We start from the raw sequence: 115,343 nt of genomic DNA, 5'->3' as shown, positions 1-115,343 counted from the left end.
GTGTCCGTGGTTGTAACTGTTACACCACGGCAGTTTTCGACAATCGTACGCTGCCTAGTTGTTTGATGGATTCTGGAAGATTCCAGAAGTTCCTGGGAGACTCTTTCGGCTAATGCGCCATCTGCAATGGACAAGCGAATGACTGCATTAATGGCAGCCTGCAGTGCAACCTGCAGAGAAACGGCAGCCTTCGTATCAGTCGAAGTAACTGTACAATCAACGGAATTCCTAACTACGATCACTTCGTCAGAGCATTGGGTAGCAACGCTGCGCTGCCGTGCTTCCTGCGTTTTATTAATCCTTCCAGATCCTGATAGCGGATGGTCTTCCCCGCTTAAAGCTGACCAAGAGTTGCAGCTTGAATGGCTTCTTCTTCGGCTCAATGTTATTCCTCCTATCTTTGTTTTCCCTACTAGACTATTCAGGGGAAAGAAAGAAGGTATGGACAAATTATCGAGGTCATTAGTCTATTTTTTATGTTTTCTAGAAAATCCGGGTTTCCAAACTAGATTTACATCATTATCGTATTTATGCATATGGTGCTGTTCCTCAATTTCTGGAGTATGATGTGAACCTTTTCCATCCGATCCTGAACCTGCCCGATTATGCTGATTTAAGAATGCATCGGTCTGCTCCTTCAATCGGTGAACCAAATCCCTCACCCTTTCTCTGTCTTCAGGTGACATTGATTTTTTGTTTACTCCATATTTATTAAGTGTTTTTGAAACAATCAACTTCATAATATCGCCTGACAAGTCGCTTCCATTATGATTTTTCACAATGATTCCTCCTATTTGCTGAATTATAATATCCTATGGTAACAGGCGTTTACCCGCATGAGCAAAAGGTGGAGTTTTGGCTAAAGAGTTAGGTGGAATTTTATGATTGTATGTAAAACTCTCAACAAATTATATAAAAATGGTTTTATCATTGAAATAACCGCAAAAATCGTGACAGTCCATTGAGAGAATAGTATAATTAAGGATAAGGTAAATTTTGAATTATCCGAATTAATTACTTTCTAATACTTTTTTCAACGACCTTCCCATCATGTCCTTTACATCAGGTTTATTTCTTGTTCTCACATTTAGTGATGTCTGCCTTTCCTAAAGTCCATTAACGGGGAGAGAATGAAGATGAGAAAATATCAACTCTATTTAATAGAAGACGAGTTTGCTTCACATTACTTCGGAAGAGAGCGCATATTTTTTCATTTGTTTAGGGAAAATAGGCAGGCTGAAGGAGAATTAAAGAAGGTCACAGATTTACAGATCAATTTTATAACCAAGCCCATGCCCGTTTTGAGAATCCATCAGCTTTTACACAGACAGCTGGAAAAAACCAAAGGATTCTCAGTACAAAATGGATTATATAAAATAGAAGCAAACGGAAAAATTAGTTCAGCAACACTCGCTGTATTTGAGCAGCATATTCTTATTACCGCGGATGGCGGTTATGAAGCGGAAACGGCATTCTTTGAAGTTCTCCGTAAATGCGAAGCCTCTTTCCTTGCCATTGATCTTGATAATACAAAATATGGCTGGCTTAGGCCAATTAAGGAAAGAAAATTTGTCTAATGCAGTCGAATTGGTGTATAATTACGCTTGGTAATTTACATTTTTGAAGGACAACATGGAGGAGGAAATACGATGGCTACAGGCTGGTGGATCGCCATTGTGGTACTGGCATTGATTGTCGGTATCGTAATTGGATTTTTTATAACACGCAGGTACATGATGGATTATTTGAAGAAAAATCCGCCTATTAATGAACAAATGTTAAAAGTTATGATGATGCAAATGGGCATGAAGCCTTCTCAAAAGAAAATCAATCAAATGATGGCTGCAATGAACAAGCAGCAAACAAAATAAGTTGGACAAGGCATCCTCGGATAGAGGGTGCTTTTCTATTTGAATAAATATGTTGTTACAATCTTCCTTATTTTTAAAAAATTTGTTAAAATAGGTTTCTTGTGGGGGCTCTTTTAGATGATTAAAAAATAGAGATTAGGGGGAAGTCATGAGAATATTTGCAGAGTTAAAATGGTTCTTCTGGGAGGAACGGAAAGCGTATGTATCAGGTATTCTGGTTTTGATGTTCGTCGCCTTTCTCCAGCTCATTCCACCAAAGGTAATTGGGATTGTTGCTGATAGCGTCAAAGACGGAACCATTACTAAAGCAGGCCTGGGTAAATGGGTTGCCATTTTGCTCAGTGCGGGTTTAGCCATGTATGTTATGAGATATTTCTGGAGAATCATGATTTTCGGTTCAGCTGTGAAATTGACGAGGAAGCTCCGAGATCAATTGTTTGAACACTTTACAAAAATGTCTCCAGGGTTTTATCAAAATAGACGTATCGGGGACTTAATGGCTCACGCAACAAACGACCTTCAGGCAATCCAGCAGACAGCAGGGGTTGGCGTATTGACGCTTGTAGACTCCCTTGCGACAGGCGGGTTTGTTATCCTGGCCATGGCTTTTACGATTAGCTGGAAGCTGACTCTGATTGCGCTTATCCCAATGCCTTTAATGGCTTGGCTGACAAGCTGGTTTGGAACAATGCTTCACCGTTCGTTTCATAAAGCACAGGAAGCCTTCTCTTCGTTAAATGATAAAACCCAGGAAAGTATATCAGGCATCAAGGTAATCAAGACATTTGGGCAGGAACAAGAGGACATCGAGGATTTTACCAAGCAGTCCGAGGATGTTGTTGAAAAGAACATAACCGTAGCAAAAATAGATGCTCTTTACGATCCGACTATTTCAATCATTGTAGCCATTTCATTTTTCCTCTCTATCGGTTTCGGGGCGCGCGACGTGTTAAACGGAACAATGACGATAGGTGAACTTATTTCTTTTACTACATATTTGGGACTTTTAATTTGGCCAATGCTGGCATTTGGATGGCTCTTCAATATTGTTGAACGGGGCCGCGCTTCGTATGACAGGGTAGCTTCACTTTTAAGACAGCCCCAGGAAATCCAGGATACTCCGGAGGCAATTGCAAATATTCCTGCTGGAGAGATCGAATATTGCATTAAAGAGTTTGCATTTCCAGGCGAGGAAAGCCCGTTGCTAAAAGATGTTTATTTTTCAATCGGAAAAGGGGAGACACTCGGGATTGTCGGGAAGACAGGTGCCGGAAAAACTACACTGCTCAAGCTTCTGATTCGGGAATACACCAATGTATCTGGAGAAATCCGTTTTGGAGGAGCAAATATTGAAAGCTATCGCCTTGAGCAACTAAGAGAGGCGATTGGATATGTGCCTCAGGACCATTTCTTGTTTTCGGCAACGGTTGCAGAAAACATTGCCTTTGCAAGGCCTGATGCATCAAGAGATGAAATTATCGCTGCAGCCAAGCTCGCCAATATCCATGAGGATATTCTCGGTTTTACAAATGGATATGAAACAGTGGTTGGAGAACGTGGTGTTTCATTATCAGGGGGGCAAAAACAACGGATTTCGATTGCCCGTGCGCTTATCCTGAATCCTGAAGTTTTGATCCTTGATGATTCCTTATCAGCGGTTGATGCCAAGACAGAAGAAGCCATTCTTGGAGCCCTGAAGCAGGAGAGGGAAGGGAAGACAACGATTATTACATCCCATCGCCTGAGTGCCATCCAGCATGCAAACCTCATCCTCGTCATCGAAGAGGGCAGGATTACAGAGCGGGGAACACATGAGCAGTTGATGGAAAATGACGGATGGTACCGCGAAATGTACTTGCGCCAGCAGCTTGAAGAGCTTGTTGAACATGGGGGGCAATAAGTTGGATACAAACCTGACAGACAAGGAACAGAGAAAGGTTTTATACCGTCTTCTGTCCTATACAAAACCGCATAAAAAGGCAATCGCAATCGCGTTTGCACTTCTTCTCTTGACGACAATCGGAGACATTGCAGGGCCATACCTGGTAAAAATATTTATAGATGATTATTTGCTTCCAAACAATATTGAATTTCGTCCGTTATTGACTCTGGGGATCATTTACATGGGGACACAGGTGGCTAAGGCATTTCTGTTGTATTACCAGCTAGTTAAATTCCAGGAAATTGCCCTGAAGATTATCCAGCAGCTGAGGATTGATGTTTTCTCAAAGGTGCAGGCACTTGGGATGCGCTATTTTGATAAAACACCGGCAGGGAGCATTGTCTCGAGGGTAACCAATGACACAGAAGCCATTAAAGACATGTTTGTAACCGTAATTGCTACGTTTATTCAAAGTGGCTTCCTTCTTTTCGGTATTTTCATTGCGATGTTCATGCTTGATGTGAAGCTTGCTTTATTCTGTTTAGTCCTGCTTCCAGTTATTTTTGCTGTCATAGTACTGTATAGGAAGTTCAGCTCCCGCTACTATCTCGATATGAGGGAGAGGCTTAGCCAGCTCAATGCAAAGTTGAGTGAATCACTTCAGGGTATGCCGATTATCCAGGTATTCAGGCAGGAAAAGCGGCTTCGCAAGGAATTTGGTGATATAAACGAGCGCCATTATATGGCCGGAATGAAGAACATTAAGCTGGATGCACTTTTACTGCGGCCAGCAATTGATATGATTTATATCTTGGCCCTGATTTTGGTCCTAAGTTATTTTGGCGTTGCATCACTCGAAGTATCCGTTGAAATCGGGGTACTATATGCATTTGTGAATTATCTTGATCGATTCTTTGAGCCAGTCAACCAGATGATGATGAGGCTGTCCCTTTATCAACAGGCAATTGTAGCGGGGTCGAGGGTATTCCGCCTGCTTGATGAAGAGGAACTTGCACCTACACAGAATGAAGATATAGACCTCAAGGTTCAGGATGGTAAAATTGAAATCAAAAATGTCAGCTTTTCCTATGATGGCAAGACAGATGTTCTTAAAAATATTTCTTTTACCGCAAATCCAGGCGAGACAGTCGCCCTTGTCGGACACACTGGGAGCGGAAAGAGCTCAATTATTAATCTGCTTATGCGGTTCTATGAATTTGACCGTGGGGAAATCCTTATTGATGGCGTGTCCTCGAAGAATTTTTCAAAGGATGAATTGCGGAAGAGGATGGGCCTTGTTCTTCAAGATCCGTTCTTGTTCTATGGGACGGTTGCGGATAATATTCGCCTCCATGACAAGGAAATGCCTGATAAGAAGATAGAGGAGGCTGCACGATTTGTACAGGCGCATTTATTTATTGAAAAGTTGGATGACAAGTATGATCATAAGGTCGTTGAACGGGGGGCGGCATTTTCAAGCGGGCAGCGTCAGTTAATCGCTTTTGCGAGAACAATCGCGACTGATCCTAAAATTCTTGTCCTGGACGAAGCGACTGCGAATATCGATACCGAAACAGAGGAAGCGATCCAGACAGCGCTGAACAAAATGAGGAAGGGCCGAACAACCATTGCAATTGCCCACAGGCTCTCGACGATTCAAGATGCGGACCAAATACTGGTGCTCCATAAAGGAGAAATTGTTGAACGCGGAAACCATCAAGAGCTTCTTGCGATAAAGGGTCTTTATCACAAGATGTATTTGCTGCAAAATGGATTAGTTGAACGATATCAGGATGCAGTCAAGTAGAATAAATTATTTTTAAAAAATAAAACAGCCGCGCTTAGAAAGATAGCGGGGCTGTTTTTGTTGATTCGGTTGGCAGTTTTAGAATATATGTATCATTATATTGGTTAAGCAAATGGTCGAGTTCCTGGCTATACCGAATTGCAATAGAGGAGCTTAAGCCGTTCGCTGCAGCAACCTGATACAACTCAATCCGCTTTTGTTCAATTAGGGAAAGCAAGTCCTGTTTCAACACGGCTGTAATTCCTTTCTTGGTTAAGAATAAATAGCAGATGAGTAAAGTTTTCTTAAAATAAGTATAATACTTGACTAAGTATACCCTATATTGGTAAAAAATACAAAAGTTTATGTAAAAAAATTTACAAAACCTATTCACTGTGACTATCTTATCAAACTTGCGGGGATGACACAAAACTTTCATGCAGTTTCCTAACTTTTACGCTAACTTTTTGTTAGAATGGATACAGCTAGATAGTATCGTTTGGGAGAGGTTTAATTATGGGTACAGAAGTTAATTTGTTCCTCGCATTGGGTGCCGGGTTTCTGAGTTTTATATCACCTTGCTGCCTGCCGCTTTATCCCGCATTCCTTTCTTATATAACTGGAATGTCTGTTAGTGACTTGAAAAGTGATAATGGCATGATGCAAAGGCGAAGCATTCTGCATACGATTTTTTTCTTAATAGGTTTCTCGTCAATCTTTATCATGATGGGCTTTATGACATCCTACATTGGCTCGTTCCTGTACCAGAACCAGGATTTGATTCGCCAAATCGGCGCGATATTCATGGTCATTTTCGGGTTGATGATAATCGGTTTCTTCAAGCCAGAATTCCTGATGAAGGACCGCAAGTACCAATTCAAGAACCGTCCTGCTGGCTTTGCTGGCTCTGTCTTGATCGGTATGGCGTTCGCAGCAGGCTGGACACCCTGTACCGGACCGATCCTCGGCGCAGTACTATCGCTTGCAGCAACCGACCCTAGCGCAAGTATGCCGCTTATGATTGCGTACGTCCTTGGATTCGCTATTCCGTTCTTCATTCTGTCCTTCTTCATCGGCCGGATGGCATGGATTAAGCGTAATTCGATTAAAATCATGAAAGTCGGCGGTTCCATCATGATTGCTATGGGTATCATACTGTTTTTTGACTGGCTGACTGTCATCATTCAAGTTTTGCAGCCAATGTTCGGCGGCTTCACAGGCTTTTAGAATTTCAGTAAAATGACGTGCCAGAGTTTTCAATTTATACTATAATTAGCTTGTTAACCTACTTACTAGATTGGGATGAGACGCATGAATCTTGCCCTTGCATCAACAGTTGTCGCATTAGGCATGGCTACAATGGCTATGTTTGTCAGGATGAAGGCAGCGAAAAAACCTGCCACAGCCCTAAAAATCATCATTCCTCCAATTGGTATGAGCACTGGAGCACTGATGTATATCGTGCCGGAATTCCGTCTCACAGGACTGGAGATCGTCGAAGCAGTTGTTATCGGGATGATATTCTCAATCCTGCTGATTAAAACCTCTTCATTCGAGGTCAAGGATGAACAAATATATGTAAAACGCTCGAAAGCATTTTTCTTTATTTTGATCGGCTTGCTAATTGTTCGGCTAATCATGAAGTTGATCTTGAGTGCGACGATCGACTTAGGGGAATTATCCGGGATGTTCTTCCTTCTGGCATTTTCTATGATCTTGCCATGGCGGATTGCCATGTACCGCGACTTTAAAAAACTGCAGAACGAACTACTTCGTAAAAAACAGCCGACCTGAGTGGTTCGGCTGTTTTTGTTATTTTGATGGTGGAGAGTTAAGGGGTGAGGAAATTCAAGTAGCGTTTATTGGATTAATTGATGGCGATGTATGGTCGATTAATCCAAAATAATAGGTTTATTAGATTAATCGGCGATTCTATAGGGGTTATTAATCTATAAAAGTAGTTTTATTAGATAAATTGGTGGGTTGAAATTCTTCATTAATCTAAAAAACTTACTACCTGGTAAAATGAAAAAAACCGCTCTTTGGCGGCTAAAATAAGTGCTGGTATGGAGTCAGATCAATTTGTTTTTCATGTAACGTCTTTTTTAAAAATTTGTGGTCTCGCTTTGGGGTTGCCATGATATATCCTTTAATAATGAGGTCCTGGTCAATCTTGTTTACTCTTTCATTTAAGGCCAACTCACCAATTTTCCCGGCAATCTTATGCCTTGCTACATCACGGAACAACTCAGGAACAGGGGTGACAAGTTCTTCAAGAAACGCCTTTTGGTCATCCGGCCAGAGATGGCGCGACTGATTGACATAATACTCTTCCCAATCCATGATCGATTTGCCATCTTCCTTAGGAAGTTTCTTAAGGAATTTACGGAACATAAAAAATCCGCCAATTGCCATCAACCCAAACAATAAGAATACCCAGATCACTATCATTAATTCTTTTAAAATATCTATCAATGCATTCACCTGCGTTCAAGTAATCACTATCACTATTATAAATCGATTCCGCAAAATATGACAAGACTGTGGCATTCAAACATTTCTATAGCCGCAATAGTAGTTTTTTGCTATAATAATCCTTGTCATCATATTAACACGGGGCTGAATGGGGTACTGGTGTCCTCCACGGTCTTCAAAACCGCTTGTGACCTGCGTGCCAGGTCAGGTGGGTTCGATTCCCACACAGTCCCGCCAAAACCCTTGAACCATCAAGGTTTCTGATGAATTGGAATTTTATACATACTGTTTTGTTTTCCCCATAGACCGTGTGGGGTAGATAAAACAGACCGTGTGACCTCCTTTGCGTATGTTTGGGCAAAACCCCGACAAAAAGCGAAGGAGGTTTTTGTTTTGGCTGAACAAAGCAAACGAAAAGGAAAAAAGACAGCATCAAGGCGTTTTACAGAAGAAGAGACAAATGTTGTGCATGAAAGGTCACTTGATGAGCTATTCGCTATCTTCATGCGAGCAAAAGAGCTTGAGGGGCTCAGGGAACGTACATTGAAGGACCATTTCACCAACTACGGTTATTTTACCCTGTTCCTGAGGAATCGATATCCGGATGTTCATTTGGCGGCAGATATCACGACTGAAATGATCCGGGACTATATTTATTATATGGGAAAAGAAAAACGACTGTGGGACGACCACACACAGGCTTCTGTGAGGTATAAGACGGAGAAGAAGGGTCTTGCCGCCACAACTATAAACATACGGCTAAGGACGCTAAAAACCCTGTTTAAATTCCTTGCTGACGAAGGTCATATTCCAGAAAATCCGACGAAAAGGATTAAGCTACTGAAAACAGAACAGGATACAATCGTAGCATTTTCAAAACAGCAAATCATCGAACTATTAAAACAGCCCGACCAACGCACATATGCAGGGTTCAGGGATTATACCTTAATGTTATTATTTTTGGATACTGGAATAAGAGCAAATGAAGCACTGGGTCTAACCATCAGTGATTTTTATTCTGAACAAAAAATGATAAGAGTACCTGCTCCACTTGCCAAGAATACAAGCGCACGAATACTTCCATTGTCAAAAAGAACAGCAAAAATGATACAGACACTAATAAAAGAAAATAGTGTATTTGAAGATACCGAGCATTTATTCTTATCCAATTACGGAGGAAGAATCGACCCAAGCTGGGTTCGTTCCAGAATAAAAACCTACGGGGAACAGGCTGGGATCACAAATGTCCGTGTTTCTCCTCATACATTCCGACATACATTCGCGAAATTTTATATATTGAACGGTGGTGATGCGTTCACCTTACAGCGAATCCTGGGTCATTCAACAATGAATATGGTCCGGAAGTATATCCAAATGAATGGTGAAGATATAAGACAGCAGCATAATCAATTCAGTCCTTTAAACGACTTATTTTAAAAACAATCTTGACCTTTTTAATAAAGAACGGAGGTAATCCAAATGGAAGAAAATTTGAAATTAATTCTCAATGAATTAAAAGAACTCAATCAAGGGCAGCAAGAACTGATAAAAAATGTTACAAGTATTAACGATACTCTTATTAATGGTATTGGACCGTATTTTGACCGCATAGAGAAGCATATTGATGTAAAGACAGACGATCTAATAGAAGCTTTAGAAGACCAACAACGAGTCATTGATACTTTGGCAGCTCGCTCTATTAAGCACGAAAGCGAAATAAAAAACGTTAAATACAAACTAAAAAACCAATAATAATGATAAAACCCCCTTGTGTGTGAGTATTACACAAGGGGGATTTTTTATTGAAACAAACTGTTAACGGGCGCAAACTTTTGGTGCTGCTTCTTCAAATCGTTCTCTGTCAGTGTCCGGTATCGCCTTAAGGACTGCTGTGCTCTCCATCCACCAATTTGCATCAGCGATACTTCGTCTCCTCCATTTAACGTGTAATGGACGGCAAAGGAATGACGAAATTGGTGAAAATGAGCATGATCCAGTTTTGCTTTCTTCGCATACCTCACAAGGTTGTCCCGGACTCCGGCATAGGTGATTCGTGTACCATTTCCAGTAATGAATGCTCCGTAAGATGTTTTAGGAGAAACCTCAGAATTTCGTTTAAACAACCTCTGGAGCAATGTGACGGTATCCTTGCCCAGGGGGCTTGTACGGGGATGACCGTTTTTTGTGATTTGTGCGGGGAAATGAACTTCTCCTTCGTTCAAATCAAAATTCCATTCATTAAGCTGTAATGTTTCACCAATCCGGGCTCCGGTATCAAGGAGGAACAGATACAGAGCCCGGTCACGTTCGCCTTCGAACGAGTCGGCGTTTATAGCATCTAACAGCCTGAAAAGTTCTGACTTGCTCCAATACCTTGGCGTAGCGTCTTCATGCCTCAAATTGAATTCCTGCCATGGGTTGTCAAGAATATAACCCTTTTTCTTATAATAATTAAACTGAGCCTTCAGGGTCCGCGTCCGGATATTTATTGTTGTTTGGGATAATCCTTTTTCCTCGTTCTTGAGCTTACTTCCAATCCGTCTATGGTCGCTCCATTTCACTTTGTTCCGGAGAAATTCCCAGTATCCGGCGCAAATCATATCCGTAACATCGTTTACATTTGCAACTTGAATTCCGCTGTTTTTTAGATAGCTTTTGAAATAATCAAAGTGGACCTTATGCTCACGGACTGTCCGTTCCTTTAATCCCTTTTTTACCGATTGAACAACCAAAAATTCTTTGAATGCATCATCTAATTTTTTTTGCTGTGTCAGAAGCATGAACCTCCTCAAAATAATATTTGATGTTTCCTATTAGATGTTTCTATTGAGTTGTGTTCTATAGAATGTTTCAGTTTTACATTTTTATACACAATGTAATAAAAACTTTTTCTAAGGCAATACAGATAATAAGAAGGAGGTAATAACAATGGAAGATTTTATTCTCTGGTTGAAGGATGAAAGGGAAAGAAGAGGCATCAGTGCAAAAAATCTGTCCGAAATGCTGGGGAAATCGCATTCATATATTTATTCAGTGGAAAAAGGTTTAGTAAAGGAAGTACCGGAGAGTGTGAAGAGAAACGTAATTTCTATACTAGGGCTTGAAAACCAGGAACCATATGAAATGGAATATCTGATATTAGCGGATGATGATAAAAGGCAGCGCTGTATCCAGGAAGTAAACGCTTTTTTAAATAAGCTGAAGACCGATGAAATTCAAGGTTTAGTTGATATCATTCGGAAACGCCCAGACTTGATAAGGTTGTTATGCGCTATTTCAGAAGGATCGAAAAGTACATCCAGAGTATACGAAAATATTTATAGCTACTCGCGATATGTTAAAGATTATATTGAGAGATGAGCGGACCTTTTGGCGAATAGGACCAGAAAGGAATGAATAAAACTAATGGATAACAATAGCGTGAATTTTGTCATATGAATAAAGGAAAGAATGATTATCTCCAAAATATATCTTTGTATAGCGGTATAAGCTTTTCAAATTGGAGGGGAAGAATTGCTACCTGCAGCGTATCTAACAAGTTCAGAAAAGAAACAGATAAATGCTATCCGTAAAAAGTTAAAGAAATCCAAAACTAGAGAGGAACTGTCAGCATACGTTGACCAATTGAAGTTAATTCACGAGCGGATTTTTATAAGATACGAATATGAAAATAAATTGAAAGGGAGGTCTTAGAACCTCCCGTTTTTATATAAACACGTTACTCGCGTTATAAGAACAGATAAAAGCGCCCCGGCACGTTTTCGACTCACATGAATTGAAAAAGAAATGATAATCCCTTGCAAATAAGGCTCGTTGATTCCCACTCTTTCTCCTAATACTTTTTTGTTATTTGTTATATTAATAATTATTTCATTATATAAGTGTCTTTATAAAAAATAAGAGCAGGGATTTTTATATAATTAATTTAAAATATCTTTTAAAGTTGGTTATATATTTTTTAAAACAGGACATAATTCATAACATAGGTTAACAAAGGACAACAAAAATATACTTAAGGAGGGAAAATAGAGAAAATGAGTAAAATTAATCTTTTAGACGAATTAGGTTTAGAAAACAAATTAACCGATGAGTTTTTGAATATTCCTGATGGAGCTACCTTACGTCCGAGTTTTGTAGCAGAAGTTTTAAATGTTCATATTGAAACAGTTCGTAGGTGGTTAAGATCCGGAAAACTCAAGTCCTATTCGTTTGGCGGCAAATATGCTATAAAAGGTAGTGACTTTAAAGAATTCCTTCTTCATTCTATGCCGTTAACAAAAGCTCAAAGGGATGCAATTAGTTGAACACTATAGCAATTTCATTCTTAAAGGAAAAGAAGATTGATTATTACCTTGAAAAAACAACAGTTTTCTTCCCTTGTTTTATATGTCAAGACCGGGTAATTATGGATTCACATGAAGGTTCGTGGAATTGTTCTGGTTGCAAACAAACTGGACATTTTCTAGATCTAGTCCATTTATTTGAAAATACAAAAAATGACCCTCATTATGTAAAAGCTAGGATTTTCAATCCTAAAAAAGAGTTCCAACAAATCCGGAATATTATTTTAAGGCACTATCAGAAGAACGGAGATATATCACTATCAAAAGCTATCCAACGTTTGGAAGAGCTTGAAGAGTTTCTCATTGGCTAAAATTGAGAAATTTAAGTAACTTTCACCAATTGCGAAATTGGTGTTTTTTTTATGCAATTATTACATTAGAATAACAAATGAGACGACTACAAACCCCTCTAACGTCACATACTATAACAAACCACAACAAACCACTACATCACGCTATAAAAGCAGCCGAAAAACGACATAAAAAAATAGTGGAATGTCACAAACCACTACAAGGGACAACATATTAGCCTGAAAATTACGCTATTGTTTCAACCTAATATGTAGGTGTATGTAGTGGTTTGTGACCTTTGCGGTATAAAAGGACAATTTAGTGGGGCATACTAATTGGGAGGTGATTAAATGGGTACTGTTTTGCCTACCCTGGACAAGCTAAAGAAGAAATTGAAGGATGACATCCTTGACACAAATCAAGCATCGAAATTGCTTGGTATCACAAATCAAGGTCTTCGTGAAAGGGTAAGACGGGGGTATTACAAAGACGCGGTTTTAATTAATCACGTCGATTTCCAACTTGAAAGTAAGTATAAATATTTCTTTATCAAAAGCCGATTGGTAGATAAAGAACTTCCCACTCCGGAGGAATATGAAGAATTAAATGGCGTTACTCTCATTTCTTTCAAAGAAGCATGTAAGATCCTATATATCACCCCCAATACGATGAGGACTTATATTTCAAAAGGAATGGTTAAATCTCTCTATGTAACAAACGAAGTGGATATTAGAAATACTAGAGACTCATATAAATACCTTTTTTTAAAAGACAAGGTAGATGAGATTTCCCCATATAAAAACACTGATCAGCTTCCGTCTGTAGAAGAGCTTGAACAACGCTTAGGCAGCAGGTTGATCATGAAATTTGATGCCGTAGCCAGAAATTCTCGAATGAAAGAGTTCGATGAAACACTTGAAGAATTTAAGGGCATCTTTGTGAAGTACGGCGTTGATTTTTTTGATCACTCCGGTCGTTACAAAAAACAAAAACCCACATATCTTTTTATTGAAGACAAGGTTTATGACCCTTCGCTCCCATCTGTGGACGAAATTAAAAGCAAACATCCCGATTTAATTCATTATCACGAAGCATTGCCCTTTTTTAACTGTAAGCCTTTTACTTTGAATGAGATTTTAAAGAGGGGTTATTACAGCGATCTCTATTTGAAAGCCGGAAGAGATTTTCGTCCATCAAGGCGTGTGAAGTATTTATTCAATAAAGATAAAATCCAAGGAGGAATAGATATCCGCGAACACTTTACCGGGCTGGAAGGCTTATCAAAGTTACTAGCAGTAAATATTGTCCTTCTAAAGCGTTATTCTGTTAAGGGATTCCTTGAGCCAGCAAGAGTAAACGGCACCCTCTATGAAATCCAATGGGTTAAGGATAATTTTTATAAAATTGCCAAAGAAAATAAACGTGCCCTTACTAAAAACCGTCAAAATTTCTCCCCGTTGGATTTTTTAAAGGAAGTAGGGGCAACTCACCTCCTAAAACTAATGGAGGAAGCCGTGACTGCATTCTTAAAGGGCGGCAGGATAGGCAATACCAAAAGAAAAAAACGCGTTAAACAGGAAGAGACCAGAGAGCGGATTATGAGGAAACTGGGCATTTGCATGTACAAAATCATCTGTGGTCGTTCCGGAATCGACAAATTTTGGGAAATGAATACCATTGGAAAATACCGCCCTTTAAACGAAGAAGAGCTTGAAAAATTCGATCCGTCACTCTTTGAAGTGACTGATTTTAATCCGGAGGATATAGACTATATAGCGGCTGGTTATGAAGAGTCAACCTATTTTGAGTTGATAACTCATTATTTCAAGCCGTTTATTGATTATGTCCTTGCTTCCAAAAAACAAGAGCTTCGCAAATTCAAAAAGAAATTCCTCACGGAAAAAGAAAATATAGCTGAGAACAGGCAAGAATATGAAAGGCTATCGGACCTTTTGGACTTATGGGAAGAGGATATTCTGGATGCTTTTGATAAAACTCCTCAATTCAAGCCTGTCCCAAAGAACGAGCGAATAGATGTTCACCTGACTCGGGAACAACTTCTATTGGCTTCCAAAAGGATTACTGAGCATCCTTCTTTCCAATTTCCGATTAAACGCAAAGCCATCTTCCTGATGGGTGGATTAATTGGAATCAGGAATGATGAGTTATGCCATTTAAAGATTTCTGATTTCGCTTTAAATGAGGATGGATATCTCCAACGGTTTGAACTAAATCCGGATAAAGTATACACAACTTCGAATGGAATAACAGGACCATCAGTTCCTACAAACAATGAAAACGGATATGGACTCGTTTATATCCGAAAGGAAATTTCAAAAGGTGAATATGGTGCCTCTCCAATGTGGGGTACTTATATTCCTCCTGGGCTCGTAACAACGCTTGACAGTTACTTTAAAATCCTTAATAAGAAACATCCAAATACAAAAGGAGAGGGCTATTTATTCCGAAGCAGAGATTTCTTGCCGGATGAAAAATATTCTTCCTCAAACATTGGAGCCTGGATTAGGGAATATCGGGACGAATTGTTCAACTTTTTGCCTGAAAATGAAAGAAAATCCTTCCGATATTACGACCTGCGGCATACGGTCGCGGAAATCTTGGTTCATAACACGCATCTGTCAGATAAGGAATTGGAAAAGCGCTTGAAGAGGGTAGCTGAACTTCATATCCGTCATGATATGAACAACCTTAGTATGAAAAAACCCCTGGTTGAAAAGACTTATGCGAAGGATGCGAATGCTGTCCATTATTTTAAAATCATGGACGAAGCTTTAAATTTCCCTTTCAACCTAAAACCGCTGGAAAAAGCCGCACCTTTAAAGAGCTTTTATGACTGGGAAATAAATAAGGGATACCGTAAACCGCAAATTGTTGATCGGGATACTGATCAGAATACTAAGGAAGAGACCCAGAGTAAAATGGAATTACTTTCTCATGAAGAAACTACGACTTTAGCTCAGCTCAATAAAGATAAAGAAGAGAAAGAGCAATACCTGGCAGACATTTCTAAGGGTTATAAGAGAGCGTTCAAGAAAAAATATAACCTTGAAGAGAAGGATTGGTTATATGAACTCCCTAGGGTCAAAAAAGAAATTGAAGCTCTTGATCAACAAATAAAAGACATCAAAAATGCAGCAACAGCTACGGCTTCATAATTTTGTAATGGATGTGACAGCAATGGCAAGACAATACAACTACAGAGAATTTGTTCAATGGTGTATTGAAAGAAACCTTGAACCGCATCTTCCGACTTCTTTTGAAATATTCGTTGATAACGCGCTATACACCGCAAGTCAGATTTCAGCGACTTGCGGTGTACATAAAGAAACTGTATTGAGATGGTTTCGAGACGCAAAATTGACAAATCAAAGTGTATCGAACGCTTATAAAGCAGAAGGGTCGGACATTAAACAACTCCTGTTTAATCGTCCGGTTGTACTGGGGCAGGCAATGGAAAGATATCCGGAATTTTTCAACTCATAATTGGCTAAGCGCATAATGCTTAGCCTTTTTTGTTTGGAAGATGTTGAGCCTATGCTTTTATAATGGACTATTTCCTTATTGTTCACCTGCAGGATTCCTTTTTTGGTAAAATAAAGAAAAGGAGTGGGAATAGCAAAATGGAAAGAGCATTGCAAAACAAAATTGAAATTCCGGTTAACATCTATAAGGGCGAGGAATTGATTGCTGAATGCAAAAGCATCCAGGAGGCGGCAAGATTCTTTAAGCGGGAAACGAATGCCAAACGGTTCAACTGGTCAGCCATAAACAATGGGATATGGCACGATCAACCGTATTCAATTAATGGCACAACGTACTTCTTCACGACTGCTGAAGAAGCTGTAGAACGCAAAATGGAGTTGATTGGGAGATGATGAAATAGATGCAGGCTCGCTTGAATAAGCCCTTATTGGGTGAATATACCAATTTTTTAAAGGGATATATTGCTGCTTTTCTGACTGTCATCATTGTCATTTTCGTCAACAATGTTTTGCTTAGTGAGTATGATACGTTTTTCTCTAGAACGGCTCGCTTTGCAGAAGGAGTGCCATCCATCCTTATTTTTGGTCATTATTATGTTCTTCCGGGATGCCTTTTAGGGGAATGGGTTTACAGGAAGTTTGCTGTTTCAAAACGTTTTCTTACAGGCTTTGTCTTATTCGCTTTATTGGGGTTTGCTTTCGGTATAATAATTTCCGGATTTCAATTGAATGCCATTATCCTGGCAATCACTATAGTCGGATCAGTTTTGTTTTTTTGCTTCAGACGTGATCGGGGCAGTTTAGTGGAAGAAGATTATTGTAATACCAATTCAAATTTATAATAGGATATTGAAAGGACTGACTTTATTAATGGAGATTAGAAAACCAAATGATTCTGAACTTGAAGAGATTATTTTACTTTCCCCACAAGCTTTATTTGATGGCACAATGGGTGAAGTAAAACCCACAAATGAAAAAATCAAAAGTCTTATTGAACCATTACTGAAAAAGGGAAGCTACTATTTAATAGCAACAGAGAACGAAAAATTAATGGGCTGGATTCTTGTAGGTGCAGGTAAAGACCAATTTACTGACAAGACGAATGGATTTATTTATGAACTGTTTGTTGTAGAAAAATTTAGAGGGAATGGAGTTTCTAAACAGTTAATGAGAACTGCATTTGACCATCTAAGACAGGATGGATATTCTGAAGTTCGTCTTAGTGCGTATGCAGGGAATCCAGCTATACAACTTTACGAGAAAATGGGCTTTAACATAAAAACAGTTTCTATGAGTTTGCCTTTATAAAAAAACGGGTGCGTTGATCCAGGAAGGATTAACCGCCTTTTTTGTAGAATTCCTTATTGAACAAACGGGGCAGGTTTATTCAATAAGGCTGTTTTCGTGAAAATTTTTGTTATTGATAAAAATAACAATTAGCAAATGGTAATATAAGTAAGAATAATGATATAATTTATTATTGAGAGGGGGATGGCTATGAGAAAGTCTGGTATCATATCAGTTGCGGCTTTTTTAATTTCTTTGATGGTATATACAGCGTGGTTCTTTAATGACGATTTATTTTCAAAATCAGCAATGCTAATAGCAGTTGTACTGCCGATTATTGGAATAATTACTGCCTTCTTTACTAAGAAAAAATCCCTTAAAATAGTTGGATTGCTTGGGAATTCACTTGTGCTTTTATGGGCTGTTGTAATTCCATTTGCTTCTACTCTATTTTGGAATACGCCATAAAACGATAGAGTCGCTTCTAACTGAAGTGGCTCGATATTGTGCCCTTCTTAGGATTTCAACAGAGTCTATGGAATACTTTCCTTCTTGAAGTAACGGGTGCTTATGTTGAAGAAAAATCCAATAGTATTGTAAAAAAGGTCGTCAAATTTTGGCGGCTTTTTATTGTTTTTTGGAGAAGGTCTATATTTTGAAATCCTGAAACATAATAATGTTAGTTCGAAAAACGACCGTTTATTTGACCAATTGTCATTTAATTTAAGGGATCGTTTTTTTCTTTGTAAAACAAATAAAAAATATCCGGAAAAGGGTACGGAAAATGATTTTTCCGAAAAAACATCCAAAAACCCTTTTTCCGAACAACAGGAGGAAAACAATTTGAAGCTGGGTTACGCACGTGTTTCGACTGACGACCAGGACATGTTGATGCAGATCGAGGCACTGAAGGCAGCCGGTGTAGAAGACGAAAACATATACAAAGAGCATGTTTCCGGAATGAAGAAAGACCGTCCGGAACTCCAAAGGCTGCTGGAATTCGCACGTGAGGGAGATGAGATCGTTGTCATGAAGCTAGACCGGATCAGCAGGAGCCTCAAGCATCTGGAAGAGCTTGTGGAGAGTTTTGAAAAGAGGAGGATACATTTCATCTCGCTTCGTGAAAAGATTGACACAACGTCTGCTATGGGGAAATTCTTCTTTCGGATGATGGGTGCGATCGCGGAGCTTGAGCGTGACATCATTTCCGAACGCACAAAAGAGCAACTTGCGGCAAAGAAAAAATCCGGGATTAAGCTTGGTCGTCCGAGAGTTGACGCTGAAGCGCTTGAAATGGCTTTTGCACTCCATGAATCTAATCGTTATTCCGTTGCGGAGATCACCAAGAAAACCGGGGTTAGCCGGACAACTTTTTACGATTATCTTAAAAATCGTCCTGTAAGCTAGGGCGATTTTTTCACTTTGTTATTAAGGAAGTTATTACCTGTTTTTATCTATAAATGTAAATTCTTGCTATAATTATGAATAAAGGGTGCATTTATCGGTGGGGAAGTTGATAAAGGAACTCAGGTGATAAAAAGGAATAATAATCGATAAGAATATACTAAAGGGGGAAAATTAATGCGAAGTATGTTTATCTTTTTGCTGGGGTTTGGAATGTTATTAGCAGGTTGCTCAACTAAAGCAAGTTTTAAAGAAGTCGAGGTTTATAAGGCAGAAGATATATCATTTGAAGATGGTTCGGGTAGAGTAACCATTTCATTTGAGGATGCAATGCTCGATGATGGTGCCATTGTAGATGGAATCATCGATGTAATCGTATTAGCAAAAGGGTTGGATCCAACAGCCAAATACGAAATCTCACTTAGGGGAGGAAATAACCGAGGAGTTGATTTTGGACCTAAAGAAAATGTTAATTTGCGGCTTGGAACTATGGTTGGGGAGACGGTATTTCAGCCTAATCAGCAGGGAGAACTGTTTGTTTCAATGAAAAACCCGTTAAGGATTATTTCAAAAGCAAAAGAAGTGAGAGTTGTTGTTTCAATAGATGGAAAAGAAGTATTAAGGTCTGAACCTTTTATAATGTCGAATAAAACTCCTTAATAGGTGAAAAATGTGATATGACCGAGAAGGATTGATGACCCTATTGTTGAATTGGGTACGTTAATCAGGAAAGCTTAACGCAATTTTGTGGAATCCCTTAAGAAACGGGGCGGGGTACTTGAACAATAGATATAAAAGAGGTGAGCTATGATATTTTTGAAATCAAAAAAATTCCTTGTTTTATCAGTGATTTTATTTAGTATAATCGGATTCATTTTCTTCTTCTTTTACGGGACACCATGGAATATGATGTCATACAAAAGCGAGTTTAAAAGATATTTGGAAAATAAATACAATGAGGATTTTGTAATTAAAGAGATCTCATATGACCTTCTACCCGGCGGAACATATCATGCATATGCCTTTTCTAAAAACAACCCAGAAGTAACATTTCACGTAGGACAGGATTCTAAGTTAGACGAAATTTACGATTCATATCACCATGAATTGTGGAACTATCAAGCAAGAAATGAGATAACTCCTATTATAGAAGAGATATTTCCTAATAAGTTTAATCATGCGGCAGAGGTTATGGATATTTTAACCCCCAATGTTACAAATAGTTCAAATGTACCTAATTATATAGGTGTGGTAACATTACAAATTGGGATCGCTATGGATAACACTGAGATTACTGAAGAGAACGAAGAAACAGAAATGAAAAAGGTATTCAGACTATTAGAAGCATTAAATGAAAAAGATGTTAATATTGGTCACTTTGGAATCGGCTATCAAAATAAGACATTGCAATTAAGTCCAAGTGAACTTAATTCCGTAAAAAATTATATGGATTTAAAGAAGTGGTTAAATGATTACAAATAATGTTAGTTCCTAATTCAACAACCGTGCGCTTTAGTTATTTAAAATGGTCGCCATACACTGGCGACTTTTTATATTTTTGCGGAAGGAACAACTTACAGCAAAGAAGAAAATCCGGAATCAAGCTTGGTCGTACCGAAACGGCTTACGCTTCATGGGTCATATCGTATTCCATCGATGAGATAACAAAGAAATATTTTATCGCAAGAGTTAGAATATTTTGGTAAAATTTAAAAGGAACTAAAACTTTATTTAAAAATGGTAATTAAAGCAGCACTATTTTAAAACGGGGACGTGTTATATGTTTTATTTTCTTTTTCTTTATTTAAGCCCGATTATTGCTATTATTTTCTTTGCTAATTGTGTGTCAATCCTTAAAAAGGTCAAAGAGGGCAAGGATGTTTACCATCAAACCATTCTATGCTCCATCATGTTTGGGTATATTGTTATGTCTATAATATGGTCAGTATTTCTGTCTCATTAACAAAAAACACATTGTCTTCAGCCAACTCATTCAGTGACCAGTCTAAATTGTATTAAATACATTTTAAAGGTGGGATGGTTATGTCTGAAAAGGACAGAGAAAGATTAAAGGCTAAGGAACAACAAAAAAACCCAGGCGGCACTTTCAATAATGCATTAGCCCAGGCATTTACGGGAGCGCCAAGTAGTGGTTGCCTAATTAACATAATTTCAGTCCTAATGGTCTTAGGAATTATTCTATTGGTAAGAGCGTGTTCAAACTAAGAGGTCATATGTCCGGAAACTTTTCAAATAGTTATGAGAAAGGAATAGTGATCGAAGAAAATGCAGGAAAGTATAGAAAACAAAAAAATAATTAGGGAGTTGTATTCCAATAAAACGAAAGAAATTGTTTATGGTTCTCATATGTCTTGTCGGTTTGGTTAGCATAGCGGTTTGGTATTCCATTCCAAAAGATATCAATCAAAAATTTGATGGATTCGTGTACGGAGTTGGAGGGAAAAGCAATCAACTAAATGAAAAGGTTACAATAACAATTAAAGGGAGTTTGTATAAAAAAATATTTAACCAAGATCGTTTTAAAGGTACCATTGATATAAAAGGTGATGTGCCAAAAGATATTATTATTGATAATAAGGAAGTTGAAGTTGTTTTTCTTGGAAACAGCGGCACTTTATCCTTCAGGGATTATTCCCACCCAACCGACCGTAACATCTATGGCAATCTCTATATAAATAATGATTTTAGTGAACTAACTATTATCGTTAATGAACTTGTTGAATCTGGAAGCGATAATGCTACTTATGAGTGGAATCCTGAAGATGGGCTATTAATTTCCGGACCAGCAACAAATAGAAAAGAAGCAATAAGCATATCAAACAAATTAAATGGGGACTTAGTAATACCCCTCAAATAGAAGCATATTTGTTTAAGTTTATTTCGACAATTGGTTGGGTTAAACTAAGTCCTTATTCAACAAACGGGGCAGGATAGTGCAACAAGAAGTGTCTTCAGATTTATGCAGATTTACAACGGTAAGTAAAGAAAGGTTTGCATACAACGCTTTGAAAACTGTTATATTGAAAGGGTTTTTAGCCTATTTGTCGAACACATATCACGTATAAAAAGCGTAATAGTTTAAAAGGAGAGAGCCAATGACTTTATATTCTGTACTTGTAGCCAATAAACCACTACCAACAATTGATTGTACTGGAATTGTAGAAATTACAGTAAAAGAATTAAGAAAATTATATCCGATTACTGAAGATACACCTAAACAACCCTGGCATTCAATGCCTGATGATGCAATGATTTTACACGCACCAGACGAATCAGCTTTTGGACAGTTAAATATATTTGAATGGAGCAATCCACCTTATGACTTAGAGGATTATAATGATAAACATTATGTTTACTGTATCGAGGGAAATTGGAGTTCAGTGTTTTTAAATGATTTGTTAAATTATTTGAAACAATCCATTAAAAAAGAGCAAGAAGCCGAATTAATCCGTTTTTGGGCAGGCGAATATGATCGGAAATTAAAAGAACGACATATTAACATTGAAGAAATCGAATTACATCATCTTGAGAATTTAAAGAGTGAACAATACGTACGTATAGTTTTTTGATTGAATAATTTTAGTAAATGCATAAACTTGCATACTTCTCATTATTGTAGTCCAAAAAAATCCACCGAGATTCCAAAAAGATTGCGTCTTCTTGCACGGATAGCACATTTAAAGAATTATGTTTATGAAGATTATAAAAGATTGTGAAGTATTGTACTTAAAGTAACGGGTGCTAATGTTAAAGAAAATAATGTGCAAAAGAATGGTTGGAGCAAGCAATGCTCCAACCATTTTCTATGCTAATTTACTCACTAAATTGCCTGCTGATTGTGGTGCGAATTACTATGTGAATAGCACTGGTAATTGGAATTTTGTATTTCAAAACCGAACCCGTTATAAAATTTCGTTGGAAGTTTTATTGAACAGATCGGTCAAAGGGTTAGGCGGCACTTTTATATTCGAATAACGGGGCTTCCTTAATTGAACACGCAGCAGGTCTAATAAAAGAACATAAAAAGACCTTAGTGAAAGGAAGACTAACACTGAGGTGTGAATATGATAAGACAATTAGGAATATTATTCATTGTTTGTTTTATGGTCTGTCCCAAAAGGACTAACGCCTTTTAAGTGGAATTCCTTACTGAACAAATGGGTCAGTTTAGTTGAAGTAGAAATAAATCCCAATTTATTCAATATTAATGTTATAATGTTTATATATTCAGAAAATTGTGCAAGGGGGAATAATCTTGAAGAAAAAAGATTTTGTTTTGTCTATAATTTTGAATGCTTTTTTAGGCTATTTATGGATTCTTTTTGTTGATCATATTGTAGGTATCGCTAATTCCATGGAAAACGTATTTTTTATAGGGGGCATTATCATCGTAATAGGAACCTTTTTATTCTTTGAGATTGTCAAAAGGATTACCCCATTTAATGAATATAAAAATACTCATCCAATAAAATTAGCTGGGTTTACCTCTTTTCTATTAGTTGTAATTGGATCTGTATTAACTTAACAAAGATTATTCAAGAATTCTAGATACGGTAACCAGGGATGGTTATCGTATTTTTTACTTCGGTTTCCAGTACCTAGGCTTCCGCGTATACCTCTGTTCATAGCCCGTGTTATCCAAAAACGGACATTTATAAAGCCACAGCTCAATTGAGCTGTGGCTTTATAAATCAGAACTAGTGGAAATGAGCCTTTCCAATTCGGCATCAAAAATAGCCTTCTTCATTTTTCCATCCTTGGAGACGGAAACGAAGACATACACTTGCCGGTTGGGATGATATCCCTCTCCCCCGGTTCTTGATCTTCCGTATTTGTCTGCCCTTGCAAGAACATTATTGATGTCCTTGAAAGTGGTCTTTTCCCGGATGTTCAGTTTAGCGTTTTCGTATTCAGTGTACAGGCTTTTGTCAATTGAATTGTAAAAGGTGTCAGCATCCTTAAATATCTTGCTTGAGTTATCCGGATATTTGCTCCACGGCGGCGTCTCTGCACTTGCTAGTACGTTTACAGAGAAGACGGTGAGCAAGATGAGCGCTACAATTATGCCAGCCTTTTTCATTGGATCACCTCTGGCATAATATCCCCCCGTAATGGGGTAGTTATTCATTATGAAGAAGGAAAGACTGGAGCTGTAAAAAATACTGGAATATGCCCATGAGGTTGACCAGATAGTGGTCATAATAAAAGGCGTAGATTCCGAGACGGATCTACGCCTTTTAAAAATTTGTGAAAAGTATGGTTGGATTAAAAGATTGATTTAAACATTAACCATATAATTTGTTTTAATTTATATCCCTCATTTTGAAAAATGGAAATTGTATCAGTGATGGCGGAATAAATTACGAATATAAATGCTAAGCCTGCGAGAACCCAATTGTATATATTGCCTTTTTGATTTATATTTTCGCTTTTATCCTTTTCTAGCTTATCTATGATATCCATGTTGTTGGATATTATAGTAGAAAGGAGCTTTTCATACCTGTCAAGCTCCTCGTATTCCTTAATTATCAACGCATCATTGTCTCTTATTTTAAACATTAATTGATTTTCAGTCAGGGCGTTCAAAAACCGTTTTAGTTTTTGCTCCTTCGTAGTAATCTCATATGTAATAATTTTGTCCTCGTCTGTTGATACCCGATTCAATTTGAGGTTAATGTTGTTTATTTTGATTTCTCGCAGATACCTCGCATATCCATCATAAACTTGCTCCAATAATTGCAAAACTCGAATATGACGGTCTTTCAAAAGTGAAATCAGGGATTTAAGGATTGATAAGACAGTTTTTTCAATTTTATAATTAAGAACTAGGTACTTCTTAATCAAATTTATTACATTTTTCACATCACCCATTTCCCGGAAAGTCACCTTAGTAACACTGTCGATTGGCTTTAATATTTTGATTCCGACCCTTGCCTCTAATTGGTCAAACTCTTTTCTCCTTAAATCGATTTTGCTTTTCCAGTATTTCCAGCCTGATTCTTTATGATATCCTTTTTCTGTTATATAGTTCTCAATCTCATTTAACCGATAGATGTTTAACCTTGCTTTTTGAAAAGCTGCGAAAGCATCCTCGATATGAATTTTTTCGTGATATTCCCTAATAATCATCATCTTTCTCTTTCCCCTCATACCCCATTTTCTTAATATTACCAATGGGAATTGAAACAGTAAAATCACCCGCATCTGAATTGTTTTGAATGCACAATTCCGGACCACTGGGGAATGCTACATCCTGCTTATAATAATTTTTACAAATTTCTTTTTACAGTATCTTGCCATTAATAGATGCTCTGAAAGAGGGGTAAACAACCGGAAGGTTTTATTATGTAGATATAACAGAACATATGTTGAACTAAGAAGGAAAAAAGATTGGTCAAAGGGTTATGTGGCACTTTAATATTCGACTAACGGGGCTTTCCTTGTTGAACACGCAGTAGGTCTAATAAAAGAACATAAATAGACCTTAATGAAGGAAGACTAACACTGAGGTGTTTATATGATAAGACAATTAGTGATATTAATCTTTGTATATTTTATGATCCCTGTTTCTCCTAATTTCTCAAAAGCCCTGGAATTATCTGTTCAAGAAAAAGAAATTAAATATAACCATAATAGTATTACTATTCCTGAAATTAAACAGAACGTCCATTTTAACGTCATTGTACCAAAAAATGTACCGGATGATTGGACTTTGGAAATCAAAACCTACCCTTGGGGAGCCAAGACCAAATTCACCCATTTTAGATTGCATTATATGGATAAAAACGATGAAAAAATGATGGTTAGTATCAAACAAATAAAAGGTTCAATGAAACGAACTGAAGAGAATAATCAAAATGCTAAGTCAGTGAGCATAAATGGCTATTCAGGCAATCAAATAAAATGGGGAAATGACGGTGAAGTGGACAGTAAAGGAGAAATCGTTACTGGAGGTATACTTCAGTGGACGCAGGAAGGAACTTATATAGAAATGTATAGTTCAAGAATACCTATGGAGAATATGTTGGAGATTGCACGGTCAATGAAGTAGTCATTTAGAAAAAACAAGCGAAAGCGTTTTTCCCATAAGGACTAACACCTTGTTAGTGGAATTCCATATTGAACAAACGGGGCAGTATAGATAGTTAATCCCAAAAAACAGTTCTTAATCGACTTGCGGCAAATTTAATGAAAAAAGGAATTGGGGTGGAGCACGATAAAACAAATGTGACTAAAGAATTGCATAAAAGAGGCTGGGAGACTTCACAAGCTTATAATTTATCAAGAAATCTTGTTCAGGCAGCTGCTAAAAGCGAAAGTAATCAACTAAACTATTTCATTGATATACATCGTGATTCAGCAAGGAGGGAGATAACAACTAAAACCATAAATGGAGTAAGCTATGCAAAAGTATATTTCGTTGTAGGTCAAGCTAATAAAAATTATCTTAAGAACCTAGAAACAGCTAAGAATTTGGATGCTATGTTAGAATCCAAATATCCTGGAATTAGTAGAGGAGTATTCCTTAAACCAAAGAGTCAAGGAAACGGTGTGTATAACCAGGATATTTCTAATAATGCAATATTATTGGAAGTAGGAGGAGTAGATAATACATCAAAAGAACTTGAAAGGTCAATTGATGTTTTTTCGAATATTTTAGCTGAACACTATTGGAAATCAAACGAGGCAAAAGAGGTGAATGGAGATGGAGATGATTAATTCATTACCATCGTCTTTAAAATGGCTTCTATTTACACTTTTTAGCAGTACGTTAATGTATTTCCTTACCGGGATTTCTCATATATCTTTATCGACTTTAATAACTGGTCTTTTTTTTTCAACTGGGTATTTATATAGAGAAAACCTTTAGGCGAGGTTATGTACGGGTGCGTTGATCCAAGAAGGATTAACCGCCTTTTTTGTTGAATTCCTTATTATGCTACGGGCAGGTTAGTTGAGTAGGTAGGTAATTAGAAAAGGGGGTAATGGAGGTGTTGAAACCAATGATGAAGGTGGCAATTAGGTTTTATGTTTTTGCTTTTTTACTTTACTTCATCAGTTTTCTTGGAGGCTTTTCAATAGGCTTATATGTACTATTGCCTACCATTTTTGTATTTTTAATTGGAATAGCAGTGAATCTGGGATTATATAAAAGAAGGAAGAATTATGCGGTGCCAATTATCACTACAATCGTAATATGCGGTATAACCTATCCTTTATGGCATTTTTTAGTTCATAATGTTGATGATTTTTATATCTTCTATCCTTTTACATTTTTCATGTAATACTTTTATTTAAATAATGGATGCTTATCTTTAAAATCATATAAAAATTATCGTGCTAATGCAAAATGTCAGCTTTTCGTTTTTTTTCGGTCAATATAAGTTGATATGGTTAGAATAACTGCAGCAAAACCATAACAGAAGCAAACCCTTTCCATCTTAAGGAAGGATCACTTGCTTCTGAATCACTTTCTTCTAACTTAACTTAACCGGCGGTTTGTTGTATCACTTCGGTTTCCGGTTCCTGCGTTTCCGCTAATATCTCTGTATCATATCCGTCATAATAAACTTCTGAATAGGCTTCGAACTGATTGTTAAAATCAAATAAAAATAATCCTGATTTTGATCCGGACCAGTTGAATTAAAGGATTCACTGATGACATTAAATTGCCGACAGTGAATCCCTTTTTATTTATATTTTTGCACATAGATTATTTATCTTAATAACAGGAATTTTTCAACTTTTTGTCGAATTACTAATGTAAAAAAGCGGGGGAGATATTATGGTGAAGGAACGAAAAACAAAATTTATTGCCGCAAAAGTAAATATAAATGAAAACATTTTTTCGGATAACAAACAACAGTTGATAGACTTAATCCCAGAAGCAATAAAAGTAAAAAAAGAGTATCAAAGAAACACTTGGACTTGGCAATTCACCGATGTAGATGAAGAAGGTCCATTTATTGTCGGAAATTTAGTGAAATCCAGATACGAAACTGTTGATGTAGTGGATGGGGATAAAACAGAAATCTTTTCTATCCCTAAACCAGTTGCGAACAAAAGCCGTTTCTTGTACCATATCGAAAATGAGGTCGTGATTTTTGAAGAACGTGAACTTGATCGGTTTGAATTTATAACTGGTTTTTCCAATCTGGTTTACAGAAATAGCTTTAAAATAGGAGAAATAAAAATAAATTTCATTCCCAAAAAGGATGAGATACTAAGTAAAATTCGATCTATGGAGATTTTGACTAAAATCGAATTTGACATTATTCCTCCCAATATGATTGAAAAAAATACGTTTAAGGGTTTAAACGAAATAATTAATGACGAAAACGCAACCCGTATGAAAACCGTATTCGAAAATAAAAATGGCTTAAATAAGGATGGAGATTTCATTAAGGAAGGTATTGAAATGGTTTCAAACGCATATGGTGAGGTAAAAGCCTATGGTTATAATTTCGAGCCTAGGGCAAATAAAAAGGGAAATAAAAAAGTCAGAACAAAGTATTTTTCACAAGATTCCATCTACTTGAGGCGTTTCGAAACTAAAGATGAAGACGAATTATTTATTAAAATGAAGAAATTTGCTATTGATATGATAAAAATTTTGCTATGACGGGGGAAGTTAAATGGATACGAGGGGTGACAAAATAGACCTGGACGACTTGTCCTTTATTGGATTTTTGAAAATAGTAAAACTCCGAAATATAACCATAAAATATCCGGGTACATATATAGCTTTATTAGGTAGCTTTCTTTTTTATAAATACATAATCAACGGGAAGGATTTTGATTCTGAAAAGGTGACTGCTTATCTGGGTGACACCGTTGTCTCTGTATCAGCTTCCTTATTAGGAATAATAATTGCAGCTTTAGCGATATTGATTGCTTTAGCAATGGGGGAAGTTGCCCACCTATTGTTAAAAAATAAAACTTTGCAAAAACTTTTATTTCCTTTCTGGTTAGTTACCGTTTTTTGGGGTTTATCAACTTTCCTATCGATTTCTATTTTCTTTTTTCAGCCGATTTTTAATGGATTTAAATACTTTTATTTTCTATATTCTGTTGAAGTATTTATTTTTATATATGCTCTATATGCAACAATAGGTCTTATAGGTAGTTCAATTAAAATAATGATATTAGTTGCTCGTCTTATTCCTAAAAGTAAATGATTAACTAGGTATTATTAATTCTCAGGAATGATAATTGTATTGATGTGTTACCAAAGTATAAGTGGCTAATAAAGTTATAAGCCGACAGTAACGGAAAGTTTCGCTTTTAAATATTTTGTTGAATAAATTCCGAGCCATCCTTCCAGGATGGTTTTTTTATTATTTTTCAAACTTTGGTACATTATTTTTTGTCTTTAAATGTTCACAAAAATCAGTAGAAACACAAATGTTGAAATGTGTAAAATATGGTAAAATTGTGACGTAGTGCCATTTTACATCATGCTTTTACATAGATAATTTATTATTAAGGAGAGGGTAAAATGAGCTTTGAACGGTCGATTCTCAAGCAAGACATGGTTGTAAACATTCTGGATACTTCACGTATTCCAGGTGGCACAAATGCCGATGTAGTCAATATTGATACTGTTGTACACTTGCGCACCCCTGAACCCACTCAAATCACATTATTTCTACCGCAAGTTTCCGGAGATCCAGAACAATCTTATATACGGTTACTTGAGGAAGTCGAGAATCGCCAGGAATTTAGCTCTCCATTTGATCCGGAACAATTAGATGCAATGCCCGAAGAAGAAAGAGAAAAATTCAAGTTGGTTGAAGCACAGTTCCGCGAACATTGGGAAGCTATGAAAGAAGAAGCGAGCAAAGTAAAGTTGTCTTCTCTAGATCTACAACCTGGAGATCAAGAATTAAAATTCTTCTTGCATAAAGAGTTATCCCCGTTACCTGAGAATCCTAACACCTATGAATTGAAATTTATCGCTCCATTTAGCAACTTTACGACCAACGACGGACTATTTACCATGTCTCTCATAATTAATCTGCCGCGAGGTGCTACCTTATTAAGCCAAGAAGCAATTAATCCACAAGGGGGTCCGCATCCGGAATTGAGGTTTCAATTAGAACCAAATGCTTCCAACGGAATTGGCAGACATGTACTGGGGTATTGGATGCAACATGATCCGATTTTCACTGTTCGCTACAGCTATTAATTTAGCAGCCTCCCCGATTTATTTGCAGTATATGATTTCTAGAAAGAATAATAAAATGAACATGTATTAAAGATTAACCATCCTTTGGATGGTTTTTTTTATGGTAAACAAGGAACACATGTTCTATAATTGATTAAAAATAGAAAGGCTGAGTGATTTTATGGGAATACCTAACCAGATACCCGCTCTATCTCAACGGGAAAAAATAGAGCAAAACATTCTTTTGGCTATGGAATTTGCCGTTCCGGTAAGAATAAAAATACTTACTACAGGCTTCTTTCAGGAACATATAGGTTTTATTCATTATGTAAATGAGCTGAAAAAGGTTTTATACCTTGAAACGAAGGATAAGAGAATGATACAAATAAGCTTTTCAAGCATTATTGAAGCTTTCGTTGAATTAACATAGAATGTAACAAAAAATACAAATTTCCGACATATAGAACCCTATTTTTTCGATATGATGGAAACAGATGGTAGATTTGGCTTGCAATTTACCAATACATACACCCGAGATATACATACGCCAATCGAAGAAAAAGTATGTTTTTATAAGGAGAGGGTAGTTTGGTTAAAGAAAAAGTGCAGCCTCATTGTATGGTCTGTGCCAAGCCTTTCAAAAGAAATGATTTGGTATACACTGACACCATTCTTACGCAAATTCAACATGCGAAATGCTTTTTGTACAAACCGGAATTGATTAAAGACAAAGGCACGTACGAAGAAATTGTTATGAAATATCCTGAATACCAAGAATGTTTTATTGTGTCAGATAAACCAGTTACGGATATTTTGGTTGTAACTTCTCTTAAATCCAGTTTGGATGCGTAGCAGAATCCTTCCGACAAACGGCTGTTCCTCACTGTTATATTATTTCACCTCGTGGAGCATAATTATCATGAGGTGTTTTTTATTTGGAAATAATAATTAATCGCATCTGGTTTCCTGAGCAAGATACTGATTTCGATCTTCAGGTGGATTTTGATTTAAAACATCCCTTAATGAATAAAGTATGGGAATTTTCGCTTACCTCTTGTATCTATGATAATGTCCAGTATAATTTTTCATCAGGAGAAGGACCTGAGGAGTTTGGCGAATCATTGGATTATATTAGTGAACATAAAACTGAGATTATAGAGAGATTAATATCTTTAACAGAGCTATATCCAGACCAAAAATTTGAAAAAGTAGAAAAACCATATGTACTAAAAAGGTTAAAAGCTTTTCGCTTGGCGTCACTTTTTGATTAAACCGTTTGTTTGGAAAGAGATAGTTGACTGTTTTTTTTAACCGCTGAGCCGTCGTAGGACAATCCTGCCGGCTCATATATAGGCTGGACAAATGGTAATGTCTAATCTAAAATAATCAACAGACCGTGAAACATGGATCAATATAGACCGTGTGGGCGCGGCTGGTTTTAGGAGTAGGAAAACGAAGGGAAAAAGGGATTAAACCCAGACATAGCAAGGACTAACAAATTTCCAAAAGATTCAGAAACACCCTAAACGGTCTTCAAAACCGCTTGTGACCTGCGTGCCAGGTCAGGTGGGTTCGATTCCCACACAGTCCCGCCAAAAGAATACATAAATTTACCGCACAGGTTTACTTGTGTGGTTTTTTATATTTGAACTTCACTTAGCATGAGTGTAGGAGATGCCTTTTCAGTACAAAAAGATTAAAGGTTGCATCGACAAAATTCGGTTCGTGCAGGATAGAAAATAAAACCCGGCTAAGGCAGATGATTTTTTGCCAACAGTAAATCAGCTCTGGCAGGGAAATGGTTTTATGATATAATTCCTTTCCGAAACAATGTTGCCACTGCCTGTACCCGGTTCTGTGCTCCAAGTTTTTTCACGGCTGATTTAACGTACTGATTAATTGTTACCTCACTGATAGATAAGGCATCGGCTACTTCTTTTGTGCTTTCTCCCCACGATATTCTTTTCATGACTTCAAGCTCTCTTCTGCTTAATAATGTGGTATCTTTGGCTCCTGTTGTTTTTTCCAATACTTTCCCCACCTGGCGTCCATAGTTTGTAAAGGAAGCCAGTAATTGATCGGTCATCATTGTTCCTTTTTTAAATTCATAGCTGCAGATGTATCCAATCGAAACGGAGTCAAAGCAAATGGGCACGGCTAGGAAAGTATCCACATTTGAGGGGAGTATATATTTACTGGTAATTTGCTTCAGAAATTCAATGCCAGAACAATATTTGGCTTTTCTTTCATAAAGAGCAGAATAAATTACAGGCAGGGAACGAATATCATCCCTTAAATCCCTAATGTGAGCTAATCCGTCTTGATTGATGGAGATAATTCCTTCTCCCAAGTAGCCTAAATGGGAGTATCGGAATAGAAATGAGTTTTTAACGGGAAAGAGGTTCATGTAAATGTCCAAAATTTTATAGAGCTTATCTTCATGGCTGCCTGCTTCTTCAAGTTCTTGAATATAATCCAAAACGGGATAACTCTCCTGCATAGTAACACCTACTTTATGGGGATATAATACATAGAAAATTATGAATATTCAATCTCTATGAAAGATAATAAACTTAACATAGACATACTTAGAGATTCGCTATAGTTTACCGATGAAAAAAGAAAAGAGGGAAGGAGGTGGAAGGTTACTTTCAAGCTGGTTGATGCTTTAAAAGATTATGTAACTACTATTGTAATCGCTTACAAACAATAATGGCAAGTGTGTAGTTCATATGAATTTTACCTAAACAGGCAAGTGAAAACTAATGCTGAAATGCCCAAAATTATGAGATTAAAAGTCTTAAAAAAATGGGAGGTAGAGAAATGGCATCAACACCAACCAATCTTGATGCAGTGATTGTTGGGGCTGGTTTTTCAGGCTTATACATGCTTTACCGATTGCGAGAGGCGGGTTTTTCAACTCGTGTTTTTGAGGCCGGCGATAATGTCGGAGGTACCTGGTATTGGAATCGCTACCCAGGAGCGCGATGTGATGTAGAAAGTATCTATTATAACTACACTTTCTCGGATGAACTCCTCAATGAATGGAAATGGTCAGCAAAATATGCAGAGCAGCCAGAAATACTTCGTTACATTAACTTTGTTGCTGATAAATTTGACCTTCACAGGGACATCCAGTTTAAAACACGGGTAAATTCAGCGCATTATGATGAGGAACAGCAAAGATGGAACATTCAATTAGAAGACGGCCAATCAGTAACGGCTACATTTTTTATAACCGCAGTAGGCTGCCTTTCCGCTTCCAATGTACCAAAAATAAAAGGACTGGAAAACTTTAAGGGCGAGTGGTACCACACTGGACATTGGCCGCATAAAAAAGTGGAGTTCAAAGGTAAACGGGTTGGAGTTATAGGAACGGGTTCCAGCGGAATTCAGGCAATTCCGGTCATTGCAAAGGAAGCAGAACATCTTACCGTTTTTCAAAGAACCCCACAATATAGTACACCAGCAAGGAACAACCCTTTGGACCCGGAATATTTAAAGGAAATCAGAAAGAATTACAGTGAAATTAAAACTCAAATGCAGCAATCGGCTGTAGGGATTCCTATTTTACATGGAGAAAAGTCTGCCTTAGACGACTCACCAGAGGAACGGCAGAAAGTATACGAAGCTGCGTGGGAAAAAGGCGGCCTTATGACTCTTTCGACCACTTATAGCGACTTGAGTATTAATCCAGAGGCCAATGAAACCGTTCAGGAATTCATTCGCAACAAAATCCGTGAGGTGGTCAAAAATCCTGAGATAGCCGAGAACCTCCTTCCGAGCTTCTACTATGGAACCAAACGGACGATTATTGATACTGATTATTTTGAGACTTATAACCGTGACAATGTCACTCTTGTGAATGTAAGAAAGGCGCCTATTCAGGAAATTACATCTTCCGGAATTAAGACTGCAGAAGAAGAATTTAACCTCGATATGATTGTTTTTGCCACTGGGTTTGACGCGATGACGGGACCATTATTCAAAATGGATATCCGGGGTAAAGAAGGGGTTTCCTTAAAAGAGAAGTGGTCCGGGGGATCACAGACTAGGACCTATCTTGGTATTGGAACAGCAGGCTTCCCGAATATGTTCATGCTAACAGGACCAGAAAGTCCATCCGTTTTAAGCAATATGATGGTTTCTATTGAGCAGCATGTTGAATGGGTGTCGGATTGCCTAAATTATCTGCGGGATAACGGAGTAGGGGTTATTGAGGCACTAGAAGAGGCCGAAAATACCTGGAGTGCTCATTGCCGGGAAGTGGCAGACGCAACTTTATTTACAAAGACGGATTCGTGGTATATGGGCGCAAATATTGAAGGAAAAGCGCGCGGATTCCAGATTTATCTTGGCGGAGTAGGCACCTACCGACAAATCTGTGATGATGTAGCGGCCAAACGATACGAAGGCTTTACCCTTATCCCTTCAAAGGAACCAGTACTATAGTACTAAATTTGAAAAACAATCATTATTATCTTTTTTAAGGAGGAAATATTATATGGCATTGGATCCACAGGCGAAATTTTTGTTAGAACAAATGGAGGCTGCAGGAGCACCACCAATGAATACCCTATCACCGGAAGAGGCACGGGCCACAACAGATTTTAGTGCTTTGGCGGGTGAACCCGAAGAGGTAGGAAAGGTAGAAAACAGGACAATTCCTGGTCCTTCTGGAGAAATCCCTGTACGTATTTATACGCCGAAGGGAGAAGGGCCTTTTCCAGCTTTGGTATACTACCATGGTGGAGGATGGGTAATTGGGAACCTGGAAACAGTGGATATCCCTTGCCGGCTTTTAACCAATCTGGCTAACTGTGTGGTTGTATCGGTGGATTATCGACTCGCACCAGAGCATAAATTCCCGGCAGCAGCAGATGATTCCTATGCCGCAGCAAAATGGGTCGTTGAAAATGCGGCCTCCATTCAAGTGGATGCAGAGAGGGTAGCGATTGGTGGGGATAGTGCAGGCGGTAACCTGGCTGCAGTAGTAGCCTTAATGGCAAGAGATAAGGGTGAGATTTCACTGGCCTTTCAAATGCTGGTTTATCCGGTTACAAATCACTCCTACGCTACGGAATCCTATATGGAAAATGCAGAAGGATATCTGTTAACCAAGGACAGCATGGTCTGGTTCTGGAATCATTATTTACGGAATGAGGAAGACGGCAAAAATCCATATGCGTCTCCATTACAAGCGGAAGACCTGAGCGGACTACCGCCAGCGCTTGTATTAACTGGTGAGTTCGACCCGCTTCGTGATGAGGGTGAAGCCTATGCAGAGAGACTTAGGGATGCGGGAGTCCAAGTGAAAGCTAAGCGATATGATGGCATGATTCATGGTTTCTTCTGGATGCCAGGAGTACTTGCGCAGGGCAGAAAATCCATTGAAGATGCAGCGACAGCTTTAAGGCAGGTATTCCAAGGCGTTGCATCTGTTTAATATCGGGATGTATTCTCAACACGCTTTTTCCCTTGCGTAGTAAGACATGTATGTCGGCTGGTCTCGGGACATTCTTGGGGTACTTCTGCTATTTTTTGTCCAAGAGAACATGTCCCTCAGCCTTTTTACAGGTGCTCAAGCCAAAATTTGTGCAAAAGCAGGGGTTTTACAGCATTTAACTAGTCTTTCAAGCAAAAAAAGTTTAAGAAGAGAAGCCTCAAAGAAAAAGGATACTTCATTGGGGAAGTGTCCTTTTTCCATTCTGCAGCCATTTCCAAATCCGCAATTCTTTTTTCTGCATAACTTATATCCTTTTAGAATTAGAAGTAACTCTGCTTCTTCCTATAGAAAGCCTAAAAGAATCTAAAGATAATAAAAAAGAGTAATTCTAAAATTTATAGTAAATAATATCATTCTGAAGTTCTATCTTTAAATTTTGAGCAGGTCAGTGGTGCCATGCTTGGTGCCCAAATTTTTAAAATTAGAAATCCCAAGGAAACATCAGAAAGCAAGAAACCGTGATTTATCAGTATTTCTGGGCACACAAAGGTACTAGAAAAACAGATCCCAGCAAACTTTCAAAACCGCTTGTGACCAGAGTGCCAGATCAGGTGGGTTCGATTCCCACACAGTCCCGCCAATACACACTTAAAGCACAATTCCAATTACTTGGAGAATTTTTCTTTTAGCCAAGCTATATTCATTTCACTACTAAAAATGGCCACCCTGGCTATATGGGTGGCCTTATTTGCGTACTGTGGTTTTCTTGGCAAACTAAGCTGACCGCCGCTGGTTCCTTCTTATCCTGCTTTCCTTTTTAGTAGATTTGTCATTCTTTTGGGTTTTGGAAACTCTGAAAAACATTACCAGTCCAGCACTGCCTATCAGCATCCACTCAAGTGCATATTGATTGCTGCTGACATAGATTCCGGCTGTGGCGATGATTAACAAAAGGATGCTTTTCAGGTAATAATTGGAACTGGAATTGACCAACATCAGAACGGATAGGATTACAAGCACCGAAGGGATCAGGTTGCTCCTCTCTAATAAAGTATGATTGGTATAATTGCCATAAAAGTAATGCAGAAACGATGCTAACACTGCAAACAATGAAAGAAAATACTTAATCCGGGACTGTTTAGCAAACAGAATCGAGACTGCTGCAAAATTGATACCAACTGATATTGCCAACTTAATCACCAAATCATTGAATGTAAAGGTGCCGACTGGGTCCTCCATCAGACCCATAACGTATCTAATGTTGATGAGTATCGCTAAGACGGCTGCGATTTTTAATGCAAGATTGACGTTCACTTTGGGCAGTTTCACTTTTACTTTCCCAAGGGAAGGTCTAAAATTGGAGATGCGCTTGGAGTTCGTCCTGCTAGGCGGAGTGACCCCCACTTTGGCCTCTGAACCAGCCGATTTGTTCCTCCTCGCCATCCTTGAGTCGCTGACCTTGCTTTCCCTTGTTTCCCGTATATCTTGTCCCCTTTGGTCCGTCTCCCATGCTGACTGCGGTTCCGAAGTCCGTGTTTGTTCTCTATATTTTTGGCCATCGACTTTTTCTGGATGCTCAGTTTCTGAATAAAAGTTCAATGCCTATCACCTCTATCTTTTTTTGTTGAACACTACTATGAGATTATACAACTTCTCCCGTAGAGGTTCTACCTATAAAAGCCTTATTAACTCAGTATGGGGAATAATGGCAGACCTGTTTTTTGAAATTGAATGGCATTCTTGCCTGTTTTCACTAGAGCCTTTTTGTTCTATTGGGGAGATTAGTAGTACTGGAAAGTTGAAATAAACAAAAATTATAGGGGTTTAATATTAAAAAGATTAGTATATTTAATGTAATACCAAGGGAGTGAGGAGCGGTAAAATGAATGAATCGTATTTTTATTTAAAACTAGAAACACATAAATTATATATGCCTTATAAAAATGAAGAACGTCGCGTGCGTGTTTTATTGCCGAAAAACTATGATAAAGATGAGTCTGAACGTTATCCAGTCGTCTATATGCATGATGGACAAAACGTTTTCTACAGTAGTGAATCTTATAGCGGGTTTTCATGGAAAGTGATTCCGGCAATTAAACAAAATCCCGATTTGCCGAGAATGATTGTTGTTGGGATTGATCATGGTGATCAAGAGCGAATTAATGAATATACGCCTTGGAAAATTACTGAAAGCCCACTTCCTGAAGATTTTGAGCTAGGCGGAAGAGGCGCGGAATTTGCTGAGTTTGTCATGACAGTCGTGAAACCGTTTATAGATAAGCATTACCGAACGAAATCAGATAAGTATCATACGGCGATGGTTGGTAGTTCACTTGGAGGAAATATTTCGGCTTTTATGGGTATTGAATATAAAGATCAAATTGGTGGATTAGGTATTTTTTCTTTAGCCAATTGGATTACAAGTAAAGCCTTTGACAGCTATATTGCCAGGAAAGAGTTGGATCCTGAACAACGGGTGTACATTCAAGTTGGGACTCAGGAAGGCGATGAAGCCGACCGGAAATTGATGTATGGCAATATGAAGCAGGCATATATCGATGGCTCGCTTAAGTATTATAAACAACTAATAAAAGGCTCAGTTCCAATTGATAGCATTCGTTTTAATATTTTTGCGGATGAGGAACATAATGAAAAAGCTTGGGCAAAACACTTACCAGAATGTTTACGTTTCTTAAGTGAGAAGTGGTCTTGAACGAATTGAATCATTAAATTTAATTGATAGTGGGAGGAAACTCTCACTCTTTTTTTGAATATTTTTTTGATTTGAATTGATTTAAAATTCAAATGATTGTATCATTTGTAAAAACTATGATTCTTTGATTCTAAGAAAGGGAGCCTTTTTATGAATTATATTTTGATATCGCCATTTTATCCAGATAATTTCCAGCCGTTCGCTCATCGTTTAAAAGAAGCAGGTGTCAATGTTTTAGGAATTGGCGAAGAGCCATATAACCAATTAGGTTCCGAATTACAAAACTCTTTAACTGAATACTATCGTGTGAATAATTTAGAAGATGTAGATGAAGTGAAACGTGCTGTTGCTTTTTTATTTTATAAACATGGTCCAATTGACCGCATTGAATCCAATAATGAGCACTGGCTGGAACTTGATGCGCAGCTGCGTGAGCAATTTAACGTGTATGGCAATAAAACGGATGACGTCAAAAAAGTTAAGTATAAATCTGAAATGAAGAAGCTGTTTAAAAAAGCAGAAGTGCCTGTCGTAGAAGGAAGAATCGTAAAAACCAAAGAGGAGTTATCCAAAGCCATTGATGAATTAGGACTGCCGGTTATTGCTAAACCAGATAACGGAGTAGGGTCTGCTGCCACCTTTAAATTGGATTCAGAAGAGGCTGTACATTATTTTGAAGAAGAATGGGGAGAAGCACAAGTGTACTTCTTGGAACCATTTGTCGAAGGAGGAGTGCTTTGTACATTTGATGGTTTAGTGGATCAGAAAGGGAATATTGTTTTCCAAACAAGCTTTACATATAATGTGCCAACTCTGGAGCTGGTTAATGGTCAACTTGATATGGCTTATGTGATTCAAAAAGAAATTAATCCAAAGCTCGAAACGTATGGTAAGGCAATCGTGAAAGCATTTGGCATGAAAGAACGCTTTTTCCATATTGAGTTTTTTCAATTGGAAAATGGGGATTATGTTGCACTTGAATACAATAATCGCTTGGCTGGCGGCTACACGGTGGATATGTACAATTTCGCGTACTCCATTGATTTATTTGCTCAGTATACTTCTTTAGTGACAGGCGGAGAATTTAAGGAATCCGATGCTGAAAACCAGTTCTGTGTAGGTGTAACACAGCGTGATGCGTATGAGTATAAACATGGTACGAATGCTATTTATGAACGATTTGGCGATCGTGTGAAGTTTGCACAGCGCATACCAGATGCGTTTGCGAAACTCCAAGGAAATCAATTTTATGCGATTATTGCAGATTCGCAGGAAGAAGTCGATGACATTATCCGTTTTGTACATGAACGAAATAATTAGGGATAGGAGATTCATCTATGCATATAGAACATTTAAGCCATTGGAGTGGCGAATTAGGGCGTGAAATGCTGTTGAACAGATATGGACACAGTGGAATCCCAATCGTCGTTTTTCCTTCATCTGGAGGGACGCACACTGAATATCATGATTTTGGAATGATTGATGTGTGTCATGACTTTATTGAATCCGGAAAAGTTCAGTTTTTTACATTGTCTAGTATCGATAGCGAAAGTTGGCTGCACGACTCAAAACCAGCGCATGACCGTGCATTAGCTCATGAAGCATATGACCGTTATGTGATATCAGAAGCTATTCCCTTTATTAAACATAAAACAGGTTGGTTTGATCCAATGATGACAACGGGATGTAGCATGGGGGCATATCATGCCTTGAACTTTTTCTTGAGACATCCGGATGTTTTCCAAACAACCATTGCACTTAGCGGTATTTACGATGCGCGTTACTTTTTTGGGGATTACGGAAATGATCCGCTTGTATACCAAAATTCACCGAGTGATTATATATGGAATCAAAATGACGGCTGGTTTATTGATCGATATCGGTCAGCAACTATCATTATTTGTACCGGGCTGGGTGATTGGGAACAGGATGGGCTGCCTTCATACTTTACATTAAAAGAAGCCTTTGAAGAAAAAAAAATTCCAGCATTGTTTGATGAGTGGGGCGAAGATGTTTCGCATGATTGGATATGGTGGAGACGTCAAATGCCGTATTATTTAGGAAAATTACTTTAATAAAATGTCAAAAAGTACAGTTGAGTCACTGGTTTTTTAGTCAATTGTATAGTTTAACGCTTTCGAGAGAACAGGGGCAGTTGTAACGAAGGATCTGTCGAAGAATATGGTTGTTACAGACGTGCGGCAAAACTGTAATTAACTTATTGCTTCAGTCTATTATTATCTTGGGTTGTCTCCAATCGGATTTTTTTATGTAATGTTCTTGATGGTGTTAAAAAGATATCGAGCCATCATAACTTAGGAAGAACAAAACTGTTTGTGCTGCATATGGTGCCCAAATTTTAAAATTAGAAATCACAAGGAAACATTAAAAAGTAAAAAACCTTGATTAATCAGTATTTCTGGGTACATAAAGGTACTAGAAAAACAGATGCCAGCAAACTTCAAAGCAGCATGACGCCTGCGCGCCAGGTCAGTGGGTTCGGTTCCTACACAGTCCCGCCAATTATTGATTTTTAATCATTTACACATAATTTCCAACCTCTACAGTCGTTTAGTCGTTTTAAAGGAAACTGTGTCAAACCAAGAAGCAATCTGGGTGTATTCAGAGCCTTCAAATTACTATATTTGGAGGTTTTTTGTATGCGTAAAGGTGTGAGGAAACACGAAAAGAGTTACCACAATTATAAAGGTTACTGACATTTGCCGGTTCAATCTTTTGGCAGGATTTAGATTCTTACAAAGGCTGCGAATACAATGTAACATTTTTAAACACCTCTTGGAGAGTACTTGACCCATGCGATTACAGAGCTCCTTGAAAAAGCTTAGCTTTCTGCATTATAGATGTTCGAATGTCCCTAAACCTCGTTAGGCTAATCGTTCGATGAAGTTTTTGAAGAAAAAAGTTGATCACATCATTTAGTACCTATTCATTTTATATAAACTCTACCTATAAAAATCTTTAGAATCCTCGAAATATGACGAGAAAGACTCTATAGTTTTCAGAAAATTTGGCATTAATTTTCCGAATTTTCTGTTATGTTTATTCTGGTGGCCTTAAATACTTAGAAAGGGATGATTCAATGAAGAAACATTTAGCAGGTTTGCTCTCATTGCTTATGGTGCTGTCCATATTTGCCCAGACAGCATTCCCTGCATCGGCAATTGAAGCAGAAGAAGACTTCAAAGTAGTAGACTTGGAGACAAGCAGAGATTTATTTTCCATGACTGAGGTTCGAACTGTCGAAGTACAGGCTGATTTTGGTAAGAATGTTGATTTAACAAAATTACAATGGACATTCGGTGGCAAGAGCATTTCCGAGTGGAAAAAATGGACAAGCGGTAATAATTATAATGGTGCGCCGTTTATTTCTGTTAAAGAAGCACCACATTTTATCGATGGCGGCACGACTGTTAAAGCAACCTTGGAGTTTGGACTGCTGTTTGATAGAGAAAATCTATCAGGAGTTAGGACTCGATATCAACCGTTTATCGGTGACTATGAATTGGCATTGGTTAGTCCTGAAAATAAGACAAAGGCTGCAAAAACTGTCACACTCAATGTTTACGATCAATTCCTGTTTTACGATCAGCTAAAGCCTGAAATCGATCAAATTTTTTCCATGGCAAAGTCAGACCCGAACAATAATCGCTATCTTGAATATCAAAGTCTTGGCAAGACAGTGCAGGGGCGCGACCTTCATTTCGTCATATTGGCTAAAGATAAAAAGGCTGTCGATAAATATTTAAACGAAACGCTGCCAATAGCATTAGAGAATCCGGAAAGTTTAATTAAGAAATTAGAAACCGGTACGATGGACGACTATCAGGTGCCTGTTTGGATGAACAATATCCATCCTGATGAAGCAGAAGGTGTTGATGTTTCAGTAGAATTGCTCAAGAAGTTCGCTCTTGAGGATGAGGTCACCTTTAAAAGTGGCAAGGGAGAAAATGAACAAACCGTTAAAATGGATGTTGACAAGGTTTTGGATGATGTTATATTCCTTTATATGTTTACGAACAATCCTGATGGAAGAGTCGCAAATACAAGGGCAAACGCCAACGGTTTTGACTTGAACCGGGATAATCATTATCAAACTCAGGTGGAAACACAGCTGGTCACACAGGTAATCGCCAAGTGGACGCCATTGTCTTTCATTGATCAGCATGGGTATGTTAACGGATTTTTAATCGAGCCAACAACACCTCCTCATAATCCCAACTATGAATATGACTTGCTTTACCACACGATGATTGATCAAGCCAATTCGATGGGACAAGCAGGGATTGGCAATTCAAAACTAACATCATATTTTATTCCTGCGGAAGCATGGAAGGACGGCTGGGATGATGCGACTCCTGCTTATACCCCTATGTATGCGATGTTGCACGGTTCATTAGGGCATACAATTGAGGTGCCAGAGCTTGGCCAGAACGGTTATCGCGCCATGGAGGGTGCAGGACTGGGTGCTGCCAATTATGTTTATGAAAACAAAGATAAATTATTTAAAAATCAACTGGAGATTTTTGCCCGTGGTGTCAAGGGTGAGGATAACCGTGCAGTGGATCCATATTTCGTTAATGCGAAGGGCGAATCAATCGGCCGGGTAAGGGGAGAACATGCCAGCTACTTCCCGGATTATTATGTGCTTCCGGTTGATGAGAAAGAACAAAAAAACGAACATGAAACCTATAAGATGATCCAATATTTACTCCGCAATGGTGTAAAGGTTGAGCAAACAACAAAAAATTTAAAGGTAAATGGGACTATGTATCCGAAAGGAACATTTATTGTTCCAATGAAACAAGCGAAGCGCGGAGTGGCGAATGCGATGCTCTCTAAAGGGGAAAATGCGTCAGACTGGGCGGCCATGTATGATCCGATTGTAACCAATTTCCCGGATCTGCGCGGTTTTGATGTTCATGCCATCCGTATCCCAAATGCCTTTGCAAAAGATACTTCAAGAGTTGAAAAAGTAACACTGCCAACGGGTCAAATAGTTGGTAACACACCAAAACAAGTATTGGCCAATACGAATAATGACAGTATTAAACTAGTTAATGAATTATTAAAACGTGGGATAGTCGTCGAAAAAGCAACTGAAACAAAAGCAGGCATCAATAGAGGAGACTTTATTGTCAACACGAAAGATCTACAGGCTTTTGGGAAAAACTATTACTTTGAAGCTACACCTGCGGGCACTACTAACCATGTAAAAACAGAACAATTGCGTCAGCCAAAGGTTGCAGCAACTGGGTCCAACCAACTCAATTTTTCGTTAAGAGAGCTTGGATTCAATTTGGTGCCACAAGAGGAAGCTGACGTCATTATTAGTATGGGAAGCAGTTTTAATCCAAAAAGCATATCCGGTAAATCATTTGTAGGCATAGGCTATTCTGCTGTCAACGCTGTTAAGGCCAGTGGTGCACTCCCGGGACTTGATGTAAGTAGAACAGCAGGCGGCCATGAAGGGCTGATTGAAGCTGTCGTTAATGACCATGTCCTAACTTCCGGCTACGAGAAAAATGAATTGCTCTATACCACGCAGGGGGCATGGATAACCTCTGTTCCTGAGGATGTAGAGATATTGGCCTCCTTCAGTGAAGCTGATGATTTCTATGTTGCCGGATGGTGGCCAGGACATGAAAGAGCGCAGGGCCAAACCCTAGCAATTACGAAAAACTTTGAAGACGCGACGATTACTTTATTTGCTAATGACCTTGCCTTTAGAGCACATACACAATATAGCTATCGATTAATTGCCAATAGCATTTATGCTTCCGTAGGCACCGAGGTTATGAAGAAAGGAAAAGGCAAAGGAAAAGTGAAGGGTAAAGAGATCAAGGCTCAGAATAATATAATAGAAAAATCCTTCTTTGAAAGAGGTCGAGACCGAAATAATTGAAGGTTGAAAAAAATCAAGGTATCAGTTCAACTACCGGTAAGTAAAAGGACAACTATTATAAAAAACACCGCTTGGACCCAAAACGATTATTAACTAGATTGTCAGTAAAGAGGTTTTCGAGAATATGCTAACCATTTGACCTCAGTTCACTAGTGAATTGGGGTCATTTATTTTTTATAACAATATACCTATAGTATTTTAAAATACAAGGAATATAAACACTGTATCAAATTAACAATCTTATATAACAAAATTGAACTGGTTGTTGGAGAACTTGCAAATGCCCTCCTGATGCATTAACAATGGCATTTAATATTTTCCGTGAACAATCTCATGAATTCTCTGGCTCTAGGAAAAAAGACTTTATTAGAGAAAAGCGTAAGGACGCTGACCGAAAAATACCGTTTTGCCGTCATTGAAGGCACTTAGTCACTGAAAGAGATGCAAACCTGATTCAAGAGATGGGGCAAAGGCGGTTCAGATATACACCTATGGCGGCTGCCACTTTGATGCCCGAATGGTTGCAGCAGGTGCCATGCTTGGTGTCCAAATTTTTAAAATTAGAAATCACAGCGAATCATTAGAAAGCACAAAAACTTGATATATCAATACTTTGGAGTACACCAAGATATTAGAAAAACAAATGCTAGCAAACATCAAAACCGCATGACGCCTGCGTGCCAGGTCAGGTGGGTTCGATTCCCACACAGTCCCGCCAACCATTCATATTAAGGCTATTTAACTTTAACATAAAGTAGGAGACCAAGTGCACTGGGTCTTTTTTTATTTGTTGGTGCAGGATTTATTCCCGATGATTGTTTGCATCTTTATGTTAGCTTGAATAACTCAATGGTTAACGTTACCCCTCTGGACTTTCGTTTTAATAGCGTTAGCTGAATAGTATTCTTTTCAGTTTTTTAACCAAGGTGTATATAGGAAAGAGTTGTATTATCATAGAGCAATACTTGTTATCTTTAATAATTATCGACTAAATTATTGGAAAATATAAAATTTTGAAATAAAATAAATAGGAACAACTTAATACCTAACAAGTATTAAACCGGTCTTCATTTTTTACATATGGTTATCAAGGGGGAGAAGGAATGACTCGTGAACTATACACCACCGATGTTCTGGTGATTGGCTCGGGGGCAGCTGGTATGATGGCAGCACGGGCTGCTTCTGATCAGGGCGCCAATGTGATCATTACGGATAAAAGCCTTGTTGGAAGAGGTGGAGCGACGATCCTTGCGCAAATGACTGTCGCGGTTGCATTAGGTGATGCGGAGGAGGATCATCCAGATATTCATTTTAGGGACACAATGGTAGGTGCAAGGGGACTTGCAGATCCAGAAATTGTCCGCACAATTGTTGACATGGCACCTGAGGTTATTCTAGAGGTGGAAGGTTATGGGGTTAACTGGGCTAGGACTAATGACGGGAAGCGTTCACAAGTTGTTTCGCCCGGACACTCACGCAAACGGTGTGTCTATGTTGATATCCTGAATACTGGAGGCGCCACCTCACAAGGTTTAAGAAAATCGATATGGCGAGACAGTCGGATTACTAGGCTTAAAAATGTCATGATGACTCGCCTTGTTAAGAAAGAAGGCCGGGTTGTCGGAGCCGTCGGTTTCTCTTTGGAAAAAATGGTTCCTGTAGCGGTCAGTGCAGCAAAGGTGATTTTAGCTACCGGTGGACTAACCGAGGCGTTTGAACGGAACAGTGCATCTACCAATATGACTGGCGATGGTTTCCTCCTTACGGCCGAGGCAGGCGGAGAGCTTTACGATATGGAGATGGTTCAATTTTTCCCTATTGCCCACCTTTACCCGCCTTTGGTTGGAATTGACCCGATCATGTGGGACCCTTTCCGCTACAAGCTTGGAGGACGGTTATTAAATGGAAAGCATGAGGAATTCATGGATCAGTATGCAGGGGAACAGGCAGGAAAATATACGGCTACCCGCGATATGACTAGCTATGCGATTTTTAAGGAAGTGGAAGCGGGTCGGGGAACCCCGCATGGAGGAGCCTTTCTTGACTTTAGGATGGTCCCTGAGGAGAAGCTCAAGGAAGGCTTTGGCCCAGTAATTGACATTCTCCTTTCACAAGGGGTGGATTTAACAAAGGACATGGTGGAGGTTGCTCCCATGGCACACTTCATGCTTGGAGGGGTCAAGGTCGATAAGAATATGAATACCACTGTTCCTGGATTGCTGGCATGCGGCGAGCTCATTTTGGGAATGCATGGAGCAAACCGGCTGTCCGGTAATGCGATTACTGAAGCATTGGTTACCGGAAAGATTGCAGGTGAAACTGCTGCAAGGGGTAAAGAGGACTTCACTCCAACAGACCTGGAAGAAGAGCTTTCGAAAGAATGGGAAAAACTTAATTCTTTCTGGCACCCTGCTCCAGCTCATAAGGATGATGCCTCCATGCTGTCAATTCGGCGTAAAATTCAAAAAACATTGTGGAAAGGGGCGGGTCCTCTCCGTACGAAGGAGTCATTGGAAAATGCGCTGGAGGAAATTCGCATCCTCATTGAAAAATGTAATAAGACTGCGTTGAAAAATCAGCAGTTCTTTGCATTACCAATGGTTGAAAAGCTTGAAGCTTATCATATGGCAAAGCTGGGAGAGGCTATTATTATTGGTGCATTGGAAAGGAAAGAATCAAGAGGGGCACATGTCCGGCTTGATTTTCCTGAACAAGAAAAGGAAACCAGTCATTATCGTTATACTTTAAGCACAAGTGACCAATGGAATCTTCAAAAAATCCCGGTCAGCAAGGGGGAAGAGCAGTGAGTACGATTACCTTAAAAATTTATAGAGGAGATCCCCTTACTGAAGGCAGATATGTTGAATATGAAGTCCCGTTCGAAGAGGGTTCAAGCCTTCTAGATGCGATTTTCTATATCCGGGAGTCTGAGGATCCATCCCTCTCAGTAAGGTATTCCTGTAAGTCGGCTAATGCTTGTAAGGAATGTATGGCCATTGTTGATGGGAAGGCAGGGTATCTTTGCAGTATGAGGGCAAGGGAGGATGCTGAGGTCACCATTGAGCCATTGAAAGGCCGCCCATTGATCAAGGACCTTGTTGTGAATATGGATTAGAAATAAAAATAGATCCAGGAACAAAGAAAAAGACTCGCCCTGTCGAGTCTTTTTCTTTATTCAATTGAAAGCAGCCGTATTTAGGTGTGAATGTAAAGTATCACTTGAGCTAAAGTATACTAAACTGTTCATTTTTTAAATCCGTTACAAACATATGGCCTGGAGCATGAGTAATCATAATTTCTGGTTTCATATGCATGGCAACAGCCTGAGGAGTTACACCGCATGCCCAAAAGACAGGAATCTCTCCATCCTTTATCGTTACGCTGTCGCCGAAATCTGGAGTATGGATATCCTCAATGCCAATAGCAGCCGGATTGCCGATATGAATTGGGGCTCCATGGACAGAAGGGAATCGGCTTGTGACCTGGATTGCTCGAATGGCATCCTTTTCTGTCATCGGGCGCATGCTGACAACAGTTGGGCCTTCAAATCTGCCCGCTTTTACGGTTTGAATATTCGTCTTGTACATCGGGACGTTCCGACCCTCTTCCATATGGCGGATTGGAATTCCATTTTTCAAAAGGGCCTCTTCAAATGTAAAGCTGCAGCCGATTAGAAAACCGACCATGGAATCATCCCATAGCGCTGATACGTCTGTTAATTCTTCGGTAAAGACTCCATTGCGGTAGACCCGGTATTTCGGGATATCGGTCCTTAAGTCAGCATCAGGCGCTGAAAGGGCTGGTACCCCGGATCCTGGCATAGTGACATCGATGATGGGGCAAGGCTTTGGATTCCTCTGGCAAAACAAGAGAAATTCAAACGCCAAATCCTTAGGAAGCACAGCCATGTTCGCCTGGATATAGCCGGGAGCCAAACCGGAAGTAGGCTTTACCCACTGGTTTGCACGGATCTTTTCACGTATATCTTGTGGAGTCATTATACCTATTGTGCTTCGCATAAAAGAGCACCTCGTTTCCTTCTATTTAAATAGTTGAGGGATTCCGTTAATCAATGAATATCCACCCATAATCGCCATGGCAATAACAATGACAATTCCAAAGACCGTCATCCAGAGAGGGTGTTTATAGTCACCAACGATTTTCGTCCTGTAGGCAGCGACCAGCATAACCCCTAATGCGATAGGTAAAATAAGGCCATTAAGAGATCCGACCAGTATAAGGATTTTAACAGGCCTTCCTATTAGCACGAAAACAAGGGTGGAAATCGCAATAAAGGCAACAATTGTCCATTTATTATACTTATCCACCGTCTTGCTTAACGTCTGGATGAACGATACGGACGTATAGGCAGCACCGACAACGGAGGTAACGGCAGCAGCCCACATAACGACACCGAAGATTTTGTATCCTACATTTCCGGCGGCCAGTTTAAACACAGAGGCTGGAGGATTGGCAGGATCAATCGCAAGACCCTGTGCAACTACTCCTAGAGCAGCGAGAAACAGGAAAATCCTCATAATCGAAGCGATACCAATGGCACTCACGGCACTTTTGGTCACTTCTGGCAGAGATTCTTTTCCCTTAACTCCAGCATCTAGCAAGCGGTGCCCGCCGGCAAACGTGATATAGCCTCCAACGGTGCCGCCGACAAGGGTGACAATAGCAAGGAGGTCAATTTTATCAGGAACAAATGTCTTCACGACTGCTTCTCCCACAGGGGGCTGAGCTGTAAACATAACATAAACAGTAAGGGCAATCATGACAAATCCCATAATCTGGGCAAAACGGTCCATGGCTTTGCCTGCTTCCCGAACCAGGAAAATTCCGATGGCAATGATCCCGCTTAGAAGCGCTCCGACTTCTGTCGACCAGCCAAATAGAACATTGACACCAAGACCTGCTCCGGCGATATTTCCTATGTTAAAAGCAAGTCCTCCGGCAACGATAAGGGCAGCTAGGAGATAACCAAGGCCGGGAAGAACATCGTTGGCAATATCTTGGGCGCGTTTTTCTGAAACAGCTATGATCCTCCAGATATTCATCTGGGCTCCAATATCAATAATAATAGAAATTAAAATGACAAATCCGAAGCTTGCGAGAAGGGACTGCGTAAAAACCGTTGTCTGAGTAAGGAACCCTGGACCGATTGCTGATGTTGCCATCAGGAACGCAGCACCCATAAGAATACTGGCAGTTGATTTATTCTTCATATGAACCCCCTAAATGTAATGACCAAACATGCCAAATTTTTTATTTTAAAAAGGTGCCTATTGAGGCAACTGTGATACCAGTTTCCTTTAATGCTGAGGTGATATACTTGGCAAAATCAAGGGCGCTTTCTCCATCGCCATGAATGCAGACCGTATCAGCCTTTATTGAAATATCGGGACCCTGCTGTGAAGTCACCTTGCCTTCCTTTACCATTCGGATCACCTGGTTTACCGCGGTTTCATGATTTTTGATTAGAGCGTTTGCTTCACGCCTTGAAGTTAAAGAACCATCCTCTTGATATGTACGATCCGAAAAGACTTCACTAGCGGTCCGAAGCCCCAGTCTATGACCGGCTTTTACTAGTTCGCTGCCCGCAAGGCCGAAAAAGACCAGCTCGGGATCGACCTTGTATACCGCCTCGGCAATGGCCTCTGCAAGCTCAGAATTTTTTGCAGCCATGTTAAACAGAGCACCATGTGGTTTTACATGCTGAATTTTGCCGCCTTCCGCTTTTACAAAGGCACTCAGAGCTCCGATTTGGTAGACCACCATGTCGTATGCTTCTTGAGAAGAGATGTTCATTTCTCTTCTTCCAAATCCAGCTAGGTCCGGCAGACCCGGATGAACACCGATTCCGACGTTTTTCTCAATTGCTAGTTTTACAGTTTTTCTCATCGTTGCAGGGTCGCCGGCATGGAACCCGCAGGCAATGTTGGCGGAAGTAACATAATCGAGGATTTCCGTATCCCTTCCAAGTGTGTATGCACCAAAGCTTTCTCCCATGTCACAGTTAATATCAACAATTGGCATTTCCTTGTTCCTCCTATTTAAATTTTAATAAAATCCCATTTTTTAGCTGCTTTAGGTTTTCCTCTCTTTCAAGGAAAAGAAGCTGGGCCTCTTTGTGTGTCACATGTTTAAAAGAAATATAATCACCGGGCTTTGCTTGGGCGATCAGGGGTAAATCAACAGTTGCAATCTGTCCTATTTTCGGATAGCCACCTGTAGTCTGCCGGTCCGCCAGCAGTACTATCGGGTTTCCTTCAGCAGGTACCTGGATGGACCCGAAACTTACGGCCTCGGAGATCAGTTCCTCTGGAATTTCTAGCCGTAACTGTGGTCCTTTAAGCCGGTACCCCATTCGATCTGATTGTGGGGAAACTTCAAACCTGTCACTGAAAATTTTTCGTTTGCTCTCCTCATCGAAGAGATGAAACTGCTTGCCTTTTATGACGCGAATCGGCATGTCCTTTCTGTGAATCGGAATTAAAGTTGATGATATCGACCAATCCATTTCAGCAAAAGGCTTATTTCCGGTTTGGCCCTCCAAGTATTCCATCATCGCTGTTGAAAGGTCTCCTGGCGTGGTCAATCGTATTACATCTCCCTGTTGCAAAGCACGACCTTGATAACCTCCAATTCCTGCCCTTAAGTAGGTTGATTTACTGTTCATGACTTCCGGGACCGTTATACCTCCAGCCACGGCCAGATACACCCGAGTTCCGGTTACCGCTGGACCGAATCGAAGTTCACTGCCTCCTTTCACAAATATAGTCCGCCATGTCCTCACCGGAAGGCCATTAATAGACGGGGAAAGGTCCCCACCACAAATGGAAATCAAGCAATCTTTCTCAAATCGTAAAATTGGTCCGAGCAGAGTTATTTCAAGAGTAGGTTCGTTATCCTCGTTGCCTACCAGTATATTAGCTATCCGGTGGGCTATCTGGTCCATTACTCCGCTGGCTATCACTCCGTATTTTTGGAATCCATAGCGGCCCAAATCCTGAACACTTGTAAGGAGGCCCGGTTTTACTACGGTGATCATGCTGGATCACCTCCAAGACTTTTGTACTCTTCAATGCTAATCGGAATAAATTTAACCTTATCGCCCGCCCTCAAGAGGGTTGGCGGCTCGTTTTCAGAACGAAACAGTTCTATCGGTGTCCGGCCTATCAACTGCCAGCCACCTGGCGTTTCAATCGGATATACACCTGTTTGTTTGCCAGCAATTCCGACGGTTCTCGGAGGGATTTTTATTCTGGGATTATCCCTTCGTGGCGCGGCTATTTTTTCCGACATGCCTCCGATAAAAGGGAAGCCTGGAGCAAAGCCAATCATAAAAACTGTGTAGTCACCAGCAGAATGTATGTGAATCACTTCTTCTTGGGAAAGACCGTTATGCTTTGCCACAAAAGGGAGATCCGGGCCCATTTCTCCTCCATAGCAAACCGGGATTTCGATTGTCCGCTGCAGGGTTTCTTCGGATGAAGAAATCTTGCCCAATAATTTTTTCAGCTGGAAACAGACAATGTCATATGGTAATCTGGATTTGCCTCTAAACTTGTAGACTACCTCAACCGGGTCATAAAACACCGTAACAGTTGTGAAGGCGGGTATGTATTCAATCATCCAGGATTCCATGTTTCTATCAAGAAACGAGGTAACGAGTTGGACCTTTTGCTGTGTTTCTTCATTGATATCTTCTCCAAGCTCTATGACAACTGCCTGGTCCCCTAGAGGATGGAATATGTAAGTCAGATTTTCTTGCATTATGCTTTCAGTCTCCCTAAATAATAATATATTTAGTATATATTAAATTTTTAGAATTTTAAAATATTATAATATAAAAATATAATCAATAGCTGGCTTTAAAAATTCTTTTTATGAATATGTTTTAAAAATAACTTACTTGAAAAGGTTATGACACGTTATCAATCCAGAGAGGATTTTTTACAATTTGACTAAATATGTAAAAGCCTGCCATTGGGTTAATGGCAGGCTTAATATATTAGTACTAAATGTCGATATCCTGATCTTGATCCTGTTCTTGATCTTGATCAGCATTGGCACGTGAGCGAACGCGCGCCTTTGAGTCAGAATCTACTTTAATGTCCAAATCAATTTTAGCATTTCCGCTATCCTCAATTTTTGCGACATTAGTGTTGTAATCGCGATTCTTAACCTGATTATCGTTGTCCACATCAGTTCTGTTGTCTAAACGATTATCAAAATCCACATCCACATCCACATCAGTTCTTGTGTCAGAACCATTGTTGTTCCTTCTTGCCATTTTATTCCCTCCTTAGTTTTCTAATCACAGTGTATTCATTAAATCTTAAAAGTGATAGACATTTGTCCTAGTACAAAAATCCAATTTGCAATAACTTGAATATAATAAAAAAAATCTCCCGATATGATACAGCTGTCCATACTCTTTCCCGCGGGGCGAATACATTGATTAGTAATAAGGGCAAAAGGAGGGATTTTTATATGGGAGAAGTTTGGTATCCGTCAATGGGAAGAAGATACAGCGAAAAAGGAGGCATATCAATGGAAGGTTGGTTTCCAGGTCTAGACCGAAGGAAAGGAATCAATGAGTCGAGTGATAACTATGCAGAAGGGAATAGGGGGAATTTTTCAGGGAATCAAGGCAACGCAGATTCCAGAACAGATATCGATGTTGATGCAGAAGTGGATAATGAATTTGAAAATGATATTGAAATCGATAATGACAACGAAATAAAAAACATAGACCGAAATAAGAATATCGCAAAAATAAGAAAAAGCGGGAATGCAAAAATTTGTTTGGATATAAATGTTGATTCTGATTCCGAAGCGAGGGTCCGTACGCGTGCCGATGCCGATCAAGACCAAGATCAGGATCAAAGCCAATCATTTGATGATTAAAAATTGGTGGGGATAGAGTATGTCAGAGAATAGAGATATACAGAATCAAGAAATTTCCGAAGATCTTGTTCAAAAAATAATTTCAAAATCAAATGATAAAAATGAAAACCATGCAAATGTCGGACATAGTGGAAATTCCAAAGTTGATGTAAATGTTAATGTCCAAATAGATACAAAAGCCCTAGCTTATGCCCTGCTTTGTTCTTCATTAGCGAGGAAGGAAATAAGCAACGATGATTTTGACCATGCGATTAGTAAGCTGGAGGAACTATTAAATAAACAACCTAAAAAGGAGTCAGAACCGGAAATACAAAGACCCTTTGCAAGGCGGCAAATGTTTAGAAATTTTTAATCAAATCTCCCCTGTTTTTTAACAGGGGATTACCGTTTATACTTGTTTTATAGTACCAATTACCGTTCCAAATTAATAGATAATTTAGGACATTTCCTGCCTCCAAACTTTATCTATCAGCATAAACAGATAGGCGTACTCTCCACGATAAAAGAGACTTTCAAATAGAAGGTCAGGTCAGGATGTTCAGACTTCTAATACATACTGTCGCTGAATTAATGCTTTGTATCTTTAAAAAGACCTGCTTCTCTTGTAAGCTCCTCCTTGTCCAAAACCTTACTTTCAGTATTAATTGGTTTGCTGCCACAAGGCGGCTTTTTGCAATTGTAGAACGTGTCATTAGAACCACGCTAGTAGGCGGTAATGATGCCGTGGTGATATGGGGGAAATCTGACTTTTGTTGTCTGAATTTGTTGTTTTAGTATTTTCTTGGTTTATACATATCTAAGAAGTAACGAAATTACGATTGTAGTCTAATCTATCCACTCCCCCTAGAAAGATGACACTTTATTACTGTTAAATTACATTTCTTTAACAAATCGCAGGAAAAGACAAAATTTCCGGGCCGATGGCGAATTATATATGTATAGAGATAAATAGGGGGAAATATTTGAAGCAAAGTAGGGGGACTATATATGCTAGAATTTGAAACCAATATCGATCAATTTGCCACTATAAAAGTAATTGGGGTTGGCGGCGGCGGAAATAATGCCGTTAACCGGATGATTGAGGACGGCGTGCAGGGAGTGGAGTTCATTGCCGTGAATACAGATGCGCAGGCTCTCAACATGTCAAAAGCGGAGGTCACGATGCAAATCGGCAGTTCCTTGACCAGGGGCTTGGGGGCTGGTGCAAATCCCGAAATTGGCAGAAAGGCTGTCGAGGAAAGCAAGCAGCAGATCAGGGAGGCCCTGCAAGGTGCCGACATGGTGTTTGTAACTGCAGGAATGGGCGGCGGAACCGGTACCGGAGCTGCGCCGGAGATTGCCAATATCGCGCGCGAACTTGGCGCACTAACAATTGGAGTGGTGACTCGTCCGTTCACTTTTGAAGGCCGTAAGCGGGCACAAAATGCAGCAGCCGGAATTGAAAGGATGAAGGAAGCTGTTAATACCTTAATCATCATTCCAAACGAGCGATTGCTGCAAATCGTCGACAAGAAAACGCCGATGATTGAAGCGTTCCGTGAGGCGGACAATGTCCTCAGACAGGGTGTCCAAGGCATTTCCGACTTGATCGCTGTTCCAGGATTGATTAACTTGGACTTTGCTGACGTGAAGACGATCATGTCCAACAAAGGAACTGCGCTTATGGGCATCGGAGTGGCTTCAGGCGAAAACCGTGCTGCTCAAGCTGCCAAGAGGGCAATTTCTTCTCCGCTTCTTGAAACAAGCATCAATGGCGCAAAAGGAGTGCTGATGAACATCACAGGAGGCATGAACCTCAGTTTGTTTGAAGTTCAGGAAGCGGCCGATATTGTGGCAGCTGCAACAGATGACCAGCTTAACATGATTTTTGGATCGGTCATCAATGAAAACCTGGAAAAAGAAATCATGGTCACCGTGATTGCGACAGGATTCGATCATGATGAAAAGGAAGCACCGCAGTCGAATACATCGCGCCGACCTAGCGGCATGAATATCAATTCACGTGAGCAATACCAGGCTCAGTCAAGACAGCGGGAGCCCATTGCCTATGCAGAATCGGGGAATTACAACGAAGCCCAAAACTACAGCCAGTCCGGCAGCTTTGGCCAATCGGGAAACTACAGCCAATCCGGCAATCACCGCCATACACCTGCCTATGAAGAGCCTGCGGATTACGAACGGGATACCGATGAGCAAGAAGACTCGCTTGATATTCCATCGTTCTTTCGAAACCGAAGAAAAAGACGGTAAACTAACGAAGAAAAAGGCCAAATCATTGTGATTTGGCCTTTTTAAATGGATAAAAACCAACGTTAATTCGGCTATTTTAAAAGGGAGGAAAATAATTAAAGGAAGCATGGAGACATTAAGAAAAGAAGCCCATGTGCCTGCCTGCAACGATGAGGACAAAATGGGTAACGTCATCAAGTGGAACGGACCGAACCTGCACGTGGTGCAGCATCCTGTATTACGCGGTGAATTTTGTAATCAGGCCGTTGTTGTCTTCAAAAGTATGATTTAGAAAAAAGTTTGCAGCAAATTTAAAAAAATCTTGGTTGAAGCAATGATATTTTCCTTGCTTCTTTTTTATGCTTAATCCAGGGATATAAGATAGTACAGCAAACTCACATTTTTTCATTTTTTTGGATGAATTATCTGCTAAAAAGAAACAGTAAAAATAGTTCGATACTATTTATCATTAAGGAAGTGTTTTTAGTGGATTTAATTCTGAAGAAAATAATTTCTTCCTCTTTAGTTGTATTTTTGACGTTCTCTTTTTTGAGTCCCCAGGTGAGTGGTGAAAAAAGACAACAAACGGTACCGCCTGTAATCGATGCTAGAGTTAAACAGAAATTAACGGTTGATGGAAAGACGTTTAAGGATTTAAACGGGAATGGACAGCTAGACCCTTATGAAAACTGGCAGCTTTCCGATGAGGAACGGGTGCGGGACTTGATTTCTAAAATGACTTTGGAGGAGAAATCGGGATTGCTGCTTATACCAGAATTTCCTAAGTTCCAGGAAGGAAAGCTGGTTCTCCCGAATAAGATGCTTGACCAGAGTACCCGTTATTTTATATTTCGTGAATTCCCTAGTGCAGATGTGATTGCAAATTATAATAACCAGCTTCAGGAAGCAGCAGAGAGGACAAGGCTAGGGATTCCGGCTGTGATTATTTCCAATCCGAGAAATCATGCTTCGACTGCTCCAGATTTACAGGCTCCAGGACAGTTTTCTCACTGGCCAGATCCCTTGGGTCTAGCAGCTACACGTGATTTGAATCTAATTTCGGAATTTGCACGAATTTCTGGAAGAGAGTTCAGGGCTTCAGGTATACGTAAACTATATGGGTACTCAGCAGATGTGTCGACCGATCCAGAATGGCCAAGGATTGATGAAACTTTTGGTGAAGATCCAAGGATTATTTCAGATATCATATTTAGAATTGTTAAAGGGTATCAGGGTGATATCCTAAATGAAAACAGTGTATCCACCACAGTTAGGCATTTCCCAGGCGGAGGAGCGCGTGAAGAGGGGAAGGATCCTCATTTTGAAGAAGGCCGATATAATATTTATCCGACAGAAGGCAGTCTGGTGAGGTACCATATTCCACCTTTCCGGGCAGCGATTGAGGCCGATGCGACGTCAATCATGCCTTATTACGCGTATCCAAGTAATGAAAGTGCGGACCAGGGCTTGCCACGGTTTAGTGCGGAACAGCAGTTTGAAGAAGTTGGCTTTGCAATGAACAGAAGCTTTATTACCGACTACCTCCGCGGCCAGCTTGGTTTCCTTGGCTATGTAAACTCCGATACGAGTGCCGTTATCGACAAAGCGTGGGGGGCTCTAGATTTGCCAGTTGAACAAAGGTTTGCGAAAGCATTGAACTCAGGCACGAATATTTTCTCTGGTGTTGCAAATCCAACTCCAATCATTTCCGCAGTTAACCAAGGATTGGTAAGTATGGATAGAGTAAACCGGTCTGCAACCTATTTGTTGACTGAGATGATGAAGCTGGGCCTTTTTGAAAATCCTTATGTAGACACAAATAATGCTCTTGAAGTGGCGAATGATCCTGCTTCACAAGAACGTGCTGATTTGGCGCATCGCAAGTCCGTAGTCTTATTGAGGAATGACAATAATTTATTGCCATTAACGGATGAAAAAATCCAGGGAGTTAGGCTTTTTGTGGAGATGTTCCCAGCAGGAACGAATGGAGCAGCAACACAAAGGCTTAGAGAAGCAATTCGTAAACACGATAATAATATTACGTTAACAGACAACCTGGAGAATGCAACGCATGCTCTTATCTGGATTATGCCAAAGCAAGACTTATTAAAACGATTCCCTCAGTTGTTAATCGGGCCTGAAACTGAAGTCAGCAAAATTGACAGAATCAATCAAATACAAAAGAGGGTTCCAACGATCACGGCTATCAACTTGAGAAGCCCATGGCTGCTCAATAATGTTGAGCCGAATGCTGTATCTTTTATTGCTACTTTTGGAACGAAGCCAGAGGCATTAATTGATGTTATCCGCGGCAGATTTAATCCTGTTGGGAAACTTCCTTTTACGATGCCGGCCAACCAACAGGCAATCGACAATGAAGTAGGAGATATCCCAGGATTCAGGGAAGATCCGTCCTATGTTTATCGTGCGAAGAGCGGGGATGAGTATATTTATAATTTCGGTCTCTCCTATAATACGGCAAGAAATGAGCGGAATGGCTTCTTCGAAAAATTGAAGGATTTTTTTAGTCAATAAATCAACAAATTTAGTAAAAAAATAACACAAAATTAGCAGCCCCATTTCGTAAAATGTGCGAATGCATAAAAAGTAAGGTTAAAAAACTCAACAGGCCCATCCAGGCCTGTTGAATTTTTAACTCTTTTTTTAATTTGCTCTTTTAGGGACCTCAATCAAATCGGGATCGGCAATGGAATATCCTTTGGATTGCAGCCCTTTGACGATTTCCTCAAGTGCGTCCTTCGTCCACTCGCGATCATGCATTAAAAGGTTTGCCCCGTTGGTGAGGTACGGGCTGCCGACCATGATTTCAGCCAAAGAATCGGGGTTCTGGTATTTCTTCTCCCAGTCATAGCCATACGTCCAGTTCATCAGCATCATGCCTTCCTGTGCGGCAATCTCTTTGGAATAATCCGTATTCATGCCGAAAGGTGCTCTAAAAAAGGCAGGCGAAACACCGGTGATTTCTTTTACCCGTTTATTCAAGCTGACGATTTCCTGCTTCTGTTCCTCTTCTGAAATTTGCGTCAAGTTTGGATGCGAATATGTATGGTTGCCAATGGCAAAGCCCATATCATGGATCTTTTTCAACCTTTCCTCTTCTTCGGGAGTGTCAAGAAAATGCCCATTCACGAAAAAAATTGCTTTTACGCCAAGCCCGTTGAGAATCTCGGCCATTTCAAGCGAATGCTTGTCAGGTGCATCATCGATTGTAATTAGGACATTTTTTTCCTTTGACCCATCCAACCGTTCAATGACCCAATTGGCTTCATTCAATTTATAGACTGGCTGGGTTTCTTCGACAGCTTCCTCCGTGTTTTCCTTAGCAGCCTCTTCAGTTTCTTGAGGTTTTTCTACATTTTCCGTTTCCGTCGTTTCCTCTGAGGGTATAGGTTCTGTGTCTTGGGATTCATTGCTTTGCTTGGCTCCAGCGCATGCGGTAAGCATGACAGCAGCGAGTAAAATAGGAATAAATGATTTCATGCTGATTCCTCCATTATGCTTATTCTAATATCTTCATACCCAATGGGAAAGGGGGGAACACAAATTTCTGCATTTTTCGATGAAATTCGAACAAATCTTGGAGTTTCGTCATTATAATAGAATAAAAGACCTACCAGAGGAGAAATCGACATGAACTACAAAACTCTTATCATCTTATTGGTATCTTTCCTGCTAATAGGGTGTAGCAATCAGGGGAAAAACGTCGGACAGCCACCGCCGACTGCGTCAAGCTTGCCTGAAAAACCAGAAAGTGGATTGGCTAAAAAACCCATGCCTGAACGTTTTAAATCCCCATTTTCATTTGATTACCCGAAAGATGGTGTAAAAGGAATCTATGTGACCGGACCAACTGTGAGCGTTTCAAGGTTTGATGAGCTTCTTAAGCTCGTTGAAACGACTGAATTGAATAGCATGGTCATCGATATTAAGGATGATTTTGGTTTACTGCAATATCAGCCCGAAAAAGGCTCACCATTTGAAGAGATTGGCGGCCCGTACATAAAAGATCCTGAAAAACTATTAAAAACCTTGGAAGAAAAAGAGATTTACCCAATTGCCCGCGTGGTGGTCTTTAAGGACAACCACCTTGCAACACAGAGGCCAGACCTCAGTTTTACCGAAAATGGGAAAGTGTGGAAAAACGGACGAGGCGAAAGCTTTGTTAATCCGTTTATGAAGGAAGTATGGGAGTATAACGTCGAAATTGCCAAGGAAGCAGCCAAAATGGGCTTCAAGGACATTCAGTTCGATTATGTGCGTTTTCCGGAAGGTTTTGAAACAAGGGATAGCTCGCTCAAGTATTCCCAGGGAGATTACAGTAAAGTGGAAAAAGATAATGTCCAAAAAAGAGTCGATGCAGTAACCGATTTTGTCGCCTATGCGAAGAAAGAACTGGAGCCATACAATGTAGATGTCTCGGTTGATATTTTCGGCTATTCAGCCACTCTTCCGGAAGCCCCTGGAATTGGACAGAACTTCTCCAAGATCTCCGCAAATGTGGATGCCATCTCCAGCATGATTTACCCAAGCCACTGGACAAGCTATTTCGGAATTGAAAAGCCTGACCTGCAGCCGTACGAAATCATCAATGAGTACGCTAAGCATGAAAATAAGGTACTGGATGCATTGGAAAACCGCCCGGTCTCAAGGCCTTGGATCCAGGATTTCACCGCAAGCTATCTTGGAGCAGGGAACTATAAGAAATACGGAAAAGCCGAAGTGGAAGCCCAAATCCGTGCCTTGAATGAAAATGGAATCAACGAATTCCTACTATGGAATGCAGCTAACCGCTATACAAAAGGGGTAGACTATACTCCTCTTACACCTTAGATAAGCGCAAGCACCTTCGGAACAACTTTTAACCAGTGTTCCTATGGAAGTTATCTGGAGAAAAGACCGCATAATTTTTTGCGGTCTTTTCTCATTACTCCACATCCGCCTGCGAGGCCAGGTGTTTATTTAATTAAAGGTTAATTCAGAGATAAAAAGTTCATCGTTTTTTATCGAAAATTGTTGTTGATATTTTCTGAAAATAAATTATAATGAAATAATTAATAAAAATACTCAAAGGTGGTTTAAAATGAACACGTTAGCAAGAATTAGTACGGCAGCTGGAAATACGTTTATTTATTGGGTCTTACTATTCACAGCTTTGGCCATGTTGTTTCCATCCGGTTTTACCTGGATTGGCCCCCATATCTCCATACTGCTGGGAATTATCATGTTCGGGATGGGATTAACGTTATCTTTAGAAGATTTCAAGGCAGTATTTAAGCAGCCTCTCGCTGTATTCGTCGGGGTAGCTGCTCAATACATCATTATGCCAGGTACTGCTTATCTCCTGGCTGTAGGATTAAATCTCCCTCCTGAAGTTGCCGTTGGCGTTATTTTGGTAGGCTGTTGTCCTGGGGGAACCGCATCGAATGTTATGTCGTACCTGGCAAAGGCCAATGTTGCCATGTCCGTTGCTGTTTCTTCAGTAGCGACCTTAGTATCACCAATCCTAACTCCAGCACTTATTTATTTATTAGCGAGCCAGTGGCTTCCTGTATCAGGTAAAGATATGTTTCTCTCAACAGTGCAAATCGTTCTCCTTCCTATTATACTGGGTATCGCCTTCAAATGGATTTTGAAGGATAAAGCAGAAGAAGGAGCGAAAATCTTGCCACTCGTTTCTGTAATTGGGATTGTCGGTGTTATATCAGCAGTGGTAGCGGGGAATAAACAAAATATCTTGGAATCAGGTTTGGCCATCCTCGGTGTTGTTATTTTACATAACTTTATTGGATTGGCTTTAGGGTTCTTTATATCCAAATGGTGTAAATTCCCTTACCCCGATCAAAAAGCAATCTCAATCGAGGTCGGGATGCAGAACTCCGGTCTTGCTGCAGCGCTAGCAACTGCCCATTTTTCTCCAATTACAGCTGTCCCAGGGGCTATTTTCTCCGTCTGGCATAATATTTCTGGACCTATGATTGCCACTTACTGGGCGAAAAAAGCGTTAAAAGAAGAGAGAATAAAACAGGAAAATGTGGAACTTGTATCCTAACATGTAGGGAAAAATTTTGAAGGAAGACAACTGACACCAATAGTGTGAGGTTGTCTTTTTTCTATTTATACTGCTACCTTGGTTACGGCCGAAAAACTCTGTATGGAGCTGGATTCAATGGTTTACTGGTTGGTTTTTTATCATGGTGATTCTAGATGGAGCATTAGGCTAAGCGGGCCAATATATCCGCTGTAGCAATGAGAACAGCAGCTTGTTATTTGGTTTGGGGCTGAATAAATACCGGAAGCCTAGCTTCATTATTTCAATTTGGTAAAAAAGTATAGAAATTGGATGTTAATTACATTTATTTTCGGTTAAAGCATACATATTATTATAAATTTAATGAATTTATAATTTAAGTAACTATTAAACTATATATAAGGGCATTGGCAGCGTGGAATTCCATCCGGATTTTTGAAAGGAAGGTGTTAAGATGAAGGTAGCTGTATTAGGATCTGGATTAATGGGAAAAGAAGCAGCACGTGATTTAGTGCAAAGTGTTGGAGTAGAGGCAGTTGGATTGGCAGATATTGATTTAGAGCGTGCACAACAAGTATGCAACCAACTCCAATCATCAAAATTAAAAGCGTTTTCTGTTGATGCCGGGAACTACGACGAGCTGGTAAATTTTATTAGCCAATATGATGTCGTTGTTAATGCACTTTTTTATACCTTTAATGAAATAGTTGCAAAAGCGGCTATTGCTACAGGGGTAAGCTCTGTTGACCTTGGTGGACATATTGGTCATATTACGGATCGCGTATTGGAGCTGAAAGAAGAGGCACTGGCAGCTCATTCGACGATAATCCCTGATTTGGGTGTTGCCCCAGGTATGATAAATATTTTGGCAGGATACGGAGCAAGCAACCTCGATAATGTCAAGTCCATTAAGATGTATGTCGGCGGGATTCCTGCAAGGCCTGAACCCCCGCTTGAATATAATCATGTTTTTTCAATGGAAGGATTATTCGATCATTATACCGATCCTTCATTGATCATTCGCAATGGAGTAAAGCTAGAAGTACCTTCGCTTTCGGAGGTAGAAAAAATCTACTTTGAGAAATTTGGTCCGCTGGAAGCATTTCATACTTCGGGTGGAACCTCCACATTACCATACTCATACCCATATTTAGATGAATTGGAGTATAAAACGATCCGCTTCCCAGGTCATGCGGAAAAATTCAAATTGCTTGTTGATCTTAACCTGACCCGTAATGATTACGAGGTAGACATTAAAGGGCAGCAAGTCAAGCCTAGAGATGTCTTGTTAAAGGTTCTTGGCCCGATTGTGGACTTAAAGGACAAAGATGATGTGGTATTGCTTCGCGTCATCGTCTCAGGAGAGAAAAATGGAGTAAAAACGACGTACGAATATGAAATGACGACATTTAAAGACCGTACAAACAATGTAACAGCAATGGCACGCGCAACCGCAAACACCATTTCCGTCGTAGCACAAATGATTGGCAATGGAACAATAGCTAAAAAAGGCGTCCATCCACCAGAGCTGATTGTTCCCGGAAAAGAATATATCGAAGAAATGGCAAAAAGAAATATTATAATCACGGAAACAGAGAAACAGGATAACCTAATCAAAATTTAATCATTCTCGCACCTTCCTGCTACTATAGCGGGGGGTGCTTTTAAATTTACCTCTTTTGCTGTTCTATTAAGTCAACATCGCTTGTAACCTGCGTGCCATGTCAGGTTGGTTCGATGGTCACACTGTCTCGCCTAATACATATAGTTAACCGCACGGTCAATTTGACTCGTGCGGTTTTTCGATTTTAAGAAGGGGATGGTTTGAGAGTATGTTAGTAAATTAGCTGCTGAATAGAAGAGAGGGCACCCTGATTCTGCGGGCACAATTGACGTACTGCGCAAGTGAGTGCTTGGGCCGGAAAATCAACAGTCACAACTAACTCCCATCAAAAAAATATGGTACCGTATTATCAAGGATTACTTTTTTCTTTTCCTAAAAACATATCAAGAGCTGTTTTGTTTTGTTCTAAGTCCACTTGTAAGACTTCGCCAATTTCTTCATGACGTACATTTGTAAAACTGCCATCTTCAGGAATGCGAATTGATTGTATTTCTCCGCTATCGTTGGACAAAATGTCTTTTCCGATTGTCAAGAGTGTTGGGGTGTCAATGTCTGTATCGATGTATGTACCTAAGAGTCCTAATAGATCAGGAAGCTTTGTGACACTATGCAGGCTTACCACTTCATCCTTTAATTTTGTGATGACTTCTTGCTGTCTTTGAACCCGGCCGAAGTCACTTAGACGGTCTTGACGGAAACGAACATAGCCTAAAAGTTCTTTGCCATTAAGCCGTTGAGTTCCTTTCTCTAACGTCATTTCGATGCCTTCGGACATCTCGTATGGTATGTCTACTTCAATTCCATTGGGCACAAGGAGGTCGACAGCTTTTTCGAATCCTTTAAAGTCGACGATTGCATAATGATGAATATCCAGACCAAAATTCAAATTAATGGTTTGCCTTAATAATTCAGGTCCTCCATATGTATAAGCAGCATTTAATTTATGCTCTCCATGTCCAGGTATGGATACGTACATATCCCGCATAAGAGAAATAAGTTTTATCTCCTGAGTATTGGGATTATAGTGTCCTACCATTATGGTATCGGTTCTAGCTTGTTTTTCTCCCCTAGAGTCACTACCTAGTAGAAGGACATTTACTTCGTCTGTTTTAGTTTTCACCCCATTAAACGAATGAGTTGCTTCAGCTTTTTTAAATGGTTGATTAACCTTTTTTATCGTTCCTTCTATATACTGAACTATCGTAAAAAGGCCAACAAAAAAGATACTTAATAAAAGAAGGGCGGCAACGACTCTCATCCATTTTATCCTTCTTCTCTTTCTTCCCCTTCTTGATCCTTCCATACTTGCACCACCCAGGCTGAAAATATTGATAATAATCAATGAATCAAGTTAAAAAATGGCCATCTCTTTAGTTTCGGATAGGGGGGATCAGAAACTGAAGAAGATACCATCTTTTAAACTTGAAGTAGCCATTATCCCATAAATACATTTCAACTATTGGTATATTAGATTACAATTGTTTAAAATTCTATTAACATTACTGAAAAGTAGATGTTTTATCCCATTTTGGCAGGTATACGAAAAAATACGGGTGGTTATTTAGAGAAAATTCAACTGCTTATGTTATTTGGGGAAAGGGAGAAGTGAAATATGGATCACATTTATTTAGACTACAACGCAAGCACACCTGTGGCACCTGAAGTCATTGAGGCAATGACACCGTTACTCCGAGATTTTTATGGAAATTCGTCCGCACTGCATTGGGCTGGGGCACCGGTTAAGGGCTTTATGCAAAAAGCAAGAGAACAAGTTGCCGGCTTACTTGGCTGTGTTCCTGAGGAAATCATTTTTACGAGCGGAGGGAGTGAAGCGAATAACCTGGCGCTAAAGGGCTTCTTCTTTAAAAATAAGAGCAGAGGCAACCATATCATTACGTCGAAAATTGAACACCCCGCGGTGATGAATCCATGTAAATTCCTTGAGTCAATAGGGGCGAAGGTTACTTATGTAGGTGTAAATCAATACGGGAGAGTGTCACCGGAGGAAATTGAAAAAGCCATTACAAAAGAAACTATTTTGATATCAATCATGCATTCCAACAATGAAACAGGCACTTTGCAGCCGATTCAAGAGATTGGGAACATAGCTGAAAGACATGGAATCGCCTTTCATACGGATGCTTCTCAGTCAGTCGGTAAAGTACCTGTTAATGTCAATGAGTTAAAAGTCGATATGCTGACAATCGCAGGCCATAAACTTTATGCACCTAAAGGAAGTGGTGCGCTATACAAGAGAAAAGGAATTGAGCTGGAACCATTGATTCACGGGGCTGGGCATGAATCAGGGCTCCGGGCCGGAACGGAAAATACCTTATTGGCAGTCGGGCTTGGCAAAGCATGTGAAATTGCTGAAAACCATGTTGGTAATAGGGCTCTTAAGGAACTGACGGATTATTTTTGGGAGAGGTTAAAGCAACAGTTTGGGGATCTCGTTCAATTAAATGGGCATCCGGAAGAGCGGCTGCCTAACACATTGAATGTAAGTTTTGTGAAGAGAATTGGGCAGGATTTGCTTTCCGAAATTCCTCAGTTAGCCGCCTCGACAGGCTCGGCCTGCCATGCTGGCAGCATTGAATTATCGCCGGTTTTAAAAGATATGGCTATTCCGGAAGAGGTTGGAATGGGGGCAATTCGCTTTAGTTTAGGAAGTCAGACGACAAAGGATGAGATTGATCAGGTCCTTCTTTGGTTAAAGGAGGCTATAAATTAAAGCAGAAAGGACAGCAGCTTATTCACGCTGCTGTCCTTTTGTATCATAATGGATTATTGGTGCTTTTCTTTTACAATGTTCAGCACTTCGCCCTCTTCTGGGAAACGGCCTGTTTCCTTTTTAGAGAAAATGTTCTGGCCGTCCACGGATACCTCAAACACGCCTCCAGTGCTTGGGACCAATTCCAACTTATTGGCATTATTTTTAAATTCATTTAACAATTCATCCGCCAGACCGACGGCTTTTGGTAAATTGCCTCAAGCAGTACAATATTCAATACGAATTTCCATTTACCTCACTCCTGAAAAATATTCTGAATCTACTAATAATTATATGTATCTGATTTAGCAACTTTCAAGTTTAATGCTCAACCAATAGACATATAAGTAGATTTATCGATATTGTTCCCTAAATGGCATACATAATAGACTAGGAAAACAAATAGAGCAAAGAATAAACCCTACCGATGGCCGGATACATGCATGCCCAAGGCAAGTGCTGTCTCAAAGATAATCTGCAGGATGCCAAAGTCCGACATATTCTTTTCATGGAAAGGCCCTCCCAGACCATTGTAATGAAAGGTTTGGAATTCTCCCTAACGGATAAAGGCTTATAAAAGAGAAGAGAAACATAGTGGGAAAAGGAGCCGATAAAAATGTACTTTACAAAAACAATAGCACTATTTGCTCTTTCTGCATCAGTCCTGGCAGGATGTAATAATGCTGAAGAGGTGAATCCTCTTCCAGAAAATGCCCCTGCGGAAAATCAGGCAACAGATCCTAACCAGAAACATAATGTTAATAAAATGGATTACCCTTTCACCTCATTCGAATTGGAAGTGGACACCCAAAAAACGTTTGGTGCGATTGATATAAGTTATGAAAAAGAAAAAGATGGTACAGAAGCTTCCTATGTCGACAAAGAGAAGGATGTAGAACTTGCCGGCAATGATGCAATGAAGGAATTACATGAAAACTTTAAATCCTTTACGTTTGATCAATATACTCCTGAAGAGGAGGTTCTCGCACAGGTTTCGAAAGAGTTTAATATACCGGAGAATGTAAAAGAGTTTGAAGTAGAGATTGTATATGCGGATGGAATTGAGAAGGAATATAGATCCCAATCAAACAGTTAACAAGGAATCCATGGCAAATGTGAAAAGGAGTAGGGGCTTTATCCCATCTCCTTTTTCATTTGTAAAAAAACAAATCAATAATGAGGTGGAAAGTTGCAACAATCAGAGCAATTCCTTCTTAAGTGGAGTTGGGGTTGGATTTCATGCAATTATTTAGGTAGGTATGTTACTCTTAATTCATCATTTTCCTCTTCATTAAGGGAATACATCGAAAGGAAATTAGAGAGTTAGATAAATTGAGAGGAGGATGAGTTCAGTATATTTCTGTTTTATATATTCATCTAATAGTATTGTGTAAGGTAGGGAGTCAGAATTTATGAATATTCTAGTCACGTTAAATTCCACTTATTTAAAACCGCTACGCGTTATGCTGAAATCACTTTTTCTAAATAATCCAAGAGAACGATTTACAATCTATTTAATGCATTCGCAAATTGAAGAAGAAAAGTTAAGCCAATTACATAATTACATTGAGGTACACGGTAGCAAGCTTGAGGTAATAAAGGTAGACGAAAGCCATTTCCACGACGCACCGGTCCTTTTGCATTATACAAAAGAAATGTACTACCGGCTGCTAGCTTTTAAGTTTTTGCCTCCGGATTTAGACCGTATCCTTTACCTTGACCCCGATATATTGGTTTTGAATTCGGTTAAAGCCCTTTACGAAACGGAATTCAATGGTAATTTATATGCAGCTGCTTTCCACGATAAAATTTCGGTTAGGGAAATCAATCGTATCCGCCTGTTTCCATACGGAATTGAGGCATATTACAACTCGGGTGTACTGATGATGAACCTGGAGCTACAGCGAAAAGAGATTGACGAACAAGCTATATATGCCTTTGTCGAGAAACACAAAACAAGATTGATTATGCCTGACCAAGATGTATTAAATGCCCTTTATTCAAAAAGAATCCTATGCCTTGATGAAAAGATCTATAATTATGATGCCAGGTTTTATTATTATTATAAAATCAAGACAAACGGGAAATGTGATATGGATTATATCATCAAGCATACAGTATTTATCCATTTTTGCGGAAAGAAGAAACCATGGAAGAAGGGCTATAGCGGAGTATTTCATGCCTTGTATAAATATTTTGAAAAACTTGCCAGCTAAAATAGAAAACTGAATAACACTTTAGAATAATCAACTTAAGACATGGAAAAATTCTATTTGGTAATTATAATTCCTATCAAAATTTAGAATGGGAACATAAAGAATCGGTTAACTGAATGCTGAAGGCCGATTTTTTGACATAAAAATACCGATTTTGTATAATAAAAGTATAAAATAAATACACCTTTAGGGGAGTAGCTTTTACAATAAGGTCGTCAATTCGGAGTTTTAACTCTCGGCTTTATTGGCAACGTACTTTGTTGTTAGCAAGACCTTTACCTGTTTCTCGGGTAAAGGTCTTTTTATTTTCCAAATGAACGAAAGTAAATAACTGCCCTATCAGGTGGAATAAACGAATGGAGGAGTATAGTAATGAATCAATTTTTCAATAATATACCCCGTTACTATAAAAAGGAAATAGAAAAAATTGAAACAATTGTTCAGCCATTGCTAAAGACAGCAACAAGATATTCGGTAATATCGGTCATGTTGCTCGTTTTCTCTATTATAAATCTTATACCTCTTGTGTTATTTGCTCGAAAGATTGAAGGAACATTCATAGCGATAGGTATATACGCTCTAATGGCTGCTGTCGGGGCTGCCCTGAGGAAAGAAGTAAAATTCAAACGAGTTGAAATTCTGAACAAAAGCAATGATTATATGGTTAGAAGAATTGAAAAAAGTACTTTGGTTCCAGAAGATTCAAAAAGCCGATTTATTAAAGAGATTAAAAAGCATCCAAAAATGGGATTGAATGTATTCTTAAATTTCTTAAAAGAGGAAGAAAACTGGGGACAATCGCATTAAAATATATAATATGAGAAAAATGCAATAGTGGGAAAGGCCAAGGTAGAAAATACTATACCAGAAAACATATTTTTCAATAAAAGGCGTGATGAACGCTACCAAATCGAAAATAGTATAATAAAAGACAAAGATATGTGGTAGAGGATCAATAGTAGATAAAATTCATAGCTTGAGATGCTCGTAAATCCTAAAGGGTGGTAATGACTTGGTTACAACGGTTATGGAAGAGAAGTATCAACAAGCAGCAAATTTAATTAACAATACAATTCATGAAGACTGGGAAAAAGTGTACTTGTATAGTAAAGTGGATGATCAATTCAATAGGTTATTCTTCTATTATTATCCTGTGGGAAAAGACATACCAATCTATTATTTTGATATACAAAAGTATTTTGAAATAGACGAAGATGAATTTACACAATTACGGAGAAATTTAAGTAATACTTTTAAAGAATTATAGCTGGAATTTAAACGGAATGGTCAAGAACCGTGGACAAGTGTGAATTTGTACTTAGAAACATGTGGCCACCTAAAACTTGAATATGGATATGACAACCTTTTAGATATTGACCGTTATGTACAGCATGTGATTTGGAAGTATAATTATTTGAATTTGAGAACGGAAGGCAAACGTGCAAAAAAATACTCGACCATTATTGGAATAGAGGTTATTCAAACGAATAAATGACAGCCCCGATACTTATGCTTCGGTTTAAGCATGGCTCAAGAGAGTCATGCTTCTTTTTGCCGGATAAAGTGGAAGAGTCCGAGCCCTAGCATGAAAACGAACCCACTGTTCGCCAATGACGATAAGGACATGGAGGCAATTGAAGAAATTAGAAGAAAGTGACATGTGAATTTACAGCGAGGTCTTGTCTAGTATTCATGCGGTTTTATTTCCGTGACAGGGTTTCTCGATACATAATTGCAGTTTAAGATACTTGCAAACTAAATTAGTGACCAAATAAGGCAGGAATAGGTAGTGGATTTAATCATAAATTAGATAATTTAAAATTTTCTAAAAAATAATTGACCGGAATGATAGTTTAAAATATAATCTAAAATATGATATCTGATATATCAGATATTTTATTTGCAGAAACTTTGAATGGGGGAATGTTTACTTAGAAAGGAAAAACTCTTCACTGTTTTGGTCTAGTAGATAAAGTACAAAATTTAAAAGGAGGCTTTTATGAAAGCGCTTAAAAATCTGTTTGGATTGTGTTTTCTTATTTCTATTAGTCTAGTAATCGCTGGGTGTTCAAGTGGAGAAAGTGCAGCTAAGAAGAATACGAAGACAGATTTTCCGAAAAAGTCTATTGAATTGATAATTGGGTATTCAGCCGGCGGTGGTACTGATGTTGTCGCCAGGCATGTAATCGAAGCAGTAAATAAGCATATGCCTAATGGACAAAGCATTGTTGCGGTAAACAAACCGGGTGGGAGCGGCACTATTGCATTAGCTGAAGTCATGAAGGCAAAACCAGATGGGTATACATTGGGATCAGTGACAACAGGCAACCTTGCAATACAGCCAAACTATGGAAAAACGCCATATGAGAGTGATGGTTTTATACCAATTGCACAATTTAATTCAGCACAAAATCTATTAGTTGTTCAAGCCGATGCCCCATGGAAAACGTATGATGAATGGTTAGAATACGTAAAGAAAAATCCAGGTAAGTTTTCTTATGCTACTGCTGGCGCAGGCAATACGCAGCACTTGGCTATGGAAGCTTTAAATATTAAGGAAAAAATCAAAACAAAACATGTCCCATTTGATGGAGCAGCACCAGGAATCACTGCTTTATTGGGAGGCCACGTCGACGGAGCAGTAATTTTAACACAGGAGGCAAAACAACATACTGAGTCAGGAGCGTTGAGAGTCCTTGCAAATATGGGCACCACAGAACTCTCTGATTATAAAGATGCGGCTTTCCTTAAAGACCAAGGGTATGTTGGATTGGATACATGGTCGGGTGTTGTAGCACCAAAGAATACACCTAAGGAAGTTATTGAAATACTTCAGGAAGCCTTTAAAAAGGGATTAGAGGAACCAGAATTAAAAGAAAAGTTCAAAAAAATCGGACTCGAGCCGGCATATGCGGGATCTGAAGAATTTGCAAAAAATATAAAGGAAAGTAACAAAGTTACAAATGATGTTGCAGAGCAAATCGGTTTGACAAAATAACTCGGTAAATTGTAAGCGTTTTAAAAAGGGGGTGTGTCATGGCAAGGCAAAATGCTGCCCTATGGGCAGGTGTCGCGGTTATAGTGTTCGGTGCAATCTTCCTCTTTCAAGCTCTTGAGTTTGACTATTATGGTGAAAATGGTCCAGGTCCGGGTCTCCTTCCTTTGTGGTTGAGTGTTCTTATTATGATAATGGGCGTCCTTTATATAGTTGAGTCGCTTCGTCATAAAGTTGCATTCAAGGAAATACTTCCGTCAGGACAAGGATTAAAGAACGTATTAATTATATTGGGATCATTGGTTCTTTTGCTTCTAACAATTAACTTTATCGGTTTTACTTTGGCAAGCACACTATTTCTCTACATCTTACTCGTAAGAGAGTATAAGTGGTATGTAGGCCTGGGAATCGCACTTGGAATCTCTCTCTTGCTTTTTTGGGTGTTTGGTAGTTTGTTGAGTATTCCGCTTCCGGTTAATTTGTTTGGATGGTAAGGGGGGAGAAAATTGGAGTCATTGTCAATGCTGTTTGAAGGATTTTTATTGGCCTTGTCAGGCTGGAATATCTTTTTCTGTCTTCTTGGAGTCACAATCGGCATGCTTGTAGGTGTAATGCCAGGACTTGGGCCAACAGCCGGGACTGCAATGTTGATTCCGCTTACATTTGGGATGGATCCCATGTCAGCTATTATCATGCTTGCAGGAATATATTACGGAGCTATGTATGGAGGTACCATTACAGCTGTCTTGATCAATACTCCCGGAGAAGCTGCTTCTGTCATCACAGCTCTTGATGGTTATCAGATGGCTAAACAGGGAAGGGCAGGTGTGGCGCTTGGAGTATCTGCCATAGGGTCGTTCGTTGGAGGAACAATAGCTGTACTGGGGCTGGCTTTTATAGGTCCTCCACTTGCAAAATTTGCACTTAAGTTCGGACCGCCTGAATTCTTTGCTTTAATGATGCTAGGATTATTGATGGTAGTTGGATTAATGGGAAAATCCATTATCAGAGGGATCATAGCCGCTGTCTTTGGTTTGATATTATCATTAATCGGAATGGATCCTGTCTCGGGAACAACCCGATTCACATTTGGGCAATTAGATTTATTGAACGGCCTGGATTTTGTCGCGATAGCGATGGGTCTTTTTGGGATATCAGAAATCCTGATGAATGTCGAGAATAAATTAAAGGAAGAAAAGCCTCATGCAGTAAAAGGGATGTTTCCTTCCCAAAATGAGGTTCGTCCAACTATGAAGGCGATTGGAAGAGGGACAGGACTTGGATTTTTATTGGGGCTTGTTCCTGGTACAAACTCTGTTATCGCCTCCATCATGTCCTACTCAATGGAGAAAAAGTTGGCAAAGGATCCCTCAAGGTTTGGCAAGGGAGCCATTGAAGGAGTGGCCGGCCCGGAAACAGCAAACAATGCCTATAGTGGAGCAGCGTTGATTCCATTGTTTACACTTGGGCTTCCGAGTTCTCCAACAGTTGCAGTCATATTGGGAGCTTTTATCCTACATGGATTAACACCAGGTCCTGTGTTGTTTCAAAGTAATCCTTCTTTTGTTTGGGGAGTAATAGCTAGTATGTTTATTGGAAACCTTTTATTGCTCATCATGAATCTTCCGTTGGCAAATATGTGGGCGAAAATCGCGACGGTACCTTACAAGCTCTTGTTTCCAATCATACTGATCATATCGGTTTTAGGCTGTTACAGTGTGAACAACAGTCTATGGGACGTAGGTGTGATGATTGTTTTCGGTATACTGGGATATTTAATGAAAAAGCTGGATATTCCTATTGCCGCTGTTGTTTTAACATTTGTCCTAGGCAATCAAATTGAATCATCCTTACTGCAGTCTTTGGCTATGTCGGATGGCTCTCTAATGATTTTTCTTTCAAGGCCAATTTCAGGTTTTTTAATTATCTTTGCCCTGTTAATTTTAATCTTTAGCATAATCAGTATGGTGAAAAGCAAAAGAAGTATCCTTATTGCTGATGCAGAAATGTAGAGGGGAAATTCGAATGAATAAACCAAAAGTATTGATTGTTCAAGAAATAGCTCAGGAAGGCATTGAGGTTCTTAAAGATGCCGGGTACGAAATAGTTGTCCCCGCTGACCCTTCTGAGGAAGCTTTATCCAAATGTGTAGGTGATTGCGAGGCAATCCTTGTTAGGACGTCAAACATCACGAAAAAAACGATAGATGCTGCTTCTTCATTAAAAGTAATCGCAAGGCACGGAGTAGGGACTGATAATATTGATATTGAGGCAGTAACAGCCAGGAATATCCCAGTCTGTAATGTGCCAACTTCTAATTCAAATGCCGTTGCTGAGCATGTTGTTGGTCTTATGCTTTCATTGGCACACCAAATCAATAGGGCCGATAAAGCCCTGCGAAATGGACGGTTTGAAGTTAGGCATACCTATACAGGAACGGAATTATCCAATAAAGTCCTAGGTTTAATAGGCTTTGGCAATATTGGCAGACTAGTTGCGCATAAGTGCCACCATGGGCTGGGAATGCATGTCAAAGTTTTTGACCCTTATATTAAGAAAACAGAAGAATTTAACTATGTAGAAGTAGCCGGTTCCTTGGATGAATTGGTGGCTGAGTCTGACTTTGTTTCCCTTCATTTACCCTACTCCCCGGAAATGCACCATATGATCAATGAAGAAAAATTTTCAAAATTTAAGCCTACAGCCTATCTGGTAAATTGCGCAAGGGGAGGGCTGGTAGATGAAGCTGCTTTACATAAGGCTCTAATAAATAACATCATTGCAGGAGCAGCGCTGGATGTTTTTGAAAAGGAACCTCCAGGGAATCATCCGCTTTTTGACTTGGAAAATATCATTGTTACGCCTCATATGGCTGCTCACACAAAGGAATCATTAATTAACATGGCTACTGGAGCCGCAAGATCCATTATTCAGGTTTTAAGTGGAGAAAAACCAGCATCCTGTGTCAACATGGATGCAATAGAAGGTGTTAAACAATGAGCGGAAAGAAGATTTCGGTTAATGTACTGAAACCATTTGGAGTTGCCCTATTATCAAAATGCATACCAAAAGATGAAGCTGAGATTGTGATGGACACTTTAATAGATGCTGATTTAAGTGGCGTTCCATCACATGGAGTTTCCAGAATAACGGATTACATAAACCGAATGGAATCCGGATTGATAGAAAGAAGCACGGAGATCGAGTTTAAAAGCAATACTCCAACAACTGCCCTTTTTAATGCCAATAATGGCTGGGGACAGGTTGTGTCGGTCAAAGCGATGAATAAAGCAATCGAAATGGCAGAACAGTACGGAACCGGGTTTGTAGGGGTGTGTGGGTCCAACCATAACGGTACGGCGGCATACTTTACAAAAATGGCTGCTGAAAAGGGTTTCGTAGGTATTGCTATGACGAATACTTCATCTACCATGGTTCCTTTTGGAGGAATGGAACCTTCTCTAGGAACAAACCCAATCTCAATCGCGATACCTGGACCATATGGCTTTCCTATTGTACTTGATATGGCAACAAGCAATGTTGCTAGAGGAAAAATCATACAGGCAAAAAAGAAAAATCAGAAAATACCCGAAGGCTGGGCAATCAAGAAAGATGGGGAGCATACGACAGATCCCGAAGAGGCCCTTGAGGGATACATGCTGCCAATGGGTCCGAAGGGATCGGGACTTGCCATTATCATCGACATTCTTTGCGGTGTAATGACAGGTGCGAATTTCGGAAAGGGTGTTCCCCGTATGTACGACGACCCGGAGCCTCAGCTTATTGGACATTTCTTCGGCGCCATCAATGTAGAAGGTTTTATGAATCGTTCAGCCTTTGATGAAAGAATGAAAGAAAAAGTGGCTGAAACGACCGGAACAAAGCCAATGAAAGGCTTTGATAGGGTTTTTATGCCTGGAGAAATTGAATATTTGAAGAAAAAACAACAATTGGAAGAAGGAATCCTTCTACCACAGGAAATCTTTGAGGAGTTAATTCACACTGGAAAGAAATATGGGGTTGAGATGTCCGATTTCGTAAATATGGAAAAGGTCCAGAACTAACAGGGAAATGGGGAATGAACATGTTCAAAAATAAGTTGAAGGCAAATTTCGCAAGTGGAGATAAAAAAAGTTATCTAAGTTTGTTTGTTGGTTTTCCTTCTATTCATATCGTTGAAATGGCCGCCTTTAATCGCTTCGATACTGTTGTGATTGACTGCGAACATGGGAACTTATCCTATGAAAATATAGAACATATGGTAATCGCTGCGGAAAATGCAGGAATAACCCCCCTTGTTAGGACAGTTTCGAGTGATCCCGGTGAAATATTAAAGGTGCTGGACAGAGGAGCCCACGGTGTTCATGTTCCTCAAGTGGAAACAAAGGAACAGGCAGTACGCATAATTGAAGCTGTAAAATATCCACCCATGGGGAAAAGAGGAGCTGCATTCTCTATGAGGGCAGCAAAATATGGAACTTTGCCGATCGGGGAGTACCTTGAAAAGGCAAATGAGGAAACCTTGGTTTGTATCCATATCGAGAGTGAGAAGGCTATGCAAAATTTGAATGAAATACTCCAAACTCCTGGAATCGACCTAGTTTACGTTGGACCAACGGACCTCTCGGTTTCTTTGGGATATGGAGGCAGTATCGATCATCCTGAAGTATTGAAAGCAGTTGATGAAATAAAGAAAACAGCAGCCAGATATAAGGTAAAAATAGGCGTGCATACAAAAAATGGCCTAGGAGCACAAAATCGTTCCAGATGGGGAGCGGACTATATAGGTGTAACGGTAACCTCCCTTATTATTGATTCTTTTTATGAATACACGTCATCAGCCCGAATGGAAGGAGTTGAAATATAAGGTTGACTATCGGTGAACATAGTCAAAATTAAATCCTATGGGAAAAAATGAACAATTCTCATCATTATCAATCTATTCAACGGAAATCAAGTCGTTAAGGGACATCGTTTTAGAATCTCTTCGTGAATCCATTATAACCGGCAAAATAAAGCCAGGTGAACATTTGAAGGAGAGGCAGCTCGCAGAGGCAATGGGAATCAGCACGACACCAATCAAGGAAGCGCTCCGAATCCTAAGCCATGAAGGATTGGTAGAAACCTATCCTCGTAAAGGTGCGTATGTTTCCCATATGGTCGAAACGTCAATTGCAGAGATATTAATGGTTAGAGCCTCCCTCGAAAGTTTATCAGCCAGATTATGCACGGATAAAATTGATGAAAAGGGACTAAGAGAATTGGAAGTCCAGATAAATAGGATGGAGCACATTGTCAGATCCAAGGATACTGAACGGCTATCTCTCGAAAATACTAAATTTCACCAAATGATCCAACAAGGTGCCGAAAATCCTGTCATTAAGCAAATGTTATCTGTCATTGTAAACTATGACAATATGTTTCGAAAAAAGGCTCTTTCGCTTGAAATGGAAGTCGAAGAAGGTTTCGCCGAACATCGAAAAATCTTTGAAGCAATCAGAGATCGGGATAGTGAATTAGCTGAAAAAAGAATGAAAGACCATATTATGAGAACGACGACACATGTAATGAAATATTTAAACATTGGAGGATAATTTTTATGGATTTCAGCTATTTGCGTAAAAATCTTGAAACAATTACCGCTATTAACATCACTCCCTTCCAAAAGGATTCAAAGGAAATTGATTGGGTCAGTCTGGAGAAAAATATTGAGTTTTTAATAGAAAAGGGACTGAAAGTAATTGTTCCAGCCGGAAACACTGGAGAATTTTATGCTCTTTCAATCGAGGAAGCAAAACAAGTGACAAAAAGGGTTGTTGAGATTGTTGACAAGCGTGCAATTGTTATGGCTGGAATTGGTTACTCTGTTCCCCAGGCTATTGAACTTGGTCTTGCCGCACAGGACGCTGGGGCTGATTGCATAATGATACATCAACCTGTTCACCCATATGTGACTACGGAAGGAACTGTTTCTTATTTCAAGGAAATCATCAATGCACTTGATATCCCTTCAGTTATATATTTTAAAGATCCTCATGTGAGCGACCGTGTTTTATACGAGCTTGCTTCACTAGAGAAATTCATTGGAGTCAAGTACGCGATTAATGATCTCCCTAGATTCACAAAGACATATCGTGAGGTATCGGCAATCCATGACATTGCCTGGATATGCGGGACAGCCGAGAAATGGGCCCCTTATTTCTATCATGCTGGCGCCAAAGGCTTTACATCGGGGCTTGTAAATATTTTTCCTGAAAAGTCCTTTGAACTGTTGCAAGCTCTTCGTGAAAAAGACAATGAGAAAACCTGGAAGGTTTGGGAAGAAGTGCTCTTATTCGAGGACTTAAGGGCAAAAAACAATAATGGAAACAATGTTGTTGTTATAAAGGAAGCTTTGGAGTTGATTGGCTTTAAGGCCGGACCTACAAGGGAACCTGTTAACAGTCTATGTAATGAAGACAAAAAAGAACTTGAGGGCCTACTAACAAAATGGGGGATGCTGGCACCCCAACTTTAATCCAAGGAGGATACAGATGGGAGAGATCGGTGATTTCAAAACACCTATCGTAAAGGAGTTAACGGTCATACCGGTTGCGGGCTCAGATAGCATGCTCCTAAACCTAAGCGGGGCGCATGGCCCGTTTTTCACCCGAAACATTGTCATCATTAAAGATAATTCAGGAAACACAGGTGTTGGTGAAGTTCCTGGCGGAGAAAAGATCCGGGAGACGATAGAACAGGCAAAAGACCTTATTATAGGGCGGCCAATAGGATTATACCGAAACCTTCTAAGAGAAATAAAAGACTGTTTCGCCAGCCTTGATGTTAGCGGCCGGGGTCTTCAGACATTTGACCTTCGCGTCACTATCCATGCCGTAACAGCCGTTGAATCAGCCATGATTGACCTTCTTGGGAAACACCTTAATGTCCCGGCATCTGCACTTTTAGGGGAAGGGCAGCAAAGGGATTCCGTCAAGATGCTTGGTTATCTTTTTTATATAGGGGATAGAAAACAAACGAATCTTCAATACAAAAGCGAACCTGACGCAAAGGACGATTGGTTCCGTCTGCGTAATGAGCCTGCTTTGACAGCTGAATCTATCGTAAGGCTTGCAGAAGCGGCAAGGGAAAAGTATGGTTTCCAGGACTTCAAGCTAAAAGGCGGGGTATTAAGGGGAGATGAAGAAATCGAAGCCGTTACCGCACTGGCAAAAAGATTCCCGGAAGCGCGTATCACGCTGGACCCTAACGGAGCTTGGTCACTTCAAGAAGCAATTCGTTTATGCCGTAACTTGAAAGATGTCCTTGCTTACGCGGAAGATCCATGCGGAGCGGAAAATGGATATTCCTCAAGGGAGGTTATGGCTGAATTCCGAAGGGAAACTGGCCTACCAACCGCAACCAATATGATTGCAACGGACTGGCGGGAAATGGGTCATGCAATTCAATTGCATTCAGTTGATATCCCGCTTGCCGACCCTCATTTCTGGACAATGGCTGGTTCAGTCAGGGTTGCACAAATGTGCCATGAATGGGGCTTAACTTGGGGGTCACACTCCAATAATCATTTTGATATTTCACTAGCAATGTTTACTCATGTTGCTGCTGCAGCACCTGGTGAAATTACCGCAATAGATACTCATTGGATTTGGCAGGATGGCCAGCGTTTAACAAAGGATCCGCTGAAAATTGTCGGCGGAGAAGTAAAAGTGCCGGATAAGCCTGGACTTGGAATAGAAATAGATTTGGAAAGAGTAGAACAGGCACATCGTTTGTACAAAGAATATGGATTAGGCGCTAGAGATGATTCAATTGCCATGAAATATTTAATCCCAAATTGGACTTTTAACAATAAAAAACCTTGCCTTGTTCGTTAACAGAACTTTTAGCATTGGAGGAATGATCATGTCTAAAGCTAGAATTGCGCCTAAGGGGATATTAGGGTTTCCTGTGTCTCATTTTACAGAGAATGATAATCTGGATGAACAGGCTCTTTCTCGGAATATCGAAAATTTAATGAATGAAGGAGTGGAAGCCATATTCGTCGCTTGTGCTGCAGCAGAATACCCTTCATTAAGCGAATCTGAATATGCTGCTTCTGTTGAGGTTGCTGTATCGACAGTCAAAGGACGGCTTCCGGTTTATACAGGGGTGGGCGGAAATATCAAAACAGCACTTAAGTATTCTCAAATTTCTGCAGATAAAGGGGCGGACGGATACCTTATCTTGCCCCCGTATCTTGTCACTGGAGAAAAAGATGGGATAGCTGCCTATTTTAAATCCATTGCAGAAAGCACTGATCTTAATGCCATCGTATATCAGCGTGACAATGTCAGTCTTTCAGTAAAAGGATTAGAAATACTGGCAGAAGTACCCCAAGTAGTTGGCGTGAAAGATGGATTGGGTGATATGGAGTTAAATGTTATGCTCACACAAACATTTGGAAACCGATTTGGATGGCTGAACGGAATGCCTCTTGCTGAAGTAACCATGCCCGCATATCTTCCGCTTGGATTTGATTCTTACTCTTCAGCAATATCGAATTATATTCCCCATATTTCAAGGGAATTTTACAATAGTCTGCTTAACGGAGAAATGGAAACAGTAAGAGACATATACCAGCATGTAATCCTTCCGATTAATAACATTCGCCGTAAGCGGAAAGGTTATGCTGTGTCACTTATTAAGGCAGGAATGGAAATTATGGGATTGAAGGTTGGCAAATCAGTAAGGCTTCCAATTCTTCCAGTGGAAAAACAACATTTTACCGAGATGGAAACAATTTTGAAAAACGCGATGGAACGTTATCCTAAAAAGGAAGCTGCAAAACTAATTTTTTAAGGAGGGGATACAATGACAACCTCGGTTGAAATAAAAACATATCATAATTTTTACAATGGGGAATGGGTTTCTTCCATTTCAAATGAAGTGGAAAAAAGCGTTAATCCAGCCAACACAGAAGATGTTGTCGGTTATGTGCAGAAATCCGTAACAGAGGATTTAAATAGGGCAATAGAATCAGCCAGTACGGCGAAGGATGGATGGAGAAAGCTTTCCGGAGCGGAGAGGGGAGAGTATCTATATAAAGCTGCCCAAATTATCGAAAAAAGAATCAATGAAATTGCCGAAACAGCAAGCCGTGAAATGGGAAAAACTTTTGCTGAAACAAAAGGAGAGACAGCAAGGGGGATTGCGATTTTAAAGTACTACGCAGGGGAAGGTATGCGTAAAGTCGGTGATGTTATTCCGTCAACCGATAGCTCCGCCCTGATGTTTACAACCCGTGTTCCCCTTGGAGTTGTTGGTGTTATTACGCCATGGAATTTTCCAATCGCCATTCCGATATGGAAGATGGCACCTGCCCTTGTTTACGGGAATACAGTTGTAATCAAACCGGCAACAGAAACAGCAGTCACATGTGCGAAGATCATAGAATGTTTTCAAGAGGCAGGTTTCCCTCCAGGTGTGGTAAACATGGTGACCGGCCCTGGAGGTGTGATCGGCCAAAGTATTGCGGATCATCCGAAAGTAAACGGCATTACATTTACTGGATCGAATGGAGTAGGGAAACGGATTGCTCGTTCAGCATTAGAACGAGGAGCCAAATACCAACTGGAAATGGGCGGGAAAAATCCTGTTATTGTTGCAGCTGATGCCGATCTTGACCTTGCAGTAGATGGCACGATAAGTGGAGCATTCCGATCCACCGGTCAAAAGTGCACCGCAACAAGCCGCGTCATAATTGAAAGTTCAGTCTATGAATCTTTTAAAGAAAAGTTATTGGAGAAAGTAAAAGAGATTACGATTGGAAATGGACTTGAAGAGAATACGTGGATGGGGCCATGTGCGAATGAAAGCCAATATAAAACTGTACTCTCCTATATCGAGAAAGGACATTCAGAGGGTGCGACATTGATCGCTGGGGGAAATAAACTTGATGGGAAACCTTTTGATAAAGGGTTTTACCTCGAACCTACAATTTTTGAGAATGTCACTTCAGAAATGTCCATCGCCCGGGAAGAAATATTCGGACCAGTGATTGCACTCATAAAAGTCAAAAATATAGAAGAGGCCATTCAGATTGCAAATGATGTGGAATTCGGTTTGAGCGCCTCCATTTTTACTAGTAATATCAAAAACATCCTTTCATTTATTGAAGATATGGACGCCGGGCTCATTCGCATTAATGCAGAAAGTGCAGGAGTTGAACTCCAGGCTCCGTTCGGAGGCATGAAGCAATCAAGCTCTCACTCGAGGGAACAAGGAGAAGCCGCTAAGGAATTTTTTACGTCAATCAAAACAGTATTTGTGAAATCGTAAAAGCAGGTTTTTTGACCTGCTTTTTATCTCTCATTTCTGAGATCAATACTAGTTCTTGTTATAGCCTGTTTTTTGGAAAGGAGGGGAGGGACATGAAAAGTTATTTTATACTATCTATGTGTTTGTTGTTTTTAACGTATTATTTTTTAAATTTTAACTGGTTACGATACCTTGTTGTCATTATGGCATTCATCTCTTTTTCAGTTTGCATTATAAGGGCCCAAGGGTTTCCCCGTATTCTTGCTATTGGAATGATGGGAAGTGGAATCGCTTTGGAAATAGGCCAGGGAGGGGGAATAGAGGCAATAGTTGACGGAATTTTATTCGTACTGCCGTTACTCTGTATCTTAACGCTCGCACCCCTTCTTTCACTTCCGCTTAAAATAGGCGGATATTTTAAAGCGCTTGATTCCTTCCTCGGGAACATGTTGCATAACCCAAAAGTATTTTTTGCTGGGATAACCGTCACTCTTTTCATCCTAAGCCCAATTCTAAATCTAGGTTCTGTACGGTTAATAGATGAGTTTCTTTCAAACCTAAAACTACCTTCAGCGATTTCTTCTAAACTCTATTTGGTCGGTTTTTCGACAGCAATGTTTTGGTCTCCATATTTTACTTCAGTAACCATGGTCCTTTATTACCTTGAATTGCCTGTTGGAAAATACATATTTTTTGGTGTTTCATTATCTCTTCTTTCATTGCTTTTAGGAAACATACTGCTTGTAGCCTGGGAGGAAAAGCACCCTTTAAATATTATTTCGATTAATATGTCCCCGTTGGAAAGTTGGGAGAAAAATCGGTTGGTCATGTTAAGTTTATATGTTTCCTGCCTTTTATTTACACCATTGTTAATTGAGTATTTTACAGAATGGTCAATGATTGTGATTGTAAGCCTAATTTCAATCTTTCTTCCATTATTATGGGGAACATTTACAAGGGAATGGATCCAGCTTTCCCCCCATTGGAATGCCTTCCGTAATCAGACAGTTCCTATGATGAACAATGAAATTATCTTGTTCACAAGTGCAGGATTATTTGGTCACGCTGTACAGGATACCAGCTTTTCACATTTGATAACCGGGTTCTTGAATACGGTAGCACACCATTCTTTCTTATTGTTTGCTGTAAGTGTAATGGGTATTGTAATCACAGTAACGTATGTGGGTATTCATCCAATTGCTGTTGTAGCAGCACTGGCAATGCAATTGGAGCCGAATGAACTCGGGATTAGTAGTATCGCGCTAGCCATACTTTTGTTGCTAGCCTGGTCTTTATCTGTTTTACTCAGCCCCTTTTCAGGCATTAACCTCCTCGTCAGCAAAATGGTAGGCAGGTCAGGAGTTGAAGTGGGCCTTCTATCCAATGGTTTTTATGTTACACTGGTTGCGACATTAGGCATTGTAATGTTTCTTTTTTTATCATAATGATTAATTGCTTTGTTTATAAGGTATATTTCATATAGGTAATACAACAAAGGGCCAAACTGCCACCTAGGGATATAAATTTATCATGAAGACCCAATATTATAACGGATTTACTTAAAGTTATAGTAGAACATGTTGTTGAGGATTTCCTCCTTCATCCGTGTCCGTAGTCCCTTGACAACATTGAGGTGGGTACTATATGGAGGGAAAAAGAGCCCTTGGAACATACCTCCATAAACTCAGTGGGAATAAGGACATCCTTAAAAATGGAATCCGCACTCAGCACCATCCTTCCCAGTACCTGAGGTCCAATCAGCAGTGTCAGAAAACCAAAGGTGATTATGATCGGCAGGAGCGCCTTTGAAAAACCGGAATGAGAAACCGAATGATCATTCCGAGGATCAAAAACAATATGAATACCAAAATGCTTTTTCCAATAACAACAGGTGGCATACAAAACCTCCAAAACTCTAGGTGTCTACAATTCTCTTTCCAAAGACTGCTGGGTAAAATCAGCAATTCTCGACAGAGCAATAATAAACAAAATGTCTGCCAACTATGACTAAATGTTGTCAAATAGTTATAAGAGTGATCTATCTCTTGAGTAAATTCTCTTCGTTTATGTGAAGGCTTCTACTATGGATGCGCTTGATATAAGTTACGAAAAGGAAAAAGATGAAACAGAAGCATCCTATATTGACAAAGATAACAATATCGAACTAAAAGGCAACGAGGCGATGAAGGAATTAGATGAAAAATTTAAGTCCTTCACTTTTAATCAACATACTCCTGACGAGCAGGTTCTCGAGCAGGTTTTTAAAGCATTTGACCTTCCGGAAAATACAAAAGAGATTGTAATAGAGATTGTATATGCAGATGGGATAGAGAAGGAATATAGAAGATAATGAGTTCAAACAACTGAACAAGGAAACACATAAGAAAAGGAGTAGGGAACCTTCCCCAACTCCTTTTTTACATGTAATATGTGAATAAGATGGTAGATTGATATAAGGTGAAATCTAGCTATATTGGTTAAAATACATGGTCAATCTATAATCTGCCTAACTATTAGATGAAACCTTATTTCCATTGCAATATATGTTTTTGTTTGATTAATGCGCACGACATATAAAATTAAAGGGGAAAGTATATGAAAAAATCTAATATTATTTTCGTCGAAAGAAAGTTTCCTAGTGCAAATATGATTCTTCTTAAGGATAAGCACCCGGTCCTAATTGATACTGGTTTTGGAAGTGATGCGATAGAAACAGAGAGATTAATTAAAGAAGCAGGCGTTTCACCAGAACAATTACATCTTATTGTGAACACTCACTATCATAGTGACCATGTAGGAGGCAATTTTCATCTGCAAAAAAATTATGGTGTTACGATTGCTGCTCATAAATGGGATACAGATCTAATAAATTCTTGTGACCCTGAGGCCTGTAGTGCGGAATGGTTGGATCAGCCTGTTGAACCTTATCGAGTCAACAAAAAGCTATCAGATAACGATGAAATTAATACAGGAAGTAGAACCTTGATAGTCTTACATACTCCGGGACACACTTTAGGGCATATTTCTTTATATGAACCTGAAGAAGAAACATTAATTTGCGGCGATCTCTTCCACAAAAGTGATATAGGATGGTTAAATATCTTTCGAGAGGGTGTTTCATCTATCCAAAGATCCATGGAAAGTTTGGATCGGTTGTCGATGCTCCGGATTCAACATGCATATTCTGGACATGGACCGCAAATTGAGAATCCTATGTCAGCAATTGATGCAGCAAGGGGAAGGTTTGAAAAGTGGCTCCAGATGCCAGAAAAAATTTCATGGCATGCCTGTAAAAGGATTTTTTCATTCACATTAATCATTAAAAACGGATTGGCAAAAGAAGAGATCGACAACTACCTATTAAATTGTGGCTGGTTCAATGATTTTGCACGGTACTCTTTCCAGCTACAACCCGAAAAATTTATTAGAATCTTGCTTGATGAAATGATCCGTTCTGCAGCAGCAATTTGGAAAAATAACCATTTAATCGCAGCCACCCCATACCAAGCACCACAAGAAAACTGGATGAATAAAAACATAAAACCAAGAGATTGGAAAACTCAAGACTTTCTCATATAATTCAAATACAAGACATTATGAATCAGTTGTAGTATGGATGAATTTAGTTTCTGTTTTTGCAATATTCGGATTTTAATTATCCATATTGTAAAAAAGCTTCAGGGGGGATTTAAATGTCTTTAAATGTTGGAGATATCATTACGTTTGAACGGACTTTTACAGTGAAGGATGTTGAATTATTTACAGAGATTTCAGGTGATGAAGGAATTCATCATATAACCCCGGATGAACAGGGAAGGCTTGTCGTTCAAGGGTTATTGACCGCAACTCTACCCACAAAAGTGGGTGGTGATGCCAATGTATTGGCTCGAACGATGAATTTTGAGTTTTTAAGACCGGTGTTTACCGGGGATACAATTCAATGTGAAGTCACTATTGAAAGATACGAAAGGCAAGAAAATGAGAGGATCGGAATAAGGGCTTCATTTGTATGTAAAAACCAGGATGAAAAAGAAGTATTAAAAGGGGATTTTTCAGGTGTAATACTCAAACAGGTTGAGAACCCAATGAAATAATTGTTTAACCGTAAGCATATAACAATTGGGACAATCAGAGCTTATAAAAACTTGGATTAAAACATGAAGGGATCAAACGTGAGTGCATTTATGATTACCATGAATCCCATGACACTATCATAATGGGATTACTCAAAAGTGAATTCACTAGAAAAGTATAAAAAGTTTCCTGCGCGAATTGTTCACTAAACGAAAAGGTTAGAAGATGTAAAATAGCAATCTTACAACCGATTACTTGAAAGGAATATGTACATTGAATATAGAAACGAGTTTAAACAATTGGATAGAATCCTATGAACAAAATGGTTATTTGTGTGGATCTATATTAATATCCATTGGCGGGCAAGTTCTATTAAACAAAGGGTTTGGCATGGCGAATTGGGAACACCTGGTTCATAATAAACCAACTACTAAATTCCGGATTGGATCCCTAACAAAAGCTTTTACTGCTCTTGCTATTTTTCAATTACATGAAGAGAAGAAGCTGAATATATATGATTTTATTGGGAAATATCTTTCATACTACCCGAATGGCGATAAAATCTCAATTTATCACTGTCTAACAAATACCTCTGGAATTCCTAATTACACAAGTTTCGCGGATTTTTGGCCGACAACTATGAGACTTCCGGCTACATTGGTTCAATTGATAGATTCATTCAAAAATCTGGAATTGGATTTCGAGCCGGGAAGTAGTTATGCATATTCAAGCTCAGGTTTCACGCTGCTCACCGCAATAATTGAAAAGGTTTCTGGTATATCGTACGCAGAATACATACAGGAAAAAATATGCCTTCCTTTAGGTATGAATAACACTGGATGTGATGACGGCATCAAGGTTGTTCCGAACCTGGCATCCGGCTATTCATTCTGGGAGAAACCAATACACCCGGCCTATGCCGACTTATCTTTCCCGTTGGGGGCATATGGATTATATTCAACGACTGAGGACCTTATTATTTGGGATAGGGCATTAAAATCATCCCGGCTTCTAAATAAAGAATTAACGGACAAAATGTTTACCCCTAATCTTGATTCATATGCCTGTGGATGGATGGTAGATGAAATTTTCGGTAAGAAATGTGTACATCATTGGGGAGATATAAGTGGTTTCTATAGTGACTTTCTTAGATTTGTAGATGATGACGTTACAATTATATACTTGAGCAACATGAACATATCTCCTGTAACTCATTTAACACAAGAAATCGCCAAGGTGGTTTTTGGAGAAAATGTCCATTTGCCTCTTCCTGCTATACCCATCAATTTAACAAAAGGCCAGTTTTCTGGAACGTACTTTTCTGAAAAAGAACACATCAAGCTTTTCGATATCTCTTATGAAAATGGTGAATTGTATTTAATCGTTCCTAAAATGTACGGGGTAGTATATAAATTTAAACTTGTACCCATTAAGGAAGATTCATCAAAGGCACAATTTGTAACCGAAATGATTAACGAACAGCTTACATTCAATTTTTCTAAAACAGGTGGAATAGAAAGTGTTCTGTATAAAGACTATTATGGGAATAACCATCTAGTTTATAAGTTTGTATAGTTCATCTATTAACTATCCCTAAACCCTTTGTTTCTGTCATCCCACAGTCTATTTTGGCTGTGGTTTTTTTAATGATTGGAGTGTTTGTAACCGAAAATATCACTATTACTCTAAATAAATCAGTTAAACTAATTCTTTAGCACTAATTTCACCGTTAAAATTATCTGAAAAATGAGACTTCGTTTCTATTCCCGAAGTAATATTTAACTATTACACTAGGATTGTAAGCGCTTAAATACTAATTGGGAGGGATTTTATGAGTTTTAAGAGGAAGCTTTTAGGTGTTTCTTTTTCTAGTATGTTGGCTTTTGGTGCGGTAACTGCAGTTGGTATTCCGGTAGGGGCAGTTGGTAATGGCCCAAGCGCTGGGAATGGTTCCATTCAGACATCGATTCTACATACGTATGAAAGCTTGGTCACTTATCTAAAGACTCAAGATGCAAAACAGGATGCAATGACCCTTGAAGTGATTGGGCAGACTGTGAAAGGAAGGGATATCCACCTCGTCAAGTATATTTCAAATCCCGAGAATCCTACAATCCTATTTTTAACTCAACAGCACGGAAATGAACAGCTTACAACCGAAGGCGCGCTTGAATTTATTAAGCACTTGGGTACAAACAAGACGAAGGGTGTCCTTGATAAGGTAAACATTCTTATCATTCCTATGCTCAATGCTGACGGCGCCATGGGAGACGTAAATTTTTCGCTTGATAACTACCTTGCAGACGGGGGCCGCCATCTTACCCGTTCCAATGCTAATAATTTTGACTTAAACCGCGAGCATGATAAAGCAACAGCCAAAATGCAGCCGGAAGTACGTTACCTTCATGAAAATGTTTTCCAAAAATATAAGATTGATTATATGATCGATTTACATCATCAAGGAACTAGAAGTGAAACAGACGGGGAACTGGTATCAGGATCTATCCTCTATCCGACCAATGAGGCGGTTAAACCTGAGGTGTTGGAAAAATCCAAGAAACTCGGATCTGTTGTTTACCATGAGCTTGAAAGCAAAGGCTGGGGACATATTGGGAAATATGACGGGGGTTCGGGAGCGAATATCGGCCGTAATGGTGCAGCCATTCGCTATGATATTGCAACATTGTTATTTGAGATGAGGGGGATGTCAGACCACTATATTGAATCATACGCTCTTGGCCAAAAAAGCAATGGCTATCTTATCAAGCAGACAATTGAAACATTGGATGCAACAGTAAGGGCAATTTCCGATGGTTCAATTAATACTGCTGATACAAGCTTCTGGGATACGCTGCCAACACAAAAGAATAGACCAAGCGAAGAATAGTAATAAATGTACCATACCTGATATCTGGGCGACAGCCTAATGAACATATGGCAGTTGTTATAAGGCGATCAGTAAGAAGCCAGTTTTAGAGAACTTCATAGAAGCAAAAAAGCTAACTTTTATTCCTTGATCGGAAAGAAAGTTAGCTTTTTTATTTATTTCTCAGATTATCAATAATTGGTCTTACATAAGCGAATCTTTCAGGTTATTGAAATTTCTCATTTATTAACATTATAGAAGTTTTGCATTTTTTTGTTAAATATTCCCCTTATGGATTTTAAAAGTATATCCCAAAGAAGACCTCGTTTATCTGACCATGTAAAATTTATAAAAATTGACCCTTTTTATATTGTCAGTTTTTATTATACTTGTAATCACTATTATAGAAGGGGAGAACAATTGCAAAACAAGCTAGGACGTAAAGAATAACAAATTTGATAGGCAAATAAGGGGGATTTACAATGTTAACAACAGAACAGAACAAAACAAGAAATCTAGTATTTAATGCACTTTTTATCGCGCTGGTTTTTGTAGCGACAATGTTTATCAACATCAGGCTGCCATTGATGGGGAATGGGGGACTAATCCATTTAGGCAATGTGCCTCTTTTTATAGCTGCTTTTGTTTTTGGCAAAAAAACAGGTGCTATAGCCGGTGCCTTCGGAATGGCACTCTTTGATATTGTTTCGGGGTGGACAGCATGGGCACCTTTTACATTTGTTGTCGTTGGCTTAATGGGATATTTAGCTGGACTTATTGCAGAGAAACTACCTGGCAAAAAGGTTTTCGTGTATTCTTTTGCAGTTGTCGCAGCATTAATTATTAAAGTAGTCGGCTATTATTTTTCAGAAGTACTCCTGTTTGGTAACTGGGTTCAGCCATTTGGCTCTGTACCGGGCAATATCATGCAAATTGTAATCGCTGGTATTATAGTAGTACCTCTTGCAAGTGGTTTTAGGCAAAGAGTAGGCCAGCACCAGTAAAAAAGATGCCGTGCACTTCAGATTCTGAAGCATGCACGGCATCTTTTTTATTACTTGATTGTTAGTTTAACAGAGTTGAAGTTAGAAGAATTGCTGAACGGGTTATAGTTTTTCTCGATATTGCCCGCGGCATCAACTGCAAACCAATTCAACACTGTTGTTTTATCGATTTTCAATGTTTCAGCAGGCTCCCGAGTTCCGGATAGTTTTAAATGCTTGGACTCGAATGTTGGGCGGCTTCCATCAAGAGTATAGTAGATGGTCGATGCTTCGCTCGTTTCAAATGATACTTCGACAGGACCGGAAAATTTGCCGTTTCCAGGTACAGCTTTTGTTGAAGGAGGCTGCTTATCCTTTGACTGGTTATAGGCGACCTTGATCAATCCAATCAATCCATTTGCAAATTCCATTGCTTCTTCATGTCCTTCTTCATATGGAGGCTGGAATCCTACAGCCCGCCATCTGTTCGCTTCAGAATCCCACAAGTCTGCACCAACCTCAAAGTTCCATGCATAAATACCTTTTTCATACCACAGATAGTCGGCTGAGTTCCCGGCCGCTGAGTATAGGACATCCGGTATTGGGCCGGTGCGGCTTGGCAGGATGACTGTTCCGCGGTGGTCCTGGATATCATTCAGGATTTCGTTTGACGCAGCCCAGTAGAATGCTTCCTGGCCGGCTGTCGGACGAGGCAAGGTAACACGATCCGGGTCATATGAGCCAGGAGACCACATGAAGTACCCGCCATAGCTGTGAATATTCATAGCGAATTTAATATTTGGATTTTGATCGGCAAGCCAGACAAGGTTCTTTGATTCAGGTTCGGAATGTTCTGCTGGTCCTGCATAGGTGCCGCTCAAACAGTTTGTAGTCGAGGCGCCGATGAATCCATCATAGGCCGAGCCGACAGAGTGATTCCGGTTAAGGTCAACACCCCAGCTGTTTCGATATCCGGAATCAGATTGGTTAGGGCCACAGTGATTCGTCATGTTTTTCCGCTGCATATTGTAATCATAGAAGCTGTAAAGTGCACCATCTGGGTTTACTGAAGGGACCAGGAAAATATCCAGATTGTTTACTAGCTTCTTTGTTTCACCGTCATGAGCATAGTTCCTTAATAAACGCTCTGCTGTTTCAATTGTAACGAGCGGCGTGACCCATTCGCGGGCATGCTCCTGTGCATAGCCAAGGACACCCGGCTTGGAACCGTCACGGTGCTTGCCGATACGGATGGCTTTGACTGTTTGCGGCTCTCGGGAAATATGGGCCGGAGCATTTAGGTTGTCGGTTAATTTTGCTGTATTTGGAGCTACAATACCGATACCTCCTGTGTTGCGGTAAGTGGTGGCGGTAACAAGATTAGCGGCATCTTCATTTAGGGCAGCTGCCACTTGTCTTGCAGTACTTGTAACCTTTCCGTCAGCGTCTGTTGCAAGTCCAACTACAATTTTTTTGCCTTCAACATTTACAGATAAAGGGTGATTCGTCCCCAAATTTTTGAACTCTACGGAAATATCATTCCCGCCTTCGTGTCCCCAAGCCTTCGAAGTAACCACAACAGCTGAATTCGTCACAGAACCGAGAGTTGCCTGCGCGAGGCGGCGGTAGCCGTTAGTTTTGTTTGGCATTTCAATGATTTCGACTAAATCCGGGAATTCCCTGGCAAGCTGATCAGCCCGTTCATACAACTCATATGGGTCCATATAATGATCGACGAATTCCTTTACGTAATGTTTTTTCGGACTGCCTTTTTTATCTTCACCCAGCCACTCTGTTACATTACTTTCAGCCGAGCCTCCAAGATTGCTAGTAATCGTGACATTTTCCGGTACTGCTGTGACAGGTACCTCGAACCAGTGGTACATATATTCCCCGTAGTCAACAAATCGACTTAAGGTTGCTCTTTTCTCTACTCCATTTTCAACCCAAGTGGCGGTTAGTGCTGTACTTGCACTATTCCCGGCGGTTGTCTTTGCCTCTACATACAGGAAGGTTGCCGACTGGTTGGTATAATGATTTGCGCGTAAAATTTTTATCGTATCTTCAGCGGATGCAATAGTGGATTGTTGCTGCGCCGCGGCATTCCTTTCCGCAGTCCTTTGGTTCCACTGAGCCTCTGTGATCAGTGTGTCCTTTACTTTGATTCCATGCTTTTTTAATTCTGCGATTTCAGAAGGTGTAACAACCACATCAACCTCGATCTCTTCACCATGCTGATGGACTCTGTGGGTGAGGTCTATACCCATTTCAACCAGCTTATCAAGCGCCTTTTTATTTGGCACTTCAAGCTGGACAACAGCAGGTGACTCCTCTTGTACAATTCGCTCACCTTCAAGCTGTTGGGCACCTGTTATACCGCCCGCGCCCAATCCTGGGGACAGGGTGGTAAAGCTCAATGCACTGAATGCTGTAACAATGATGAGGCCTTGCATGACTTTGTTTCTTTTTCTCATTCAAACACCTCCTATGTAATTCCACTACAGTGGACAGGCTTAATTATAAATTAAATATTCAGAATATTATGTAGGCATATAGTCAGGAATTAGTACTATAGAGTAAATTCAGGTCTTTAGGCATAGGCATACAGAAGGAAGACACCTCGAAATCTTAGAATTTGTTTATAAGAAATGGGATATATAGCAGGTGAGCTAAAGAAAATGCCATAAGAGCTATAAAAAGATTCTTTATGAGGATAATTTACACCAGTCATAACATAAAGACTTTTATCCCATTTAAGGAAAAATATTCTAGTTCTAATTATCCAAATTTTATGAATTTTAAAAATAAACAAAGGATAATTGGCTAATAATCTAGTATTCTTCGAGTATCAAAACTTTAGGGGGTGCTAGTTTGCTTAATTTTAAAAAGAAAACAATCAGAAAATGGTTTGTAGTGATGATGGCATTTTTGCTGATAGTTTCGTCTTTTGCTCCGAACATCTCGTTTGCCGCGGACTCGAAACCAAAGAGTTTTTCCGCAGAAGAGCTGCAGCTTGAGAAGGAACGCGAAGAGGAAATCAAAGGGGCAGAACAGGATGAAACTGCCGGGAAGCAAAGTGAAGGAGAAAGTAATGAACTTCCAGATCTTTTAAAAGGTCTCGGAATTGAACCTCCACCACTTGAAGAAGAAAGTGAAGCAGCTACAGCAAATGCTGCAGTAGAAACAAAAAAGGCTGAAGCCAAACTTCAAAAGGCCTTTGAAAAAAGCAATGAAGTCAATGTCATCATCAGAATGAAAGACAAACCCAACCTCCAGTCTATCTATCCTCAGGTAAAGCAGCAAAAATCTCGAACAAACAAAATTAAAACCATCCAGACACATCTCAAAGAAAAGGCAAACTCGTCACAAAAAGGCATTCAGCAGGCACTAACAGCAATGGAATCCAAAGGAAAGGCAAAGAAAAAGGATTCGTTGTGGATTATTAACGGGTTAACGGCAACGGTGACAAAGGATGCGCTGGAAGAATTGAAGCAGCGCGAGGATGTTGCATCCATTACCCTTGATGAGACATTGAGCCTTCCGGAAATCACTGTCGATGAAGCTCCGCCAAAGCTCCCGCAATGGGGACTTGAAAAGATTTTTGCTCCAAAAGTATGGGGCTTATACGGCCTAAAAGGTGAAGGCGTCGTGGTCGGCATCATGGATTCTGGAGTTGATGGAAATCATGAAGCGCTGAAAAACAATTACCGCGGGCGCGATGGGAATCATCAGTTTTCCTGGATTGACCTTTCAGGTGAAGGCTATCAAACACCTGATGATGGAAACGGCCACGGAACCCATGTTGCCGGAACTGCTGTTGGGGGCGGTGCTGGCGAGGCAGTCGGTGTTGCACCAGGTGCAGAGTGGATTGCAGCGAAGATTTTCAATGATGGTGGCTCTACAAGTCTATCAGCCATTCACAGGGCGTTCCAATGGTTCATGGCACCGGGCGGCGACCCTTCAAAGGCACCGCATGTTGTCAACAATTCATGGGGAAATTCGAATACATATAACCTCGAATTCTATGAAGATGTTAAAGCGTGGGTATCTGCAGGGATTTTCCCGTCGTTCGCTGGGGGAAATGAGGGACCCGGAGCTCAAACGATTGGTTCACCGGGCAGTTTTCCTGAATCGTTCGCTGTCGGCGCTACTGACAAATATGACCAAGTAGCCTCATTCTCAAGCCGCGGCCCAGTATATTGGCAGGACGGGAGCGGCGGGACGAACCGCCTAATCAAGCCGGATATTTCAGCTCCGGGACACCTGATCTATTCCGCCTGGCCAGGCCGATTGAAAAAAGGCAAATACAATACGATCAGCGGAACGTCGATGGCGACGCCCCATGTTACCGGGGCAATTGCACTCCTTTACCAGGCAAACCCGAGCCTGACTATTGAACAGGTAAAGAAAATCCTTAAAGACACTGTCCGTACTGAACCGCATATGGGAACACTCCCAAATGATTCATACGGAAACGGGATTATTAATATTTATCAGGCTGTCACCGAAGCCGCTTTTGCAGGGGAGCTAACCGGTACAGTCAAGAACGAAAAGGGAGAACCCATTGCAGCACAGCTTGAAATAAAATCTGAAGGGTTATCCTATAATATTTCGGATAAAGGAACTTACTCGATCAAAATTAGGGAAGGTTCGCATAAGGTAACAGTTACATCTTTTGGCTACAAAACGTATGAAGGCACCTTACAGTTGAAAAAGGGCGAAGTAACAACAGTCCATATTGTTCTTGACGATGCTGAAGCCTTCACAGTGAAAGGGAAAGTTGTTGATGATGCCGGAAATACGGTTCCGTTCGCCTATATCCGCCTAAAGGACACACCTTTGCCGGCTATCCGAACAGATGCCAGCGGAAATTTTGAAATCCGCCAGGTACCGACCGGAACATACATCCTTCAGGTAACGGGAGAAGGAATGAAAGGAAAAGCCCAGGAAATTACCGTTAATCAAAATCTCACCCTTGAGCTGCTGGTTCAAGCGCATCAGGCTGCAGTTGCCAGGGAATGGGGGATGGCGAACGGAAACCTTCAAAGAAATGCCGTGTCAGGAAATGCGATTGATGCAGATGGTCTTGAGAAGGCATGGGAATATAGCCTTGAAGGAAAAGGGGATATCCTGTTCTCGACACCTGCAGCTGCAAAAAATAAAGTAGTGCTCACGACAGACCGCGGCTGGGTGATTGCACTCGACGCGAAATCAGGCAAGGAGCAATGGTCACTAAGGCTTGGCAGCAATAATCGTTCGTCGCCAACCATTGAAGGCGATACTGTATACCTATCGGGAGGCCAAGACGGAAGGATCTACGCACTTGAGTTAAAGACAGGAAGTGTCAAATGGAGCACACTTGTTGGGGCAATGGCCATTTACGAGTCCCCAATCTTAACAGATGGAAAACTGTTCGTTTCCTCCGATCTTACCGAAAATGCACATCTTTGGGCCTTGAATCCTCAAACAGGCGCAAAGCTGTGGAGTGTAAAACTTGGCGCTCCAACTTATTTCGGCCCAAGCACCGGAAATGGGCTGCTCTATGTGGGAAGCTATGACAATCAAACGATTCGGGCATTCAAAATCGAGGACGGCACCGAGGTTTGGCAAAAGAAACTTTCTGCCGAGGGCATTGCCTCCAAGCCTGTTTTTGATAATGGTGTCCTCTATTTTACGGGAATCAATTTTTCAACCGGCGGCGGAAGCCTTTATGCGGTTGATGCTGCAACCGGTACAGAGAAGTGGAAGGTAGATGGTATTGGTGATACGCAGGCAGCCTCGCCGATTGTTTTTGAAAATATGGTTATCATAGGCTCGGCTACACAGCCAAACCTCCGCGCTTTTAACAAGGATACTGGCTCGGAAGTATGGAGCAACAAGGCAGTCGGCACTACATTGAATAATGGCTCGGTAACTGCAAATGGGTTGCTGTTCTTTGCAAGTACGAATGGCTCCGTTTCTGTGCTGGATGCATTTACAGGCGAGCGGCTGAAGGATATCATTCTGCCGGTTTATAGTACATCCGGGATACCGGTCCTGCCTGGACAGGCGATTTTACCGTATGTAAATGGAATTCAAAGCTACCAATCTCCTGGTATTCTGCAGGGCAAACTGACCGACAGCGCTGGTGAGCCAATTGAGGGTACCCTGACTGTTGAAGAAACCGGGGATTCAGTCACTGCTAAAGCAGACGGCAGCTTTACCTTAAAACATGTTCCTGGGGAGTATACTGTGCGCATATCCCTTTATGGTAAAAAGCAGCACAGCGAAAAGGTTCAGTTTGTATCGGGATATAAAGTTACCCAAAACTATCAGCTTAAGGATGCCGAAAAGGGATCAGTTGCAATCACCGTCAAGGATAAGCGGACAGGAAAACTCCTTGAAGGTGTCAAAATTGATTTGCATCACACAGGCATTACCGGCAAGACCGATGCCAGAGGCATTTTTACAAAAGAAGAAGTCTTTGAAGGTATCTGGTCCGTTTCTTTCTCCCTGGGCGGTTATAAAGATGGTTCTGGCGCAATTACCATAAAGCCTGGAGAAGATGTTAGTGTTACATTCGAGCTGCAGCCAATTGATGTAGCAGTTCTGAATGACTATAAGGAGCAAATTACTACTTTGCTTGAAAAGAATGGATATACCGTTGAGGAACGCGGCTGGGATGTTATTGAGGATATTGGCCGTTATAAGGTACTTTATCTGAACGGTGGCTATGGCACGGATGGCGTCAAGCCGAGCGAGGCAGAATTCAAGAACCTTGTTGATGCTGCAAATGAAAACAATGTTAGTATTGTGTTCACAGATCAATGGGGGTCCAATTACGGTTCAATCCACCACTTGAAGGATTATTACGGAAATCCTGCTGATATTGGCCATAGTTATGATGTTGGCGAAGTCAGATTGAAAGTGGAAGCAGAGCATCCAATCCTGAAGGGATACAAGGCTGGAACAGAGGTTCCGCTGCTTGGAAACGATGCCGACTTTGCTTGGTTTAATCACTTTACAGGCCGGACAATAGGTAAAATCGGTACAACTGAAATAGGCTATGTGGGTTCAGGCATTGCCTACCAGGCAGTGTCGGAAAATAGTGCTCACCTGCTGCTATCGAGCTTTGCCTCGGTTCCTTGGGAGCAAACTGACAGCTGGCTTCAGGCGCAAAATCAAATCGTTATGAATAGCCTTGATTATTTGTATGACGCTCAGTTTGGGAAGGTCGCGGGAAAGGTTGTCAACTCATCTGGTGAGCCTATTCAAGCAAGTGTTGAAGTAGTTGAAACCGGCGTAAAAACCAATACGAACGAAAATGGTGAATTTGAGTTCTTCCACGATCAGGGAACTTTCGCACTTGAAGTGCGTGGAACAGGGCTGGGCACACAAACAGTGGAATTTACAGCTGAAAAAGGAAATCCAGCCGATCTCACAGTCACGCTTGGAAGTTCGGAAAAAGGTACATTGGCAGGGGTCATTACGGATGCCCAGAAAACCCTTGAGCTCCCGGGAGTGAAGGTAGAAGTCTTGAATGCCACTGGAGAAAAGGTGACAGAGACGGTATCAACTGCCAACGGCCGTTATGAAGTCACCGGCTTGCAGGAGGAAACGTACAAGCTCACCTTTACGAAGGAGGGTTATATAGTCCATTCGCAGTCGGTCGATGTTGCCCGCCACGAAGGTGACATCAACGTGAAACTGAACAATATGCCGAGGGTCGGGGTTATTGGCGATTATTCTTTCTCTGACCGGAACTTCAAAGCTGTTATGAATGAGTACGGTGTAAAAGCAGTAGACATCCAGCCTGCGGATGCTGCTGACAGAATGGTGGATTTCGATGTTGTTTTTATAAATGAACCAAGCACCACAACATTTACGAAGGCAGTTTTCGAAAATACGATGAAGGCTGCTGATAAAGCAGGTACGAGTGTTATTTTTGGAGATGCGTACTGGAGCAGTTCTGCGATTAACCAACTTGTTAACTACAGGAAAGATCCGGAAGCGCGAACAACGGTACGCAGTACTACTCAATCCGCTGTTTATAAAGTAAAGGAGGAGCATCCGATTTTCGGCAATGCGAAAGCGGGTGATGCAATAAAAATTCTCAATCCTGCTGCGAGCACATTTGCATACTTCAAGAATTACAGCGGCTATCCGCTCGCTGACATTACGCTTGATGGGACCAGTGCGTCACATGGGCAAGGCATGGCCTATAAACCAAGGACCGCTGGAAGTGTCGAGCTATTGATGAGCGGACATGGCTTCATGACTTATCACGGTGCCAAGGATTATACCCCAGAAGGGAAAGAAATATTGTTCAATGCCATTCTCTGGGCTGCCAATGCCAAGTTCCCGGCAATCAGTGGAACTGTTGTGGATGAGAATGGGGAACCGCTACAGGCAGCAATTACTGTGAAGGGGCAGCCTTATACAGCAGAAACCGACCCGGCAACGGGTGCATACTCGATTGCAATTCTCGAGGGAGAGTATGAATTGTCGGTGAGTGCTTTCGGTTATGAAACCAAAACCGTGAGGGCCTCAGCAATCCTGGACGGGGAGCCGCAGGTAATATCGCTCGAAGTAGCAGAGGATGTTGCCTCCATTAACGGCACTGTTGAAAATGAAAAGGACGGCAATGCCGTTTCTGGAGCAAAAGTGACGGTGATTGGAAAACCAAGGTCTACTGAAACGAATACCCAGGGTCAATTCAACTTAATCAAACTTGAACCTGGAACATACACAGTTCGTGTTGAAAAGGAAGGCTTTGTGCGTGAAGAGGTAGACGTCAAGCTTGAGGCAGGCGAACAACTCACATTGAAGGTTAAACAGTTTCCTTCGCCTACAATTGGGATTATTGTAGACCTTACTGCATCGGGAAAATCCTTCAAACAATATCTTGAAGAACGAGGTTACAAAGTCGAATACCTTGGCTTTAAGGACATCGACAAGCTTGATTCTGTTGATTTGGTATTTGCCAATTCCGATTACAAGCCAGATGCTGTTCCGAGCAAGGCGAAATTCAAGGCCTTCCAGGAAGCATTGGACAAAAAGCGTAAATCGATTATTTGGACAGGACAGGCTGGGGGTCGGGGTTCAATTCGCTATCTTTGGGAATATGAAGGCAATCCGGCGGATTTAATTCAAGGAACGAACAAGACTGAATCGAAGGGAATCGTCATAGAAGAACATCCGTTAACTAAAGGCTTCAAGGCCGGAGATGTAATCGAAATACCAGGAAAGTCAGGATATTATTACGGTTTTAACGGCTATTCCGGTAATACGGTTGTTGATTTTGAGCAGACAATAACTGGCCAAAAAGGGTCAATGGTTGCTTTTAAGGGCCGGACTAGCCAATCGGTAGAAATCTTATTGGCTAACTTGACGATCAGCAGTTCATTCCACCCTGGTGACGTGACGTTATTTGACAAGGGCCGTGAAAAGCTATTGATGAATGCCCTTGATTGGGCCCTTGCAGAAAAAGCACCATTGGCAGGTGAGCTCCATGGGATGATTGAGAATGAAAAGGGGTCGCCAGTCCAAGGTGAAATATCTATAAAGGAAAACGGTAAAAAGATTGCTTCGGATGGGGAAGGCAAATTCTTCACCGCGCTTGAAGAAGGTTCCTATACCGTTACTGTTCGTGCATTCGGCCACCAGGAAAAGGACTTCGCAATATCGGTGCGTAATGGGCAGGTACTGAATCAAACCCTGGTCATCGAGTCAGAAAATGCGGGAATTCTAAGCGGGAAGGTTATCGATGGAACGACAAAGGATGCAATCAAGGGTGCAACGATTGAGGTATTGGGCACACCAGCTGTTGGTAAAACAAATGAGGGCGGCACATATGAATTGACACTACCAGCGGGTGAGTATGAAATCAGGATCAGTGCATCAGGGTTCAAACCAGTTTTTAATACAGTTGTTATAACTGAAGAGCAAGTTTCCGCTTTGAACATATCGATGTTTGCTTCGGAAAAGATTGCAGTTCTCGCAAATCCATTCAATCAGGCAAGGATTGTCCCATTCCTTCAATCGTACGGATATGAGGTTGACTTTTACCCGTATGCAGAGTTTGCTGGTTTGATTGAGAATATCGGCGATTATAAATTGATTATCGCGAACGATATCTCGAGTGCAATGAAGGATAATTTTAAAGTAATAGTCGAAAAGGCTAATGAAAATGAAACCAGTATCATCTTCGGAAGTCAGTTTGGATTCGGTTCAATTTACGATCTGTCAAAAGCGTATGCCGACCCGCAAAAAGTGACCGGCAGCTATGCGGATAAAGAGGTTAATATACGGATTGACCAGAACCATCCAATCTTCCGGGGCTTTGAGCAAGGGAAGGAGTATCCGTTCCTGGTGAATCCGAAAGGTTCCGTTCAATACGCGAATTATGAGAACTACAGTGGCACAACGCTTGCAAACATGACAAATCCGGTAAAAGGAGATCTCGGCCGCGCAATTGGATTTAAGTTCAGCTCCGCAAACAGCGTCCATATCCTTCTATCAGGTCTGCAAATTGGAAGCTATGGTAACCCGGCTGACCGCTGGACGGATAATACCGCGAAGATTTACGTAAATGCAATTGACTACGCCTTGACTGCAAGCCAGGGAGAAATCAAAGGTTCTGTGGCCGATGCATCAGGAAAGCCGATTGCCAATGCACTAGTAACGATTCCTGGTACGGATGTTAAAACAGCAACGAATGCCGCCGGATTGTATCGGATTGGAATTGGTGTCGGGACATATGATGTGAAGGTGCAAGCCCGCGGTTATGTTGAACAGACCAGGAAGGCGATCATCGAGGAAACAGGCAATACCGCAGTAGTTGATTTTACACTTGAGGCACTTGAAGGCTCAGATCTGAAAGGGACTGTCGTCGACAAGAAAACACGAGAACCTGTTGCTGGGGCAAATATTACCCTTATACCTAAGGACGAGCCTGACTTCAAAGGCAAGGCTACAAGTGGTGAAGATGGTTCGTACGTATTTGAGAACCTCCTCCCAGGTGAATATACACTTGAAGTTGTGAGGGAAGGCTATCTCCCTTCTTCGTTGGAGGCTGCCATTGGTAACTCGGATGTTTCCCTCAATCTTGATGTGAACGCCTTTGAAGTGGCAGTACTAGGAGATATGAACGGCAATATAAGCAGCTTCCTAAATGAACAGGAGATTTTCACAGAAGAAAAAGACTGGGATATTCTCGGTCAAGTTAACAAATATAAAGCGATTGTAGTTAACACAAACTCAGGTTCGAAGGAACAGGTTGATCAGTTGATAAAGGAAAGTGATAATCACAAGGTTAGCTTGATCTTTACAGGTACTTGGGGGGTTAAGGAAGGATCAATCCAACTGCTTGCTGGTTCAGTTGGTAATCCTGAACTTAATCAGCAGGGATACAATGAAGGTGCTGTTTACATGAAGGCATTGGAGGATCACCCATTATTTAACGGTATTAATTCTGATGAAAATGGATTGATCAGGATCCATACTGAGAAAAGTCCATATGCCACATTCAAAAATTACAGTGGTTTGAGTCTGGCGGGATTGCAGGTTAATGGTGTGGAAAAAGGGGATGCTATTGCTTACGAATTCCGTGGCAAAGACCACATGCATTTGCTCCTTTCATCCTTTACCGTGACGAATATGATTGGTCCTGATTATGGCTGGACAAAGGACGGCAAAAAGCTGTTTGCAAATGCGATACGCTGGTCTATGAAAGCAGAGCAGCAGCTGCCTCAAACTCCAACTTGGGAGTCTGAAAGCAAAACTGTTCGCGAACATCCAATTGTTGTAAATGGGAAGGCAGATGCAGGCGTTACAGTACGGATTTATACCAAGATTTCTGGCAAGAAAACACTTCTGGGTGAAACTAAGGCAACTAAGGAGGGCACATTCTCTGTTGAAGTGAATGTCAAAAACGGGAAGCATCTGCTTACTGCCGAGGCAGAAAACTTCGCAGGAAAAGCAGAATCGATAACACCAATGGAGCTCCTGGTCATAGGAAAACCAGAAGGGAAAGAAAAAGCAAGCTAGCTTATATGCTGGAAGTTTCGTTATAAGAGAGGAGCCAGGGGCAAACTGTCCTGGCTCTTTTTTTGAATTTTCCAAGTGAATCTGTCTTCTCATAGATTAATGGGAGTCAGGAGCAAGCAGATTAATCCAAGAGAACCCATCTCATAGATTAATTGGTATCTCGAGCAAGCAGATTCATCCATTAAAACAAGTGGAAGTTGGAAAAATTTATTTGTCTGCTTAAAATTTGTACATGAGAATCAGATATTTTATAATGATAGAGAATTTTCAGAAAACAGGAGGGATATTTTGGAGGAGTTTATTGGGATGTTGATTGGTAACTTTGAAGAATTTATTGGCTGGTTGAATAATAATGTGCTGTGGAGTACACCGGTAATTTACACAATACTTGGAGTTGGACTTTTATTTTCAATTTTAACCCGGTTTGCCCAGGTTAGGCACATTAAAGACATGGTTATCCTGATGTTCCAGGGTAAAAGTTCAGAGGCAGGGGTTTCTTCATTTCAGGCGTTATCGATTGCCCTTTCCGGACGTGTGGGAACGGGGAACATAGCGGGTGTTGCAACCGCAATAGCGTTTGGTGGTCCGGGAGCCGTTTTTTGGATGTGGGCGATGGCATTTATCGGAGCTTCAAGTGCTTTCATCGAATCGACTCTCGCCCAAATCTACAAGGAAAAGCAAGATGGACAATATCGCGGAGGTCCGGCTTATTATATAGAAAAAGGCATAGGCTGGAAATGGTTTGCGATTCTATTTTCTCTGGCAGCATTACTGGCTATGGCTGTCCTTATGCCAGGAGTACAGGCTAATTCCATTGCATTAGGGATGGAAAATGCATTTGGTTTCCATAGAGCCATTACTGGAGGGTTAATTGTCGTTTTACTGGGCTTTATTATCATTGGCGGAACAAAGAGGATTGCCCACACCGCACAGTTGATTGTTCCTTTCATGGCATTAGGCTATATACTCTTCTCACTTATCATTATTGCAATGAACATTACCGAAGTGCCGGCGGTCATGGCCCTGATTTTTAAAAGTGCATTTGGTGCGGACGCAGCATTCGGCGGCTTAATCGGCATGGCCATATCTTGGGGCGTAAAGCGGGGGATTTATTCAAACGAAGCCGGACAGGGGACTGGTGCCCACGCAGCTGCAGCGGCAGAGGTTTCGCATCCTGCCAAGCAGGGGCTCGTCCAGGCATTTTCAGTATACATTGATACATGGCTAGTTTGTTCCGCTACCGCATTCATGATTTTATTTACTGGGGCATACAATACACAGGCGGAAGACGGTTCCTTTATTGTAAACAATCTGGAAGGCGTTCAAGCAGGCCCTGAGTATACACAGGCAGCGGTAGATAGCGTTTTGCCTGGTTTTGGTGCAGGTTTTGTTGCAATCGCACTATTCTTTTTCGCTTTTACAACGATCATGGCATATTATTACATGGCAGAAACCAATATTGCCTATTTAATCCGTGGCGATAAAAAAACGGCCATGCTTTTATTAAAAGTTGTTATTATGGCTGCCTCGTTCTATGGATCCTTAAAGGAAGCTGAAGTGGCGTGGGCACTTGGAGATGCAGGTTTGGGAATAATGGTATGGCTTAATTTCATCGCAATGCTGATTCTTGCAAAAACTGCTATTGCTGCCTTAAAGGATTATGAACGGCAGAAAAAGCAAGGATTGGATCCTGTGTTTGACCCTAAAGCATTAGGAATAAAAAATGCAGATTATTGGGAGAAAGAATACATCCCGGAAGAACAAAAAATTTCTTAAATGGAAGGGTGTTGACTTATTAGGTTTACACCCTTCCATTTATTTTGAGCTAAACAAGGCAGAAAAAACTTGATTATTTAAATTTCGGGATTTATGATGGAACCAGAAAGTTCAATACTGAACAAATTAAAATGCATTTTTTCAACAAGGTTTGGCGAGAGCAATCTTTGGCCATATCATCATCAAATGAATATACATCTTTGGAGCTGCTCACATTTTTGGGCAGCTCTTTTTATATTTTTGGAACATGTACAATTGAAGGAATGAAGGACAAATCTGCATTTTATATATAAGCCATCCACAGTTCCAGTTTGTAAAAAAATAAATAAAATTTCACTTTTTTAAAATAGCAAACAATCGAAAAGAAAGTGTTAAAAACGTTATAGAAACCTTCGCCATTTTATTTTTTTCTTTCCAAAGTAAGGTTAAAAAACATTTTTCTTAAAAAAACAGTTTCGTTATCTGTCTATTCAGAAGATACAGAAAAGTGTTTGACTTTGGTATAACAATATTATAATATGCATTTATAACATAACAGCTAATTTTACATCACTGTAAAACCTAATAAGAAAGCGATTACGCAATAAAAAGTGGCATTCTGAAGGGTAGGCAGTTTAAGACCCCTCACTTTTTTAACGTGTGGGGTCTTTTTATAGAAAGTCTGCCGAGACATCGCTCCACTTAAAAAAGAACTAAATGATAGGAGGTCATTTATATGGTACATAGTTTAGAAGAAACAAAGTCAGGCTATATCAGAACAGTCCTTGGCCCAGTGCCGGCTCAAGATCTAGGAGTTGTGCTTATTCATGAGTCACTTCTTTCGGTAATGCCTGGAGCTGAGTATGCGCCGGAAATTAACATGGACAAAAGTGAAATCTTCGAGATTTTGAAGAGGAAGCTATTTGATTTTCGCAGGGCTGGGGGTAAGACAATTGTCGACCGGACCGGCATGTTCCACGGGCGGGATGTAAAACTCTATGAAACTCTTTCTAAAACAACCGGTGTGCATATTGTAGCTTCGACTGGTTTAGGGCCGGAACCAATGCTAAGCGGATATTTTGTAACTCCGCAAAAAAATCCGCCAACTCCATGGTCTGCTGAACAGTTTGCAGCTTTGTTCGAAAAAGAAGTGACTGAAGGAATAGTAGTGCCGAGAATTGAACGATCAGGGCTAGCAGGTTTAGTAACTTCGATCGCAAGTAAGAGCGGAATTACTGAAAAGGAAATCAATTTATTCAGAGGATCTGCCCAAGCTGCGCTGGCTACAGGATTAGCAGTATCAGTTCAATATGGTAAAGATGCAATCAATGACCTGGAAATTTTATTGGGCGAAGGAATTAAGCCTGAAAAAGTCATTGTTGGCGGGCTGGATCGCCTTGACGCGGTTGAACGAAAAGAGGCATTTGCTGTTGCTCGCCGCGGGGCTTATGTGGCATTGGACCATGTTGGCTGGTCCAACGGCGAAGGCTACGTGAACGATGAACAGCGTGTCCAGCTTATTATGGAATTGCTGGAAGAAGGTTTTGGCGAGCAACTGCTTCTCTCTACCAATGCAGTAGGTGTAGCAAAAGGACATGAAGCAAAGGAGATAGGCTTTGATTACCTGCTGACATCGTTTATTCCGAAGCTCAAGAAAGCCGGTGTGACCAACGAACAAATTCGTACCATTTTGGAAGACAGTCCCCAACGTGTTCTTAACGTTGCGAATTCTGCAGCTTCTGAAAAAGAAACTGTTGCTGCTGCAAACAGAAATTAAAGTTGAGGAGTGAGAAGACTATATGGGTAAGGTAAATACAGTTCTAGGCCCAGTGCCGGTGGAGGATTTAGGGATTATCGCAGTTCATGAGCATATTGGCTTTGGCCTGCCAGGCTGTGATTTGGATACGCAATGGTGGAAAAAACCCGAAGAAGCATTTGAAGTGACAATTGAAAAGCTGCGCCGCTTCCGTGAACACGGTGGAAAGACGTTTGTTGACTGCACAGGTATAGGAAATGGGAGGGATGTCGAGTACTTCCAGGTTCTATCACGCAGGACCGGAGTCCACATTGTCGCCGTTACAGGCTTTGTCGCCGGTGACTCGGCCCTGCCATATTTCCGTAACAAACCAGTCGAATATCTAACCGATCTATTTATTCATGAAATTACTGTTGGCATTGACGGTACTGGAGCTAAGGCTGGTGCAATCAAGGTTGGTGTCAGCCGCGGCGGGAAACTAAGCGAGCTTGATAAACGCATTTACCGTGCCGCTGCGTGTGCATCTATAAAAACAGGAGTACCGATTATTACTCATTTATGCGTGGATGCTGAAACAGCAATCTCGATTTTCAATGAAGAGGGGCTGCCTCTTGACCGCGTACTGATGGGGCATGCAGATGATGGCGGTTATTTGGATGAAAAACGAGATGATTTAATTGCTGAACAGGGGGCATGGGTAGGCTTCGATACTATCGGCTATGACAGTGAAATGGAGGGGGCACCGTATTGGTCGCGTCCACGCCAGGATCGAGTTGAACATTTCCTCCGTTTCCTTGGTAAAGGGTATGTTGACCGAGCACTAATCTCAGCTGATGCGAACTGCTGTGCACTGGGCTGGCCGGGATTGAAAGGGCATTCTGTAAACTACTTGTTTGAAGAATTTTTGCCGGATCTCCGTAAAGCCGGTGTAGCTGAGGCAGTTTTTGAACAGCTTTTAGTACACAATCCTGCCAAATTCTTGACGATGCAAGAACCGCAAGTAAATACCTCACCGAGAGTCCTTATTTCTCAAGAGAATCGCTGATCTGAGTTCATGAGAGTTCACTAAGGAAGCGAAGGAGAAGAGGGGGCAGGGATAATGAGTAGTAAAGGATTGGCTTATATTGCAGGCGCGTTCGAGCATCCAACACGAAAAGCTCCGGATAAATCCGTAGCCGCTTTACATGCTGAGTGTTCGAAAGGAGCACTGGAAGACGCGGGACTATCGTTTGCGGATGTAGATGGATATTTTTGCGCAGGTGATGCGCCAGGCGGAGTTCTATCCATGGTTGATTACCTAGGCTTGAATGTGCGGCATGTGGATGGCACGGATATTGGTGGTTCGTCGTATATAGCGCATGTATCCCATGCTGCACAGGCGATCGCTGCTGGGAAATGTAATGTTGCGTTAATTACAATGGCAGGTCGGCCTCGGTCGCAGGGGAGGAACGGTGTAAAACAAAAAATGGTCGGAGCCAATGTTCCTGATTCTCCGTTCGAGCTCCCATATGGGCCAACTGCAGTCAATGAGTACGCGATGGCAGCAATGCGCCATATGCATGAATATGGGACAACGAGCGAACAATTGGCATGGGTTAAAGTAGCGGCATCACATCATGCACAATACAACCCGAATGCAATGCTGCGTGAAGTCGTGACTGTTGAAGATGTGCTGGCTTCCCCAATGATTGCAGATCCCTTACATAAATTGGATTGCTGTGTAGTAAGTGACGGCGGCGGAGCGTTGGTTGTGGTAAGGCCAGAGATTGCCAAAAGCCTGAAACGCCCACTGGTACGGGTAATCGGCATCGGGGAATCTCCGAAAGGACTTTTGAATGGCAAGACAGACCTGACGTATACAGGAGCGGTCTGGTCCGGACCGAAGGCATTTGATGAGGCAGGTGTGACTCCGGAAGACATCAAGTATGCATCCGTATATGATAGCTTCACGATTACAGTATTAATGCAGCTTGAAGACCTTGGCTTTTGTAAAAAGGGTGAAGGTGGAAGGTTTGTTGCCGATGGGAACTTGATTTCAGGAGTTGGGAAGCTTCCTATCAATACAGATGGTGGAGGACTGAATAACAACCATCCAGCAAGCAGAGGCGGAATTGTCAAAGTGATTGAGGCGGTCAGACAGCTTAGGGGGGAAGCAAACCCACAGGTTCAAGTGAATAATTGTGATATTGCGCTGGCACACGGTACCGGCGGCGGGCTTGCCACCCGCCATGGAAGTGCAACGCTGATTATGGAAAGGGTGTAGATTTCATGGGAACAATGTACCAAACCAGAACAATGCCAATTCCAGAAATCCATCCCGAGAACAGAGAGTATTGGGATGCAGCGGCAGATGGCAGGCTGCTTCTAAAAAAATGCTCTGAATGCGGCGAATATCATTATTACCCACGTATCCTTTGCCCGAATTGCATGAGTGATAAGACAGAGTGGATTGAAGCGTGTGGTACCGGAAGTATTTACACATACAGCGTCATGCGCCGGGGCACGCCATATGCCATTGCATTTGTAACTTTGGATGAAGGCCTGAAAATGATGACCAATATCGTAGATTGTGATTTGGATAAAATCCATATTGATCAAAGGGTCAAAGTAGTCTTCAAACAAAGCGGGGATCAGGAACAGCCCGGACCTTACATTCCTTGCTTTACGCCTGTTGTAAGTAGTGAGTAGTGAGTAGTGAGTAGTGAGTAGTGAGTAGTGAGTAGTGAGTAGTGAGAAAATTTATCTGCCTAACAGAGCCCCGGATGAAACTGAAGGTAACATAGAACGTTTCTATGTGCCCAACCAAACCCAGGCATGAAGAAAAAGGTAACATAGTAACTTATAAGATTTCCAGAATTCCATTTTAATTTATTGTATCTTTGACAGCCGAAACCTTTTTACTAGGGCTGAGAACAGGAGCGGAATGTAATGAGAATCATAAAAGACGTTCGGATTCCGATGCGGGATGGGGTTCATATCGCTGCTGATATTTACCTGCCGGACGGCGCTGGGAAAGTGCCGGCGTTACTTGCTTTAAGTCCGTATGGAAAAGAACTCCAGGCGCAGGCACTGACATTACCCCCGCAAGCACGGCCAAGCCATCTATGGAATGGGGCAATCGAGGCCGGTGACATTCGCGCGGTTGTCGAGCATGGCTATGCACATATAATCGCAGACGTTCGTGGAACAGGCCACTCAGAGGGTGAAATGTGCGGAAACTACAATTCAGGCGGGCATGGCGATGGAAAAGATATAAATGACATCGTTGAATGGATGGCTGAACAGGAGTGGTGCGATGGAAATATTGGGATGATTGGTATTTCCTATTTTGCTACGGTGCAAATTCTTGGAGCAGCAGAAAAACCGCCACATCTGAAAGCCATTTTTGTGAATGGCGGCCATTATGACCTTTACGAGCTCTGCTATCATGGCGGGATCATGTGGTTAATGCCCCGCGCGTCCCGCGAAGGCCGTGGAGGCGATAGCGGAAATGCGTTCAATAACGTCGCTAGTAAAAGTTCAAGGATATATTCTCCTGAAGAACTTCAGGAGAAAACCAGGGAGCGCCTAAATGACCCCGATATCGCGCACTGGTCCGACTTTGTTCACCTTCTGCATTACCAGGACCGTCACGAATTATGGATAGATTACCTTTTAAATCCGCTTGATGGACCATTCTGGCAAGAAAATTCTGCTATGGCCTTAGCCGATAAAGTAGATATTCCGGTCTACTTCCAGGCGAAATGGGGACGCGGTTGGAATGTTGAAACAACGATTGAGTGTTACCACCGCGTAAAAGGTGTGAAAAAGCTTGAAATCCAGGCGTTGCCGCCCATGCTCGAACGTCCATTTCATGAATGCCATGACGAAATGTTCCGCTGGTACGATTACTGGTTAAAAGGCATTGACACAGGTATCATGGATGAACCAACAGTTCAATTTTCTGTAGAAGGTTCACATAAATGGCGTAAAGAGGATCATTGGCCATTGCTTTCTATAGAACATAAAAATTTCTACTTACGCCCACGCCATAAAATTAGTGGCAAGCCTGAGCCTTTATCGTCCCAATATGCTCATCCGGATGGCTTTTACCAGGCTCCATTTACCGTTACAACAAAATCGGAATCGGTGAAATGGACCAGCGATAAGTTTCAAGAAGATGTTGAAATGACTGGGACAGGTGCGCTGCATATATACGTCGAAATCGATACGGATGACACAAACCTGATTGCAAAGCTTTACGATGTAGACCCGGGCGGAAAACGCACTCTAATGACTTCGGGTTACTTAAAAGCATCCCATCGTGAATTGGATGAAGAAAGGTCAAAACCAGGGGAACCTTGGCATCCACATACACGGTCGGTTCCGGTATCACCGGGGGAGATCCTGGAATACGCGATAAGACTTTATCCGTTCTCCTTCTTAATTAAAACAGGGCATCGCATTGAGTTGGAACTTGCTTGTAACGAAGCAATTGATGGGGATGAAGCCAAATTGCTGCCGCCTGATAGCTATCACTTGCCGAGTGGCCGGGCGACAACTCATAAAATTTATCGCGATGCAGAACATCCTTCACGATTAGTTTTGCCAGTAGTTCCGAAAGAGTTCGATATTACAAAAAAATAAAGAATTCTTCAGCAACTACCCAATCCAACTAGGAGGTGAAGGACTTGAGCAGCTCTGTACGGGTGATACCAATAGAATGTAAATTTGGCCCAATTTCAGCATTTGCTTATTATGTGGACTCACCGGAACCAGCACTTATCGACGCTGGAGTAAATGCCTCTGCTGAACAAGATATCGAACCAGCCTTGGCTGAACACGGAATAAAAATAGAAGACATTAGCTGGATATTGCTCACACATGGCCATGTAGATCATCTGGGTGGGGCTTTTGCAGTATGGGAAAAAACTGGGCGACGAGCAAAAGTGGTCATTCCCAAAAAAGAAGCACGACTCTTGCGGGACATAAACGAACATATCGTTGATTACCAAGCACTTCAAGGAAGATACATCATAGACCCGATTATTCAGGAAAAGCATATCAGGATGCTGACTTCGGATATCGGAGGTACTATCGAACCTGCACTGGAAGTTGTCGAAGGTGATACCGTAAGTCTTGGCGGTGACATTTCTGTCAAAGTGATCGAAACTCCAGGCCATTCAATAGGTTCCGTTACCTTTTTACTTGACGGGATAGCTTTCGCAGCCGATGCAGTTCAAATGTATGGCGGTGCCAGCGGCTTGCCAACGATTGAGAATCCAACGTTATATCGAAGAAGTTTACATCGGCTATTGGAAGAGGTCCGCCCAAGACAATTGTATCTAGGACACCCTTTCCGAAATCGTCATGGTGAGATCCAAAGCGCCCAGATTAAGGGTGAACAGGTAGTGGCAGCCCTCCAGTCAAGCCTTAATATGGAAGGAAAGTTGGCTGCCATTCTTAAACAGCATTTGGCCAGTGGGGTGACAAAAGAGCATCATCATGAACTTTACGGGCCTTTTGGCTCAATTGCCGAAGAACTTGGCTATAGAGGTGATCCAAGATTCCTGCCATGTGCTTTTTTTGTAACAATAAACGGCTACAAAGAAGAACTTCGTCACATTCATCAATAATGAAGGGAGGAAAAACTGAATGATCCAAAAGAAGTTCGAAAATGCAGCAAAAGCTGTGGCTGACATGAAGGATGGGGCTACACTCCTCGTCGGTGGATTTGGAGGCAGCGGGCTGCCGTCACATCTTATCGCGGCACTTGTGGAGCAGGGTGCAAAGGACCTTACGGTTGTATCCAATAATATAGGGGCTGTAAGTGATGGTGTTGCAGCACTTATTTCCAACAATCAGGTAAGGAAAATCATTTGTTCGTTCCCAGTCGGTCCACACGCGGATGACCTAATTCAACGCCTCGAGAAGGGAAGCATTGAGTTGGAGATCGCTCCGCAAGGAACATTGGCGGAACGGATCCGGGCAGGCGGGGCTGGTATTCCGGCTTTTTATACACCTACAGCAGTGGGCACTGAACTTGCGGAAGGTAAAGAAACACGGGATTTCAATGGGAAGGTACATGTCCTTGAGCAAGCCATTACAGGGGACTATGCCTTTATAAAAGCACATTGTGCTGACCGGTGGGGAAATCTTGTATATCGAAAAACACAGCGGAACTTCAACCCGGTTATGGCGACAGCGGCACGACTTACGATAGCTGAGGTCGATGAAATTGTAGACGTTGGCGTAATCGATCCGGAGGCAGTTGCCACTCCAAGTATTTATGTACATCGCTTGGTACTATTGCAAGAACAGGCTGAAGGGAGGGTGACAGTAAATGGCTAAGGAACAGAAACAAACGATTGGATGGACATCACCTCAGCTGGCAGAAAGAATAGCTCAAGATTTGGAAGACGGCTGGTTTGTAAATCTGGGTATTGGTTTGCCGACACTTGTGGCTGATTACATCCCTGAAGGCCGGGAAATCATTCTTCATAGTGAAAACGGGCTGCTTGGACTTGGTCCAAAGCCGGTACCTGGTGAAGAGGATTTGGATCTTGTTAATGCAGGGAAAGAACCTATTACCTTAAGACCAGGGGGATGTTACTTTTCTCAGGCTGATTCCTTTGCAATGATACGAGGCGGGCACCTCGATGCAGCCGTACTGGGTGCCTTCCAGGTATCAATGCATGGAGATCTGGCTAGCTGGAAGCTTCCGAATGCTCCACTTGGCCGGGTTGGCGGAGCAATGGATTTGACCGTAGGCAGCAAAAGGGTCTTTCTCTTTATGCAGCATACAACTAATAAAGGTGAAGCAAAAATTGTGGAGAAATGTTTATTTCCTCTAACAGCTCCACGTTGTGTTGATCGAATCTATACAAATCTGGCGGTGATCGATGTGACGGATGATGGTCTCGTAGTCCGGGAACTTGCTCCAGATGTTACGTTTGACTACGTGCAAGCCTGTACGGATGCTCCACTTAAACTTGAAGTATATAAAAATAACAAAACGGAAGTTATAGGAGTTCAGCAATGACAATGACGAAGCATACTAAAAGAAGCACAATTGATCGCAGTTCATCCGTTCCTCTGTATAAACAAATTAAGCAAATTTTAATTGAAGAGCTGCAGGCAGCAGACGGTGACTCCAGCCGCCCATTCAGCACTGAGCAGGAACTTGTTCAGCGCTTCCATGTAAGTCGGGCGCCTGTCCGGCAGGCATTAAAGGAGCTTGCCGATGAAGGGTATGTCTACAGGGAGCGGGCAAAAGGTACTTTTCCAGTCCAGGCACTGCCAGTCCGGCCACCGGGGCTTGAGCTGGGAGGGCTGGTCAGCTTTCTCCGTGAACAAGGGATCGATTGTAATTCGCATATATTGAATGTTGAACGTGTTACTCCGACCGAGGATTTATGTGCTGCATTACGGATTTCCTCCATCGACAAGGTGTTGAAAATCTCTCGTTTAATTTTGCTGGAGAGTGAACCACTTATTTGGACACAAACATATTTAGTAGTTTCGGAGGAATTCCAGCCCGATGCAGCGGAACTTGAGGAAGCAGAGAGCGTATTCGTTCTTCTTGAGAGGGAACAGGGCATCTTTGTTTCGAGAGGGGACCATCAAATCTATGCTGCAGGTGCGGTACAGGATGAAGCGAACCTACTGGAAATCCAAGAAGGCGAGCCTGTTCTTGTTATGGAGACTAAATTGTACACTCGGAACGATACCCTTATAGGCTGGAGAAAAGCCGTCCATAGGGCAGGCGATTACAAATTATCCTTCACTGTAAACCGGTGACCAGCGTTTACGGGTGGCCAGAAAGTGGAGCCCGCTGCTTAATTATTCATTTTATTGACTGGAAGTAAACAAACTCAAATAGTTACGTAGAATTTGAGTTTGTTTCTCCTTAAATATCTCGTTTTCTTGGAAGAAAGAGAGTAAATCTTTTTTGACTGGAGGAGGATTTAGAAATTATTAAAATTTAACCGTTTTCATTGTTTGCAAGTTTCTTCCTTACTAAATGGTATCTGTTCTACTTGTTTTTAAAATCGCAGGTCAAAAAAACGAATCGGGCATAGGAGGGAAAATGTGTATGAAATCAAAATCGGATTTAAGGATTGCCATCATCGGAGGCGGAATTGCTGGTGCATCAGCTGCGGTTGCACTCAGAAAGGAAGGATTTAACCCAACTGTATATGAGAAAGCACCAGTTTTGAGGGAAGTTGGTGCAGGAATCGGAATGCGTCCGCCTAGTATCCAATGCTTTAAGGATTGGGGTATTTATGAGGCAATCGAAAAAGTGACCACACAAAGCGATTATATGGAAATACTTACTCCTGCAGGTGAAATAGCTATTAGAGAAAAGTGGCCAATTTTAACAGATAACAAGGAAGAACAATGGGCCAGATTAATCCATAGGGCTGATCTCCTTGAGACCCTTGTATCACATGTTCCGGCTGATACTGTGCATTTAGACCACCGTTGTGTATCGGTTGTGGATCATGGGGATTATGCAGAAGTTAAATTTGCTAACGGCAAAACAATTGAAGCGGACCTAGTTTTAGCAGCAGATGGCATCCGTTCGCCTGTCCGGGACCAACTATTCGGAGTAGCCGACCCAGTTTACTCAGGGTACTATGCATACCGTGTAACGGTCAGTCACGAAGATACATTGGGTATGACATCGGAGGAAAATTGTTTGCGTATTTATACAGATGGCAAAGTACAGGCTTATTTATTGCCATTACAGCATCGGAACCAGGTGTCAGTTGATATTACTGTTCCATCAATTGAATTTGCGCTTCAGCCGGATGTAACAAAGGATTTCCTATTAAACTCTGTACAGCACTTTCATCCTAACCTAATTAAACTCATTGAAAGTGTAAAGCTCGAAGATTGGGTCTGCCGTCCGTTATGCGATATTAATCCAATCGACCGCTGGGTTACAAAAACTGTCGCTTTAATCGGGGATAGCGCACATGCAATGCTTCATAACCAGGGACAGGGAGCAAATATGTGCATCCAGGATGCAGGCGTATTGGCTAAAGTCTTGCGGGATGCAGGAACAGTTGAGGAAGCTCTCCAAAAATACGAAGGGCTAAGGAAACCGGTCACTCATCTGTATCAAAATTTATCACGTATATTCCCATCCGATGAAGCGGATACGGCGTTCCCTGAAAAAGAACACTTTGAAAATAAGCCTATTGCTAACTAATACGGTCCAAAGTAAGGCGGGTTAAGAAAAGGTCTGCTAATTTAAGTCAGAATATTATTATTTATGGAAATATTCAATAAACGAAGAAGCGGCCGAAAGAGCAGAAAACGGAGGTTTGCACACATGCCAGTACATCCAGAGATAAAAAAGATTTTAGATAGTTTGCCACATTTCGATTTAAAGCCAAAAGTCATACCGGAAGAACATCGAAAAATGTTTGATAACCCTATCTTGCCAGTTGAAAAACGAGTTCAGGTCCATTCGGTCGAGGAAAGAACAGTCCCTACCGCTGAAGCAGATATTCCGGTAAGGATTTATACACCGAAGGAATCTGATTCATACCCACTTCTTATGTACTTTCATGGAGGCGCTTTTTTCTCGGGAACGTTGGAAAGCCATGATGAAGTTGTCCGCCCGATTTGCTATGAGTCTGGCTATAAAGTCATTTCCGTTGGCTACCGCCTTGCCCCTGAACATCCATTTCCGGCTGGATTAAACGATTGCTACAATGTTACGAAGTGGGCGGCAGAGCATAAGGACGAATTAAACTGGGACGGAGAAAACCTTGCTATTGCAGGGGATAGCTCAGGCGGAAATTTCGTTGCGGCAATTGCGCTGATGGCGCGAGAAAAACAGGAATTTACACTAACAAAGCAAGTTTTATATTATCCATCCCTTGATCTGGATTTTAGTGAGTTCCGTTATCCGTCTTTAATTGAAAACGGAAAGGGCTATTTCGTGGAGAGCGATCAATTGGCTGAAATGAACAGCTTCTATCTGTTGGGCGGAGTGGACACAGATGATCCGCTTGTTTCACCAATCAGAGAGGAGAATTTAGAAAGCCTCCCTCCAGCCCTCATCATTACTGCGGAGTATGATCCTTTTAGGGATGAAGGAGAACTTTTTGCAGAAAATTTAAAGAAATTCGGTGTGTACGTTGAAACCAAACGGTATGAAGGAGTTACTCATGGTTTCCTCGGCAAATTCACTCATCTAGATGAATATAAGGATGTTTATAAACGTACAGCAGATTTCTTAATCAAATCAGCTTCAAGTATTTCACTAACATAAACCATGCGGAAGTGATCTTACAGACACACTGGTCACTTCCGCACATGCTTTGAGCGAACTAAGGGAATGGATTTTGCACTTTAAGCAGAAAATCATTGGAATTCTATCACCTTTAAAGGAATAAAACCGCCTGAAAATTTCTTAATATTCGGAATTCAATTTAAGGAAGGGTGTTTTATTTTATGGAAAAGAAAAAGTTTTGGACTTACGAAAATAAATTGGTAGCAATCGTCTTCTTTACAGTGGGGTTTGTGTTTTTTGACCGTTTGGCGATTAACTACCTATTCCCGATGATTTCTGTAGATTTGGGATTAAACTATACGCAATTAGGATTGCTTGGGGCTGCTCTTGCATTAACCTGGTCTGTGTCCGGCCCGTTGGGGGGATTCATTTCAGATAAAG

General features: G+C 40.7%; 103 protein-coding genes, 1 tRNA gene and 2 pseudogenes (2 of these 106 only partly in view). 87 read left to right on the top strand and 19 right to left on the bottom strand.

Annotation, left to right across the window (positions count from 1 at the left end; all coding sequences use genetic code 11):
• Both TY16_RS01160 and TY16_RS01155 read right to left on the bottom strand, forming a co-directional pair.
• Positions 1 to 383: the 5' portion of a spore coat protein gene (locus tag TY16_RS01160; protein WP_043929833.1), read on the bottom strand. It extends 73 nt beyond the left edge of the window; only the first 383 of its 456 coding nucleotides appear in the window; it begins with the start codon at positions 381 to 383; its stop codon lies off the left edge, out of view.
• Between the two features lie 84 nt (positions 384 to 467).
• Complete coding sequence (locus TY16_RS01155; protein WP_043929832.1) at positions 468 to 779, bottom strand: hypothetical protein; 312 nt, start codon at positions 777 to 779, stop codon at positions 468 to 470.
• A 357-nt stretch (positions 780 to 1,136) separates the two neighbouring features.
• Here TY16_RS01155 and sirA point away from each other — a divergent pair, with 357 nt between their 5' ends.
• The 4 genes from sirA (at position 1,137) to TY16_RS01135 (ending at position 5,560) form a co-directional block, all read left to right on the top strand.
• Positions 1,137 to 1,577, top strand: a complete 441-nt coding sequence (gene sirA, locus TY16_RS01150; protein ID WP_043929831.1) for a sporulation inhibitor of replication protein SirA — start codon at positions 1,137 to 1,139, stop codon at positions 1,575 to 1,577.
• Between the two features lie 72 nt (positions 1,578 to 1,649).
• Positions 1,650 to 1,871: a YneF family protein gene (locus TY16_RS01145; RefSeq protein WP_043929830.1), complete on the top strand. Its 222-nt coding sequence runs from the start codon at positions 1,650 to 1,652 to the stop codon at positions 1,869 to 1,871.
• A 148-nt stretch (positions 1,872 to 2,019) separates the two neighbouring features.
• Complete coding sequence (locus TY16_RS01140; RefSeq protein WP_043929829.1) at positions 2,020 to 3,771, top strand: ABC transporter transmembrane domain-containing protein; 1,752 nt, start codon at positions 2,020 to 2,022, stop codon at positions 3,769 to 3,771.
• Between the two features lies 1 nt (position 3,772).
• Complete coding sequence (locus tag TY16_RS01135) at positions 3,773 to 5,560, top strand: ABC transporter ATP-binding protein (protein WP_442853200.1); 1,788 nt, start codon at positions 3,773 to 3,775, stop codon at positions 5,558 to 5,560.
• 34 nt (positions 5,561 to 5,594) lie between these two features.
• Here TY16_RS01135 and TY16_RS01130 read toward each other — a convergent pair whose 3' ends face one another.
• Positions 5,595 to 5,792, bottom strand: a complete 198-nt coding sequence (locus TY16_RS01130; RefSeq protein ID WP_043929827.1) for an aspartyl-phosphate phosphatase Spo0E family protein — start codon at positions 5,790 to 5,792, stop codon at positions 5,595 to 5,597.
• 263 nt (positions 5,793 to 6,055) lie between these two features.
• Here TY16_RS01130 and TY16_RS01125 point away from each other — a divergent pair, with 263 nt between their 5' ends.
• Both TY16_RS01125 and TY16_RS01120 read left to right on the top strand, forming a co-directional pair.
• Positions 6,056 to 6,766 carry a cytochrome c biogenesis CcdA family protein gene (locus tag TY16_RS01125; RefSeq protein WP_043929826.1) on the top strand — a complete coding sequence of 237 codons (711 nt, stop codon included), beginning with the start codon at positions 6,056 to 6,058 and terminating at the stop codon, positions 6,764 to 6,766.
• 84 nt (positions 6,767 to 6,850) lie between these two features.
• Positions 6,851 to 7,333 carry a CcdC family protein gene (locus TY16_RS01120; RefSeq protein ID WP_043929824.1) on the top strand — a complete coding sequence of 161 codons (483 nt, stop codon included), beginning with the start codon at positions 6,851 to 6,853 and terminating at the stop codon, positions 7,331 to 7,333.
• Between the two features lie 255 nt (positions 7,334 to 7,588).
• On the opposite strand, the gene TY16_RS01115 is transcribed toward TY16_RS01120, so the two are convergent.
• Positions 7,589 to 7,990, bottom strand: a complete 402-nt coding sequence (locus tag TY16_RS01115; protein ID WP_043934422.1) for a DUF2621 domain-containing protein — start codon at positions 7,988 to 7,990, stop codon at positions 7,589 to 7,591.
• Positions 7,991 to 8,154: 164 nt separating this feature from the next.
• Between TY16_RS01115 and TY16_RS26010 the strand changes: the two genes are divergently transcribed.
• The 3 genes from TY16_RS26010 to TY16_RS01105 all read left to right on the top strand — a co-directional run bounded on the left by TY16_RS26010 (position 8,155) and on the right by TY16_RS01105 (position 9,766).
• A tRNA-Sec gene (locus TY16_RS26010) sits at positions 8,155 to 8,251 on the top strand.
• A 156-nt stretch (positions 8,252 to 8,407) separates the two neighbouring features.
• Complete coding sequence (locus TY16_RS01110; RefSeq protein WP_043929823.1) at positions 8,408 to 9,451, top strand: tyrosine-type recombinase/integrase; 1,044 nt, start codon at positions 8,408 to 8,410, stop codon at positions 9,449 to 9,451.
• Between the two features lie 42 nt (positions 9,452 to 9,493).
• Positions 9,494 to 9,766: a hypothetical protein gene (locus TY16_RS01105; RefSeq protein ID WP_043929822.1), complete on the top strand. Its 273-nt coding sequence runs from the start codon at positions 9,494 to 9,496 to the stop codon at positions 9,764 to 9,766.
• 47 nt (positions 9,767 to 9,813) lie between these two features.
• Here TY16_RS01105 and TY16_RS01100 read toward each other — a convergent pair whose 3' ends face one another.
• Positions 9,814 to 10,794, bottom strand: coding sequence for a tyrosine-type recombinase/integrase (locus TY16_RS01100; protein ID WP_043929821.1), 981 nt, complete (start codon positions 10,792 to 10,794; stop codon positions 9,814 to 9,816).
• A gap of 148 nt (positions 10,795 to 10,942) precedes the next feature.
• On the opposite strand from TY16_RS01100, the gene TY16_RS01095 reads away from it, so the two are divergent.
• The 16 genes from TY16_RS01095 to TY16_RS01015 all read left to right on the top strand — a co-directional run bounded on the left by TY16_RS01095 (position 10,943) and on the right by TY16_RS01015 (position 23,388).
• Positions 10,943 to 11,374 (top strand): helix-turn-helix domain-containing protein, encoded by a 432-nt coding sequence (locus tag TY16_RS01095; protein WP_043929820.1) that lies wholly within the window; start codon positions 10,943 to 10,945, stop codon positions 11,372 to 11,374.
• A 674-nt stretch (positions 11,375 to 12,048) separates the two neighbouring features.
• Positions 12,049 to 12,318, top strand: a complete 270-nt coding sequence (locus tag TY16_RS01085; RefSeq protein ID WP_043929818.1) for a helix-turn-helix domain-containing protein — start codon at positions 12,049 to 12,051, stop codon at positions 12,316 to 12,318.
• Positions 12,315 to 12,668: a hypothetical protein gene (locus TY16_RS01080; RefSeq protein ID WP_043929817.1), complete on the top strand. Its 354-nt coding sequence runs from the start codon at positions 12,315 to 12,317 to the stop codon at positions 12,666 to 12,668. Before TY16_RS01085 ends, TY16_RS01080 begins: the two co-directional genes overlap by 4 nt.
• A 330-nt stretch (positions 12,669 to 12,998) precedes the next feature.
• Positions 12,999 to 15,824: a hypothetical protein gene (locus TY16_RS01075; RefSeq protein WP_043929816.1), complete on the top strand. Its 2,826-nt coding sequence runs from the start codon at positions 12,999 to 13,001 to the stop codon at positions 15,822 to 15,824.
• A complete protein-coding gene (locus TY16_RS01070; RefSeq protein ID WP_155922107.1) occupies positions 15,799 to 16,152 on the top strand; it encodes a hypothetical protein in 354 nt (117 codons plus the stop codon). Before TY16_RS01075 ends, TY16_RS01070 begins: the two co-directional genes overlap by 26 nt.
• A gap of 137 nt (positions 16,153 to 16,289) precedes the next feature.
• Complete coding sequence (locus tag TY16_RS01065) at positions 16,290 to 16,544, top strand: hypothetical protein (protein WP_155922106.1); 255 nt, start codon at positions 16,290 to 16,292, stop codon at positions 16,542 to 16,544.
• 8 nt (positions 16,545 to 16,552) lie between these two features.
• A complete protein-coding gene (locus TY16_RS01060; RefSeq protein ID WP_043929812.1) occupies positions 16,553 to 16,993 on the top strand; it encodes a hypothetical protein in 441 nt (146 codons plus the stop codon).
• A 28-nt stretch (positions 16,994 to 17,021) separates the two neighbouring features.
• A complete protein-coding gene (locus TY16_RS01055; protein WP_043929811.1) occupies positions 17,022 to 17,459 on the top strand; it encodes a GNAT family N-acetyltransferase in 438 nt (145 codons plus the stop codon).
• 189 nt (positions 17,460 to 17,648) lie between these two features.
• Positions 17,649 to 17,906, top strand: a complete 258-nt coding sequence (locus TY16_RS01050) for a hypothetical protein (RefSeq protein WP_043929810.1) — start codon at positions 17,649 to 17,651, stop codon at positions 17,904 to 17,906.
• Positions 17,907 to 18,281: 375 nt separating this feature from the next.
• Positions 18,282 to 18,845, top strand: coding sequence for a recombinase family protein (locus TY16_RS01045; protein WP_081773107.1), 564 nt, complete (start codon positions 18,282 to 18,284; stop codon positions 18,843 to 18,845).
• 174 nt (positions 18,846 to 19,019) lie between these two features.
• Positions 19,020 to 19,502: a hypothetical protein gene (locus TY16_RS01040; RefSeq protein WP_043929809.1), complete on the top strand. Its 483-nt coding sequence runs from the start codon at positions 19,020 to 19,022 to the stop codon at positions 19,500 to 19,502.
• Between the two features lie 147 nt (positions 19,503 to 19,649).
• Positions 19,650 to 20,324, top strand: coding sequence for a hypothetical protein (locus TY16_RS01035; RefSeq protein ID WP_043929808.1), 675 nt, complete (start codon positions 19,650 to 19,652; stop codon positions 20,322 to 20,324).
• Between the two features lie 561 nt (positions 20,325 to 20,885).
• Complete coding sequence (locus TY16_RS01030; protein WP_043929807.1) at positions 20,886 to 21,068, top strand: hypothetical protein; 183 nt, start codon at positions 20,886 to 20,888, stop codon at positions 21,066 to 21,068.
• A 130-nt stretch (positions 21,069 to 21,198) separates the two neighbouring features.
• Positions 21,199 to 21,720: a hypothetical protein gene (locus TY16_RS01025; protein WP_043929806.1), complete on the top strand. Its 522-nt coding sequence runs from the start codon at positions 21,199 to 21,201 to the stop codon at positions 21,718 to 21,720.
• A 238-nt stretch (positions 21,721 to 21,958) separates the two neighbouring features.
• Positions 21,959 to 22,432, top strand: coding sequence for a hypothetical protein (locus tag TY16_RS01020; protein WP_043929804.1), 474 nt, complete (start codon positions 21,959 to 21,961; stop codon positions 22,430 to 22,432).
• Positions 22,433 to 23,118: 686 nt separating this feature from the next.
• Entirely contained in the window at positions 23,119 to 23,388 is a 270-nt protein-coding gene (locus TY16_RS01015; protein ID WP_043929803.1) for a hypothetical protein, read from the top strand.
• A 159-nt stretch (positions 23,389 to 23,547) separates the two neighbouring features.
• Here TY16_RS01015 and TY16_RS01010 read toward each other — a convergent pair whose 3' ends face one another.
• Together TY16_RS01010 and TY16_RS01005 are read right to left on the bottom strand one after the other, a co-directional pair.
• Positions 23,548 to 23,943, bottom strand: a complete 396-nt coding sequence (locus tag TY16_RS01010) for a hypothetical protein (protein ID WP_043929802.1) — start codon at positions 23,941 to 23,943, stop codon at positions 23,548 to 23,550.
• 185 nt (positions 23,944 to 24,128) lie between these two features.
• Complete coding sequence (locus TY16_RS01005; protein ID WP_043929801.1) at positions 24,129 to 24,995, bottom strand: hypothetical protein; 867 nt, start codon at positions 24,993 to 24,995, stop codon at positions 24,129 to 24,131.
• Positions 24,996 to 25,380: 385 nt separating this feature from the next.
• Between TY16_RS01005 and TY16_RS25500 the strand changes: the two genes are divergently transcribed.
• The 9 genes and pseudogenes from TY16_RS25500 to TY16_RS00960 all read left to right on the top strand — a co-directional run bounded on the left by TY16_RS25500 (position 25,381) and on the right by TY16_RS00960 (position 31,301).
• A complete protein-coding gene (locus TY16_RS25500) occupies positions 25,381 to 25,914 on the top strand; it encodes a DUF4367 domain-containing protein (RefSeq protein WP_231505544.1) in 534 nt (177 codons plus the stop codon).
• A 122-nt stretch (positions 25,915 to 26,036) separates the two neighbouring features.
• A pseudogene (gene spoIIP / locus TY16_RS00995) lies at positions 26,037 to 26,582 on the top strand (stage II sporulation protein P); the annotation flags it as partial.
• A gap of 272 nt (positions 26,583 to 26,854) precedes the next feature.
• Complete coding sequence (locus TY16_RS00990) at positions 26,855 to 27,148, top strand: hypothetical protein (RefSeq protein WP_043929800.1); 294 nt, start codon at positions 26,855 to 26,857, stop codon at positions 27,146 to 27,148.
• 500 nt (positions 27,149 to 27,648) lie between these two features.
• Positions 27,649 to 28,485: a hypothetical protein gene (locus tag TY16_RS00985; RefSeq protein ID WP_043929798.1), complete on the top strand. Its 837-nt coding sequence runs from the start codon at positions 27,649 to 27,651 to the stop codon at positions 28,483 to 28,485.
• 13 nt (positions 28,486 to 28,498) lie between these two features.
• The gene (locus TY16_RS00980; protein WP_043929797.1) at positions 28,499 to 29,041 is read left to right on the top strand and encodes a hypothetical protein; all 543 of its coding nucleotides are present in this window, start codon (positions 28,499 to 28,501) and stop codon (positions 29,039 to 29,041) included.
• A 320-nt stretch (positions 29,042 to 29,361) separates the two neighbouring features.
• A complete protein-coding gene (locus TY16_RS00975; protein ID WP_043929795.1) occupies positions 29,362 to 30,051 on the top strand; it encodes a hypothetical protein in 690 nt (229 codons plus the stop codon).
• Between the two features lie 160 nt (positions 30,052 to 30,211).
• Complete coding sequence (locus tag TY16_RS00970) at positions 30,212 to 30,460, top strand: YolD-like family protein (RefSeq protein WP_043929794.1); 249 nt, start codon at positions 30,212 to 30,214, stop codon at positions 30,458 to 30,460.
• Between the two features lie 158 nt (positions 30,461 to 30,618).
• On the top strand, positions 30,619 to 30,882 hold the full coding sequence (locus TY16_RS00965; RefSeq protein ID WP_043929792.1) for a hypothetical protein: 264 nt from the start codon (positions 30,619 to 30,621) through the stop codon (positions 30,880 to 30,882).
• Positions 30,883 to 30,965: 83 nt separating this feature from the next.
• Positions 30,966 to 31,301 (top strand): hypothetical protein, encoded by a 336-nt coding sequence (locus tag TY16_RS00960; protein ID WP_043929791.1) that lies wholly within the window; start codon positions 30,966 to 30,968, stop codon positions 31,299 to 31,301.
• Between the two features lie 533 nt (positions 31,302 to 31,834).
• Here TY16_RS00960 and TY16_RS00955 read toward each other — a convergent pair.
• Positions 31,835 to 32,509, bottom strand: a complete 675-nt coding sequence (locus TY16_RS00955; protein ID WP_231505543.1) for a response regulator transcription factor — start codon at positions 32,507 to 32,509, stop codon at positions 31,835 to 31,837.
• A 344-nt stretch (positions 32,510 to 32,853) separates the two neighbouring features.
• On the opposite strand from TY16_RS00955, the gene TY16_RS00950 reads away from it, so the two are divergent.
• Both TY16_RS00950 and TY16_RS00945 read left to right on the top strand, forming a co-directional pair.
• Positions 32,854 to 34,482 carry a flavin-containing monooxygenase gene (locus tag TY16_RS00950; protein WP_155922105.1) on the top strand — a complete coding sequence of 543 codons (1,629 nt, stop codon included), beginning with the start codon at positions 32,854 to 32,856 and terminating at the stop codon, positions 34,480 to 34,482.
• 52 nt (positions 34,483 to 34,534) lie between these two features.
• Complete coding sequence (locus TY16_RS00945; RefSeq protein WP_043929788.1) at positions 34,535 to 35,476, top strand: alpha/beta hydrolase; 942 nt, start codon at positions 34,535 to 34,537, stop codon at positions 35,474 to 35,476.
• A gap of 774 nt (positions 35,477 to 36,250) precedes the next feature.
• Here the strand turns inward: TY16_RS00945 and TY16_RS00940 are convergent.
• Entirely contained in the window at positions 36,251 to 37,075 is an 825-nt protein-coding gene (locus TY16_RS00940; RefSeq protein WP_043929787.1) for a hypothetical protein, read from the bottom strand.
• 283 nt (positions 37,076 to 37,358) lie between these two features.
• On the opposite strand from TY16_RS00940, the gene TY16_RS00935 reads away from it, so the two are divergent.
• The 6 genes from TY16_RS00935 to TY16_RS00910 all read left to right on the top strand — a co-directional run bounded on the left by TY16_RS00935 (position 37,359) and on the right by TY16_RS00910 (position 47,227).
• Positions 37,359 to 38,189, top strand: a complete 831-nt coding sequence (locus tag TY16_RS00935) for an alpha/beta hydrolase (protein ID WP_043929786.1) — start codon at positions 37,359 to 37,361, stop codon at positions 38,187 to 38,189.
• A gap of 150 nt (positions 38,190 to 38,339) precedes the next feature.
• A complete protein-coding gene (locus TY16_RS00930; RefSeq protein WP_043929784.1) occupies positions 38,340 to 39,509 on the top strand; it encodes an ATP-grasp domain-containing protein in 1,170 nt (389 codons plus the stop codon).
• A 17-nt stretch (positions 39,510 to 39,526) separates the two neighbouring features.
• Complete coding sequence (locus TY16_RS00925) at positions 39,527 to 40,264, top strand: esterase family protein (protein ID WP_043929783.1); 738 nt, start codon at positions 39,527 to 39,529, stop codon at positions 40,262 to 40,264.
• A 1,025-nt stretch (positions 40,265 to 41,289) separates the two neighbouring features.
• Positions 41,290 to 44,112 (top strand): M14 family metallopeptidase, encoded by a 2,823-nt coding sequence (locus tag TY16_RS00920; protein ID WP_155922103.1) that lies wholly within the window; start codon positions 41,290 to 41,292, stop codon positions 44,110 to 44,112.
• A gap of 1,103 nt (positions 44,113 to 45,215) precedes the next feature.
• The gene (locus TY16_RS00915; protein ID WP_043929782.1) at positions 45,216 to 46,919 is read left to right on the top strand and encodes an FAD-binding protein; all 1,704 of its coding nucleotides are present in this window, start codon (positions 45,216 to 45,218) and stop codon (positions 46,917 to 46,919) included.
• The gene (locus tag TY16_RS00910) at positions 46,916 to 47,227 is read left to right on the top strand and encodes a 2Fe-2S iron-sulfur cluster-binding protein (RefSeq protein ID WP_155922102.1); all 312 of its coding nucleotides are present in this window, start codon (positions 46,916 to 46,918) and stop codon (positions 47,225 to 47,227) included. Before TY16_RS00915 ends, TY16_RS00910 begins: the two co-directional genes overlap by 4 nt.
• Positions 47,228 to 47,336: 109 nt before the next feature.
• Here TY16_RS00910 and TY16_RS00905 read toward each other — a convergent pair whose 3' ends face one another.
• The 6 genes from TY16_RS00905 to TY16_RS00880 form a co-directional block, all read right to left on the bottom strand.
• Positions 47,337 to 48,110 (bottom strand): putative hydro-lyase, encoded by a 774-nt coding sequence (locus TY16_RS00905; protein WP_155922315.1) that lies wholly within the window; start codon positions 48,108 to 48,110, stop codon positions 47,337 to 47,339.
• Positions 48,111 to 48,152: 42 nt separating this feature from the next.
• Entirely contained in the window at positions 48,153 to 49,343 is a 1,191-nt protein-coding gene (locus TY16_RS00900; protein ID WP_043929778.1) for an NRAMP family divalent metal transporter, read from the bottom strand.
• 40 nt (positions 49,344 to 49,383) lie between these two features.
• Entirely contained in the window at positions 49,384 to 50,154 is a 771-nt protein-coding gene (locus tag TY16_RS00895; protein ID WP_043929777.1) for a LamB/YcsF family protein, read from the bottom strand.
• Between the two features lie 13 nt (positions 50,155 to 50,167).
• On the bottom strand, positions 50,168 to 51,169 hold the full coding sequence (locus tag TY16_RS00890; protein ID WP_043929776.1) for a biotin-dependent carboxyltransferase family protein: 1,002 nt from the start codon (positions 51,167 to 51,169) through the stop codon (positions 50,168 to 50,170).
• Complete coding sequence (pxpB, locus tag TY16_RS00885) at positions 51,166 to 51,894, bottom strand: 5-oxoprolinase subunit PxpB (RefSeq protein WP_043929775.1); 729 nt, start codon at positions 51,892 to 51,894, stop codon at positions 51,166 to 51,168. Before pxpB ends, TY16_RS00890 begins: the two co-directional genes overlap by 4 nt.
• A 244-nt stretch (positions 51,895 to 52,138) precedes the next feature.
• Entirely contained in the window at positions 52,139 to 52,414 is a 276-nt protein-coding gene (locus tag TY16_RS00880) for a hypothetical protein (RefSeq protein WP_052342549.1), read from the bottom strand.
• Positions 52,415 to 52,614: 200 nt separating this feature from the next.
• Here TY16_RS00880 and TY16_RS25015 point away from each other — a divergent pair, with 200 nt between their 5' ends.
• From TY16_RS25015 to TY16_RS00860, 4 genes are all read left to right on the top strand, one after another.
• Positions 52,615 to 53,031: a hypothetical protein gene (locus TY16_RS25015; RefSeq protein WP_052342548.1), complete on the top strand. Its 417-nt coding sequence runs from the start codon at positions 52,615 to 52,617 to the stop codon at positions 53,029 to 53,031.
• 19 nt (positions 53,032 to 53,050) lie between these two features.
• Complete coding sequence (locus TY16_RS00870) at positions 53,051 to 53,383, top strand: hypothetical protein (RefSeq protein WP_052342547.1); 333 nt, start codon at positions 53,051 to 53,053, stop codon at positions 53,381 to 53,383.
• 635 nt (positions 53,384 to 54,018) lie between these two features.
• Positions 54,019 to 55,281 carry a cell division protein FtsZ gene (ftsZ, locus tag TY16_RS00865; RefSeq protein ID WP_043929773.1) on the top strand — a complete coding sequence of 421 codons (1,263 nt, stop codon included), beginning with the start codon at positions 54,019 to 54,021 and terminating at the stop codon, positions 55,279 to 55,281.
• A gap of 465 nt (positions 55,282 to 55,746) precedes the next feature.
• Positions 55,747 to 57,795: a glycoside hydrolase family 3 protein gene (locus TY16_RS00860; protein ID WP_052342546.1), complete on the top strand. Its 2,049-nt coding sequence runs from the start codon at positions 55,747 to 55,749 to the stop codon at positions 57,793 to 57,795.
• Positions 57,796 to 57,924: 129 nt separating this feature from the next.
• On the opposite strand, the gene TY16_RS00855 is transcribed toward TY16_RS00860, so the two are convergent.
• Entirely contained in the window at positions 57,925 to 58,761 is an 837-nt protein-coding gene (locus tag TY16_RS00855) for a polysaccharide deacetylase family protein (protein ID WP_043929772.1), read from the bottom strand.
• Between the two features lie 150 nt (positions 58,762 to 58,911).
• On the opposite strand from TY16_RS00855, the gene TY16_RS00850 reads away from it, so the two are divergent.
• The 3 genes from TY16_RS00850 to TY16_RS00840 all read left to right on the top strand — a co-directional run bounded on the left by TY16_RS00850 (position 58,912) and on the right by TY16_RS00840 (position 62,933).
• A complete protein-coding gene (locus tag TY16_RS00850; RefSeq protein ID WP_052342545.1) occupies positions 58,912 to 60,111 on the top strand; it encodes a putative glycoside hydrolase in 1,200 nt (399 codons plus the stop codon).
• 250 nt (positions 60,112 to 60,361) lie between these two features.
• Complete coding sequence (locus TY16_RS00845) at positions 60,362 to 61,330, top strand: bile acid:sodium symporter family protein (protein ID WP_043929771.1); 969 nt, start codon at positions 60,362 to 60,364, stop codon at positions 61,328 to 61,330.
• A gap of 433 nt (positions 61,331 to 61,763) precedes the next feature.
• Positions 61,764 to 62,933, top strand: a complete 1,170-nt coding sequence (locus TY16_RS00840) for a saccharopine dehydrogenase family protein (RefSeq protein ID WP_043929770.1) — start codon at positions 61,764 to 61,766, stop codon at positions 62,931 to 62,933.
• 349 nt (positions 62,934 to 63,282) lie between these two features.
• Here TY16_RS00840 and TY16_RS00835 read toward each other — a convergent pair whose 3' ends face one another.
• A complete protein-coding gene (locus tag TY16_RS00835; protein ID WP_043929769.1) occupies positions 63,283 to 64,236 on the bottom strand; it encodes an LCP family protein in 954 nt (317 codons plus the stop codon).
• 309 nt (positions 64,237 to 64,545) lie between these two features.
• On the opposite strand from TY16_RS00835, the gene TY16_RS00830 reads away from it, so the two are divergent.
• On the top strand, positions 64,546 to 65,664 hold the full coding sequence (locus TY16_RS00830) for a cysteine desulfurase family protein (RefSeq protein ID WP_043929767.1): 1,119 nt from the start codon (positions 64,546 to 64,548) through the stop codon (positions 65,662 to 65,664).
• Positions 65,665 to 65,717: 53 nt separating this feature from the next.
• Here the strand turns inward: TY16_RS00830 and TY16_RS00825 are convergent, their stop codons facing one another.
• A complete protein-coding gene (locus tag TY16_RS00825) occupies positions 65,718 to 65,954 on the bottom strand; it encodes a SelT/SelW/SelH family (seleno)protein (protein ID WP_081772839.1) in 237 nt (78 codons plus the stop codon).
• A 365-nt stretch (positions 65,955 to 66,319) separates the two neighbouring features.
• Between TY16_RS00825 and TY16_RS00820 the strand changes: the two genes are divergently transcribed.
• The 23 genes and pseudogenes from TY16_RS00820 (at position 66,320) to TY16_RS00715 (ending at position 89,157) form a co-directional block, all read left to right on the top strand.
• Complete coding sequence (locus tag TY16_RS00820; protein ID WP_052342544.1) at positions 66,320 to 66,799, top strand: YusW family protein; 480 nt, start codon at positions 66,320 to 66,322, stop codon at positions 66,797 to 66,799.
• A 316-nt stretch (positions 66,800 to 67,115) separates the two neighbouring features.
• Positions 67,116 to 67,919: a glycosyltransferase family 8 protein gene (locus TY16_RS00815; RefSeq protein WP_043929765.1), complete on the top strand. Its 804-nt coding sequence runs from the start codon at positions 67,116 to 67,118 to the stop codon at positions 67,917 to 67,919.
• Positions 67,920 to 68,291: 372 nt separating this feature from the next.
• A complete protein-coding gene (locus TY16_RS00810) occupies positions 68,292 to 68,726 on the top strand; it encodes a DUF5392 family protein (RefSeq protein WP_043929764.1) in 435 nt (144 codons plus the stop codon).
• Positions 68,727 to 68,946: 220 nt separating this feature from the next.
• Positions 68,947 to 69,414 (top strand): annotated as a pseudogene (locus TY16_RS26755) (immunity protein YezG family protein).
• Between the two features lie 504 nt (positions 69,415 to 69,918).
• Positions 69,919 to 70,917, top strand: a complete 999-nt coding sequence (locus TY16_RS00800) for a Bug family tripartite tricarboxylate transporter substrate binding protein (RefSeq protein WP_043929763.1) — start codon at positions 69,919 to 69,921, stop codon at positions 70,915 to 70,917.
• A gap of 38 nt (positions 70,918 to 70,955) precedes the next feature.
• Positions 70,956 to 71,408: a tripartite tricarboxylate transporter TctB family protein gene (locus tag TY16_RS00795; RefSeq protein ID WP_052342542.1), complete on the top strand. Its 453-nt coding sequence runs from the start codon at positions 70,956 to 70,958 to the stop codon at positions 71,406 to 71,408.
• 12 nt (positions 71,409 to 71,420) lie between these two features.
• Positions 71,421 to 72,926 carry a tripartite tricarboxylate transporter permease gene (locus tag TY16_RS00790; RefSeq protein ID WP_231505542.1) on the top strand — a complete coding sequence of 502 codons (1,506 nt, stop codon included), beginning with the start codon at positions 71,421 to 71,423 and terminating at the stop codon, positions 72,924 to 72,926.
• 13 nt (positions 72,927 to 72,939) lie between these two features.
• Positions 72,940 to 73,914 (top strand): hydroxyacid dehydrogenase, encoded by a 975-nt coding sequence (locus TY16_RS00785; RefSeq protein ID WP_043929761.1) that lies wholly within the window; start codon positions 72,940 to 72,942, stop codon positions 73,912 to 73,914.
• Positions 73,911 to 74,978: an Ldh family oxidoreductase gene (locus tag TY16_RS00780; RefSeq protein WP_043929760.1), complete on the top strand. Its 1,068-nt coding sequence runs from the start codon at positions 73,911 to 73,913 to the stop codon at positions 74,976 to 74,978. The genes TY16_RS00785 and TY16_RS00780 overlap by 4 nt, the downstream gene beginning before the upstream one ends.
• Before the next feature lie 20 nt (positions 74,979 to 74,998).
• Positions 74,999 to 75,781: an HpcH/HpaI aldolase family protein gene (locus tag TY16_RS00775; RefSeq protein WP_043929758.1), complete on the top strand. Its 783-nt coding sequence runs from the start codon at positions 74,999 to 75,001 to the stop codon at positions 75,779 to 75,781.
• Between the two features lie 37 nt (positions 75,782 to 75,818).
• A complete protein-coding gene (locus tag TY16_RS00770) occupies positions 75,819 to 76,508 on the top strand; it encodes a GntR family transcriptional regulator (protein WP_043929757.1) in 690 nt (229 codons plus the stop codon).
• 5 nt (positions 76,509 to 76,513) lie between these two features.
• Positions 76,514 to 77,431 (top strand): dihydrodipicolinate synthase family protein, encoded by a 918-nt coding sequence (locus tag TY16_RS00765; protein ID WP_043929756.1) that lies wholly within the window; start codon positions 76,514 to 76,516, stop codon positions 77,429 to 77,431.
• A 16-nt stretch (positions 77,432 to 77,447) separates the two neighbouring features.
• Entirely contained in the window at positions 77,448 to 78,791 is a 1,344-nt protein-coding gene (gene gudD / locus TY16_RS00760; RefSeq protein ID WP_043929755.1) for a glucarate dehydratase, read from the top strand.
• Positions 78,792 to 78,819: 28 nt separating this feature from the next.
• Positions 78,820 to 79,755, top strand: coding sequence for a 5-dehydro-4-deoxyglucarate dehydratase (gene kdgD / locus TY16_RS00755; RefSeq protein WP_043929754.1), 936 nt, complete (start codon positions 78,820 to 78,822; stop codon positions 79,753 to 79,755).
• A gap of 12 nt (positions 79,756 to 79,767) precedes the next feature.
• A complete protein-coding gene (gene gucD, locus TY16_RS00750; RefSeq protein WP_043929753.1) occupies positions 79,768 to 81,234 on the top strand; it encodes an alpha-ketoglutaric semialdehyde dehydrogenase GucD in 1,467 nt (488 codons plus the stop codon).
• A gap of 92 nt (positions 81,235 to 81,326) precedes the next feature.
• A complete protein-coding gene (locus TY16_RS00745) occupies positions 81,327 to 82,658 on the top strand; it encodes a hypothetical protein (protein WP_043929752.1) in 1,332 nt (443 codons plus the stop codon).
• A gap of 199 nt (positions 82,659 to 82,857) precedes the next feature.
• Positions 82,858 to 83,022: a hypothetical protein gene (locus TY16_RS26005; RefSeq protein WP_155922101.1), complete on the top strand. Its 165-nt coding sequence runs from the start codon at positions 82,858 to 82,860 to the stop codon at positions 83,020 to 83,022.
• Positions 83,023 to 83,296: 274 nt separating this feature from the next.
• The gene (locus tag TY16_RS00740) at positions 83,297 to 83,563 is read left to right on the top strand and encodes a YusW family protein (protein WP_052342541.1); all 267 of its coding nucleotides are present in this window, start codon (positions 83,297 to 83,299) and stop codon (positions 83,561 to 83,563) included.
• Between the two features lie 245 nt (positions 83,564 to 83,808).
• Positions 83,809 to 84,792 carry an MBL fold metallo-hydrolase gene (locus TY16_RS25490; RefSeq protein ID WP_081772837.1) on the top strand — a complete coding sequence of 328 codons (984 nt, stop codon included), beginning with the start codon at positions 83,809 to 83,811 and terminating at the stop codon, positions 84,790 to 84,792.
• 113 nt (positions 84,793 to 84,905) lie between these two features.
• The gene (locus TY16_RS00730; RefSeq protein WP_043929751.1) at positions 84,906 to 85,307 is read left to right on the top strand and encodes a hotdog domain-containing protein; all 402 of its coding nucleotides are present in this window, start codon (positions 84,906 to 84,908) and stop codon (positions 85,305 to 85,307) included.
• Positions 85,308 to 85,560: 253 nt separating this feature from the next.
• On the top strand, positions 85,561 to 86,862 hold the full coding sequence (locus tag TY16_RS00725) for a serine hydrolase domain-containing protein (protein ID WP_231505541.1): 1,302 nt from the start codon (positions 85,561 to 85,563) through the stop codon (positions 86,860 to 86,862).
• Between the two features lie 256 nt (positions 86,863 to 87,118).
• Positions 87,119 to 88,174, top strand: coding sequence for a M14 family zinc carboxypeptidase (locus tag TY16_RS00720; RefSeq protein WP_043929749.1), 1,056 nt, complete (start codon positions 87,119 to 87,121; stop codon positions 88,172 to 88,174).
• 461 nt (positions 88,175 to 88,635) lie between these two features.
• Positions 88,636 to 89,157, top strand: coding sequence for an ECF transporter S component (locus TY16_RS00715; protein ID WP_043929747.1), 522 nt, complete (start codon positions 88,636 to 88,638; stop codon positions 89,155 to 89,157).
• 50 nt (positions 89,158 to 89,207) lie between these two features.
• Here the strand turns inward: TY16_RS00715 and TY16_RS00710 are convergent, their stop codons facing one another.
• On the bottom strand, positions 89,208 to 91,610 hold the full coding sequence (locus TY16_RS00710; protein WP_052342540.1) for a M14 family metallopeptidase: 2,403 nt from the start codon (positions 91,608 to 91,610) through the stop codon (positions 89,208 to 89,210).
• A 397-nt stretch (positions 91,611 to 92,007) separates the two neighbouring features.
• Here TY16_RS00710 and TY16_RS00705 point away from each other — a divergent pair, with 397 nt between their 5' ends.
• The 14 genes from TY16_RS00705 to TY16_RS00640 form a co-directional block, all read left to right on the top strand.
• On the top strand, positions 92,008 to 101,163 hold the full coding sequence (locus tag TY16_RS00705; RefSeq protein WP_043929746.1) for a carboxypeptidase regulatory-like domain-containing protein: 9,156 nt from the start codon (positions 92,008 to 92,010) through the stop codon (positions 101,161 to 101,163).
• Between the two features lie 306 nt (positions 101,164 to 101,469).
• On the top strand, positions 101,470 to 102,939 hold the full coding sequence (locus TY16_RS00700) for an alanine/glycine:cation symporter family protein (protein ID WP_043934407.1): 1,470 nt from the start codon (positions 101,470 to 101,472) through the stop codon (positions 102,937 to 102,939).
• A gap of 715 nt (positions 102,940 to 103,654) precedes the next feature.
• Positions 103,655 to 104,695 carry a phosphotriesterase family protein gene (locus TY16_RS00695; protein ID WP_043929745.1) on the top strand — a complete coding sequence of 347 codons (1,041 nt, stop codon included), beginning with the start codon at positions 103,655 to 103,657 and terminating at the stop codon, positions 104,693 to 104,695.
• Between the two features lie 22 nt (positions 104,696 to 104,717).
• Entirely contained in the window at positions 104,718 to 105,719 is a 1,002-nt protein-coding gene (locus TY16_RS00690; RefSeq protein ID WP_043929744.1) for a phosphotriesterase family protein, read from the top strand.
• Between the two features lie 54 nt (positions 105,720 to 105,773).
• Positions 105,774 to 106,937, top strand: a complete 1,164-nt coding sequence (locus tag TY16_RS00685; protein WP_043929743.1) for a thiolase domain-containing protein — start codon at positions 105,774 to 105,776, stop codon at positions 106,935 to 106,937.
• A 5-nt stretch (positions 106,938 to 106,942) separates the two neighbouring features.
• A complete protein-coding gene (locus TY16_RS00680; RefSeq protein WP_197028340.1) occupies positions 106,943 to 107,362 on the top strand; it encodes a Zn-ribbon domain-containing OB-fold protein in 420 nt (139 codons plus the stop codon).
• 240 nt (positions 107,363 to 107,602) lie between these two features.
• On the top strand, positions 107,603 to 109,300 hold the full coding sequence (locus TY16_RS00675; protein WP_043929742.1) for a CocE/NonD family hydrolase: 1,698 nt from the start codon (positions 107,603 to 107,605) through the stop codon (positions 109,298 to 109,300).
• A 44-nt stretch (positions 109,301 to 109,344) separates the two neighbouring features.
• Complete coding sequence (locus TY16_RS00670) at positions 109,345 to 110,289, top strand: MBL fold metallo-hydrolase (RefSeq protein WP_043929741.1); 945 nt, start codon at positions 109,345 to 109,347, stop codon at positions 110,287 to 110,289.
• Positions 110,290 to 110,308: 19 nt separating this feature from the next.
• Positions 110,309 to 111,004, top strand: a complete 696-nt coding sequence (locus tag TY16_RS00665) for a 3-oxoacid CoA-transferase subunit A (protein ID WP_043929740.1) — start codon at positions 110,309 to 110,311, stop codon at positions 111,002 to 111,004.
• Positions 110,997 to 111,695, top strand: coding sequence for a 3-oxoacid CoA-transferase subunit B (locus TY16_RS00660; protein ID WP_043929739.1), 699 nt, complete (start codon positions 110,997 to 110,999; stop codon positions 111,693 to 111,695). The genes TY16_RS00665 and TY16_RS00660 overlap by 8 nt, the downstream gene beginning before the upstream one ends.
• The gene (locus TY16_RS00655) at positions 111,692 to 112,453 is read left to right on the top strand and encodes a GntR family transcriptional regulator (RefSeq protein ID WP_052342539.1); all 762 of its coding nucleotides are present in this window, start codon (positions 111,692 to 111,694) and stop codon (positions 112,451 to 112,453) included. The genes TY16_RS00660 and TY16_RS00655 overlap by 4 nt, the downstream gene beginning before the upstream one ends.
• 295 nt (positions 112,454 to 112,748) lie before the next feature.
• Positions 112,749 to 113,870, top strand: a complete 1,122-nt coding sequence (locus tag TY16_RS00650) for an FAD-dependent oxidoreductase (protein WP_052342538.1) — start codon at positions 112,749 to 112,751, stop codon at positions 113,868 to 113,870.
• Positions 113,871 to 113,993: 123 nt separating this feature from the next.
• Positions 113,994 to 114,941, top strand: a complete 948-nt coding sequence (locus tag TY16_RS00645; RefSeq protein WP_043929737.1) for an alpha/beta hydrolase — start codon at positions 113,994 to 113,996, stop codon at positions 114,939 to 114,941.
• Positions 114,942 to 115,123: 182 nt separating this feature from the next.
• Positions 115,124 to 115,343, top strand: the 5' end (the start) of a protein-coding gene (locus TY16_RS00640; protein WP_043929736.1) for an MFS transporter. It continues 1,034 nt past the right edge of the window; only the first 220 of its 1,254 coding nucleotides appear in the window; it begins with the start codon at positions 115,124 to 115,126; the stop codon falls past the right edge of the window.

This window comes from Bacillus sp. EB01, assembly GCF_000613125.1.
Lineage (GTDB): Bacteria > Bacillota > Bacilli > Bacillales > Cytobacillaceae > Bacillus_D.
Note: the sequence above shows the minus strand (reverse complement) of the source record. Positions and strands in the feature narration are given on the sequence as shown.

Coding starts and splice junctions, on each gene's coding strand:
- TY16_RS00720 (WP_043929749.1), top strand. CDS start 87,119: ATGAGTTTTAAGAGGAAGCTTTTAGGTGTTTCTTTTTCTAGTATGTTG.
- TY16_RS00730 (WP_043929751.1), top strand. CDS start 84,906: ATGTCTTTAAATGTTGGAGATATCATTACGTTTGAACGGACTTTTACA.
- TY16_RS01035 (WP_043929808.1), top strand. CDS start 19,650: ATGATATTTTTGAAATCAAAAAAATTCCTTGTTTTATCAGTGATTTTA.
- TY16_RS00975 (WP_043929795.1), top strand. CDS start 29,362: ATGAGCTTTGAACGGTCGATTCTCAAGCAAGACATGGTTGTAAACATT.
- TY16_RS01070 (WP_155922107.1), top strand. CDS start 15,799: ATGCAGCAACAGCTACGGCTTCATAATTTTGTAATGGATGTGACAGCA.
- TY16_RS00970 (WP_043929794.1), top strand. CDS start 30,212: ATGGGAATACCTAACCAGATACCCGCTCTATCTCAACGGGAAAAAATA.
- TY16_RS01065 (WP_155922106.1), top strand. CDS start 16,290: ATGGAAAGAGCATTGCAAAACAAAATTGAAATTCCGGTTAACATCTAT.
- TY16_RS00715 (WP_043929747.1), top strand. CDS start 88,636: ATGTTAACAACAGAACAGAACAAAACAAGAAATCTAGTATTTAATGCA.
- TY16_RS00645 (WP_043929737.1), top strand. CDS start 113,994: ATGCCAGTACATCCAGAGATAAAAAAGATTTTAGATAGTTTGCCACAT.
- TY16_RS00900 (WP_043929778.1), bottom strand. CDS start 49,343: ATGAAGAATAAATCAACTGCCAGTATTCTTATGGGTGCTGCGTTCCTG.
- TY16_RS00675 (WP_043929742.1), top strand. CDS start 107,603: ATGAGAATCATAAAAGACGTTCGGATTCCGATGCGGGATGGGGTTCAT.
- TY16_RS00830 (WP_043929767.1), top strand. CDS start 64,546: ATGGATCACATTTATTTAGACTACAACGCAAGCACACCTGTGGCACCT.
- TY16_RS01075 (WP_043929816.1), top strand. CDS start 12,999: ATGGGTACTGTTTTGCCTACCCTGGACAAGCTAAAGAAGAAATTGAAG.
- pxpB (WP_043929775.1), bottom strand. CDS start 51,894: ATGCAAGAAAATCTGACTTACATATTCCATCCTCTAGGGGACCAGGCA.
- TY16_RS01095 (WP_043929820.1), top strand. CDS start 10,943: ATGGAAGATTTTATTCTCTGGTTGAAGGATGAAAGGGAAAGAAGAGGC.
- TY16_RS00840 (WP_043929770.1), top strand. CDS start 61,764: ATGAAGGTAGCTGTATTAGGATCTGGATTAATGGGAAAAGAAGCAGCA.
- TY16_RS01115 (WP_043934422.1), bottom strand. CDS start 7,990: ATGATAGTGATCTGGGTATTCTTATTGTTTGGGTTGATGGCAATTGGC.
- TY16_RS00710 (WP_052342540.1), bottom strand. CDS start 91,610: ATGAGAAAAAGAAACAAAGTCATGCAAGGCCTCATCATTGTTACAGCA.
- TY16_RS00690 (WP_043929744.1), top strand. CDS start 104,718: ATGGGTAAGGTAAATACAGTTCTAGGCCCAGTGCCGGTGGAGGATTTA.
- TY16_RS00950 (WP_155922105.1), top strand. CDS start 32,854: ATGGCATCAACACCAACCAATCTTGATGCAGTGATTGTTGGGGCTGGT.
- TY16_RS01010 (WP_043929802.1), bottom strand. CDS start 23,943: ATGAAAAAGGCTGGCATAATTGTAGCGCTCATCTTGCTCACCGTCTTC.
- ftsZ (WP_043929773.1), top strand. CDS start 54,019: ATGCTAGAATTTGAAACCAATATCGATCAATTTGCCACTATAAAAGTA.
- TY16_RS00785 (WP_043929761.1), top strand. CDS start 72,940: ATGAATAAACCAAAAGTATTGATTGTTCAAGAAATAGCTCAGGAAGGC.
- TY16_RS00855 (WP_043929772.1), bottom strand. CDS start 58,761: ATGAAATCATTTATTCCTATTTTACTCGCTGCTGTCATGCTTACCGCA.
- TY16_RS01025 (WP_043929806.1), top strand. CDS start 21,199: ATGGTTCTCATATGTCTTGTCGGTTTGGTTAGCATAGCGGTTTGGTAT.
- TY16_RS00920 (WP_155922103.1), top strand. CDS start 41,290: ATGAAGAAACATTTAGCAGGTTTGCTCTCATTGCTTATGGTGCTGTCC.
- TY16_RS01125 (WP_043929826.1), top strand. CDS start 6,056: ATGGGTACAGAAGTTAATTTGTTCCTCGCATTGGGTGCCGGGTTTCTG.
- gudD (WP_043929755.1), top strand. CDS start 77,448: ATGGGAGAGATCGGTGATTTCAAAACACCTATCGTAAAGGAGTTAACG.
- TY16_RS00945 (WP_043929788.1), top strand. CDS start 34,535: ATGGCATTGGATCCACAGGCGAAATTTTTGTTAGAACAAATGGAGGCT.
- TY16_RS00985 (WP_043929798.1), top strand. CDS start 27,649: ATGGTGAAGGAACGAAAAACAAAATTTATTGCCGCAAAAGTAAATATA.
- TY16_RS01085 (WP_043929818.1), top strand. CDS start 12,049: ATGAGTAAAATTAATCTTTTAGACGAATTAGGTTTAGAAAACAAATTA.
- TY16_RS01005 (WP_043929801.1), bottom strand. CDS start 24,995: ATGATGATTATTAGGGAATATCACGAAAAAATTCATATCGAGGATGCT.
- TY16_RS00700 (WP_043934407.1), top strand. CDS start 101,470: ATGTTGATTGGTAACTTTGAAGAATTTATTGGCTGGTTGAATAATAAT.
- TY16_RS00765 (WP_043929756.1), top strand. CDS start 76,514: ATGGATTTCAGCTATTTGCGTAAAAATCTTGAAACAATTACCGCTATT.
- TY16_RS00980 (WP_043929797.1), top strand. CDS start 28,499: ATGGATACGAGGGGTGACAAAATAGACCTGGACGACTTGTCCTTTATT.
- TY16_RS00905 (WP_155922315.1), bottom strand. CDS start 48,110: ATGACTCCACAAGATATACGTGAAAAGATCCGTGCAAACCAGTGGGTA.
- TY16_RS01020 (WP_043929804.1), top strand. CDS start 21,959: ATGACTTTATATTCTGTACTTGTAGCCAATAAACCACTACCAACAATT.
- TY16_RS00695 (WP_043929745.1), top strand. CDS start 103,655: ATGGTACATAGTTTAGAAGAAACAAAGTCAGGCTATATCAGAACAGTC.
- TY16_RS00795 (WP_052342542.1), top strand. CDS start 70,956: ATGGCAAGGCAAAATGCTGCCCTATGGGCAGGTGTCGCGGTTATAGTG.
- TY16_RS00820 (WP_052342544.1), top strand. CDS start 66,320: ATGTACTTTACAAAAACAATAGCACTATTTGCTCTTTCTGCATCAGTC.
- TY16_RS01140 (WP_043929829.1), top strand. CDS start 2,020: ATGAGAATATTTGCAGAGTTAAAATGGTTCTTCTGGGAGGAACGGAAA.
- TY16_RS00845 (WP_043929771.1), top strand. CDS start 60,362: ATGAACACGTTAGCAAGAATTAGTACGGCAGCTGGAAATACGTTTATT.
- TY16_RS00740 (WP_052342541.1), top strand. CDS start 83,297: ATGGATGCGCTTGATATAAGTTACGAAAAGGAAAAAGATGAAACAGAA.
- TY16_RS00895 (WP_043929777.1), bottom strand. CDS start 50,154: ATGCCAATTGTTGATATTAACTGTGACATGGGAGAAAGCTTTGGTGCA.
- TY16_RS00850 (WP_052342545.1), top strand. CDS start 58,912: ATGAACTACAAAACTCTTATCATCTTATTGGTATCTTTCCTGCTAATA.
- TY16_RS26005 (WP_155922101.1), top strand. CDS start 82,858: ATGGAGGGAAAAAGAGCCCTTGGAACATACCTCCATAAACTCAGTGGG.
- TY16_RS00685 (WP_043929743.1), top strand. CDS start 105,774: ATGAGTAGTAAAGGATTGGCTTATATTGCAGGCGCGTTCGAGCATCCA.
- TY16_RS25015 (WP_052342548.1), top strand. CDS start 52,615: ATGGGAGAAGTTTGGTATCCGTCAATGGGAAGAAGATACAGCGAAAAA.
- TY16_RS01040 (WP_043929809.1), top strand. CDS start 19,020: ATGCGAAGTATGTTTATCTTTTTGCTGGGGTTTGGAATGTTATTAGCA.
- TY16_RS00660 (WP_043929739.1), top strand. CDS start 110,997: ATGGCTAAGGAACAGAAACAAACGATTGGATGGACATCACCTCAGCTG.
- TY16_RS00775 (WP_043929758.1), top strand. CDS start 74,999: ATGTTCAAAAATAAGTTGAAGGCAAATTTCGCAAGTGGAGATAAAAAA.
- TY16_RS00810 (WP_043929764.1), top strand. CDS start 68,292: ATGAATCAATTTTTCAATAATATACCCCGTTACTATAAAAAGGAAATA.
- TY16_RS01105 (WP_043929822.1), top strand. CDS start 9,494: ATGGAAGAAAATTTGAAATTAATTCTCAATGAATTAAAAGAACTCAAT.
- TY16_RS00800 (WP_043929763.1), top strand. CDS start 69,919: ATGAAAGCGCTTAAAAATCTGTTTGGATTGTGTTTTCTTATTTCTATT.
- TY16_RS00880 (WP_052342549.1), bottom strand. CDS start 52,414: ATGGCAAGAAGGAACAACAATGGTTCTGACACAAGAACTGATGTGGAT.
- TY16_RS00835 (WP_043929769.1), bottom strand. CDS start 64,236: ATGGAAGGATCAAGAAGGGGAAGAAAGAGAAGAAGGATAAAATGGATG.
- TY16_RS01055 (WP_043929811.1), top strand. CDS start 17,022: ATGGAGATTAGAAAACCAAATGATTCTGAACTTGAAGAGATTATTTTA.
- TY16_RS25500 (WP_231505544.1), top strand. CDS start 25,381: ATGATAAGACAATTAGTGATATTAATCTTTGTATATTTTATGATCCCT.
- TY16_RS00870 (WP_052342547.1), top strand. CDS start 53,051: ATGTCAGAGAATAGAGATATACAGAATCAAGAAATTTCCGAAGATCTT.
- TY16_RS00890 (WP_043929776.1), bottom strand. CDS start 51,169: ATGATCACCGTAGTAAAACCGGGCCTCCTTACAAGTGTTCAGGATTTG.
- TY16_RS00770 (WP_043929757.1), top strand. CDS start 75,819: ATGGGAAAAAATGAACAATTCTCATCATTATCAATCTATTCAACGGAA.
- TY16_RS00930 (WP_043929784.1), top strand. CDS start 38,340: ATGAATTATATTTTGATATCGCCATTTTATCCAGATAATTTCCAGCCG.
- TY16_RS00935 (WP_043929786.1), top strand. CDS start 37,359: ATGAATGAATCGTATTTTTATTTAAAACTAGAAACACATAAATTATAT.
- TY16_RS00815 (WP_043929765.1), top strand. CDS start 67,116: ATGAATATTCTAGTCACGTTAAATTCCACTTATTTAAAACCGCTACGC.
- TY16_RS00665 (WP_043929740.1), top strand. CDS start 110,309: ATGATCCAAAAGAAGTTCGAAAATGCAGCAAAAGCTGTGGCTGACATG.
- TY16_RS01120 (WP_043929824.1), top strand. CDS start 6,851: ATGAATCTTGCCCTTGCATCAACAGTTGTCGCATTAGGCATGGCTACA.
- TY16_RS01145 (WP_043929830.1), top strand. CDS start 1,650: ATGGCTACAGGCTGGTGGATCGCCATTGTGGTACTGGCATTGATTGTC.
- gucD (WP_043929753.1), top strand. CDS start 79,768: ATGACAACCTCGGTTGAAATAAAAACATATCATAATTTTTACAATGGG.
- TY16_RS00925 (WP_043929783.1), top strand. CDS start 39,527: ATGCATATAGAACATTTAAGCCATTGGAGTGGCGAATTAGGGCGTGAA.
- TY16_RS01100 (WP_043929821.1), bottom strand. CDS start 10,794: ATGCTTCTGACACAGCAAAAAAAATTAGATGATGCATTCAAAGAATTT.
- TY16_RS00915 (WP_043929782.1), top strand. CDS start 45,216: ATGACTCGTGAACTATACACCACCGATGTTCTGGTGATTGGCTCGGGG.
- TY16_RS00745 (WP_043929752.1), top strand. CDS start 81,327: ATGAAAAGTTATTTTATACTATCTATGTGTTTGTTGTTTTTAACGTAT.
- TY16_RS01030 (WP_043929807.1), top strand. CDS start 20,886: ATGTCTGAAAAGGACAGAGAAAGATTAAAGGCTAAGGAACAACAAAAA.
- TY16_RS00655 (WP_052342539.1), top strand. CDS start 111,692: ATGACAATGACGAAGCATACTAAAAGAAGCACAATTGATCGCAGTTCA.
- TY16_RS01050 (WP_043929810.1), top strand. CDS start 17,649: ATGAGAAAGTCTGGTATCATATCAGTTGCGGCTTTTTTAATTTCTTTG.
- TY16_RS00780 (WP_043929760.1), top strand. CDS start 73,911: ATGAGCGGAAAGAAGATTTCGGTTAATGTACTGAAACCATTTGGAGTT.
- kdgD (WP_043929754.1), top strand. CDS start 78,820: ATGTCTAAAGCTAGAATTGCGCCTAAGGGGATATTAGGGTTTCCTGTG.
- TY16_RS01060 (WP_043929812.1), top strand. CDS start 16,553: ATGCAGGCTCGCTTGAATAAGCCCTTATTGGGTGAATATACCAATTTT.
- TY16_RS25490 (WP_081772837.1), top strand. CDS start 83,809: ATGAAAAAATCTAATATTATTTTCGTCGAAAGAAAGTTTCCTAGTGCA.
- sirA (WP_043929831.1), top strand. CDS start 1,137: ATGAGAAAATATCAACTCTATTTAATAGAAGACGAGTTTGCTTCACAT.
- TY16_RS00650 (WP_052342538.1), top strand. CDS start 112,749: ATGAAATCAAAATCGGATTTAAGGATTGCCATCATCGGAGGCGGAATT.
- TY16_RS00680 (WP_197028340.1), top strand. CDS start 106,943: ATGGGAACAATGTACCAAACCAGAACAATGCCAATTCCAGAAATCCAT.